Annotated in this window: 109 protein-coding genes, 5 tRNA genes and 5 pseudogenes; 69 read left to right on the top strand and 50 right to left on the bottom strand. The window is 68.8% G+C overall.

The window, feature by feature from the left end:
* From ABTZ94_RS02585 to ABTZ94_RS02570, 4 genes are all read right to left on the bottom strand, one after another.
* Window positions 1-326 (bottom strand): GTP-binding protein (locus ABTZ94_RS02585; protein WP_351196710.1); only part of this gene is annotated, 326 nt, incomplete at its 3' end.
* Window positions 307-714 (bottom strand): DUF742 domain-containing protein, encoded by a 408-nt coding sequence (locus ABTZ94_RS02580; protein ID WP_003966010.1) that lies wholly within the window; start codon window positions 712-714, stop codon window positions 307-309. The genes ABTZ94_RS02585 and ABTZ94_RS02580, both read right to left, overlap by 20 nt.
* A 134-nt stretch (window positions 715-848) precedes the next feature.
* Window positions 849-1271, bottom strand: a complete 423-nt coding sequence (locus ABTZ94_RS02575; RefSeq protein ID WP_003966009.1) for a roadblock/LC7 domain-containing protein — start codon at window positions 1269-1271, stop codon at window positions 849-851.
* Window positions 1272-5018, bottom strand: coding sequence for a sensor histidine kinase (locus ABTZ94_RS02570; protein ID WP_351196708.1), 3747 nt, complete (start codon window positions 5016-5018; stop codon window positions 1272-1274).
* Between the two features lie 581 nt (window positions 5019-5599).
* Here ABTZ94_RS02570 and ABTZ94_RS02565 point away from each other — a divergent pair.
* The 3 genes from ABTZ94_RS02565 (at window position 5600) to gltX (ending at window position 8166) form a co-directional block, all read left to right on the top strand.
* The gene (locus ABTZ94_RS02565) at window positions 5600-5800 is read left to right on the top strand and encodes a hypothetical protein (protein ID WP_351196706.1); all 201 of its coding nucleotides are present in this window, start codon (window positions 5600-5602) and stop codon (window positions 5798-5800) included.
* An 82-nt stretch (window positions 5801-5882) separates the two neighbouring features.
* Window positions 5883-6659 carry a fumarylacetoacetate hydrolase family protein gene (locus ABTZ94_RS02560; RefSeq protein WP_114246867.1) on the top strand — a complete coding sequence of 259 codons (777 nt, stop codon included), beginning with the start codon at window positions 5883-5885 and terminating at the stop codon, window positions 6657-6659.
* Window positions 6652-8166 (top strand): glutamate--tRNA ligase, encoded by a 1515-nt coding sequence (gene gltX / locus ABTZ94_RS02555; protein WP_351196703.1) that lies wholly within the window; start codon window positions 6652-6654, stop codon window positions 8164-8166. The genes ABTZ94_RS02560 and gltX overlap by 8 nt, the downstream gene beginning before the upstream one ends.
* Before the next feature lie 55 nt (window positions 8167-8221).
* Here gltX and ABTZ94_RS02550 read toward each other — a convergent pair whose 3' ends face one another.
* Window positions 8222-9127, bottom strand: a complete 906-nt coding sequence (locus ABTZ94_RS02550; protein ID WP_351196701.1) for a DUF3800 domain-containing protein — start codon at window positions 9125-9127, stop codon at window positions 8222-8224.
* 152 nt (window positions 9128-9279) lie between these two features.
* The gene (locus ABTZ94_RS02545) at window positions 9280-9609 is read right to left on the bottom strand and encodes a hypothetical protein (protein WP_351196699.1); all 330 of its coding nucleotides are present in this window, start codon (window positions 9607-9609) and stop codon (window positions 9280-9282) included.
* Between the two features lie 152 nt (window positions 9610-9761).
* Between ABTZ94_RS02545 and ABTZ94_RS02540 the strand changes: the two genes are divergently transcribed.
* From ABTZ94_RS02540 to ABTZ94_RS02515, 6 genes and pseudogenes are all read left to right on the top strand, one after another.
* Complete coding sequence (locus ABTZ94_RS02540) at window positions 9762-10616, top strand: helix-turn-helix domain-containing protein (RefSeq protein ID WP_351196697.1); 855 nt, start codon at window positions 9762-9764, stop codon at window positions 10614-10616.
* A 16-nt stretch (window positions 10617-10632) separates the two neighbouring features.
* The gene (locus ABTZ94_RS02535; protein ID WP_351196695.1) at window positions 10633-10830 is read left to right on the top strand and encodes a DUF397 domain-containing protein; all 198 of its coding nucleotides are present in this window, start codon (window positions 10633-10635) and stop codon (window positions 10828-10830) included.
* Window positions 10831-10918: 88 nt separating this feature from the next.
* Window positions 10919-12445, top strand: a complete 1527-nt coding sequence (locus ABTZ94_RS02530; protein ID WP_351196693.1) for a type I restriction-modification system subunit M — start codon at window positions 10919-10921, stop codon at window positions 12443-12445.
* Window positions 12442-13671 carry a restriction endonuclease subunit S gene (locus ABTZ94_RS02525; RefSeq protein ID WP_351196691.1) on the top strand — a complete coding sequence of 410 codons (1230 nt, stop codon included), beginning with the start codon at window positions 12442-12444 and terminating at the stop codon, window positions 13669-13671. Before ABTZ94_RS02530 ends, ABTZ94_RS02525 begins: the two co-directional genes overlap by 4 nt.
* A 143-nt stretch (window positions 13672-13814) precedes the next feature.
* Window positions 13815-17453 (top strand): DEAD/DEAH box helicase family protein, encoded by a 3639-nt coding sequence (locus ABTZ94_RS02520; RefSeq protein ID WP_351196689.1) that lies wholly within the window; start codon window positions 13815-13817, stop codon window positions 17451-17453.
* A 17-nt stretch (window positions 17454-17470) separates the two neighbouring features.
* Window positions 17471-17659 (top strand): annotated as a pseudogene (locus ABTZ94_RS02515) (HAD family hydrolase); the annotation flags it as partial.
* 18 nt (window positions 17660-17677) lie between these two features.
* Here ABTZ94_RS02515 and ABTZ94_RS02510 read toward each other — a convergent pair.
* A complete protein-coding gene (locus ABTZ94_RS02510) occupies window positions 17678-18607 on the bottom strand; it encodes a LysR substrate-binding domain-containing protein (protein WP_351196687.1) in 930 nt (309 codons plus the stop codon).
* A gap of 85 nt (window positions 18608-18692) precedes the next feature.
* On the opposite strand from ABTZ94_RS02510, the gene ABTZ94_RS02505 reads away from it, so the two are divergent.
* From ABTZ94_RS02505 to ABTZ94_RS02460, 10 genes are all read left to right on the top strand, one after another.
* Complete coding sequence (locus ABTZ94_RS02505) at window positions 18693-19808, top strand: YeiH family protein (RefSeq protein WP_351196685.1); 1116 nt, start codon at window positions 18693-18695, stop codon at window positions 19806-19808.
* Between the two features lie 555 nt (window positions 19809-20363).
* A complete protein-coding gene (locus tag ABTZ94_RS02500; protein WP_351196683.1) occupies window positions 20364-20663 on the top strand; it encodes a hypothetical protein in 300 nt (99 codons plus the stop codon).
* Window positions 20664-20934: 271 nt separating this feature from the next.
* Window positions 20935-22293 (top strand): alpha/beta hydrolase, encoded by a 1359-nt coding sequence (locus ABTZ94_RS02495; protein ID WP_351196681.1) that lies wholly within the window; start codon window positions 20935-20937, stop codon window positions 22291-22293.
* A 119-nt stretch (window positions 22294-22412) separates the two neighbouring features.
* Window positions 22413-22835 carry a hypothetical protein gene (locus ABTZ94_RS02490; protein ID WP_351196679.1) on the top strand — a complete coding sequence of 141 codons (423 nt, stop codon included), beginning with the start codon at window positions 22413-22415 and terminating at the stop codon, window positions 22833-22835.
* A 54-nt stretch (window positions 22836-22889) separates the two neighbouring features.
* Window positions 22890-23609 carry an HAD family hydrolase gene (locus ABTZ94_RS02485; RefSeq protein ID WP_351196677.1) on the top strand — a complete coding sequence of 240 codons (720 nt, stop codon included), beginning with the start codon at window positions 22890-22892 and terminating at the stop codon, window positions 23607-23609.
* A gap of 89 nt (window positions 23610-23698) precedes the next feature.
* Window positions 23699-23770: transfer RNA gene (locus tag ABTZ94_RS02480), tRNA-Gln, on the top strand.
* A 25-nt stretch (window positions 23771-23795) separates the two neighbouring features.
* Window positions 23796-23868, top strand: a tRNA-Glu gene (locus tag ABTZ94_RS02475).
* A gap of 60 nt (window positions 23869-23928) precedes the next feature.
* A tRNA-Glu gene (locus ABTZ94_RS02470) sits at window positions 23929-24001 on the top strand.
* A 12-nt stretch (window positions 24002-24013) separates the two neighbouring features.
* Window positions 24014-24085, top strand: a tRNA-Gln gene (locus ABTZ94_RS02465).
* 25 nt (window positions 24086-24110) lie between these two features.
* Window positions 24111-24183, top strand: a tRNA-Glu gene (locus ABTZ94_RS02460).
* A 488-nt stretch (window positions 24184-24671) separates the two neighbouring features.
* Here ABTZ94_RS02460 and ndgR read toward each other — a convergent pair.
* A complete protein-coding gene (gene ndgR / locus ABTZ94_RS02450; protein ID WP_014048551.1) occupies window positions 24672-25388 on the bottom strand; it encodes an IclR family transcriptional regulator NdgR in 717 nt (238 codons plus the stop codon).
* 174 nt (window positions 25389-25562) lie between these two features.
* Here ndgR and leuC point away from each other — a divergent pair, with 174 nt between their 5' ends.
* From leuC to ABTZ94_RS02430, 4 genes are all read left to right on the top strand, one after another.
* Complete coding sequence (gene leuC / locus ABTZ94_RS02445) at window positions 25563-26987, top strand: 3-isopropylmalate dehydratase large subunit (RefSeq protein WP_351196675.1); 1425 nt, start codon at window positions 25563-25565, stop codon at window positions 26985-26987.
* Between the two features lie 5 nt (window positions 26988-26992).
* Entirely contained in the window at window positions 26993-27586 is a 594-nt protein-coding gene (leuD, locus tag ABTZ94_RS02440) for a 3-isopropylmalate dehydratase small subunit (RefSeq protein WP_351196673.1), read from the top strand.
* A 104-nt stretch (window positions 27587-27690) separates the two neighbouring features.
* Window positions 27691-27918, top strand: a complete 228-nt coding sequence (locus tag ABTZ94_RS02435; protein WP_351196671.1) for an SCO5555 family protein — start codon at window positions 27691-27693, stop codon at window positions 27916-27918.
* A gap of 143 nt (window positions 27919-28061) precedes the next feature.
* Window positions 28062-28727, top strand: a complete 666-nt coding sequence (locus ABTZ94_RS02430; RefSeq protein ID WP_351196669.1) for an HU family DNA-binding protein — start codon at window positions 28062-28064, stop codon at window positions 28725-28727.
* Between the two features lie 93 nt (window positions 28728-28820).
* Here the strand turns inward: ABTZ94_RS02430 and ABTZ94_RS02425 are convergent, their stop codons facing one another.
* Both ABTZ94_RS02425 and cofC read right to left on the bottom strand, forming a co-directional pair.
* Window positions 28821-29024 (bottom strand): hypothetical protein, encoded by a 204-nt coding sequence (locus ABTZ94_RS02425; protein WP_351196667.1) that lies wholly within the window; start codon window positions 29022-29024, stop codon window positions 28821-28823.
* 10 nt (window positions 29025-29034) lie between these two features.
* A complete protein-coding gene (gene cofC / locus ABTZ94_RS02420; protein ID WP_351196665.1) occupies window positions 29035-29718 on the bottom strand; it encodes a 2-phospho-L-lactate guanylyltransferase in 684 nt (227 codons plus the stop codon).
* A gap of 149 nt (window positions 29719-29867) precedes the next feature.
* Here cofC and ABTZ94_RS02415 point away from each other — a divergent pair, with 149 nt between their 5' ends.
* From ABTZ94_RS02415 to ABTZ94_RS02405, 3 genes are all read left to right on the top strand, one after another.
* A complete protein-coding gene (locus ABTZ94_RS02415; RefSeq protein ID WP_351196663.1) occupies window positions 29868-30620 on the top strand; it encodes a lysophospholipid acyltransferase family protein in 753 nt (250 codons plus the stop codon).
* A complete protein-coding gene (locus ABTZ94_RS02410; protein ID WP_351196661.1) occupies window positions 30617-31627 on the top strand; it encodes an NAD(P)H-dependent glycerol-3-phosphate dehydrogenase in 1011 nt (336 codons plus the stop codon). The genes ABTZ94_RS02415 and ABTZ94_RS02410 overlap by 4 nt, the downstream gene beginning before the upstream one ends.
* A 115-nt stretch (window positions 31628-31742) precedes the next feature.
* Window positions 31743-32900 carry a D-alanine--D-alanine ligase family protein gene (locus ABTZ94_RS02405; protein ID WP_351196659.1) on the top strand — a complete coding sequence of 386 codons (1158 nt, stop codon included), beginning with the start codon at window positions 31743-31745 and terminating at the stop codon, window positions 32898-32900.
* Between the two features lie 52 nt (window positions 32901-32952).
* On the opposite strand, the gene ABTZ94_RS02400 is transcribed toward ABTZ94_RS02405, so the two are convergent.
* Together ABTZ94_RS02400 and ABTZ94_RS02395 are read right to left on the bottom strand one after the other, a co-directional pair.
* Complete coding sequence (locus ABTZ94_RS02400; RefSeq protein ID WP_351196657.1) at window positions 32953-33438, bottom strand: DUF3515 domain-containing protein; 486 nt, start codon at window positions 33436-33438, stop codon at window positions 32953-32955.
* 20 nt (window positions 33439-33458) lie between these two features.
* Window positions 33459-33692, bottom strand: a complete 234-nt coding sequence (locus tag ABTZ94_RS02395; protein ID WP_351196655.1) for an Lrp/AsnC family transcriptional regulator — start codon at window positions 33690-33692, stop codon at window positions 33459-33461.
* A 323-nt stretch (window positions 33693-34015) separates the two neighbouring features.
* Between ABTZ94_RS02395 and ABTZ94_RS02390 the strand changes: the two genes are divergently transcribed.
* A complete protein-coding gene (locus ABTZ94_RS02390; RefSeq protein ID WP_351196653.1) occupies window positions 34016-34987 on the top strand; it encodes a thiamine-phosphate kinase in 972 nt (323 codons plus the stop codon).
* Between the two features lie 10 nt (window positions 34988-34997).
* A pseudogene (locus ABTZ94_RS02385) lies at window positions 34998-35153 on the top strand (bifunctional hydroxymethylpyrimidine kinase/phosphomethylpyrimidine kinase); the annotation flags it as partial.
* 220 nt (window positions 35154-35373) lie between these two features.
* Here the strand turns inward: ABTZ94_RS02385 and rpmB are convergent.
* Window positions 35374-35559, bottom strand: a complete 186-nt coding sequence (gene rpmB / locus ABTZ94_RS02380) for a 50S ribosomal protein L28 (RefSeq protein ID WP_030928661.1) — start codon at window positions 35557-35559, stop codon at window positions 35374-35376.
* Window positions 35560-35817: 258 nt separating this feature from the next.
* Here rpmB and ABTZ94_RS02375 point away from each other — a divergent pair, with 258 nt between their 5' ends.
* Window positions 35818-37431 carry a DAK2 domain-containing protein gene (locus ABTZ94_RS02375; RefSeq protein ID WP_351196651.1) on the top strand — a complete coding sequence of 538 codons (1614 nt, stop codon included), beginning with the start codon at window positions 35818-35820 and terminating at the stop codon, window positions 37429-37431.
* A 36-nt stretch (window positions 37432-37467) separates the two neighbouring features.
* Here ABTZ94_RS02375 and ABTZ94_RS02370 read toward each other — a convergent pair.
* A pseudogene (locus ABTZ94_RS02370) lies at window positions 37468-37788 on the bottom strand (HSP90 family protein); the annotation flags it as partial.
* Window positions 37789-37843: 55 nt separating this feature from the next.
* Between ABTZ94_RS02370 and recG the strand changes: the two are divergent.
* The 8 genes from recG (at window position 37844) to mutM (ending at window position 45271) form a co-directional block, all read left to right on the top strand.
* The gene (recG, locus tag ABTZ94_RS02365) at window positions 37844-40054 is read left to right on the top strand and encodes an ATP-dependent DNA helicase RecG (protein ID WP_351196649.1); all 2211 of its coding nucleotides are present in this window, start codon (window positions 37844-37846) and stop codon (window positions 40052-40054) included.
* A gap of 115 nt (window positions 40055-40169) precedes the next feature.
* Window positions 40170-40754 carry a 16S rRNA (guanine(966)-N(2))-methyltransferase RsmD gene (gene rsmD / locus ABTZ94_RS02360; RefSeq protein ID WP_351196647.1) on the top strand — a complete coding sequence of 195 codons (585 nt, stop codon included), beginning with the start codon at window positions 40170-40172 and terminating at the stop codon, window positions 40752-40754.
* Window positions 40755-40780: 26 nt separating this feature from the next.
* The gene (gene coaD / locus ABTZ94_RS02355) at window positions 40781-41260 is read left to right on the top strand and encodes a pantetheine-phosphate adenylyltransferase (protein WP_327278009.1); all 480 of its coding nucleotides are present in this window, start codon (window positions 40781-40783) and stop codon (window positions 41258-41260) included.
* Between the two features lie 99 nt (window positions 41261-41359).
* On the top strand, window positions 41360-42433 hold the full coding sequence (locus ABTZ94_RS02350) for a F0F1 ATP synthase subunit B (RefSeq protein WP_351196645.1): 1074 nt from the start codon (window positions 41360-41362) through the stop codon (window positions 42431-42433).
* Between the two features lie 147 nt (window positions 42434-42580).
* Window positions 42581-43252 (top strand): YceD family protein, encoded by a 672-nt coding sequence (locus ABTZ94_RS02345; RefSeq protein ID WP_351196643.1) that lies wholly within the window; start codon window positions 42581-42583, stop codon window positions 43250-43252.
* Between the two features lie 2 nt (window positions 43253-43254).
* A complete protein-coding gene (rpmF, locus tag ABTZ94_RS02340; protein WP_003965982.1) occupies window positions 43255-43428 on the top strand; it encodes a 50S ribosomal protein L32 in 174 nt (57 codons plus the stop codon).
* A gap of 19 nt (window positions 43429-43447) precedes the next feature.
* Complete coding sequence (gene rnc, locus ABTZ94_RS02335; RefSeq protein WP_351196641.1) at window positions 43448-44272, top strand: ribonuclease III; 825 nt, start codon at window positions 43448-43450, stop codon at window positions 44270-44272.
* A gap of 93 nt (window positions 44273-44365) precedes the next feature.
* Window positions 44366-45271, top strand: a complete 906-nt coding sequence (gene mutM / locus ABTZ94_RS02330; RefSeq protein ID WP_351196639.1) for a bifunctional DNA-formamidopyrimidine glycosylase/DNA-(apurinic or apyrimidinic site) lyase — start codon at window positions 44366-44368, stop codon at window positions 45269-45271.
* Here mutM and ABTZ94_RS02325 read toward each other — a convergent pair.
* Both ABTZ94_RS02325 and ABTZ94_RS02320 read right to left on the bottom strand, forming a co-directional pair.
* The gene (locus ABTZ94_RS02325) at window positions 45190-45636 is read right to left on the bottom strand and encodes a winged helix-turn-helix transcriptional regulator (RefSeq protein ID WP_351196637.1); all 447 of its coding nucleotides are present in this window, start codon (window positions 45634-45636) and stop codon (window positions 45190-45192) included. The genes mutM and ABTZ94_RS02325 overlap by 82 nt on opposite strands.
* A 70-nt stretch (window positions 45637-45706) precedes the next feature.
* Complete coding sequence (locus ABTZ94_RS02320; RefSeq protein WP_351196716.1) at window positions 45707-46645, bottom strand: CAP domain-containing protein; 939 nt, start codon at window positions 46643-46645, stop codon at window positions 45707-45709.
* 145 nt (window positions 46646-46790) lie between these two features.
* Here ABTZ94_RS02320 and ABTZ94_RS02315 point away from each other — a divergent pair, with 145 nt between their 5' ends.
* The 5 genes from ABTZ94_RS02315 to ABTZ94_RS02295 all read left to right on the top strand — a co-directional run bounded on the left by ABTZ94_RS02315 (window position 46791) and on the right by ABTZ94_RS02295 (window position 53307).
* The gene (locus ABTZ94_RS02315; protein ID WP_351196635.1) at window positions 46791-47072 is read left to right on the top strand and encodes an acylphosphatase; all 282 of its coding nucleotides are present in this window, start codon (window positions 46791-46793) and stop codon (window positions 47070-47072) included.
* Window positions 47073-47281: 209 nt separating this feature from the next.
* A complete protein-coding gene (locus ABTZ94_RS02310; protein ID WP_351196633.1) occupies window positions 47282-47422 on the top strand; it encodes a hypothetical protein in 141 nt (46 codons plus the stop codon).
* An 88-nt stretch (window positions 47423-47510) separates the two neighbouring features.
* Window positions 47511-47723: a hypothetical protein gene (locus ABTZ94_RS02305; protein ID WP_018551753.1), complete on the top strand. Its 213-nt coding sequence runs from the start codon at window positions 47511-47513 to the stop codon at window positions 47721-47723.
* Window positions 47724-48047: 324 nt separating this feature from the next.
* Window positions 48048-51659: a chromosome segregation protein SMC gene (gene smc / locus ABTZ94_RS02300; protein ID WP_351196631.1), complete on the top strand. Its 3612-nt coding sequence runs from the start codon at window positions 48048-48050 to the stop codon at window positions 51657-51659.
* Window positions 51660-51888: 229 nt separating this feature from the next.
* Window positions 51889-53307: a sugar porter family MFS transporter gene (locus ABTZ94_RS02295; RefSeq protein WP_351196629.1), complete on the top strand. Its 1419-nt coding sequence runs from the start codon at window positions 51889-51891 to the stop codon at window positions 53305-53307.
* Window positions 53308-53384: 77 nt separating this feature from the next.
* Here ABTZ94_RS02295 and ABTZ94_RS02290 read toward each other — a convergent pair whose 3' ends face one another.
* Together ABTZ94_RS02290 and ABTZ94_RS02285 are read right to left on the bottom strand one after the other, a co-directional pair.
* Window positions 53385-54350, bottom strand: coding sequence for an LLM class flavin-dependent oxidoreductase (locus tag ABTZ94_RS02290; RefSeq protein ID WP_351196627.1), 966 nt, complete (start codon window positions 54348-54350; stop codon window positions 53385-53387).
* Between the two features lie 494 nt (window positions 54351-54844).
* On the bottom strand, window positions 54845-55051 hold the full coding sequence (locus tag ABTZ94_RS02285; protein WP_351196625.1) for a cytosine permease: 207 nt from the start codon (window positions 55049-55051) through the stop codon (window positions 54845-54847).
* 109 nt (window positions 55052-55160) lie between these two features.
* Here ABTZ94_RS02285 and ftsY point away from each other — a divergent pair, with 109 nt between their 5' ends.
* Complete coding sequence (gene ftsY, locus ABTZ94_RS02280; protein WP_351196623.1) at window positions 55161-56372, top strand: signal recognition particle-docking protein FtsY; 1212 nt, start codon at window positions 55161-55163, stop codon at window positions 56370-56372.
* A 71-nt stretch (window positions 56373-56443) separates the two neighbouring features.
* Here ftsY and ABTZ94_RS02275 read toward each other — a convergent pair whose 3' ends face one another.
* Entirely contained in the window at window positions 56444-57103 is a 660-nt protein-coding gene (locus ABTZ94_RS02275) for a bifunctional DNA primase/polymerase (protein WP_351196621.1), read from the bottom strand.
* Between the two features lie 425 nt (window positions 57104-57528).
* Between ABTZ94_RS02275 and nsdA the strand changes: the two genes are divergently transcribed.
* From nsdA to ftsH, 6 genes are all read left to right on the top strand, one after another.
* On the top strand, window positions 57529-59004 hold the full coding sequence (gene nsdA / locus ABTZ94_RS02270; protein ID WP_351196619.1) for a transcriptional repressor NsdA: 1476 nt from the start codon (window positions 57529-57531) through the stop codon (window positions 59002-59004).
* A 368-nt stretch (window positions 59005-59372) separates the two neighbouring features.
* Window positions 59373-60728 carry an ammonium transporter gene (locus ABTZ94_RS02265; RefSeq protein WP_351196617.1) on the top strand — a complete coding sequence of 452 codons (1356 nt, stop codon included), beginning with the start codon at window positions 59373-59375 and terminating at the stop codon, window positions 60726-60728.
* Entirely contained in the window at window positions 60725-61063 is a 339-nt protein-coding gene (locus tag ABTZ94_RS02260) for a P-II family nitrogen regulator (RefSeq protein WP_351196615.1), read from the top strand. The genes ABTZ94_RS02265 and ABTZ94_RS02260 overlap by 4 nt, the downstream gene beginning before the upstream one ends.
* A gap of 30 nt (window positions 61064-61093) precedes the next feature.
* Window positions 61094-63553, top strand: coding sequence for a [protein-PII] uridylyltransferase (locus tag ABTZ94_RS02255; protein ID WP_351196613.1), 2460 nt, complete (start codon window positions 61094-61096; stop codon window positions 63551-63553).
* A gap of 131 nt (window positions 63554-63684) precedes the next feature.
* Window positions 63685-65235 carry a signal recognition particle protein gene (gene ffh, locus ABTZ94_RS02250; RefSeq protein WP_351196611.1) on the top strand — a complete coding sequence of 517 codons (1551 nt, stop codon included), beginning with the start codon at window positions 63685-63687 and terminating at the stop codon, window positions 65233-65235.
* A 223-nt stretch (window positions 65236-65458) separates the two neighbouring features.
* Window positions 65459-67372, top strand: a complete 1914-nt coding sequence (gene ftsH / locus ABTZ94_RS02245; RefSeq protein ID WP_351196609.1) for an ATP-dependent zinc metalloprotease FtsH — start codon at window positions 65459-65461, stop codon at window positions 67370-67372.
* 34 nt (window positions 67373-67406) lie between these two features.
* Here the strand turns inward: ftsH and ABTZ94_RS02240 are convergent, their stop codons facing one another.
* Window positions 67407-68267: a class I SAM-dependent methyltransferase gene (locus tag ABTZ94_RS02240; protein WP_351196607.1), complete on the bottom strand. Its 861-nt coding sequence runs from the start codon at window positions 68265-68267 to the stop codon at window positions 67407-67409.
* Window positions 68268-68501: 234 nt separating this feature from the next.
* Here ABTZ94_RS02240 and proS point away from each other — a divergent pair, with 234 nt between their 5' ends.
* The 16 genes and pseudogenes from proS to ABTZ94_RS02160 form a co-directional block, all read left to right on the top strand.
* On the top strand, window positions 68502-69917 hold the full coding sequence (proS, locus tag ABTZ94_RS02235; RefSeq protein WP_351196605.1) for a proline--tRNA ligase: 1416 nt from the start codon (window positions 68502-68504) through the stop codon (window positions 69915-69917).
* A gap of 215 nt (window positions 69918-70132) precedes the next feature.
* Window positions 70133-70726, top strand: coding sequence for a hypothetical protein (locus tag ABTZ94_RS02230; protein WP_030928573.1), 594 nt, complete (start codon window positions 70133-70135; stop codon window positions 70724-70726).
* Window positions 70727-70883: 157 nt separating this feature from the next.
* Window positions 70884-71327, top strand: coding sequence for a 30S ribosomal protein S16 (gene rpsP / locus ABTZ94_RS02225; protein ID WP_351196603.1), 444 nt, complete (start codon window positions 70884-70886; stop codon window positions 71325-71327).
* 2 nt (window positions 71328-71329) lie between these two features.
* Window positions 71330-71569, top strand: coding sequence for an RNA-binding protein (locus tag ABTZ94_RS02220; RefSeq protein ID WP_005311361.1), 240 nt, complete (start codon window positions 71330-71332; stop codon window positions 71567-71569).
* A gap of 79 nt (window positions 71570-71648) precedes the next feature.
* Window positions 71649-72233, top strand: a complete 585-nt coding sequence (rimM, locus tag ABTZ94_RS02215; RefSeq protein ID WP_351196601.1) for a ribosome maturation factor RimM — start codon at window positions 71649-71651, stop codon at window positions 72231-72233.
* On the top strand, window positions 72233-73054 hold the full coding sequence (gene trmD / locus ABTZ94_RS02210; protein ID WP_351196599.1) for a tRNA (guanosine(37)-N1)-methyltransferase TrmD: 822 nt from the start codon (window positions 72233-72235) through the stop codon (window positions 73052-73054). Before rimM ends, trmD begins: the two co-directional genes overlap by 1 nt.
* A gap of 129 nt (window positions 73055-73183) precedes the next feature.
* Window positions 73184-73534, top strand: coding sequence for a 50S ribosomal protein L19 (gene rplS, locus ABTZ94_RS02205; protein WP_093899094.1), 351 nt, complete (start codon window positions 73184-73186; stop codon window positions 73532-73534).
* 45 nt (window positions 73535-73579) lie between these two features.
* Window positions 73580-74350 carry a signal peptidase I gene (gene lepB, locus ABTZ94_RS02200; protein WP_351196596.1) on the top strand — a complete coding sequence of 257 codons (771 nt, stop codon included), beginning with the start codon at window positions 73580-73582 and terminating at the stop codon, window positions 74348-74350.
* Entirely contained in the window at window positions 74343-75386 is a 1044-nt protein-coding gene (lepB, locus tag ABTZ94_RS02195; protein ID WP_351196594.1) for a signal peptidase I, read from the top strand. Before lepB (ABTZ94_RS02200) ends, lepB (ABTZ94_RS02195) begins: the two co-directional genes overlap by 8 nt.
* Window positions 75319-76218 carry a signal peptidase I gene (gene lepB, locus ABTZ94_RS02190; RefSeq protein ID WP_351196714.1) on the top strand — a complete coding sequence of 300 codons (900 nt, stop codon included), beginning with the start codon at window positions 75319-75321 and terminating at the stop codon, window positions 76216-76218. The genes lepB (ABTZ94_RS02195) and lepB (ABTZ94_RS02190) overlap by 68 nt, the downstream gene beginning before the upstream one ends.
* A gap of 191 nt (window positions 76219-76409) precedes the next feature.
* Window positions 76410-76790 (top strand): hypothetical protein, encoded by a 381-nt coding sequence (locus tag ABTZ94_RS02185; RefSeq protein WP_351196592.1) that lies wholly within the window; start codon window positions 76410-76412, stop codon window positions 76788-76790.
* A 307-nt stretch (window positions 76791-77097) separates the two neighbouring features.
* Entirely contained in the window at window positions 77098-77844 is a 747-nt protein-coding gene (lepB, locus tag ABTZ94_RS02180; protein ID WP_351196590.1) for a signal peptidase I, read from the top strand.
* Window positions 77834-78322, top strand: a complete 489-nt coding sequence (locus ABTZ94_RS02175; RefSeq protein WP_351196588.1) for an NUDIX hydrolase — start codon at window positions 77834-77836, stop codon at window positions 78320-78322. The genes lepB (ABTZ94_RS02180) and ABTZ94_RS02175 overlap by 11 nt, the downstream gene beginning before the upstream one ends.
* Window positions 78323-78386: 64 nt before the next feature.
* Entirely contained in the window at window positions 78387-78695 is a 309-nt protein-coding gene (locus ABTZ94_RS02170; protein ID WP_003965949.1) for a DUF2469 domain-containing protein, read from the top strand.
* Window positions 78696-79009: 314 nt separating this feature from the next.
* Window positions 79010-79369 (top strand): YraN family protein, encoded by a 360-nt coding sequence (locus ABTZ94_RS02165; protein WP_351196586.1) that lies wholly within the window; start codon window positions 79010-79012, stop codon window positions 79367-79369.
* Window positions 79369-79530: pseudogene (locus ABTZ94_RS02160) on the top strand (magnesium chelatase domain-containing protein); the annotation flags it as partial. The gene ABTZ94_RS02165 and the pseudogene ABTZ94_RS02160, both read left to right, overlap by 1 nt.
* Window positions 79531-79638: 108 nt before the next feature.
* On the opposite strand, the gene ABTZ94_RS02155 reads toward ABTZ94_RS02160, so the two are convergent.
* The 4 genes from ABTZ94_RS02155 to ABTZ94_RS02140 form a co-directional block, all read right to left on the bottom strand.
* A complete protein-coding gene (locus ABTZ94_RS02155) occupies window positions 79639-80049 on the bottom strand; it encodes a hypothetical protein (protein ID WP_351196584.1) in 411 nt (136 codons plus the stop codon).
* Entirely contained in the window at window positions 80046-82190 is a 2145-nt protein-coding gene (locus tag ABTZ94_RS02150; RefSeq protein ID WP_351196582.1) for an integrase, read from the bottom strand. The genes ABTZ94_RS02155 and ABTZ94_RS02150 overlap by 4 nt, the downstream gene beginning before the upstream one ends.
* A complete protein-coding gene (locus tag ABTZ94_RS02145) occupies window positions 82187-83830 on the bottom strand; it encodes a hypothetical protein (RefSeq protein ID WP_351196580.1) in 1644 nt (547 codons plus the stop codon). Before ABTZ94_RS02145 ends, ABTZ94_RS02150 begins: the two co-directional genes overlap by 4 nt.
* Before the next feature lie 86 nt (window positions 83831-83916).
* Window positions 83917-85446, bottom strand: a complete 1530-nt coding sequence (locus tag ABTZ94_RS02140) for a site-specific integrase (protein ID WP_351196578.1) — start codon at window positions 85444-85446, stop codon at window positions 83917-83919.
* Between the two features lie 52 nt (window positions 85447-85498).
* Here ABTZ94_RS02140 and ABTZ94_RS02135 point away from each other — a divergent pair.
* Window positions 85499-86347, top strand: a pseudogene (locus ABTZ94_RS02135) (ATP-binding protein); the annotation flags it as partial.
* 214 nt (window positions 86348-86561) lie between these two features.
* Here the strand turns inward: ABTZ94_RS02135 and ABTZ94_RS02130 are convergent.
* Window positions 86562-87038 (bottom strand): hypothetical protein, encoded by a 477-nt coding sequence (locus ABTZ94_RS02130; protein WP_351196576.1) that lies wholly within the window; start codon window positions 87036-87038, stop codon window positions 86562-86564.
* A complete protein-coding gene (locus tag ABTZ94_RS02125; protein WP_351196574.1) occupies window positions 87035-87475 on the bottom strand; it encodes an ATP-binding protein in 441 nt (146 codons plus the stop codon). The genes ABTZ94_RS02130 and ABTZ94_RS02125 overlap by 4 nt, the downstream gene beginning before the upstream one ends.
* Window positions 87476-87716: 241 nt before the next feature.
* On the opposite strand from ABTZ94_RS02125, the gene ABTZ94_RS02120 reads away from it, so the two are divergent.
* Window positions 87717-88580 carry a DUF5753 domain-containing protein gene (locus tag ABTZ94_RS02120; RefSeq protein WP_351196572.1) on the top strand — a complete coding sequence of 288 codons (864 nt, stop codon included), beginning with the start codon at window positions 87717-87719 and terminating at the stop codon, window positions 88578-88580.
* Window positions 88577-88795, top strand: coding sequence for a DUF397 domain-containing protein (locus tag ABTZ94_RS02115; RefSeq protein WP_351196570.1), 219 nt, complete (start codon window positions 88577-88579; stop codon window positions 88793-88795). Before ABTZ94_RS02120 ends, ABTZ94_RS02115 begins: the two co-directional genes overlap by 4 nt.
* Before the next feature lie 76 nt (window positions 88796-88871).
* Here the strand turns inward: ABTZ94_RS02115 and ABTZ94_RS02110 are convergent, their stop codons facing one another.
* From ABTZ94_RS02110 to ABTZ94_RS02010, 21 genes are all read right to left on the bottom strand, one after another.
* Window positions 88872-89195, bottom strand: a complete 324-nt coding sequence (locus tag ABTZ94_RS02110) for a hypothetical protein (RefSeq protein WP_351196568.1) — start codon at window positions 89193-89195, stop codon at window positions 88872-88874.
* The gene (locus tag ABTZ94_RS02105; protein ID WP_351196566.1) at window positions 89192-89425 is read right to left on the bottom strand and encodes a hypothetical protein; all 234 of its coding nucleotides are present in this window, start codon (window positions 89423-89425) and stop codon (window positions 89192-89194) included. The genes ABTZ94_RS02110 and ABTZ94_RS02105 overlap by 4 nt, the downstream gene beginning before the upstream one ends.
* Before the next feature lie 26 nt (window positions 89426-89451).
* Window positions 89452-90363: an N-acetylmuramoyl-L-alanine amidase gene (locus ABTZ94_RS02100; RefSeq protein ID WP_351196564.1), complete on the bottom strand. Its 912-nt coding sequence runs from the start codon at window positions 90361-90363 to the stop codon at window positions 89452-89454.
* A gap of 67 nt (window positions 90364-90430) precedes the next feature.
* The gene (locus ABTZ94_RS02095) at window positions 90431-92020 is read right to left on the bottom strand and encodes a hypothetical protein (RefSeq protein ID WP_351196562.1); all 1590 of its coding nucleotides are present in this window, start codon (window positions 92018-92020) and stop codon (window positions 90431-90433) included.
* A 12-nt stretch (window positions 92021-92032) separates the two neighbouring features.
* Complete coding sequence (locus tag ABTZ94_RS02090; protein ID WP_351196560.1) at window positions 92033-92809, bottom strand: hypothetical protein; 777 nt, start codon at window positions 92807-92809, stop codon at window positions 92033-92035.
* An 81-nt stretch (window positions 92810-92890) separates the two neighbouring features.
* Window positions 92891-93994: a hypothetical protein gene (locus ABTZ94_RS02085; protein ID WP_351196558.1), complete on the bottom strand. Its 1104-nt coding sequence runs from the start codon at window positions 93992-93994 to the stop codon at window positions 92891-92893.
* Window positions 93995-94004: 10 nt separating this feature from the next.
* Window positions 94005-95006: a hypothetical protein gene (locus tag ABTZ94_RS02080; protein ID WP_351196556.1), complete on the bottom strand. Its 1002-nt coding sequence runs from the start codon at window positions 95004-95006 to the stop codon at window positions 94005-94007.
* A gap of 12 nt (window positions 95007-95018) precedes the next feature.
* Window positions 95019-96338, bottom strand: coding sequence for a phage distal tail protein (locus ABTZ94_RS02075; RefSeq protein ID WP_351196554.1), 1320 nt, complete (start codon window positions 96336-96338; stop codon window positions 95019-95021).
* Between the two features lie 3 nt (window positions 96339-96341).
* Entirely contained in the window at window positions 96342-98744 is a 2403-nt protein-coding gene (locus ABTZ94_RS02070; RefSeq protein ID WP_351196552.1) for a phage tail tape measure protein, read from the bottom strand.
* A gap of 50 nt (window positions 98745-98794) precedes the next feature.
* Window positions 98795-98932, bottom strand: coding sequence for a hypothetical protein (locus ABTZ94_RS02065; RefSeq protein WP_351196550.1), 138 nt, complete (start codon window positions 98930-98932; stop codon window positions 98795-98797).
* Window positions 98933-99000: 68 nt separating this feature from the next.
* Window positions 99001-99477, bottom strand: a complete 477-nt coding sequence (locus ABTZ94_RS02060) for a hypothetical protein (protein WP_351196548.1) — start codon at window positions 99475-99477, stop codon at window positions 99001-99003.
* The gene (locus ABTZ94_RS02055) at window positions 99474-99938 is read right to left on the bottom strand and encodes a phage tail tube protein (protein ID WP_351196546.1); all 465 of its coding nucleotides are present in this window, start codon (window positions 99936-99938) and stop codon (window positions 99474-99476) included. Before ABTZ94_RS02055 ends, ABTZ94_RS02060 begins: the two co-directional genes overlap by 4 nt.
* Window positions 99919-100365, bottom strand: coding sequence for a minor capsid protein (locus ABTZ94_RS02050; protein WP_351196544.1), 447 nt, complete (start codon window positions 100363-100365; stop codon window positions 99919-99921). Before ABTZ94_RS02050 ends, ABTZ94_RS02055 begins: the two co-directional genes overlap by 20 nt.
* Window positions 100358-100711: a hypothetical protein gene (locus ABTZ94_RS02045; protein WP_351196542.1), complete on the bottom strand. Its 354-nt coding sequence runs from the start codon at window positions 100709-100711 to the stop codon at window positions 100358-100360. The genes ABTZ94_RS02050 and ABTZ94_RS02045 overlap by 8 nt, the downstream gene beginning before the upstream one ends.
* Complete coding sequence (locus tag ABTZ94_RS02040; RefSeq protein ID WP_351196540.1) at window positions 100708-101028, bottom strand: hypothetical protein; 321 nt, start codon at window positions 101026-101028, stop codon at window positions 100708-100710. Before ABTZ94_RS02040 ends, ABTZ94_RS02045 begins: the two co-directional genes overlap by 4 nt.
* The gene (locus ABTZ94_RS02035; RefSeq protein WP_351196538.1) at window positions 101025-101414 is read right to left on the bottom strand and encodes a hypothetical protein; all 390 of its coding nucleotides are present in this window, start codon (window positions 101412-101414) and stop codon (window positions 101025-101027) included. The genes ABTZ94_RS02040 and ABTZ94_RS02035 overlap by 4 nt, the downstream gene beginning before the upstream one ends.
* 3 nt (window positions 101415-101417) lie before the next feature.
* Window positions 101418-101579, bottom strand: a complete 162-nt coding sequence (locus ABTZ94_RS02030; protein ID WP_351196536.1) for a hypothetical protein — start codon at window positions 101577-101579, stop codon at window positions 101418-101420.
* On the bottom strand, window positions 101576-102433 hold the full coding sequence (locus tag ABTZ94_RS02025; protein WP_351196534.1) for a N4-gp56 family major capsid protein: 858 nt from the start codon (window positions 102431-102433) through the stop codon (window positions 101576-101578). Before ABTZ94_RS02025 ends, ABTZ94_RS02030 begins: the two co-directional genes overlap by 4 nt.
* Window positions 102434-102445: 12 nt before the next feature.
* Complete coding sequence (locus tag ABTZ94_RS02020; RefSeq protein WP_351196532.1) at window positions 102446-103093, bottom strand: hypothetical protein; 648 nt, start codon at window positions 103091-103093, stop codon at window positions 102446-102448.
* 91 nt (window positions 103094-103184) lie between these two features.
* Complete coding sequence (locus ABTZ94_RS02015; protein ID WP_351196530.1) at window positions 103185-103340, bottom strand: Rmf/CrpP fold protein; 156 nt, start codon at window positions 103338-103340, stop codon at window positions 103185-103187.
* 13 nt (window positions 103341-103353) lie between these two features.
* Complete coding sequence (locus ABTZ94_RS02010; RefSeq protein WP_351196528.1) at window positions 103354-105309, bottom strand: phage minor capsid protein; 1956 nt, start codon at window positions 105307-105309, stop codon at window positions 103354-103356.
* A 57-nt stretch (window positions 105310-105366) separates the two neighbouring features.
* Between ABTZ94_RS02010 and ABTZ94_RS02005 the strand changes: the two genes are divergently transcribed.
* Window positions 105367-106374, top strand: a complete 1008-nt coding sequence (locus tag ABTZ94_RS02005; protein ID WP_351196526.1) for an SRA domain-containing endonuclease — start codon at window positions 105367-105369, stop codon at window positions 106372-106374.
* Window positions 106375-106376: 2 nt separating this feature from the next.
* Here the strand turns inward: ABTZ94_RS02005 and ABTZ94_RS02000 are convergent, their stop codons facing one another.
* The 3 genes from ABTZ94_RS02000 to ABTZ94_RS01990 form a co-directional block, all read right to left on the bottom strand.
* A complete protein-coding gene (locus ABTZ94_RS02000; protein WP_351196524.1) occupies window positions 106377-107852 on the bottom strand; it encodes a phage portal protein in 1476 nt (491 codons plus the stop codon).
* 565 nt (window positions 107853-108417) lie between these two features.
* A complete protein-coding gene (locus tag ABTZ94_RS01995) occupies window positions 108418-109698 on the bottom strand; it encodes a PBSX family phage terminase large subunit (RefSeq protein ID WP_502967164.1) in 1281 nt (426 codons plus the stop codon).
* Window positions 109699-109701: 3 nt separating this feature from the next.
* On the bottom strand, window positions 109702-110220 hold the full coding sequence (locus ABTZ94_RS01990) for a helix-turn-helix domain-containing protein (RefSeq protein WP_351196522.1): 519 nt from the start codon (window positions 110218-110220) through the stop codon (window positions 109702-109704).
* Window positions 110221-110296 lie beyond the last annotated feature (76 nt).

Genomic DNA, 110296 nt, shown 5'->3' with positions numbered 1-110296 from the left:
GCGCCGATGGCGCCGCGGACCAGGTCGTCCCACATGAACCAGAAGCGGTCCTGTCCGGGCGTACCGAAGAGGTACAGGATCAGGTCCTGGTCCAGAGTGATGCGGCCGAAGTCCATGGCGACGGTCGTCGTCGTCTTGCCGCCGGTGTGCGTCAAGTCGTCGATGCCCGCGGATGCCGACGTCATCACGGCTTCCGTACGCAACGGGTTGATCTCCGAAACGGCACCGACGAACGTGGTCTTACCCACGCCGAAGCCGCCTGCCACCACGATCTTCGCCGAGGTGGTGGAGCGGGCCGCTCCGCCGCTAGAGCTTGCGAAGTCCACTGAGCACCCTTTCGAGCAGCGTCACATCCGGCGCGCCGCCGGCCTCTCCATTGCCCGGCTGGTGGATGGCCACCATGCCGGCTTCCGCCAGGTCCGCGACAAGAATCCGGGCCACACCGAGCGGCATCGACAGCAGCGCCGAGACCTCGGCCACCGACTTGACCTCGCGGCAGAGGTGGCAGATCCGCTGGTGCTCGGGGAGCAGCGTCCCCAGATGCGCGGGGTCGGCCGTGGTGGAGACCAGCGCCTCGATCGCGAGCTGGTAGCGGGGCCGGGTCCGGCCGCCGGTCATGGCATACGGACGGACCAGCGGCTGGTCGCCTTCACCGTCGTACGACGCGTGGTGCAGTGCGCCGTACGGATCAGGTGAGGCGGGTGGCGGGGTCATGAATCCTCCGGGCGTGACAGCAGGGTGTCGGCTTGCCGTCTGTAGGGGCCGGTGGGGGGTCTCTGAGCGGCCGGACGGGCGAGGGATGAGGGCGTTACCTGGGGCAATCGAGTCTGTCATCGATCCACGGCCGCCTAGTGAAGCAGGCTGCCTTGGAGCTCGGCGCGGAGATCCGGGGTGAGGACGGTGCCCGCACGGTCGACCAGGAGGGCCATTTCGTACCCGACCAGACCGATGTCGGCGTCCGGGTGGGCGAGCACGGCCAGCGAGGAGCCGTCCGAAATGGACATCAGGAAGAGGAACCCGCGTTCCATCTCCACCACGGTCTGACTGACTGCGCCGCCTTCGAAGATCCGGGAGGCGCCCGCGGTCAGCGAGGTCAGACCGGAGGCGACGGCCGCCAGCTGGTCCGCGCGGTCGCGCGGGAAACCTTCGGACATGGCGAGCAGGAGTCCGTCGGCGGAGACCACCACCGTGTGCGACACCCCGGGGGTGTTGTCCACGAAGTTGGTGATCAGCCAGTTCAGATTCTGCGCGGCCTGACTCATCGGGCTCAACTAACGCTCCTGCTGGTGAGTGGGGCCGAGGGGGGAACTTCCGGTCGACTGGCCGTTGTTGGCCTGCCGTCCCTGCTGGATGCCCCGGCGGAGATTGGTCAACCGCCCGCGCACATCATCGGGCGCACGCGACACCTGAGGACCGGACTGCTGGTTCTGCTGCTGTGCAGTGCCCGGCACCAGATTGGCGCGAGGTACCCGGCGAGGCAGCCCGGAGGTGGTGACTCCGCCTGCCGCGGGCTTCTTGACCCGCTCCGCCTGCCGGACGAGTTCGTCGTTCGGCGAGGGGCGCCAGGAGCTTGTGGTGGAGCCCGGGTCGCCTCCGTCGCGGCGCGGCGCGGGGGGAGCGGACTCCTGGGCCGACTGCTGCGGGACGGCGGGCGCCTGCGGCTCGGCGGGCGGCTGCTGACCGCCCTGCTGCGGGCCGTGGAACCAGTTTGTCTCGAGGGTGTCGTACAGCGGCGTACGACCGTCCCCGGGGCCGGCCGGAGGCAGTGCCTCGGGCTGCGGCTGCGGCGGCAGGCCGGGGCGGTGCTGCGCCTCGCCGTTGGGCGCGGCGGGCGGACGCGGGGCACCGAAGTCCCCGTTGTCCCGGCCGTGCTGACGCGGTGCCGGCAGGCCCTGGTCCTGCGCCCGAGCGGGCTGCGGCTGTCCGAAGTCGGGGCGGGCGAACTGCGCGGTGCTCGCCGGGTCCTGCGGGGACTGAGCCCGCGGGGACTCAGCCTGCGGGGCCGGAGCCGAGAAGTCCGGGCGGGCGAACTCGGCGGTGGAGCCGGGGCCCTGCCGGTCGTCCATGGGCGGCCGCGCGGTGAGCGGCGGGCTCATCGGCCGCTGGAACTGGCCGGTGGACTCGGGCTCCTCGTGACCGCGCGGCGCGTCCAGCGGAGTACGCCGCGGCGCGGACGGCTCCTCGATGCCCCAGCTGGTGGTCTGCGGGTGCTGCGGCTGCGGGTTGCCACCGGGCAGCTCGGCACGTGGACCGCCGACCGGGGGCAGCTGACGACCGGGGTCGACCGGGGTGCCGGGCTGCTGGAAGCCGCTCTGGCCGACCGGGTTCTGCCGGGCCTGCTGAGGCTGCCACGGGACCGGGCCGTTCGACTGGCCCTGCTGGTCGCTGCGGTCCTGGCGGTTCGGGTCCTGGCGGTTCTGGCCGAACAGGTCGGGCTGAGACGAGTCCGTACGGCCCGTTCCGTCACCCCGGTCGCGGGCGCCGAGCCGGGCACCGTTGCCGAAGGCACCGGCGAGGCCGCCGCCCTGACGCTGCCGCTCCTGGCGCGGAGTGTCCTGCGGGCCGGTGTTGGACAGCCCGGCGGACTGGAAGCCGGCGTTCTGCTGACCCGGCTGACCCTGTTGGCCCTGCTTGTTCTGCGGCTGGCGGGGACCGCCGTCACGCGAGGGCAGCGCGGCACGCGGACCGGAGCCCGCACCGACCTGACCGCGCGCGGCACCCGGGCCCGCGGCGAGCCGGCCGGCCGGGGCCGACGGAGCGCCTCCGAGGCCGGGACGGGAGCCGTTGCCCGGGCCCGCACCGCCGAGCAGACCGCCGGGGGCGGAGGGCTGCTGCTGACCCGGTCCCGGCTTGGGAGCCGGTTGCTTGCCGCCGTGCGCGACATCGGCGGGGAGCATGACCAGCGCGGTCGTACCACCGGAGTCGGAGGGCCGCAGCTGGATCCGGATGCCGTGACGCAGGGACAGTCGGCCGACCACGAACAGACCCATGCGGCGGGAGACGGAGACGTCCACGGTGGGCGGCGAGGCGAGCCGCTCGTTGATCGCCGCGAGGTCCTCGGGGGAGAGGCCGATTCCGGTGTCGTGGATCTCCACCAGCACCCGCCCGTCGGGCAGCGCGTGACCGGTGACCCGGACCTTCGTCTGCGGCGAGGAGAACGACGTGGCGTTCTCCAGCAGCTCGGCGAGCAGGTGGACGAGGTCGTTGACGACGCGGCCCGCGACCTCGGTGGCGGGCACCGCGGCCAGTTCGATGCGCTCGTACTGCTCCACCTCGGAGGCGGCGGCACGGAGCACGTCGACCAGGGGGACGGGGCGGGTCCACCGGCGGCCCGGCTCCTCACCCGCGAGGACGAGGAGGTTTTCGCCGTTACGGCGCATACGGGTCGCGAGGTGGTCGAGCTTGAAGAGCGAGGACAGCTGGTCCGGGTCGGCCTCGCGCGACTCCAGTTCGGAGATGAGCGAGAGCTGACGCTGGATGAGGCCCTGGCTGCGGCGCGAGAGGTTGGTGAACATCGCGTTGACGTTGCCTCGCAGGAGGGCCTGCTCGGCGGCGAGGCGGACGGCCTCGCGGTGCACGTCGTCGAAGGCCGCGGCCACCTTGCCGATCTCGTCCCGGGAGTGCACACCGACCGACTCGACCGAGGTGTCGACGTCCTGCGGGTCGGCCTCGGAGAGCTGCTTGACGAGCTCGGGCAGCCGGTCCTGGGCGACGCGCGTAGCTGTGTCCTGCAGCCGCCGCAGCGAGCGGATCATCGACCGGGCGACGACGAAGGCGCCGACCAGCGAGACGCCGAGCACCAGCAGGATGAGCGCACCGCTGACGATCGCTTCGCGCTTCGACTCGTCGCGGAGCTCGCGGGCCTTGCCCTCCATGTCGCTGAGGAGGGTCTCCTCGATGGTCTTCATCGCCTGGATCTTGGTGGAGCTCTGGTCGTACCAGTCCAGGTAGGAACGCCGCGGCATGCCTTCCATGCCGGAGGGACTGTCCAGGACCTTCTTCGCGTAGGTCTCGGAAGCCTTGATCTCCGGGTTGCCCTCCTTCAGCGTGGCGATCAGCTCTTCGGCGTCGTTGCCGGTCGCCGCGTAGACCCCCTCGAAGGAGCGGAGCGCAGAGTCTTCCTTGCGCAGCGCGGCGCGGCCGAACTGCTGGTCGTTCTGGTCGAGGTCCGGCTGCTTGTTGTTGCCGCCGGGCAGCGCCGCGGCGATGACCGCTCGCTGGACCGAGGCGTACTCCTTGGCGGAGGAGAAGGCCGCCAGTGCCCGGGTCCGCTTGATCATCTCCGAGTTGCTCGTCGCCTGCGCCATGTCCTGCGAGAGGCTCAGCAGCGAGGTGATCAGCTGGCTGTACTGGTCGACGGTCTGGAGACTCGGGGAGCCCTTGGCGTACGCCGTCTTACGGATCTCGCGGATCGAGTTCAGCTGGCTGGCGATCTGCTGGACGCTCGCGTGGATGCCCTCGAGGGCCTCGTCGCCCGACGGGTCGCCGATCGCGTCCGTCCCGTCGAGGAACGCCGTCTTCGCCCGGTCGGTCTTCTTGCGGGGCTCGGTGACCTTGAAGTCGTCGGCCTTCACCCCGTTGGACAGCGGACCGGCCGAGCGGTCGCGCTCCTCCTGGAGCGCCTGGGCGAGCGTGGTCGCCTGCTTGGTCATCTTGGTCAGCAGCTGCATGTGATCCAGCTGCTGGATGTCGTTCATGGAGTCGTTGATCCGCAGTCCGCCCAGCGTGGTCGCTGCGACCACGGGAAGGGCGAGCAGGGAGACCAGACGCGTGCTGATCCGCCAGTTGCGAAGAGCTGCTCGCGAGCCTGTGCTGACGGCGCCCCGGGGCTTGGGCGACGAGAGCGGATCGGCGCCGCTGCTCGCCGTGGCCCCGGGCTGTCGGTCGCGATCACCGCTGTTGCCGGCCGAGGCCGGTCCGGGGTTCTGGGCGTGCTGGGGCGAGGAACCGCGGTCGGTCCCGCCGCGCGGCTCCTGTTCCGCCGCAGCGCTGCCATCCCTCTTGAAACGTCCCTGCACTAGCGTCGCAACCTCTGGACCAGGCGTCCCTCCGCGCGAAGACGGGTGGGACGGTGTCGGCGTCGTGGGGCGTTGTGTCCGCCCCCTGGTGGTCGTGAGTGACCGGCGCTCTTCCCCTTCCCGCCGCCACTCGGCGCTCCGTTGCGCCCCTGCGCGCCGGCCCTGAAACCCGCGGCGGTGCGTGGAATTCCAGCACAGTGCCGGATCTCCAACAAGGGCCCCCTACCGGGCAGTCACCTGAGTGACACGTTGTGATGAATGGGTAACAAACCGTGGAGCGCGTTCACGGGCAAAGTGGATCATTAAGGATGAATTGACGAGGGGTGAAGGGTGTCCCAGTCGACATGATCAGGAGCGGAATGGCTCATTCAGTGATGCAATGTCCGTTTCTGCCGGGGCGATCGGCTGCCCGGAATGGGGTAATTGTCGACGCGGCCGTGAGGAAACTCACATGATGATCGTCGTCTCATCCGGGCTTTCGAAGGGAATCGGATGTTTAGCCTGACGCTTTACAGGGATGGCAAATCCGACAACCGGCGCCCCTCCGGGCGGCGCCCGTACCGACAGGGTCCGAACGGCAGATGAAGACGACGATGATGTTCCGCAACATTGCCAACCCCCGGCGCACCACGCTGGCGCACCTCAAGGACGCCGACGAGCTGCAGACACGGGAACTGCCGGAGCACGCCGTCGACCTGCCCACCCAGACGGCCAACCCCCGCCGCACCATCCTCATGCAAGCCCCGGCCACGGCCCCGGCAACCGCCGCCGCCCCGGAGTAATGCGCGCGTTGTCCCCCCTCACCCGCGTTAGCCTGGAGCGTCAGTCTTCAGCCAGCCAGCAAGTGAGGGGCGACAGCATCCCGTGCGCATCGCCAGGTTCTCCATCGACGGCAATGTCGCCTTCGGCGCCGTCGAGGGCGAGGGGCCCGATGGTCTCGTCCTCGACATCATCAAGGGCATTCCGTACGCCGAGTTCGAGCTCTCCGGCACCAAGGTCCCGCTGAGCAAGGTCCGCCTCCTGCCGCCCGTGCTCCCCAACAAGGTCGTGGCCATCGGCCGCAACTACGCGGAGCACGCCGCGGAACTCGGCAACGAGGTACCGGACGTCCCCGTCGCCTTCTTCAAGCCCACCACCTCGGTGATCGGCTCCGGCGACGCCATCGAGTACCCCTCCTTCTCCAACGAACTCCACCACGAGGCCGAACTGGCCGTGGTCATCGGCCGTATGTGCCGCGAAGTGCCGCGTGAGCGCGTGAAGGACGTCATCTTCGGCTACACCTGCGCCAATGACGTCACCGCCCGCGATGCCCAGAAGCGCGAGAAGCAGTGGGCCCGGGCCAAGGGCTTCGACACGTCCTGCCCGCTGGGCCCCTGGGTGGAGACCGACCTCGACCCCAGCGACCTGACCATTCAGGCCACGGTCAACGGCGAGCAACGCCAACTGGGCCGTACGAGCGACATGATCCGCTCGATCGAGGATCTGGTCGTCCACATCACGGAAGCCATGACGCTGCTCCCGGGCGATGTGATCCTCACCGGCACTCCCGCAGGGGTCGGACCCCTCCATGTCGGCGACGAGGTCGCCGTCACCATCGAAGGCATCGGCACTCTCACCAACAAGGTGATCAAGCGTGGTTAACGCACCCTCCCCCAAGCTCTCGGCTCCGCTCGACCAGGGGGTACCCCCCCGCGTTCGTTTCTGTCCCTCCCCGACCGGCAACCCTCATGTGGGCCTGGTCCGCACCGCCCTCTTCAACTGGGCCTTCGCCCGGCACCACGGCGGCACCCTGGTCTTCCGCATCGAGGACACCGACGCGGCCCGCGACTCCGAGGACTCCTACAACCAGCTCCTGGATTCGATGCGCTGGCTCGGCTTCGACTGGGACGAGGGCCCCGAGGTCGGCGGCCCGCACGCCCCGTACCGCCAGTCGCAGCGCATGGACATCTACAAGGATGTCGCCGAGAAGCTCCTCACCGGCGGGTACGCGTACCACTGCTACTGCACCACCGAGGAGCTCGACACCCGCCGCGACGCCGCCCGCGCCGCCGGCAAGCCGTCCGGCTACGACGGCCACTGCCGCGACCTCACGGCCGAGCAGACCGCCGCGTACGAGGCCGAGGGCCGCACCTCCATCGTCCGCTTCCGGATGCCCGACGAGGCGCTCACCTTCACCGATCTGGTCCGCGGCGAGCTGACCTTCCAGCCGGAGAACGTGCCGGACTACGGCATCGTCCGTGCCAACGGCGCCCCGCTCTACACGCTGGTCAACCCGGTCGACGACGCGCTGATGGAGATTACCCACGTCCTGCGCGGTGAGGACCTGCTCTCCTCCACCCCGCGCCAGCTCGCGCTCTACAAGGCGCTGATCGAGCTCGGCATCGCCAAGGACACCCCCGCGTTCGGCCACCTCCCGTACGTCATGGGCGAGGGCAACAAGAAGCTCTCCAAGCGCGACCCGCAGGCCTCGCTCAACCTCTACCGCGAGCGCGGCTTCCTGCACGAGGGGCTGCTCAACTACCTCTCCCTGCTGGGCTGGTCCATCGCCGAGGACCGCGACATCTTCTCCATCGAGGAGATGGTGGCCGCGTTCGACATCAAGGACGTCAACGCCAACCCGGCGCGCTTCGACCTGAAGAAGTGCGAGCACATCAACGCCGAGCACATCCGCAAGCTGGATGTGAAGACGTTCACCGAGGCGTGCGGCCCCTGGCTGAAGGCCCCGTTCGCCCCGTGGGCCCCGGAGTCCTTCGACGCGGACCAGTTCGCGGCGATCGCCCCGTACGCCCAGACCCGCGTCACGGTCCTCTCGGACATCACCGCCAACGTCGACTTCCTCTTCCTCGACGAGCCGGCGACGGACGAGGCGTCCTGGGCCAAGGCGATGAAGGAGGGCTCCGACGCCCTGCTGGTCACGGCCCGCGCCAAGCTGGCCGGCGCCGAATGGAACGCCGACACCCTGAAGAACGCCATCCTCACCGCCGGCGAGGAGCACGGCCTGAAGCTCGGCAAGGCCCAGGCCCCGGTCCGCGTCGCCGTCACCGGCCGCACGATCGGCCTGCCGCTCTTCGAGTCCCTGGAGATCCTGGGCCGCGAGAAGACCCTGGCCCGTATCGACGCGGCACTGGCCAGGCTGGTCGCCGCGTAGTCGTACGTACGCCGGAGGCCGGGGTTCCCACGGGGAAGCCCCGGCCTCCGGCCGTTCACGGCGCCAGCGGCACCTCACGCGGGCCGGTCTGCTGTCCGGGGATGACGGCCCCGGCTCCCACACGTTTCCCGTCGCCGAACATCAGGCTGGAGGACTGCGCGGTGCGCCGGTCCGAGACCACGATGCCGCCGCGCCATTTCCCGCTCGGATCCTGGTAGCGGAACTGGAGCTTCTTCAGACGCTCACCGAACTCCTCCCGCAGCGGCGCGTAGGCGTCGTCGCAGTGCACGTTCCACGTGAGGTCGTTGAGATAGGCATGGCAGGCGATCGGGAACAGCAAGGACGACACCACCAGGTCCGCGACCTGTAACAGGGTGTGCGTGTCGCTGTGACCGAAGACAGGGGACTCGATGATCCCCCGGAGGCCGTCCCCGCCCGTGCGGTACTTGCGGGTGGTCACACAGTGCACGTTGGGCGCGTTCTTCACCTTGGTGCGGCTGTCGAGGACCATCATCCCGCGTGAATGCTCGTGGGCCAGCTGAGCCTGGAACGTCTCGGTCAACGAACCCACGGAGGTCGGGTAGACACCGGACTCGTTGAAGGCGAGTCCTTCTTCCTTGATCCAGACGCGAGCGAGGAGTCGCACGTCGTGGCGTTCCAGTCTGTCGAGCAGGGACGACACGAGTTCCATCGCGGCCCGGCGCCAGTTGTGATTGCCGGCCCGCAAGTTCTTGCGGACGTCGGACCCCTTGATCTCGTGCTGGATCAGCTCGGACAGATGCATGACGTGCTTCAACTGGGGTCGATAGTGCTTTTTGACGTTGAGGAAGTCCCAGGTCAACTCCTCGACTTGGGCACGGGGAACGGTGAATCCGCCGATGACGAGTACGGGCGGCGCATCCGGCTTGGCCGGATCGAGCGTCTGCCCGTTACCGGCCTCGTCGATGTAGCAGAGATGCACCGAACCTCCCCTGAAACACGTCTGTGGCCGCCCCCGAAGGGACGGCCACAGGGTCTGCGCAGCCATATGCGCGATGTTTTGTTTGCTGCTTCCGATGCTGCCAGGCGCCGGAGCCCAGGGTCAAGCGCGACGTCGCTCTGAGTTGACTGGGTTCAACTCTCTGGAGTGAAAGGGGCAGTCGTCGAGCCGGGCCATACGAGGCAGCCGATGCTTCCGGGGCGCATGGAGATCATGTGGGCGGCACGGTCAGGAGTGCGCAGCGACATCCGGAACCCGCCGTCCACGGCGGTGACCTGGGCGCTCCCGTCCTCGTGCGCGAGTCCCCACGCGGCGACGCGGGCATCGTGATCGCCGTCGGAGGTACGGAACTGCTCGACGACAGCGAAGAGGCGGGGTGCGGTGGCTTCTACGAGGGCGCGGATCTCTTCGGCGAAGCCGTCGGGAGGGGCGGGGAGGGAGGAGGGCGGGGATACGGTGGCCATGCTGGATCTCCTGTCAGTGGTGAGGAGTTGGGAGGCCGACAGGGGTAACCGTAGAGTGCGCGTTGGTATGTATTCCATCGATCCGTTGATTTGTAGCCCAAAGCCCCTCGTGTGGGTGACATGGGCGGCCCTGTACACGAGGAGCGAGGACAGTGGCCCGTGCCAAACTTCCGCCGTCCGTGAGGCAACGGCGCCTGGGGGCGGAGCTGCGCAGGATGAGGGAGCACGCAGACTTGTCCGCCACTCGGGCAGGCGAACTCTTCGGCGCGACGCAGTCTCGTATCAGCAACATCGAGGCCGGCAGCTATGCGGTGAGCGCTGAGCGGGTCAGAGCCCTGGCCAGACTGTACGAATGCGCCGACAGCGAGCTGATCGAAGCTCTTGCGGAGATGACAGGCGGCCGGACGCGCGGGTGGTGGGAGGAGTACCGAGAGATCCTTCCGGCCGACGCCTTGGACCTCGCGGAGCTGGAGCACCATGCGCAGACGATGCGCATCGCATCTGTCATCCACATCCCCGGCCTCCTGCAGACAAGGGAACACGCACGCGTGGTCATCGGTGATGTCGTGCCCGCCTTGGCTCCGTACGAGGTGGAGCACCGGGTTTCCCACAGGCTCAAGCGCCAGGCGGTTCTGCACGGGAGCGAGCCCACTCCGGTGACGGCGATCGTCCACGAGGCCGCACTGAGAATGGGGTTCGGCGGCGCGAGCGTTGCCAAAGGTCAGCTGCAATGCCTGATCGATTGCAGCGAAGAGGCACACCTGACAGTCTCGGTGATCCCCTTCGGGATCGGAACCTTTCCCGGCGCTGGCCACGGAATCGTCCAGTTCGGTGGCCCGCTTCCGCAGCTGGACACCGTTCAACTGGATACGGACCATGGCTCCGTGTTCGTCGACGGTGAGTCTCAGGTCGCCAAGTACCGGACGGTGCTGGACCGCATGGAGGCGTGTGCGCTCGGGCCGTCGAAGTCGCGGGATCTCATCCTGCACGTCATGCGCTCACTCTGAGAGAAAGTGGTATCCCGTGGCTCCCTTGGCCTGGCAGAAGTCAACGTTCAGCGGCGAGGCTGCGAACTGCGTCAACGTGGCCGCTGCGCCCGACGGCACGCTCCGGTTGCGTGAGAGCGACGACCCGGACGTGATACTCGTCGCAACCCGGGCCGGTCTGTCCGCTCTGGTCGCATCGATCAAGGAGAACGAGAGCCTTGGGAGGCAACCCTGAATGAGGCTGCGACTCCGCCGCTACGGAACGTGGAGTCGCGTGTGCCGGAGCGGCTCCCGGTGTCAGCGGGCGGAAGTAAGCTCGCAGGGTGATTACCGGTGAAGTGAAGAGCAAGGTGGGACGCGTCTGGGACGCGTTCTGGTCGGGTGGCATCTCCAACCCACTGGAGGTGATGGAGCAGATCACGTACCTGCTCTTCATCAAGCGGCTTGATGAAATCCAGACAATCAATGACCGCCGGGCGAACGCCACGGGCACGCCTGATCCCGCCCCGTTCTTCGACGCGGACCAGCAGGACTTGCGCTGGCAGAACTTCAAGGTCCGCGACCCCGAGCTCATGTACGGGATCGTCGCCGAAGGCGTCTTCCCGTACCTGCGTCGCATGGGCGGCGACGACTCGACGTACTCGCATCACATGAAGGACGCCCGCTTCACCATCCCGAACGCGAACCTCCTCGCGAAGGTCGTCGACCTCCTCGACGACCTCGGCATGGACAAGAGCGACACCAAGGGCGACATCTACGAGTACCTACTCGCGAAGATCGCCTCAGCTGGTCAGAATGGCCAGTTCCGCACACCCCGGCACATCATCGACCTGATGGTCGAGATGACCCAGCCCGGCCCCGGCGACGAGGTCTGCGACCCGGCCTGCGGCACAGCGGGCTTCCTGGTGCAGACGTCGTCGTACGTCAAGCGCACCCATAAGGAAGCCCTGCTCGGCGCGGAACAACGCAAGCACTTCAACGAGTCGATGTTTCACGGCTTCGACTTCGACTCCACGATGCTCCGCATCGGCTCGATGAACATGCTGCTCCACGGCGTGGAGAGCCCGGACATCCGCTGGCGCGACTCCCTCGCGGAGTCGGCGGCCGGTGAGGCGGAGAAGTACTCCCTGATCCTCGCCAACCCGCCCTTCGCGGGCAGCCTCGACTACGAGTCGACGGCGAAGGACCTCCAGTCGATCGTCAAGACGAAGAAGACGGAACTCCTCTTCCTGGCTCTGTTCCTGCGTCTCCTCAAGCCCGGTGGCCGCGCGGCCGTCATCGTCCCCGACGGCGTCCTCTTCGGCTCCACAAAGGCCCACAAGGAACTTCGCCGCATGCTGGTCGAGGAGCAGCAGCTCCAGGCGGTGGTCAAGCTCCCCAGTGGCGTCTTCAGGCCGTACGCCGGTGTCTCGACAGCCATCCTCTTCTTCACCCGCACCGACAGTGGTGGCACGGATGACGTCTGGTTCTACGACGTCAAGGCTGACGGCCTCTCCCTGGACGACAAGCGCAACGAACTCCTCCCGGAAGACCGCCTCGGCGTCCGCCCGACGCCTGCGGACAAGCCTCTGACCGAGGAGGAGCACGAGAAGAACAACCTCCCGGACGTCCTGACCCGCTGGTTCAACCGAGGCACCTCAGAACGCGACCGCGCGAGGACCGAACAGAGCTTCTGCGTACCCAAGTCGGACATCGCTGCCCATGGTTACGATCTGTCCCTGAACCGCTACAAGGAAATCCTCCACGAGGAGGTCAAGACCCGATCCCCCCTCGAAATCCTGGCCGACTTGGAACGCCTCGATGCCGAGATCGCCAAGGGTGCGGTCAAAGTAAAGGAGATGCTGAAGTGACTGTGACGCACAAGCGCCTCGGCGATGTCGCGTCATTCGTACGCGGTATCACCTTTAAGCCGACTGATGTAGTACCCAATGGAACCACTTCGTCCGTTTGGTGCATGCGGACGAAGAACGTTCAAGCTCAAGTGGACTTGTCGGACGTATGGTCGGTGGATTCGGGATTCGTTAAGCGCTCTGAGCAGTATCTTGAGGAGGGTGATGTTCTAATCTCTAGTGCTAATAGTTGGAATTTGGTTGGTAAGTGCTGCTGGATTCCCCGACTGGATAAGTCAACTTCTTTTGGTGGGTTCGTCACTGCTCTGCGTGGCGATGTGTCCCAGGTGAATCGCCGTTACTTGTATCGGTGGTTTTCATCCGCGCGCATTCAGGAAACCGTACGGAGCTTCAGTCGTCAGACCACGAACATCGCCAACCTCGATCTGAAGCGCTGCGCTGACCTACCTGTCCCGTTGCCGCAGCTCGCCGAGCAGAAGCGCATCGCCTCAGTCCTCGATCAGGTAGATGCCCTCCGCGCTCAGCGCCGCAAGGCCATCGCCCTTCTCGATGACCTTGTCCGCTCTACCTTCCTCGACATGTTCGGTGCCCTCCAGCAGGATTGGCGGGAGGTTCACGTTGCGGATCTTGCGGTTTCGGAGAAGGGGAGTATCAGGACTGGTCCGTTCGGAAGCCAGCTCCTGCACGAGGAGTTCACTGATGAGGGCGTCGCAGTCCTTGGTATCGACAACGCCGTCAAGAATGAATTTAGATGGGGTGAGCGTCGGTATATTTCAGAAGAAAAATACCAAGAACTCGCTCGGTATACAGTGTACCCTGGGGATCTCCTTATCACCATCATGGGAACTTGTGGTCGGTCTGCAGTTGTCCCGGATGATATTCCTGTTTCCATTAATACCAAGCATCTGTGCTGCATTACCCTTGATCGGGCTAAGTGTCTTCCGGAGTTTTTGCACAGCTATTTCCTGGAACATCCTGAGAGTCGCTCATATTTGTCGAAGGTGGCTAAGGGGGCAATCATGTCAGGCCTCAACATGGGGTTGATCAAATCCCTGCCTGTGCGACTTCCGCCGCTGGAAGTTCAGGAAGAATATGTTGGGAGAGTCGCCGGAATCCGCAAGAGTCGGATGCTGCATGAGAGGCACCTCGCCACCCTCGACGAGCTCTTCGAATCCGTCCAACAGCGAGCCTTCGCCGGGCAGCTCTGGGATCATGAAGCCGCGTAACCCGTAACACCGCACACGAACCACCGCACCACCACGCCGACCGCGCCCGGTCTGGGGAGACCCGGGGCGTGGTCGGCGCTGCCGCATCACGTAGTTCACGGCCGCGTACAGGGACCGGTACAGGGGAGAGGGGCGCCACAGCGATGGCCAGCAACCAAGGGAACGACGGTATCCGGGACGGCAGCAGCGAGGCGGGTCCGCCCAAGCCGGGCCCGCGCCCCACTCCCGGCCCCCCGAGGACGCACCGGTCACCGGAGGAGGCCGCAGTCCGCCACCTCGCCCGCCCCGCCGGGAACTTCGCGTTCCTCAAGGCCGAATGGCCGGCCCTCCACGAGGAGGCGAGTCGCGCCGAGCGCCTTGCCTACGCCGATCCCCGGACCGCCTGCTTCTACGCCCGCCGGGCGATCGAACTGGCTGTGCACTGGATGTACGACAAGGACACCTCGCTCCGGGCCCCGTACAAGATGGACCTCAACGCGATGCTCCACGAGCCGTCGTTCCGGACCCTCGTCGGTCCCACCGTGAACGCGAAGATGGATATCATCCGCCGCCAGGGCAACCATGCGGTCCACAAGCAGGCCCCCGTGCCTCCGCAGGCCGCAGTCTCGAGCCTGCGCGAGCTGTTCCACTCGCTCTACTGGTTCGCCCGCACCTATACGGGTCAGGCCCACGACCTCCCCACCGCGGGCATGGAGTTCGACTCCACGGCCATCCCGCGCCCGCTCTCTCCCGAGGCCCGCCTCAAGAAGCAGGCGGAGCTGCGCGAGCAGGCGGAGGAGGACCAGAAGCGCTACCAGCAGCAGGCGGATGAACTCGGCAAGGCCCGTGCCGCCAGCGAAGCCCTTGCTGCCCAGCTCGCCCAGCTCCAGGCCCAGGTCGCCGCCGCCAAGGCCGCGAACCAGATGGTTCAGGACACCCACGACTACGACGAGGCCACCACCCGCGACACGTTCATAGACCTCCTCCTCAAGGAGGCCGGCTGGGACCTGGCGGGCACTGGGACCGACCCGGCGGGCAAGTTCACCGTCGAGCGTCCGGTGACCGGCATGCAGACCGCCTCCGGCAACGGTTTCGTCGACTACGTCCTGTGGGGCGCGGACGGCAAGCCGCTTGCCGTCGTTGAAGCCAAGCGCACCGGCCGCGACCCCCGCGACGGCCAGCAGCAGGCAAAGCTGTACGCGGACGCCCTCGCCGCCGAGTTCAACCGACGCCCGGTGATCTTCTACACCAACGGCTACGAGACCTACCTCTGGGACGACGGACTGCGCTACCCGCCCCGCCAGGTCCAGGGTTTCCTCACCCACGACCAGCTCCACTGGCATGTGCGGCAGCGGGCGGGCCGCCTCTCCCTGACGACCACCCCGGTGAACGAGAAGATCGCCGGCCGCCCGTACCAGCTGCGCGCCATCAAACGCGTCGGCGAGACGTACGAACGCGACCGCCAGCGCCAGGCCCTCCTCGTCATGGCGACCGGCACTGGCAAGACGCGTACCACCGTGGCCCTCGTCGACCAGCTGAAGAAGGCCGGATGGGCTCAGCGTGTGCTGTTCCTCGCCGACCGCGAGGCCCTGGTCATCCAGACGATGAAGGCGTTCAAGGAGCACCTTCCGAACACTCCCGTCGCCAGTCTCCTGGACGACAAGTCCGCGTCGGCGCACGTCTTCGTCTCCACCTACCAGACGATGATGAACCAGATCGACGTGTCGGACGCCGCGGGCCGCCGCCGCTTCGGTCCCGGCTACTTCGACCTCATCGTCATCGATGAGGCCCACCGTTCCGTCTATGCGAAGTACGGGGCGATCTTCCGCTACTTCGACTCGCTCCTCCTCGGCCTGACCGCCACCCCGAAGGACGAGATCGACCGCAACACGTACAAGCTGTTCCAGTTGGAGGACGGCGTCCCCACCGACTCCTACGGCCTGAACGAGGCGGTTGGCGAGGGATACCTCGTGCCGCCGAAGGCCGTGAAGGTGCCGTTGAAGTTCATGGAGCGAGGCATCCGCTACGAAGAGCTCTCCGACGAGGAGAAGGCCGAATGGGATGACAAGGAGTGGTCCGAGGACGGCGAGAAGCCGGACGCCGTCAGCCGCCACGAGATGAACAGAATCCTGTTCAATGAGGACACCGTCGACAAGATGCTGGAAGTCCTGGTCACCCAGGGCCACCGTGTCGAGGGCGGTGACCGCCTCGGCAAGACGATCATCTTCGCGAAGAACAACGAGCACGCCCGGTTCATCGAGGCCCGGTACAACGCCAGCTATCCCAAGGGCGCCGGCCACCAGGCGCGAGTGATCACGTACAAGGAGACCTACCGCCAGTCCCTGATCGAGGACTTCTCCGCAGCGCGCAAGGAACCCGACATTGCGATCTCCGTCGACATGCTCGACACCGGCATCGATGTACCGGAGGTCGTCAACCTGGTCTTCGCCAAGCCGGTCTTCTCCAAGACCAAGTTCTGGCAGATGATCGGCCGCGGCACCCGGCTGCGTCCGGCCCTCTTCGGGCCGGACGAGACGAACCCCGACCACGCCAAGCAGAACTTCCGGGTCTTCGACTTCTGCGGCAACATCGACTTCTTCAACAGCGAGCTCGCTGGCGTAGAAGCCCGCCAGGCTCCCGCCCTGAGCGAGCGTCTGCTCGGCCTGCAGCTGGACCTGCTGCGCAGCCTCGACCGCCGACAGCAGCCGGACCCAGCCCGTGATGGCGGCCCCGATGCCATTGCGACCGAGCCGTCGGTCCGGTGGGCCCTGGCCCACCGTCTGCACGCCACCGTTGCCGGGATGAATCTGGACAACTTCCTCGTCCGCCCGCACCGCCGTGAGATCGAGACATTCGCCGACTTCCGCACCTGGCACCGGATCGACGAAGAAGCCGAACATGCCGTCCGCGAGAAGCTGCTCCGCCTGCCCAGCGACCACGAACCGGACCCCGACGAGACTCGCGAGGAGGCCAAGCGCTTCGACCTCATCGCCTTCCGGCTGCAGCTCGCGGCGCTGGACGGCGGCAAGGAATACGCCAAGCTGCGCCAGAAGGTCCGCGACATTGCGGAGGACCTGCTCGGAAAGACCAACATCCCGGCCGTCGCCGACCAACTGGAACTGCTGGAGGCGGCAGCAAGTGAAGAGTGGTGGCAGGACGTCACCCTGCCGATGCTGGAGGACCTGCGCAGAAGGTTGCGAGGGCTGGCCAAGCTGGTGGACGCCAAGGCCAAGCGGAAGATCGTCTACACCGACTTCGAGGACGAGTTCGGCGAGATCTCCGAGGCGGACATCAAGGACATGCCGACGGGCACGGACGAGCAGAGGTTCCGCCAGAAGGCCCGCGCGTATCTGCTGCGTCACGAAGATCTGCCGACTGTCCACAAGCTGCGTCACAACGAGCAGATCACCGAAGACGACCTGGCCGGTCTGGAGGAGATCTTCCTTGCCGAGGCGGTGGCCTCGCCCGAGGATCTTGACGAGGTCCGGGCCACGGGAGGTCTTGGTCTGTTCGTCCGCACTCTGTGCGGACTGGACCGGCAGGCCGCCCAGCGGGCCTTCGAGGGCTTCATCGCAGGAATGCAGTTGAGCGCCGCGCAGCTGGACTTCATCATGCTCATCGTCGATGTGGTCACCAAGCGTGGTGTGCTCGACGTCGGGGATCTGTACGAAGTCGGCAGCCCCTTCCATGACAGTGCGCCCGGCGGTCCGGACGACCTGTTCTCTCTTGAGCAGATCGATGACCTCAAGATTGTCTTCATCGGCCTGCAAAGCACCGCAAAGCCCACCATGCTGGCCGCGTAGACGCATACGCTGGTGAGATGCCGATCCGCGCCGTGCTCTGGGACATCGACGGCATGATCTTCGACTACTCCGGCGCGGACCGCGTCGGCATGCGTATGCACCTGGAGGCCGAGGGCCTGCCCGAGAGATACGCCTCCCTCAGGCAGGCCCTCGACGCGCGGAAGACCATCCCGGATGCGCGGTGGGCCGGCTTCGCCGTCGGCGACCCTGCCTCTGCCTGCGCACTACCGGTGCTTGGCCACCCGGAGCAGATGGAGGGCCGGCTCCGGTAGTTCGCGGCCCTTGGGCCAGACCGCATGCAGGACGCGGTCCAGCCGGACAGCGGGGCTGACCTCGACCTCTACCAGACGGCCTGATGCCACGTCCTCGCGCACGGCGAGCGCGGAGAGCACCGCGGGGGCCAGACCCCGGGCTGCCGCGCTGCGCAGGGGGGCGGTGGAACCGAGTTCAAGGACCGGAACGGCGATTCCGTCGTACGGACGCAGTGCCCGCTCCAGTGTCTCCCGGGTACCGGAGCCCGCCTCGCGCAGCAGCAGCGGGGTGTCGGCCAGCTCACGTCCGGTCAGGACGCTGCGACGGTGTGTCCAGGGGTGGCCGGGGGCCACCACGACCGCGAGCCGGTCACGCCCCACCGCTGAGCGGTGCAGATCGTCGGGGACCTTCGGGCCCTCGATAAAACCCAGATCGCAGCCCCCGCGGCGTAGTGCCTCGACCACGCCCCAGCTGTTGGTCACCGTCAGCCCGACGTGGGCGTCCGGGGCGCTGTCCCGCAAGGTGACGAGCCAGCCGGGCATCAGCTCTTCCGCGATGGTCAGACTGGCGGCGACACGCAGTCGGCTGTCCTGCCGCGACCGCAGCGCGGCGGCCCCTTCGACCAGCGCTGCGGCCTGTTCGAGCACCGCCCGCGCCCAGTCGGTCACCACCGCTCCGGCCGGGGTCAGCCGGGATCCCGCGGTGGAGCGGTCCAGGAGCTGCAGCCCGAGACGGCGCTCCAGCGTGCGCATCCGCGCGCTGGCCGACGGCTGGCTGATGAGCAGCCGCGCCGCCGCCCTGCCCAGGCTGCCGGTCTCCGCCACGGTGACAAGCAGCTGCAGTGACTGCAGGTCGGGCAGCGGGCGCTGCCCGCTGCCCCGGTTCTCGCCGCGCTCGCTCATAGGAAACCCTTCATAGGACAACCCTATGACCTGGGCTCCGATTCACGTCTACCGGGCGGCGTGGATCCCCCACACGCTGGTGATCATGACTCTGGACACGGAACACCCCCAGTCACCACCCCTTGGGCGACAGTCGGCGAGGCCGTCACGCGCAGGCAGCGCATCCGCACCGGGCCCGGTGCGCCGCAACGCTCCCGGCCTCGCGCTGGCCGTCGTCGGGCTCGGGCTGGCCGAGGGGGTGCACGCCCTGCTGCCCGCCGTGCCGATGCTGACCGCTGCCGTCGTGCTCGGAGTCGTGGCGGCGCATCTTCCCGGGGTGCATCCGTTCGTACGCGGCCGGGGCCGCGCAGGGCTCTCGACGGCGGGCAAGCGGCTGATGCGCGCCGGCATCGTGCTGCTCGGGCTGAAACTCAGCATCGGCGATGTCCTGGGGCTCGGCTGGGCGACCGTGACCATGGTGCTCGGCGTGGTCCTCGTGACCTTCTTCGGGACCTGGTGGCTCGGCCGGAAGCTGGGACTGCCCGGCGACCAGCCGCTGCTGATCGCCACCGGCTACTCGATCTGCGGCGCCTCGGCGATCGGCGCGGTCAGCAGTGCGCTCGGCAAGGAGGACGACGACGAGCAGCTTGCGGCCGACGTGGCGACCTCGGTCGCGCTGGTCACCCTGTGCGGGACCCTCGCCATCGCGGTCCTGCCGCTGCTGCACCATCCGCTAGGCCTGGACACTGTTCAGTTCGGCCGCTGGGTGGGCGCCGGCGTCCACGACGTCGGCCAGGTCGTGGCCACCGCCCAGACGGCCGGACCGACCGCGCTCGGCGAGGCCGTGATGGTCAAGCTGATCCGGGTGGCGATGCTCGCACCGCTGGTCGCCGGGGTCGCTGTGGCCTACCGGCGGCGGGCTCACGAAGCGGCCGGCGGCCGGCAGGCGGTGGGTACTCGCCGCCCGGCCCTGATACCACTGTTCGTGATCGGCTTCCTGGCGATGACGGCCCTGCGCAGCACGGGTGTGCTGCCCGCCGGAGTGCTCGATGCCGCCGACACCGCGCAGGAACTTCTGCTGGCCGCGGCACTGTTCGGTCTCGGCAGCGCCGTACATCTGCCGTCGCTCGCCCGTTCCGGAGCCAGGACGGCCATGCTCGGCCTCGCCTCCTGGGTGGTTATCGCGTCGGTGAGTTACGCGGGCGTCCTGCTCACCACCTGAGCGAACCGCACCGGGTCCCGGCGCCGTGGCGCCCGGGACGCGAACACCCCGCAGGGCACTTCGGTGCCGAACCGCGCCTGAAATGTGTTTGTGACCGCCCCCGAAGGGACGGCCACAGGGCATGCGCAGCCATATGCGCGATGTCTTGATTGCTGGTTCCGAAGGTGCCGGCAGTCCGCGCGGAGGATCAAGTTCTTCGTCACGTGGAGTTGACGGGTGTCAACTCTCCGGCGGGGCTGGGGTCGTGGTGCCAGGCCATACCAGGCAACCCGCACTGCCGGGACGTAGCGAAATCAGTCGGGCGGCGCGCTCGGGAGTGCGCAGGGACAACCGGAACCCGCCGTCGACCGCGGTGACCGCTGAACGCCCGAAGGGGGCTACTGGATTCCTCCCGGTAGCCGCCCCTGCGGGCGTACCCGGACCAGGAGGCGGGTTTCAGCCGGGCGGGGTATGCGATCCAGTCGAACTCCAGCGTTCGCTTCCGGGAACTCCCGGCACAGCTAGGCTCAGTTGCCATGGCCCGAGAGGGGTGCGTGACGCAGGGATGAAGAGCAGATGACAGAGGATCTCAGTGTCTCCGTAACCGAGCTGTACGCCTCGGCGGGTGCGGCGGACATGCTCGCGACAGATTTGCAGGGCCCTTTACGGAAGGCGATCGACGACACGGCTGCGGCCGCTGCCTCATTTCGGGCGTGGGATGGCAAGGGCCGTATCGAGGCCGTCAGCACCGGCTGGGGAGATGCCCTGACCACACTGAAGGATCGCCTTGCGGAACACGCGAACGGTCTGCGACTGGTGGCAGACGGCCACAGCATCAATGAGACGCACGTCGGCGACTGCTTCAAGGGCTGGTGAGCGGAGTGCCGGAGCTCTTCGCGCAACTCTTCCGTCAGGACTTCTCGGATCTGGAGGCCGCCACCGGTTCGTGGCAGAAGCTGGCCAAGACCTTGGACGACACCCGGATCGGCAGCGGCAAGCGCGTCTCGGGACCACTGCACAAGGCAAGCTGGTCGGGAGTCACTGCCTCCTACGGTTTCGGCGCGCTCGAAGCCACCGAGAGCAAGCTGAAGACCGCGCAGACGAACGCGCTACTCATTCGAACGTCCTGGACGCGCTCAGCACCCGCATGCAAGCTGCCCAGCGCAAACTGCGCCATGCGGTGGCGGATGCCGAGACTGCCGGTCATGCCGTCACCGAGGACGGCTGGGTCGAACCGAAACAGGTGGTCGATCCGAAGTATCACAACGACCCGGACTACCAGGGCGTACAGCAGCAGGCGAACTCCGGACTAGGAAGCTACCGGGCCCGTATCGACGAGGCGTTGGAAGAAGCGGAACGAGCCGGCAACGACGCGACCGAACTCCTTTACCAGATCGATCCGTTCGACCTCGACAAGCAGTACGGCGGTGCCAACGCCGCCGAGGACGCCGTACAGGTTGCCGCCTTCGCCGGGCTCGATGGGAAGAACATCCCGGACGGGAAGGATCCGCAACGCACCGCCGACTGGTGGGCGGGCCTCACCTCCGACCAGCGCGACTTCTACCTGGCGGCCTTCCCCGACCGGATCGGCGCACTGGACGGTCTTCCGACCATCACACGTGACTCGGCGAACCGAGCAGTCCTGGACATGCGGCTCAACGATTACGCGCTGCGCGAGGGCGATCTGGGCTACCACGACCGTTACAGCTACCGCTCGCTCAGCGCCCTCAAGGAACGTCTGGACGTGGCGGACGCGGCACCCGCGCATAAACAGCTGTACCTGCTCGGATTCGACACCTCGAAGGACGGCCGCGCGATCGTCGCCGTCGGCAACCCGGACACGGCCCGGCACACCGCGGTCCAGGTCCCGGGGACAAGCAATCAGCTGGACAACGTGGACGGCCAGATCAACCGGGCCGCAAAGCTGCAGGGCGCCGCAGGCCGATGGAGTGCGAACGGGGCAGAGGACGTCGCAGTCGTTTCCTGGCTCGATTACGACGCCCCCGAGGCCAACTTTGATTCGGTGAAGAAAGCGGAACTGAACTTGGGAATTGCCACCCAGGGGCGCGCCCAGCACGGGGCGGAGGACCTACGTGACTTCACCCACGGTCTGCGTGCGGCGCACCAGGGGGAGCGAAGCCACCTCACGGTGCTGTCCCACAGCTACGGCTCAACGGTTGCCGGTGCAGCCGATGCCGGCGGGCGGGGGCTGGACGCCGACGACATGGTGGTCGTCGGCAGTCCCGGTATGACGGTCGACCGTGCTGACCAGCTTCACATCGATCCCAAACATGTGTACGTGGGTGCCGCGGACAACGACCCGATCTCTAACTATTTCTCCGACGCCACACTCGGCGCGGACCCCAAGAAATCGGAGTTCGGGGCACGGCACATGTATGTGGACACCAAGGATCACGGCGGCTATTGGAACGACGGCAGTAGGAGCCTGGAGAACCAGGGCCGCATCATCGCCGGTCTCGCACCTCGGGATGGAGGAACCGGCTGATGGCACGCCGCGCAACCGCATACGTAACTGCTGGGCGTCGGAGTGTTGCCGCTCTGGCCCTGGCCCTGCTACTGGGAGGCTGCATGTCCGAAGAAGGCGTCAATGATCCGCTTCCCCGTATGAGCAGGGAGAAGGCCGAGAAGTGGGCCAAGCACTGGACCGATTCCATGGTCAGCACTGCACATGCTCGGCTCGACCCGAAGACGGCCCGCCCCACCGCGGACTTCACGGATTGCACAGGCCAGAACGGTGAGACAGCCGACGACGGCAGATTCACCTTGAGTTACTCGGTCCGCGGAACCCTTCCTCGGTCGGCGCATGCCGGAGCGGTCACTGACATCAAGGACACACTCAAGGGCAACGGCTTCGACATCCAGACGTTCGTTGTCAATGAAGACACGGAGCCGGCGAACGTGGTCGACGCCAAGCACCCCGAGGACCAGCAGTTCGTCTCCGTGGGGTCCGTGAGCAAGGACCTCCTGGTCTTCATCGTCAGCACCCCCTGCCTCCTGCCGCCGGAAGTCGACCAGCAGCAGTTCTGAGCCCTGTCTCCCGACGAGCCGCGACGCCCGCCGCGCGAGCTGTAGCGTGGCTGTATGCCGATCCGCGCCGTTCTCTGGGACATCGACGACACGATCTTCGACTACACGGGTGCCGACCGCGTCGGCATGAACAAGCATCTCGAACAGGAGGGCCTGCCCGACGGATACGACTCCGTCGAGCAGGCCCTCATCGCGTGGCGGGCGATCACCGATGTGCACTGGGCACGGTTCGCCGCCGGGGAGACGGACTTCCAGGGGCAGCGCCGCGACCGGGTCCGGGAATTCCTCTCGCGGGCCCTGGGCGATGCCGAGGCCGACGACTGGTTTGCTCGGCACGCGGCCCATTACGAGGCCGCCTGGTCACTCTTTCCCGATGCGCTGCCCGCCCTGGACCTGCTGGCCGACGGGTTCCGGCACGCGGTGCTGTCGAACTCCAGCATCCACAACCAGGACCGGAAGCTGCGCAAACTCGGGGTGCGGGACCGGTTCGAGGCCGTGGTGTGCGCTGTGGAGCTGGGCGTCTCCAAGCCCGAAGCCGGCGCCTTCCACGCGGCCTGCGACGCGCTGGCGCTGGAGCCGCAGGAGGTCGCGTACGTGGGGGACGAGCCGGACATCGACGCGGGTGGCGCGGTTGCCGCGGGGCTGATGGGGATCTGGCTGGACCGGGGTGGACGGGGCGGGCGGCCCGAGCTCGTCCGTATCAGCGGGCTCGATCAGCTGCCCGGCCTGCTGGTGGGCAATACCCGTTTTGGAGCGCCGGACACCTTCGGGTAATGTTCTTCCTGCGCCGCCCGAGCGGAACGAAAGATCCGAACGAGAAGCGCAAAACCGAACAAAACCCCCTCCTGGGGGTTGAGTTTTGGTGGGCTATGGTGTAATTGGCAACACTACGGTTTCTGGTACCGTCATTCTAGGTTCGAGTCCTGGTAGCCCAGCGCAGAAATGCAACAGAAGTAACAAGCCCCCGTTGTGTAGCGGCCTAGCACGCTGCCCTCTCACGGCAGTAGCGCCGGTTCGAATCCGGTCGGGGGTACAGATCCTTCCCGCGAGATCATCTGGGTCGCACCCACGCTCTCGATGCAGGATCGCTAGGGCCCCCGTTGTGTAGCGGCCTAGCACGCTGCCCTCTCACGGCAGTAGCGCCGGTTCGAATCCGGTCGGGGGTACTTGTAACACCATGGGCTATGGTGTAATTGGCAACACTACGGTTTCTGGTACCGTCATTCTAGGTTCGAGTCCTGGTAGCCCAGCGCAGAAATGCAACAGCAGTAACAAGCCCCCGTTGTGTAGCGGCCTAGCACGCTGCCCTCTCACGGCAGTAGCGCCGGTTCGAATCCGGTCGGGGGTACAACAGAGCGACAGACAAGGGCCCTTCACCTCGGTGAGGGGCCTTTCTGATGCTCCCTCAGAGTCCGTACCGCCGGGCCTCCTCCTGCGCCATCCTGTGCAGCGCCATCAGCAGCGGCTCGCAGAGCACGGCCGACGCGACCGCCGTCTCCACCTGCTCCGAATCCGTGGGTTATGTCTCCGTCATGTCCGGGTCCTGGACGGCGACTTGGCGCATGAGGCGGGCCTGCTCGGCCAGATACTCGACATCGCATCGCAGGGATGGTCGAGCCGGATGAGGGTGGCCACCGACGACACTTGGCCTACGGGCCGGCCGCGGTGACCGGCGTACTGCCGATCGAGGGATGGGGCCGCCGGGCGGCGGACCGTCTCGCGCACCGCTCGTCCGCGACGTGAGGTTCTGGGGTGGAACGTGGCGTTCTGAGGCGTGGCGTTCTGGGAGGGGGCCGCCGCGACGCTGGGGCGGCCGGGAGTCGTTTCGTACGTACGTCAGCCGGTGCGGCGCAGGGCCTCGCTGAGCCGGGCCGCCGAGTCGATGACCGCCTGGGCGTGCATCCGGCCCGGGTGCCGGGTCAGCCGCTCGATCGGTCCGGAGACCGAGACGGCGGCGACCACCCGGTTCGAGGGGCCGCGCACCGGCGCCGAGACCGAGGCGACGCCCGGCTCGCGCTCGCCGATCGACTGGGCCCAGCCCCTGCGCCGTACGCCCGAGAGTGCCGTCGCCGTGAAACGGGCGCCCTGGAGGCCGCGGTGCAGGCGCTCCGGCTCCTCCCAGGCCATCAGGATCTGGGCCGACGAGCCGGCCTTCATGGTGAGTGTGGAGCCGACCGGCACGGTGTCCCGCAGACCGGACAGCCGCTCCGCCGCCGCCACACAGATCCGCATGTCGCCCTGTCGCCGGTAGAGCTGCGCGCTCTCGCCGGTGATGTCACGGAGGTGGGTGAGTACCGGTCCCGCCGTGGCCAGCAGGCGGTCCTCGCCCGCCGCCGCCGCGAGTTCCGCCAGCCGGGGGCCGAGAATGAAACGGCCCTGCATGTCCCTCGCCACCATGCGGTGGTGTTCCAGTGCCACGGCCAGTCGATGAGCCGTGGGTCGGGCGAGCCCGGTCGCCGCGACCAGCCCGGCGAGGGTGGCCGGACCGGACTCCAGAGCGCTCAATACCAGAGCCGCCTTGTCGAGAACGCCGACGCCGCTAGAGTTGTCCATACGACGATACTCCCGTCTCACTCTGTGAAACGCAAGTTCAATTTTCGGCAGAAGTTGCGAACCTGTACGGGCGGCCACACAACGGCCCGTAGCCACCGCCCCGCACGGGGGTCCGGACGGTGGCGCACCGAATCTCTAGTTGGGCCGGCGAAGACGCCGGCCGGAGGGAAAGCGATGGGTAGGACACTCGCGGAGAAGGTTTGGGACGACCATGTCGTCCGGCACGCCGATGGTGAGCCCGACCTCCTCTTCATCGATCTGCACCTGCTGCACGAGGTGACCAGCCCCCAGGCCTTCGACGGCCTCCGCCAGGCCGGCCGCCGGGTGCGGCGCCTCGACCTCACCATCGCCACCGAGGATCACAACACCCCGACCCTCGACATCGACAAGCCCATCGCCGACCCGGTCTCCCGTGCCCAGTTGGAGACGCTGCGCAAGAACTGCGCGGAGTTCGGTGTACGGCTGCACCCGCTGGGCGACGTCGAGCAGGGTGTCGTGCACGTGGTCGGCCCGCAGCTGGGTCTGACCCAGCCCGGCACCACGGTCGTCTGCGGCGACTCCCACACCTCCACGCACGGCGCTTTCGGTGCGCTGGCGTTCGGCATCGGCACCAGCCAGGTCGAGCATGTGCTGGCCACCCAGACGCTGCCGCTGGCCCGTCCGAAGACGATGGCGATCACCATCGACGGCGAACTGCCCGACGGTGTGACGGCCAAGGACTTGATCCTCGCGATCATCGCCCGGATCGGCACCGGCGGTGGCCAGGGCTACATCCTCGAATACCGCGGCTCGGCCGTCGAGAAGCTCTCGATGGAAGCCCGGATGACCATCTGCAACATGTCGATCGAGGCCGGCGCCCGGGCGGGCATGATCGCCCCGGACAAGACCACCTTCGACTACTTGAAGGGCCGCGACCACGCCCCGCAGGGCGAGGACTGGGACGCCGCCGTCGCGTACTGGAAGACGCTGCGCACCGACGACGACGCGGTCTTCGACGCCGAGGTCGTCATCGACGCTGCCGAACTGGCGCCGTTCGTCACCTGGGGCACCAACCCCGGCCAGGGCGCGCCCCTGTCGGCCAACGTCCCCGATCCGGCTTCGTACGAGGACGCCTCGGAGCGCAACGCCGCCGAAAAGGCCCTGGAATACATGGGGTTGACCGCCGGCCAGCCGCTGCGCGACATCAACGTGGACACCGTCTTCGTAGGCTCCTGCACCAACGGCCGGATCGAGGACCTGCGTAACGCGGCCGCGATCCTGGACGGCCGCAAAGTCGCCCACGGCGTACGGATGCTGGTCGTCCCGGGCTCGGTCCGGGTCGCTCTGCAGGCCGTCGAGGAGGGCCTGGACAAGGTCTTCACCGCCGCAGGCGCAGAATGGCGGCACGCGGGCTGCTCGATGTGTCTCGGCATGAACCCCGACCAGCTGGCCCCCGGCGAGCGCTCCGCCTCCACCTCGAACCGCAACTTCGAGGGCCGGCAGGGCAAGGGCGGCCGTACGCACCTGGTCTCCCCGCAGGTCGCCGCCGCCACCGCCGTGCTGGGCCACCTGGCCTCGCCGGCCGACCTGTCCGACGCCCGTACGCCCGCCGGAGTCTGAGAATCATGGAAGCTTTCACCACACACACCGGCCGGGCCGTCCCGCTGCGCCGCAGCAACGTCGACACCGACCAGATCATCCCTGCTCACTGGCTGAAGAAGGTCACCCGCGACGGCTTCGAGGACGGACTCTTCGAGGCCTGGCGCAAGGACGAGAACTTCGTCCTCAACCGCCCGGAGCGCAGCGGCGCCACGGTGCTGGTGGCCGGTCCCGACTTCGGTACCGGATCGTCCCGCGAACACGCCGTGTGGGCGCTGCAGAACTACGGTTTCAAGGCCGTCATCTCGTCCAGGTTCGCCGACATCTTCCGCGGCAACTCGCTGAAGAACGGGCTGTTGACCGTCGTACTCGACCAGAAGGTCGTCGACGCGCTCTGGGAGCTGACCGAGGCCGATCCGACGGCCGAGGTCACCGTCGACCTGGAGGCGCGCCAGGTCCGCGCCGACGGCATCACGGCCGATTTTGATCTTGACGAGAACGCCCGCTGGCGACTGCTGAACGGGCTGGACGACATCAGTCTCACCCTTCAGAACGAAGCGGACATCGCGGCTTATGAGGTGGTAAGGCCGACCTTCAAGCCGCGTACAATTAACGCCTGAGCAGCGCGTTTCCAGGACTGCGCCCCCTGCCATCTGGTAGGGGGCGCAGTCGCTTGTTGAGACCCCGTCGGGCGACAACTCGCCCCAGATGGCACAATCGGTGCATGGAACGCGACAGCCAACTCAAGCTTTACGGCCAAGTCGCCGACCAATTGAAGGAAGCGCACACAAGAGTGCGCGCACTGCAAGTCCCGGAGGGCGTAAGGATGGCGCTGTCCCGGAAGCTGTTGGTCATCACGGCCGCGGCTAAGCACGATCTCCCGGATGCGGCAAGGCGTCTGGACCGGTTGATGAAGGACCTCGATGAGGGCCGATTCCCCGAAGGTGGCTGACTCTGCGGAACTGTGCAGCGGTCGACTTCGTTGCGGCACTAGGGTGATTAGCCCGTTTCGTGTTTGATTTGCGGTATATATCTGCCTAACGTGCGAAAACGCTTGAACACTTTCGTTCTGGCAATGTCTCCGAAGGGGAAGACGTGAACAAGGCGCAGCTCGTAGAAGCGATTGCCGACAAGGTTGGCGGCCGACAGCAGGCCGCAGACGCCGTCGATGCGGTGCTCGACGCGATCGTCCGTGCGGTTGTCGCGGGGGACCGTGTTTCGGTCACCGGCTTCGGCTCGTTCGAGAAGGTCGACCGCCCTGCCCGCTACGCCCGCAACCCGCAGACGGGTGAGCGGGTGCGGGTCAAGAAGACCTCGGTGCCCCGCTTCCGTGCGGGACAGGGCTTCAAGGACCTGGTGAGCGGCTCGAAGAAGCTCCCCAAGCACGATGTGGCCGTGAAGAAGGCGCCCAAGGGCAGCCTCTCGGGCGGTGTTTCCGCCCGTGCGACGACCAAGGCCGCAGCCAAGAAGGCCGCAGCCAAGAAGGCCGTGGCGAAGAAGGTCACCGCCAAGAAGACCGTGACCGCGGCGAAGGCCGCCGCCGCCAAGAAGACCACCGCGAAGAAGGCCACCGCGGCGGCCAAGAAGACCACGGCGGTGGCGAAGAAGACGACCGCAGCGGCGGCGAAGAAGACGGCCGCCAAGAAGGCCGTCGCCAGCAAGACCGCGCCCGCCAAGAAGGCCACGGCGAAGAAGGCGCCCGCGAAGAAGGCCACGGCGCGCAAGACCACGGCGAAGAAGGCCACTGCACGGAAGAAGTGAGGCCGAGCAGCGCAGGGCCACCCACGCGCCGGGCCGGGCTCCCCTCGGGGAGCCCGGCCCGCGGGCTGTTGTGGACAGTGTGCGCGGAGCCGTTCAGAACGTCTGCAGCGTCACCAGCGTGATCCGCAGGTCCGCGCCCTCGCCGGTGCCCTCGATCCGCACCCGCTGCCCCGGACGCAGCAGCCGCAGACCGCCGGCATCGAAGGCCGGGGCGTCGAATTCCACCGGGGTGCCGTCGTCGAGCAGCACACTGCCGGTGCGGGTCTCGGGGTCGTACGTGTACGAGGTCGCCTGCATGAACGGCAGCCTATCGGTCCGCCGCGGGGGCTCCCGCGGCCCAGTGGCCCGCCGTGTGCGGGCCGACACCCAGGGCCAGCGCCGCCCGCAGATCGTCGCCGGTGTCCACGTCCTGGCGGACCGAATCGATGCCGGTCAGGCTGATTTCCGCCGCTCCGGAGTCCAGGTGCCGGGCCCGGGAAGAACCACCGAAAGCGGGTCGCAATTCCACTCCCGGCGCGGCCGAAAGGAATGTTGTACCAATTCCTGCCGCATCGGTGACAAATGCACGGGGAAATGCGGCGGCAAAATCGAGTACCCGGGCCAATTCGCCGGGGCGCAGCGCGGGAAGATCCGCATTGAGAGCCGCGAGAGCCGCCCCGGGCCGCCGGGCCCGCACGGTCCGCTCACCGTGCGCCAGGGCAGCGTTGAGGCCGCGGTCCGGTTCGTCGGGAACGATGCGCGCCCCGAGGGCCGCGAGAGCCGCCCCGGCCTCCGTGTCGTCCGTGACGACCACCACATCCCTTACCGCCCGGCAGGACAGGGTGGCGGCCACGGTGTCCCGGGCGAAGGCGAGGGCGAGCCGCGGGCGCAGCGCGGCGCCGGTTGCGGGCGTGAGCCTGCTCTTGGCCCGTACCAAGGGCTTCAACGGGACGACCAGGGTCCAAGGACCGGCCGGGTCGGTGTTCGTGGCGATCTCCCCCTCGATGCGCATTGCCGCTTATTCTCGCCTGCCGGTGCGAGAACCCGGAGGGTCGGCCCCGAAAGCGGGGCGTACGGTGTTCTCGACAGAGCAGGGGCCTGGGGCGAGACTTGACCGTCGGTAGCCAGGCAGAGTTCAGGTCCTTAGAGGAAGGTGTCCGAGTGTCCCGCCGCAGAATCGGCTTCTGGTACCGCCTGGCGGCGGTCATCGCAAAACCGCCGCTGGTGGCTCTGTTCAAGCGTGACTGGCGGGGAATGGAACACATTCCGGCCGACGGCGGATTCATTACTGCGGTCAATCACAACTCGTATCTGGACCCGCTTTCCTACGGTCACTTCCAGTACAACACCGGACGGGTGCCGCGGCTTCTCGCGAAGGCGGGCCTCTTCAAGACCCCCTTTGTCGGAATGATGCTGCGCGGCACCGGGCAGATCCCCGTGTACCGCGAGACGACCAATGCGCTGGACGCCTTCAGGGCCGCAGTCAACGCCATCGAGCGCGGTGAATGCGTCGCCTTCTACCCGGAGGGCACCCTCACCCGCGACCCCGACATGTGGCCGATGGCCGGCAAGACCGGCGCGGCCCGCGTCGCGTTGATGACGAAGGCCCCGGTCATCCCGGTCGCCCAGTGGGGCGCCAACCTGGCCATGCCGCCGTACGCCAGGGAGAACAAGCTCCGGCTCTTCCCCCGCAAGACCCTCCAGGTGCAGGCCGGACCGCCCGTCGACCTCTCCCGGTTCTACGACCAGGAGCCGACGCCGGACGTCCTGCGCGAGGCGACCGAGGCCATCATGGCCGCGGTGACCGCGCAGCTGGAGATCGTACGGGGCGAGAAGGCACCCGCGGAGTCGTACGACCACCGCAAGGCCCGTGCAGAACAGCGACGCAAAGCCGAAGGAAAGGGACCCAAGTGACGCACCCCGCAAAGGCAGCCGTCTTCGGAACCGGCTCATGGGGTACGGCCTTCGGCATGGTTCTCGCCGACGCCGGCTGCGAGGTCACCCTCTGGGGCCGCCGCGCCGAAGTCGCCGAGGCCGTCAACACGACCCGTACCAACCCGGACTATCTGCCGGGGATTGAACTCCCCGCGTCGATCCGGGCCACCACCGACGCCGCAGAGGCGCTGCACGGCGCCGACTTCGCCGTGCTCGTGGTGCCCTCGCAGACACTGCGCGCCAATCTCGCCGCCTGGGCCCCGCACCTGGGCTCCGACACCGTCCTCGTCTCGCTGATGAAGGGCGTCGAACTCGGCACCGCGAAGCGGATGAGCGAGGTCATCGAGGACGTCACCAAGGTCTCCGCGGACCGCGTCGCCGTCATCACCGGCCCCAACCTGGCCAAGGAGATCGCCGAGCGGCGCCCCGCCGCGGCCGTTGTCGCCTGCCAGGACGAGTCCGTGGCCCAGCGCCTCCAGAGCGCCTGCCACACCTCGTACTTCCGCCCGTACACCAACACCGATGTGGTCGGCTGCGAACTCGGCGGCGCGGTCAAGAACGTCATCGGTCTCGCCGTTGGCATCGCCGACGGCATGGGGCTCGGTGACAACGCCAAGGGCTCGCTCATCACCCGCGGCCTCGCCGAGACGACCCGCCTCGGCCTCGCCATGGGCGCCGACCCGCTGACCTTCTCCGGACTTGCGGGCCTCGGCGACCTGGTGGCGACCTGCTCGTCGCCGCTCTCGCGCAACCACACCTTCGGCACCAACCTTGGGCGCGGAATGACGCTCCAGGAAACGATCGCGGTCACCAAGCAGACCGCCGAGGGTGTCAAGTCCTGTGAATCGGTGCTCGATCTGGCGCGCAGGCACGGCGTCGACATGCCCATCACCGAGACGGTCGTCGGCATCGTCCACGAGGGCAAGCCGCCCATGGTCGCGCTGGGCGAGCTGATGTCGCGCAGCGCGAAGCCCGAGCGACGCTGAGGGTTCGCCGGGGGAGGGACGAGGGGCGCGCAGGCCGGCGAACGCTCGCCGCCGCTGCTCCAGCGGCCCCGGCCACGCTGACGCGAGTGGTACCAGCAGGTACGCTCAACGCGATATGAGCAGCGAGAACCTCCCCCAGAGCCCGGAGCAGCAACTCTGCAAGCCGCGTGTGGCCGTCGTGTTCGGCGGCCGCAGCTCCGAACACGGCATCTCGATCGTCACGGCCGGCGCCGTCCTGAACGCCATCGACCGGACGAAGTACGACGTCCTTCCGATCGGCATCACGGCGGAGGGCCGCTGGGCGCTCACCGCCGACGAGCCCGAACGCATGGCCATCACGGACCGGAAGATGCCGGAGGTGGCCCAGCTGGCCGAGTCCACCGAGGGCGCCGTGGTGCTCTCCGTCGACCCCGGCAGCCGTGAAGTGGTGTACAGCGAGCCCGGCTCGGTCCCCAAGGCGCTGGGCGAGGTCGACGTCGTCTTTCCCGTGCTGCACGGCCCGTACGGCGAGGACGGCACCCTTCAGGGGCTCCTGGAGCTCTCCGGTGTGCCGTACGTCGGCGCTGGGGTGCTCGCCTCGGCCGTCGGCCAGGACAAGGAGTACATGAAGAGGGTCTTCACCTCGTTCGGGCTGCCGGTCGGCCCGTACGTCGTGGTACGCCCCCGCGAATGGGACACGGACCCCTCCGCTGCCCGCAAGCGCATCGTGGACTTCGCCGGTGACCACGGCTGGCCGCTCTTCGTCAAGCCCGCCCGGGCCGGCTCGTCGATCGGAATCACCAAGGTCGACGACCTGTCCGGCCTCGACGAGGCGATCGAGGAAGCCCGCCGCCACGACCCCAAATTCCTGGTGGAGTCGCTGCTGCGCGGCCGGGAGATCGAGTGCGGGGTGCTGGAGTTCGAGGACGGACCGCGTGCCAGCGTGCCCGCCGAGATCCCCCCTGTGACCTCGCACGACTTCTACGACTTCGAGGCCAAGTACATCGACTCGGCCTCCGGGATCGTGCCCGCGCCGCTCACCGAGGAGCAGACGGCCGAGGTCCAGCGCCTCGCGGTCGACGCCTTCGAAGCCGTGTCCTGCGAGGGCCTGGTGCGCGCCGACTTCTTCCTCACCGAGGACGGCAGCTTCGTGATCAACGAGATCAACACACTGCCGGGTTTCACCCCGATCTCCATGTACCCGCGGATGTGGCAGGAGAGCGGCGTGAGCTACCAGGAGCTGGTGGACCGGCTGATCCAGGCCGCGTTGAACCGGTCGACCGGCCTGCGCTGAGAAGACGAGACCCGCGCCGTAGGGCGTGCGCTCCGCAACGGGAGTGCACGCCCTACGGGCTGCTGGGAACCGTCTTCCGGATGGCCGGGGCGAACGCGGCCAACGGGCTCGCGTCATGGGCGTACGCCGTCGAGAGACTCAACTCGACATACGCCTTACGGTAGGTCGTCGTAAATCGTGGGCCGGCGTCTTCCGGCTGCTCCAGCAGCCAGTTGACGCCGTTCGCCTCGATCCCCTTCGACATGGGGTTGTCCATCTTCGCCGGCCGGGGGACACCGCAGCGCAGTACGATCGCTCCGTCCCCCCACTCGGCGGTCAGTTCGGACTTTGTCCCGGTGTCACCGCGGTCGAGTCCGGCAACGGTCTTCGGCAGCTCCTTGTGCAGTGCACGGCAGTAGGCTGCGGCTTCCGGTGACGGCGTGGGAACCGTGATCGACGCCGCGACGTCCGTTGAGGAGCAGCCCGCCGCGGCCAGCAGCAGTGCGGCAACGGACGGAACGAGGAACACGGGGCGGCAGAACCGGCGCAAAGATGTCACCGGCCCAGCGTAGACGGGGACTACAGATGAACGACCGGGCAGGTCAGGGTTCTGGTGATGCCTGCCACTTGCTGGACCTTGGCGACCACCATGCGGCCGAGTTCATCGACCGTGTCGGCCTGTGCGCGCACGATCACGTCATAGGGGCCGGTGACGTCCTCTGCCTGGATCACTCCCGGAACTCTGGCGATGGTCTCGGCGACGGTCGACGCCTTGCCCACCTCGGTCTGAATAAGGATGTACGCCTGTACCACGGAACCTCCAGGGCGACCACGAGGATCATGTGGGGGAAAGGGACGCCACGGTATCGCGTTGCCGCGGGCCGCGGGGAGACCTACGGGGCGGTTGACGTCCACAGCGTGGCGTACACAAGACACAAGTTGACGTATCTATTGACAGTACCGACAGCAGTGACGGCCCGCGACCGCAAGTGCAGCGGTGCGAAAGGGGGACAGACATGCCGATGAGAACCGGTGCAGACTGCTCCCTGCGGCGGCGGCCGGTCCATGGTCCGGACCCCCGGCCGCTGAAGCAGCCCGGACGATCGTCCGGGGCGATAGATGAGAGGTGAGACTCGGTGAAGGGAACCGTGGGCGAGTTGGGGGAGTTCGGGCTCATCAGGGAGCTCACTTCCCGGCTCACCACCACTCCGGCGGTGCGGCTCGGCCCCGGCGACGACGCCGCGGTCGTGTCCGCTCCCGACCGCAGGGTCGTGGCCAGTACGGACATCCTGTTGGAGGGGCGGCACTTCCGTCGCGACTGGTCGACGGCGTACGACGTCGGCCGCAAGGCCGCCGCCCAGAACCTCGCCGACATCGCCGCCATGGGCGCCGTGCCCACCGCGCTGCTGCTCGGCCTGGTCGTCCCCGCCGAACTCCCGGTCACCTGGGCCGGTGAGCTGATGGACGGCATCCGTGACGAGTGTCAGGTCGCAGGCGCGGCCGTGGTCGGTGGCGATGTGGTGCGCGGCGAGACGATCACCGTGTCGATCACCGCACTCGGCGATCTGCGCAACCATGAACCGGTCACCCGGTCCGGCGCCCAGCCCGGCGACGTCGTCGCCGTCACCGGCTGGCTCGGCTGGTCGGCTGCCGGATACGCCGTGCTCTCCCGCGGTTTCCGCTCGCCCCGCGCCTTCGTCGAGGCCCACCGACGCCCCGAACCGCCGTACCACGCGGGCCCCGCGGCCGCCGGGCTCGGCGCCACCGCGATGACGGACGTGAGCGACGGACTCGTCGCCGACCTCGGGCACATCGCCGAAGCCAGCCAAGTCCGGATCGATCTGCGCTCCGGACTCATCGACATCCCCTCGCAGATGTCCGACATCGGGCAGGCCGTCGGCGTGGACCCGCTGCAGTGGGTGCTGACCGGGGGAGAGGACCACGCGATCGTCGCCACCTTCCCGCCGGACGTGAAGCTGCCCGCCCGCTGGAAGGTGATCGGCGAAGTCCTCAACCCCTCGGCGCTGCCGCAGGTCACGGTCGACGGGGCGCCCTGGACCAGCAAGGGCGGCTGGGACCATTTCGGGGACATCGAGGACGCCCAGTAGTTTTCGGCGTATGTCCCGGTGTGCCGCTGTACCCGCCTGTGTGCGCACCGTCGCCGGATCCGATTCCGGCGGCGGTGCGGACATTCAGGCCGACCTGAAGACGATGCCGGCGCCCGGTGTGCACGGAATGAGCGTGCTGATCACCGTCATCACCGCTCGGAGCTCGCGTGACATGGGCCAGGACGTACTCAGGCGGTACGGGGCGCGAAGGCGTACGTCACCGGGGCGATCGAAGCGGGCTTCCCGCCCGGCGCCGGAATCGGCCCCGTCGATCACGGCCGGCGGACGCGCACCGTGTGAAGGTCCCCGGAAGCGCAGCAAAAAGCCGGTCCACCGAAGTGGACCGGCTTTTTGGGCAACCGGAAGGCTGCGCTACGACGGGAACGTCAGCGCGCGACCTTGCCGGCCTTGATGCACGAGGTGCAGACGTTGAGCCGCTTCGGCGTCCGACCGACCACGGCACGCACGCGCTGGATGTTGGGATTCCAGCGACGGGACGTACGGCGGTGCGAGTGCGAAATGTTGTTGCCGAAGCCCGGCCCCTTGCCGCAGACGTCGCAGTTGGCAGCCACGGGTCACTCCAAAGACTTCAGGTGCACTTACAGTGAATTCCGGCGCGCCGGATTCATTTGACTGAAGTGGCGGCACCAGAGGAATGGCCCGACTCTCATCGGGCAACCGAAGCAGCATACAACGGCTGCGTCGGTAGAACGAAACTACCATGGGTTCCGCCGCCCCCCGTCCCGCCCCTGTCCCCGTCGGACCCGGCGCACGGGGCTACTCTGCGGTGCAGCCGGCCACCCACGGCCGATTTCGAGGAGGACCGACAGGTGCCGCAGACCGCCGACGACATGGACGCCGTCGCGGTGCGTACCTGGTGCTCACTGGCCCTGGAGGCGCTGGGCCGGGAGCGCGAGGCGATCGACGCGATCAACGTGTACCCCGTCGCCGACGGGGACACCGGCACGAACCTCTATCTGACCGTGGAGTCCGCGGCCCAGGCCGTCGAAGCGGTCTTCGCCGCCCATGAGACCGCTACGACCGTGCCCGTCGCCGCCGACGCGGTACGGGCCATGGCGCACGGAGCACTGATCGGTGCCCGCGGAAACTCCGGCACGATCCTCGCCCAGCTGCTGCGCGGAATGGCAGGGGTGCTGTCCGACGGGCACGATGCGGACCAGCTGCGCCGGGCGCTCACCAAGGCGGCCGCAGCCGCCCGGCAGGCCGTCGCCCACCCCGTCGAGGGCACCGTACTGACCGTGGCCACCGCAGCCGCCGAGGCCGCCGGACGCACGGCGGCCGACGACGGAACCGCGGCGGTCGCGCGGGCGGCGTACGAGGGAGCGCGGACGGCCCTGGAAGCGACCCCCGGACAGCTCGCCGTCCTCGGACGGGCGGGCGTTGTGGACGCCGGCGGACGGGGCCTGGTGACGGTGCTCGGGGCGCTCGTCGAAGCGGTCTCCGGGCGGGCTCCCGAGCGCACGTATGTGGCCGTGCCCGCGACCGTGGTCCCTGTGCCGGAGGACTGCGCGGAGGGCGGACCGGCCTTCGAGGTCATCTACCTGCTGGAGGCCACGGACGACGCCGTGGACCGGCTGCGGACCCGGCTCGACGGGCTCGGCGACTCGCTCGTGGTGGTGGGCGGCGACGGGCTGTGGAACGTCCATGTGCATGTCGACGACGCCGGTGCGGCGGTGGAGGCCGGTGTCGAGGCGGGGCGGCCGTACCGCATCCGGATCACCCACTTCGGCGCGGACCGGGTGCACCCCCACACCGAACCCGTGCAGCGTGCGGTCGTCGTGGTGGTCCCCGGCGACGGGCTCCGCGGACTGTGCAAGGAGGCCGGGGCGACGACGGTCCTGGCGCGGCCCGGGGAGCCGCCCGCCAGCGGCGAACTGGTCGACGCGATCCGCCGGGCGCACGCCCGCGAGGTGGTTCTGCTGCCCAACGACGCGGAGCTGCGCCACACCGCCGCTGCCGCCGCCGAACAGGCCCGCGCGGAGGGCGTTCGGGTCGCCCTGATCCCGACCCGGGCCGCCGTCCAGGGCATTGCGGCCCTCGCCGTCCACGAACCCGACCGCAGCTTCGACGAGGACGTGGTGGCGATGACCGCCGCGGCCGGTGCCACCCGCTACGCCGAACTGGCCGTCGCCGAGCGGCAGTCCTGGACCATGGCGGGCATCTGCCAGGCCGGCGACATCCTGGGCCTGATCGACGGCGACGTCGCGGTCATCGGCGAGGACGTACCGGAAACGGCCCGGAACGTGCTGGACCGCATGCTGGCGGCGGGCGGCGAACTGGTCACCCTGGTCCTCGGTGAGGACGTCCCCGACAGCCTGGCCGACGCGCTGGAGGAGCACGTACGTGAGGGCTATCTGGCAGTCGACACAGTGGTGTACCGGGGCGGCCACCAGTGCGCTCCGCTGCTCATCGGGGTGGAGTAGGGCGGCGCGCGGCCGTCCGGGCGCCCCGCACCGGGCCGCCGACAGTGCCTCGCGAGAAGCGGTGGGCCGCAGACTGTCCGTGTCGATGACACAGCGCACGAAGAACACCCGGTCGGGCAGCAGTTCGTCGGCCCGGTCCGTCAGCAGCATCCCCTTCGGACGCACCCGGTGACCCGCGCGCTGCGTCGGACTCACGGCGGACGGCAGTACGTGGGCGACACCACGGATTCCGGCGAGCGGCAGATCCGGATCGGTTGCGTCGAGTGGTGAGAAACCGAAGAGCGCGTGGCAGTGGCGGGCGAGCGCCACCCGCCGCGCCGCTGGGCTCGAATGCGGACGGTCCGATTCCGACCAGGGGATTCCGGCGTTCCGCGTGGTGCCCGCCGGACATCTGTCAGTGGTGTGGTGTGCAATGGATCGCGTGTCTGCGTTCGATGAACCCCTCAAGAAGCTGCTCGGCGGAGCCACCGCGAAGGTGATGGCCGACCACCTCGACCTGCACACGGTCGGCGATCTGCTGCACCACTACCCGCGGCGCTACGAGGAGCGCGGCCGGCTCACCGCGCTGACCGACCTCCCGCTGGACGAGCATGTGACGGTGGTCGCCCAGGTCGCCGACGCCCGCATCATGATGTTCAACAACGGCCGCGGCAAGCGCCTCGAAGTGACCCTCACCGACGGCAACGGCCGCCTCCAGCTGGTCTTCTTCGGCCATGGCGTCCACAAGCCGCACAAGGAGCTGCTGCCCGGCCGGCGGGCGATGTTCGCGGGCAAGGTCTCCGTCTTCAACCGGAAGATGCAGCTGGCCCATCCCACGTACCAGCTGCTGGACGCCCAGGACACCGACGAGGCCACGGAAGCGGTGGACGCCTTCGCCGGGCGGCTGCTGCCGATCTACCCGGCCTGCAAGCAGCTGGACTCGTGGCGGATCGCCAAGGCCGTCGACACCGTACTGCCCAGCGCGCAGGAGGCCGTCGACCCGCTGCCGCTCAGGCTGCGCGAGGGCCGTGGGTTCACCCCGCTCCCGGAGGCGCTGCTGAAGGTCCACCGTCCGCAGACCAAGGCGGACATCGCAGACGCCAGGGACCGGTTGAAGTGGGACGAGGCCTTCGTCCTCCAGGTCGCGCTGGCCCGCCGCAGATACTCCGACACCCAGCTCCCGGCGGTGGCCCGCAGACCCGGGCCCGGCGGGCTGCTCGACGCCTTCGACGCCAAGCTGCCCTTCACTCTCACCGAAGGACAGCAGAAGGTCTCCAAGGAGATCTTCGACGACCTGGCGACCGAGCATCCGATGCACCGGCTCCTCCAGGGCGAGGTCGGTTCCGGGAAGACGATGGTCGCGCTGCGCGCGATGCTCGGCGTCGTCGACGCGGGCGGGCAGGCCGCCATGCTCGCGCCCACCGAGGTGCTCGCCCAGCAGCACCACCGCTCGATCACGGAAATGATGGGGGAGCTGGCCGAGGGCGGCATGCTGGGCGGCTCCGAGCAGGGCACGAAGGTGGTGCTGCTCACCGGTTCGATGGGCGTCGCGGCCCGCCGCCAGGCGCTGCTCGACCTCGTCACGGGCGAGGCCGGGATTGTGATCGGCACCCATGCGCTGATCGAGGACAAGGTGCAGTTCCACGACCTGGGCCTGGTCGTCGTCGACGAACAGCACCGCTTCGGGGTGGAACAGCGCGACGCTCTGCGTTCCAAGGGGAAGCAGCCGCCGCATCTGCTGGTCATGACCGCGACCCCCATTCCCCGTACGGTCGCCATGACGGTCTTCGGCGACCTGGAGACATCCGTACTGGACCAGCTGCCGGCCGGCCGCTCACCGATCGCCAGCCATGTAGTACCCGCAAAGGACAAGCCGCACTTCCTCAGCCGCGCCTGGGAACGGGTCCGGGAGGAAGTGGAGAACGGGCACCAGGCCTATGTGGTCTGCCCCCGCATCGGCGACGACGCCGAGGACGAGGCGGGGAGCGGGAAGGGGAAGAAGAAGGCGGCCGAGGACGACGGCGAGAAGCGCCCGCCGCTCGCCGTCCTGGACATCGCCGAACAGCTCGCCAAGGGCCCGCTCGCCGGTCTGCGCATCGAAGTGCTGCACGGCAGGATGAACCCCGACGACAAGGACGACGTGATGCGCCGCTTCGCCGCGGGACAGGTCGACGTCCTCGTCGCCACCACCGTCATCGAGGTCGGGGTCAACGTCCCCAATGCCACCGCCATGGTGATCATGGACGCCGACCGGTTCGGGGTCTCCCAGCTCCACCAGCTGCGCGGCCGGGTTGGCCGCGGCTCCGCCGCCGGCCTCTGTCTGCTGGTCAGCGAGGCCCACGAGGCGAGCCCCGCGCGCGCCCGGCTCTCCGCCGTCGCCGCCACCCTCGACGGCTTCGAGCTGTCCCGGATCGACCTCGAGCAGCGCCGCGAGGGCGATGTCCTCGGCCAGGCCCAGTCCGGGGTCCGCTCCTCGCTGCGGATGCTCACCGTCATCGACGACGAGGAGGTCATCGCAGCCGCCCGCGAGGAGGCCGTCGCGATCGTCGCCGCCGACCCGGAGCTGGAACACCTGCCCGAGCTGCGGATCGCGCTGGACGCGCTGCTCGACAAGGAGCGCGAACAGTACCTGGACAAGGGATGACGAGGGGGGACAAGGGACGATGGGTACACGGGCCCGATTCGCCACGACGCCATATCGTGGTGGCACGGCGCCGCAGCACCCTGTGGGCCGCCCACGAACCGAGGACCAGACACCCATGACTCGCGTGATCGCCGGCTCGGCCGGCGGACGCCGCCTGGCCGTCCCGCCCGGCACAGGCACCCGCCCCACGTCCGACCGTGCACGCGAGGGCCTCTTCTCCACCTGGGAAGCCCTCCTGGGCAGCCTCCACGGCACCCGTATCGCGGATCTGTACGCGGGCTCCGGCGCCGTCGGCCTGGAGGCGCTGTCCCGCGGCGCGGTCCACGCCCTGCTCGTCGAGGCCGACCCCAAGGCCGTCCGCACCGTCCGGGACAACGTCCGCACACTCAGCCTGCCCGGCGCCGAAGTCCGTACCGGTAAAGCCGAACAGATCGTGACGGGACCGGCGCCCGCGGAGCCGTACGACGTGGTGTTCCTGGACCCGCCGTACGCCGTGACCGACGACGATCTTGGGGAGATACTGCTCACACTCCGTGCCCAGGGGTGGCTCACAGCCGACGCGCTCGTCACCGTGGAACGCAGCACCAGAGGCGGAGAATTCAACTGGCCCAAGGGATTCGAGCCACTGCGGGCCCGTCGCTACGGCGAGGGAACGCTTTGGTACGGTCGCGCCGCCTCTACGTGCGAAGACGCACGATGACCGGACCGGAGAGCGAGGGAATCAAGTTGCGCCGCGCCGTCTGTCCGGGGTCGTTCGACCCCATCACCAATGGACACCTCGACATCATTGGCCGCGCCTCGAAGCTGTACGACGTCGTACATGTCGCGGTGATGATCAACCAGTCCAAGAAGGGCCTGTTCACGGTCGACGAGCGGATCGACCTGATCCGTCAGGTCACCGCGGACTTCGGCAACGTCGAGGTCGAGTCCTTTCACGGCCTCCTGGTCGACTTCTGCAAGCAGCGCGACATCCCGGCGATCGTGAAGGGCCTGCGGGCCGTCAGCGACTTCGACTACGAACTGCAGATGGCCCAGATGAACAACGGCCTCTCCGGCGTCGAAACGCTCTTCGTGCCGACCAATCCCACCTATAGCTTCCTGTCGTCCTCCCTGGTCAAGGAGGTCGCGACCTGGGGCGGCGACGTCTCCCATCTGCTGCCCCCGGTGGTACACGAAGCCCTCACCGAGCGCCTCGCTCAGCACTGAACAGCCGACGGGCCGTCACCAGGTGTCGGGCGGGCGCCGACTGGCCGTACAGTCGTCCCGTCCGTCTCCAAATCGGCTGTAGAGAGTGGCGAGCACACGGTGGACGTGCAGAAGAAGCTCGACGAGATCGTCGACACGGTCGGGAGCGCCCGGTCCATGCCCATGTCGGCTTCGTGCGTGGTCAACCGCGCCGAACTGCTTGCGCTGCTCGAAGAGGTGCGCGAGGCCCTGCCCGGCTCGCTCGCCCATGCCCAGGAGCTCATCGGCGGCCGGGAGCAGATGGCCGAGCAGGCCCGTCAGGAGGCTGAGCGGATCATCGAGACCGCACAGGCCGAACGCACCTCGCTGATCTCCGAGACCGAGGTCGCCAGGCAGTCCCGCAGCGAGGCCGACCGCATCCTCGGCGAGGCCCGCCGGGAGGCCGAGGAGGTCCGTGCCGAGGCCGACGAGTACGTGGACAGCAAGCTCGCCAACTTCGAGGTCGTCCTCACCAAGACCATCGGCTCCGTCGACCGGGGCCGCGAGAAGCTCCTCGGCCGCGGTCAGGCCTTCGACGAGCAGGGATACGAGGACCCGGACTTCGCCGAGGCCCCCGAGCGCAGCACCGACCCGGCCACGCTCCAGCGCCGTGCGGACGAGTACGTCGACACGAAGCTCGGCGCTTTCGAGGCCGTGCTCGCCAAGACCTTGGAGGCGGTCGGCCGCGGCCGGCAGAAGCTGCACGGCCGGGTGGCCACCGATGAACTCGGCGCGCACGTGGCCGCCCAGGACGCGGTCGGCAACCAGGGGCACATGAGCGACGAGGACCACTGGGCCGGCCTCGCCGAGATCGCCACCCCGGAGCCGCAGCCGGTGCACCAGCAGGTTCAGCCGCACTTCCCCGCCCAGGCCCAGCCGAGCTACGCGGAGACGTACGCGTACCAGGAGCAGCCGCAGCAGGACGTCTACGGGTACCAGCAGCAGCCGGACCCGTACGCCGCCTATCAGCAGCAGGGCTACGACCAGAGCCAGGCCCAGGTCCCGGTCCAGGGGTACGACGGCTGGCAGCAGCAGCCCATGCAGCCCCAGCAGGCGCTCCAGCCGCAGGGCGAGAGCGCCCTCGACGAGACCAGTCTGTTCGACACCAGCATGATCGACCTGGACCAGCTCCGCCGGTACGAACAGGAGCGCTGACCGGGCGGTCCAGGGGCCGGGTGGACCGGATTGGGAGCTGGGCGGCGCGTCCAGTATCCTGGCTCTTCGGTCGCGCGTATGTCTGCGATCCCGGCTGCCCGTTTCGAATCCGAATCCGGTCGGCCCTCCCCACGATGCACGATGCACATGATTTCGAAAGCAGGAAAAGCCCTGAACGGCCACCTCGACCACCGAAACCCCCTCGTGTTCGACACGCACGAGCTGGGTCGGCGTCCCGGTGCCCTCCAGCGGCTGACCCGCACGGTGGACGCACCCGGTTCACCTGCCCTCGGCATCGACGGGGTCATCGGTGTGCCGGAAGGCACACCCGTGGAGCTGGACCTCCGTCTCGAATCGGTCATGGAGGGGGTGCTTGTCACAGGCACCGCCCGTGCGTCGGCCGAGGGGGAGTGCGTAAGGTGTCTGGAGCCGCTGCACCAAGAGGTTGCGGCGGACTTTCAGGAGATGTTCTCGCACCCTGACGCCGATGACCGGGGCCGCAGCAGCAAGGCGGAACCGGCCGACGACGCCGAGGACGACGAGGACAGGCTCTTCATCGAGGACGGCCTGTTCGACCTCGAACCAGTGCTGCGCGATGCGGTGGTGCTCGCACTGCCGATGCAGCCGGTGTGCCGGGAGTCCTGTGCCGGTCTGTGTTCCGAATGCGGAATCAGGCTGGACGAGAACCCCGGTCACCACCACGATGCCGTGGACATCCGTTGGGCGGCATTGCAAGGACTCGCCGACACCGTTCAGGACGGCGAGAAGGACAACATGGGCGGCGCCGAAGCGGGCGTCGACGAGAAGCAGGAGAAGTAGCCGTGGCTGTTCCGAAGCGGAAGATGTCGCGCAGCAACACGCGCCACCGCCGGTCGCAGTGGAAGGCTGCGGTCCCCACCCTGGTTTCGTGTGAGCGTTGCCAGGAGCCGAAGCTGCAGCACATCGCGTGCCCCAGCTGCGGCACGTACAACAAGCGCCAGGTCCTCGAGGTCTGAGCGGCTGGTGAGAGGCCCGATGTCTGAGTTGTCCAACGCCAAGAAGCAGGCAGACAACGTCAACACAGCCTCGTCCCACACGCTTCTGGAAGGGCGGCTCGGGTATCACCTCGAGTCCGCCCTTCTGGTGCGTGCGCTGACCCATCGTTCGTACGCATACGAGAACGGCGGTCTGCCCACCAACGAGCGGCTCGAATTCCTCGGGGATTCGGTGCTCGGCCTGGTGGTCACGGACACGCTGTACCGCACCCACCCCGACCTGCCCGAAGGCCAGCTGGCCAAATTGCGGGCCGCGGTGGTCAACTCGCGTGCACTTGCGGAAGTGGGCCGTGGCCTCGAACTCGGCTCCTTCATCCGGCTCGGCCGCGGTGAAGAGGGCACGGGCGGCAGGGACAAGGCGTCCATCCTCGCCGACACCCTTGAAGCGGTGATCGGCGCGGTCTACCTCGACCAGGGTCTCAGCGCGGCCTCGGAGCTGGTCCACCGGCTCTTCGACCCGCTGATCGACAGGTCCTCGAACCTCGGCGCCGGCCTGGACTGGAAGACCAGCCTCCAGGAACTCACTGCGAGCGAGGGCCTCGGTGTCCCCGAGTACCTCGTCACAGAGAGCGGCCCGGACCACGAGAAGACCTTTACTGCTGCTGCTCGCGTCGGTGGTGTCTCGTACGGCACCGGCACCGGCCGTAGCAAGAAGGAAGCGGAGCAGCAGGCGGCGGAGTCCGCCTGGCGCGAGATCAGCGCCGCCGCGGAAGCGCGGGAGGCTGCGGCGAAGGCCGCTGCCGCCGGAGGGGCCGCCGACACCCCTGCCGACCCGTCGCCGTCCACGGACGTCGCTCCGGCCTGACCCGAGAACCCCTCGGTGCCCTGTGCACCGAGGGGTTTTTCCTGCCCGGATATTCTTTTCATCTCTCCAGTCCACTTCTTCAGGAGCGACACCGTGCCCGAGCTGCCCGAGGTCGAAGTCGTACGACGCGGTCTTGAGCGCTGGGTCACCGGCCGCACGGTCGGTGACGTCGAGGTGCTGCACCCGCGTGCGGTCCGCCGCCATCTTGCGGGCGGTGTGGACTTCGCGGCCCGACTCGGCGGTGCCCGCCTCGGAACGGCCATGCGCCGCGGCAAGTACCTCTGGGTGCCGCTGAACGATGCGTCCAGCTCGCTGCTGGGCCACCTCGGCATGAGCGGCCAGCTGCTCGTACAGCCGCAGGACACCCCCGACGAGAAGCATCTGCGCGTCCGCATCCGCTTCGACGACTCGCTCGGCACCGAGCTGCGCTTCGTCGACCAGCGGACCTTCGGCGGGCTCTCTCTCCACGAATGCGCCGCCGACAGCACGGACGGGCTGCCCGACACCATCGCGCACATCGCCCGCGATCCCTTGGACCCGGCCTTCGACGACGTGGCCTTCCACACGGCCCTGCGACTGCGCCGTACGACGGTCAAGCGCGCCCTGCTCGACCAGTCGCTGATCAGCGGAGTCGGCAACATCTACGCGGACGAGGCGCTCTGGCGCACCAAGCTGCACTACGACCGGCCGACCGCGACCCTCACCCGCCCCAAGTCGGCCGAGCTGCTGGGCCATGTCCGCGACGTGATGAACGCGGCGCTCGACCAGGGCGGCACCAGCTTCGACAGCCTCTACGTCAATGTGAACGGCGAGTCCGGCTACTTCGACCGCTCGCTCGACGCGTACGGACGAGAGGGCGAGCCCTGCCACCGCTGCGGTACGCCGATGCGCCGTCGCCCGTGGATGAACCGCTCCAGCTATTTCTGCCCGCGCTGCCAGCGATCGCCGCGCGCGGCTTCCCCGTCCCGGACTTCCGGGCCCGGGTGGGCCTCGTCGTAACGGTCACGGGCCTGGAGCACCTCGGGCATCCGGCCCTCGACGAGCTCGATCAGTCCGAGCAGCCGCTCGGCGACCTGTCGGCCCAGGGGCGTCAGCTCGTAGTCGACGCGTGGCGGATTGGTCGGCTGGGCCTCGCGGTGGACCAGACCGTCCCGCTCCAGGGCGTGGAGCGTCTGCGAGAGCATCTTCTCGCTCACCCCGTCGACCCGGCGACGGAGCTCGTTGAAGCGGAAGCTGCCCTCGTACAGCGCTCCCAGCGTCAGGCTGCCCCAGCGCCCGGTGACATGCTCCAGGGTGCCGCGTGAGGGGCACTGCCTGGAGAACACGTCGAAAGCGAGCGCGTCCAGACGGGTGGTCTCGTCCATGACGACCAGCGTACGCCCGCACAGCGCTCACCGCTGGGGTGCGCTTTCTCCGAGTGGGCGTGCGTAGTGCTCAGAAGCCGAAGTCCTGGGTCCACCAGGGGCCGCCCGCACCGAAGTGCACGCCGACGCCGAGCGTCTTGTAGTCGCAGTTGAGAATGTTTGCCCGGTGGCCGTCGCTGCTCATCCAGGAGTCCATCACAGCCTGTGCGTCGGCCTGGCCGCGGGCGATGTTTTCGCCGCCGAGCCCCTGCACGCCGGCCTTCGAGGCACGGTCCCAGGGGGAATGGCCATCGGGGTCGGTGTGGTCGAAGAAGCCGCGGGCAGCCATGTCGTCGCTGAAGTCCTGGGCCAGCGAGGCCAGCGAGGCCCTGGCCGTCACCGGGCTGCAGCCGACCTTCGCGCGCTCCTGGTTGACCAGGGCGAGCACAGCGGCCTGCGCGGAGCCGACGGCGGCCGGCGTCGGCTCGGCGGACTTGCGGGCGGCCGGAGTGGAGGCCGCGGCCGTCGGTGCGGCCGACGACTTCTCGACCGCGGCCGGGCCGGTGCTCCTCCCGGCTTCCGCCGCAGCGGACTCGGACGCCGTCGCGGACTCGGACGGCTTCGCTTGTCCGGCCGGTTCGGACTTCTTCGACGGGGATCCGGACGACGGGGAGGCGGACGACGGGGATCCGGTGGGGGACTCCGCCTTCGTCGGGCCGTCGGCACGCCCGACGCCGCGGCCGGCAGGGGCGGTGGTGGAGCCGCCCCGGGTCAGCAGATCCGGGGCCCCTTTGGTACGCACCTGGTCGGCAGCCGTGCCACCGCCGACCGTGTGGGTGTCGCCGCCGGGCAGCAGACCCGAGGCGACCGCCACGGCTCCCACGGCAAGGGCCGCGGACGCGCCGATCAGTCCCGTACGAACAGGTGTCCCGGACCGCCTCCCGCGGCGCGCGCTCCGGTGCCGACCCGTGTCCCCCGCCGCCGGGTACTCAGCGGCAGGAGCTGCGGCGGAGCGTCGATGGCGTCCCATCCACTGAGCCCTTCCGATGGTCTGGACGTCGCTCTCGACGTCAACCTGCTTCACCCGATGGGGTGAAGCATTTGCGACGGGACTGTAGCCCATGCCCTATCGGCAGGAAGTGTTCCGAGAGCAATTGGCCGGTTAGCGTTCGGGCATGAACGAAGATGTACGACTCACCGCCTGGGTGCGCGGCCGAGTACAGCAAGTAGGGTTTCGCTGGTTCACCAGGGCAAACGCTCTGGAGATCGGTGGCCTCACCGGATTCGCCCTCAATCTCGACGACGGCAGGGTGCAGGTCGTCGCCGAGGGCCAACGTGAGAATTGCCACCGCCTGCTGGAATGGCTGCGCTCGGCCGACACACCCGGGCGCGTTGACGGAGTTACTGAGATCTGGGACACCCCGCGCGGCGGATACGAAGGCTTCGCGATCCGTTGATCCGGGCTCGGTCCGGCTCCATCGAGGGGGCTGTGTTCGGACCGTGTTCGACGGGCGGCGCGGGGTGACGGGGTGGGCGCTCATCTGCGTACACATGAAATGACCTGCGGAATGACCAGGTGGTTGCCAAGATTCGGTTGGCGTGCCAGGCTGCGGCAGTAAGGATGATCTCCACGCCCCCCGAGGGTCCCGCAGGAGAGTCGCGCCGCATGATCGTCGAGCCGCGCGCCCCCGGGCCCCCGCCTCTACAGGGCGTGATCGTGTTGACCGTCAAACTTTTTGGTGAGACGCTGAAATCCCCGCGCACCTTAGCTGTTTGGCAGAGCTGTTTGGCAGCAGAACAGCAGTGAATACAGAGCACTGCCGAGCACCGCGGGTGCGATTCCCTCACGACCCACACCGCATCGGTCGGTCACTCAGTGTGGAGGACCATCCATCATGGCAAAGGCGCTTCTCGGTTACGTCGGCGGTTCCGACCCGCGACTCCTCGCCGAGATGCGACGGCTCCAGCAGCGCGTCCAGGACCTCGAATCCGAGCTTGTACGGATTCAGGACGAGAACGACGCACTCAATGCCGCCGCCCAGCACCAAGAGTCGCTGCTCGACAGCATCGACATCGACGTTCCTCAGGCGGAACCCGCGCTGACCTGACCGATGGCCCCCAGGGCCGGTCGGGCTGTCCGCGTCAGCCGTCCGAGATCATCTCCCGGATCGTCGCCGGATCATTGCAGATCACTGCTCTTGATCTGTCACCACCGTGACATGTCCTTGATCCGTCATGCGCTGCACCAGCAACACCACACACGCAACACCGCACAAGGCACACGATTTACAAGGGGCGCTTCGGCGTCCCTTCTTTCTTTTCCGCTCGGACCTGTGTGTGACCCGCCGCGGGCTTATGCCCCTTGCCTTACCGTCTGATGTGCCCTGCACCTTCATCAGCGAAACCGAGAGCGAAAGGTAGAGTCCGGCGGCGTGCACCTCAAGGCCCTGACCCTGCGTGGTTTCAAATCGTTCGCCTCCGCCACGACGCTGCGGTTCGAACCCGGCATCACGTGCGTCGTCGGTCCCAATGGGTCGGGCAAGTCCAATGTGGTGGATGCGCTCTCCTGGGTCATGGGGGAGCAGGGTGCCAAATCCCTGCGCGGCGGCAAGATGGAAGACGTGATCTTCGCCGGTACCACCGGGCGGCCGCCGCTCGGGCGGGCGGAAGTATCGCTGACCATCGACAATTCCGACGGCGCACTGCCCATCGAGTACGCCGAAGTGACGATCACTCGGATCATGTTCCGCAATGGCGGCAGCGAATACCAGATCAATGGCGACACCTGCCGGCTCCTGGACATCCAGGAACTCCTCTCGGACTCCGGTATCGGCCGCGAGATGCATGTCATCGTCGGCCAGGGCCGGCTGGACTCCGTACTCCATGCCGATCCGATGGGGCGGCGCGCATTCATCGAGGAAGCTGCGGGTGTGCTCAAGCACCGCAAGCGTAAAGAGAAGGCGCTGCGGAAACTCGACGCGATGGGGGCCAATCTGGCCCGTGTCCAGGACCTGACCGACGAGCTGCGACGGCAACTGAAGCCTCTGGGCCGGCAGGCGGCCGTGGCGCGCCGGGCCGCCGTCATCCAGGCCGACCTGCGCGACGCCAGACTGCGGTTGCTCGCCGACGACCTGGTGCGGCTGCACACCGCGCTGCGCAGCGAGATCGCCGACGAAGCGGCGCTCAAGCAGCGCAGGGAGGCCACGGAGGCGGAGCGCAGGGCGGCCCTGGCGCGAGAGGCGGAGCTGGAGGACGAGGTACGGCGGCTGGCGCCGCGGCTCCAGCGGGCCCAGCAGACCTGGTACGAGCTGTCGCAGCTGGCCGAACGGGTGCGCGGCACGATCTCGCTGGCCGATGCCCGGGTGAAGAGCGCCGGTGCCGCGCCCGAGGAGGAGCGGCGCGGCACGGGATTCAGGGACCCCGAAAGCATGGAGCGGGAGGCCGCCCGCATCCGAGAGCAGGAGGCGGAGCTGGAGGCCGCACTGGAGGCGGCTGAACACGCGTTGGAGGACACCTCCGCCCATCGCGCCGATCTGGAACGGGAGTTGGCGGCCGAGGAGCGCAGGCTCAAGGACGCCGCCCGGGCCATCGCGGACCGCCGCGAGGGACTCGCCCGGCTGAACGGACAGGTCAACGCGGCCCGCAGCCGGGCCGGTTCGGCCCAGGCCGAGATCGACCGGCTGGCCGTTTCCCGCGACGAGGCGCAGGAGCGGGCGGTCGCCGCCCAGGAGGAGTACGAACAGCTCAAGGCCGAGGTCGAGGGCCTGGACGCGGGCGACGTGGAGTTGGGTGAGCGGCACGACGCCGCCAAGCGGGAACTCGCGGAGGCGGAGGCGGCACTCTCCGCGGCCCGGGAGGCCGCCACCGCTGCCGAACGGAAGCGGGCGGCGGTCGCGGCCCGCCACGAGGCACTTGCCCTCGGCCTGCGCCGCAAGGACGGCACCGGCGCGCTGCTCGGCGCGCGAGACCGCCTGTCGGGCCTGCTCGGCCCGGCCGCGGAACTCCTGACGGTGGCGCCGGGACACGAGGTGGCGGTGGCGGCGGCACTGGGCGCGGCGGCGGACGCGGTCGCGGTGACGGACCAGGCCACGGCAGCGGAAGCGATCCGGCTGCTGCGCAAGCAGGACGCGGGGCGGGCGGCGCTGCTGCTGGGCGGGGTGTGGGGTGGGGTGCCTGATCACGGTGGTGCTGGTGGTGACTCTGATACCGGTGGGGTCGATGTGGCCGGAGCGCCCGCCGGAGGTCCGCCCGCAGTGGCCGACCTCGTCCGGGGGCCCGTCGAACTGGTGGGCTCCGTACGGAGGCTGGTGCGGGACATGGTGGTCGTCGGCACCCTGGAGGATGCCGAGGATCTCGTCGCGGTACACCCGGAGCTGACGGCCGTGACCGCCGAGGGGGACGTCCTGTCGGCCCACTTCGCGCACGGCGGTTCCGCCGGGGCACCGACCCTCCTCGAAGTGCAGGCATCGGTCGACGAGGCCGCCGCCCAGTTGGAGGAACTGGCCGTGCAGTGCGCGGAGTTGACCGAGGCGCAGCGGCTCGCGGGGGAGCGGCGCAGCGCGAGCGCCGGGCTGGTCGAGGAGTTGGGGGAGCGGCGCCGGGCCGCCGAGCGGGAGAAGTCCGGGGTGGCCCAGCAGCTCGGGCGGCTCGCCGGGCAGGCCCGTGGCGCCGCGGGCGAGGCCGAGCGGATGACCGCGTCCGCCGCCCGTGCCCAGGAGGCGCTGGAGCGGGCGACGGGGGAGGCCGAGGAACTGGCCGAGCGGCTGCTGGTCGCCGAGGAGATGCCGGTCGAGGAGGAGCCGGACACCTCCGTACGCGACCGGCTCGCCGCCGACGGTGCCAAGGCCCGCCAGGCCGAGATGGAGGCCCGCCTCCAGGTGCGTACCCATGAGGAGCGGGTCAAGGGACTCGCGGGCCGCGCGGACTCCCTCGACCGTGGCGCCCGCGCCGAACGCGAGGCACGTGCCCGCGCCGAGCAGCGCCGCGCCAGACTGCGGCACGAGGAGGCGGTGGCCTCCGCCGTCGCGTCCGGCGCCCGTCAGCTGCTGGCCCATGTCGAGGTGTCCGTCGTACGGGCCGAGCAGGAGCGGGTCGCGGCCGAGGCGGCCAAGGCGGAGCGGGAGCGGGAGCTGGCGGCCGAGCGCACCCGGGGCCGCGAGCTCAAGAACGAGCTGGACAAGCTCACCGACTCCGTCCACCGCGGCGAGGTGCTCGGTGCCGAGAAGCGGCTACGGATGGAGCAGCTGGAGGCGAAGGCGCTGGAGGAGCTGGGCGTCGAGCCGGCCGGGCTGGCCGCCGAGTACGGCCCCGACCAGCTCGTACCGCCGTCACCGGCCGCCGAGGGCGAGGAGCTGCCTCAGGACCCGGAGCACCCGCGCAACCTGCCGAAGCCGTTCGTCAGGGCCGAGCAGGAGAAGCGGCTGAAGTCGGCCGAACGGGCGTATCAGCAACTCGGAAAGGTGAATCCGCTTGCCCTGGAGGAGTTCTCCGCGCTGGAGGAGCGGCACAAGTTCCTCTCCGAGCAGCTCGAAGACCTGAAGAAGACCCGGGCCGATCTGATACAGGTGATCAAGGAAGTCGACGAGCGGGTCGAGCAGGTGTTCACCGAGGCGTACCGGGACACGGCCCGTGAGTTCGAGGGTGTCTTCTCACGGCTCTTCCCGGGCGGCGAGGGGCGGCTCATCCTGACCGACCCGGACAACATGCTCGCGACCGGTGTGGACGTCGAGGCCCGGCCGCCCGGCAAGAAGGTCAAGCGGCTCTCGCTGCTGTCCGGCGGGGAACGCTCACTCACGGCGGTGGCGTTGCTGGTCTCGATCTTCAAGGCCAGGCCGAGTCCGTTCTATGTGATGGACGAGGTCGAGGCGGCGCTCGACGACACCAATCTGCAGCGGCTGATCCGGATCATGGAGGAGCTCCAGGAGAGCTCTCAGCTGATCGTGATCACGCACCAGAAGCGGACGATGGAGGTCGCCGACGCGCTGTACGGCGTCTCGATGCAGGGCGACGGCGTTTCCAAGGTCATCAGCCAGCGGCTGCGCTGAGTCCCTTTACTCAATCTTCAACACTTCAATGCCCCTTTTGGGCGCTGCTGGGTAGATATGTGTCAGATATGCCATCTTGACTTCGAAACTTGAACGCATAGTCTCTGCAGCGTCGTCTTTACGTTCAAGTGGTGACAATCGAGAAGTTATGCGCCACTTGGAAGAGCTCGCTCCCCCACAAGAGCTCGCCCCCCACACCTGACGACGCGGCCAGGCATCAGGAGTACATGTGACCAGCGCAGCGCAGGGACCGGCGTCCGGAGCCCGAGAGGCCCATCCGGAACACCTCGGCCATGTCATCTTCATCACGGCAGCCGCTGCGATGGGTGGCTTCCTGTTCGGCTACGACAGCTCCGTCATCAATGGCGCCGTCGAGGCGATCCGCAGCCGGTACGACATCGGCTCGGGAACGCTCGCCCAGGTCATCGCCATCGCCCTGATCGGCTGTGCGATCGGTGCGGCCACGGCGGGGCGCATCGCCGACCGCATCGGTCGTATCCGCTGCATGCAGATCGCCTCCGTGCTCTTCACCATCAGCGCCGTCGGTTCCGCGCTCCCGTTCGCGCTCTGGGACCTGGCGATGTGGCGCATCATCGGCGGCTTCGCCATCGGTATGGCCTCGGTGATCGGCCCGGCGTACATCGCCGAGGTCTCGCCGCCCGCCTACCGCGGCCGGCTCGGCTCCTTCCAGCAGGCGGCGATCGTCATCGGCATCGCCATCTCCCAGCTGGTCAACTACGGCATTCTGCAGCTCGCCGGCGGAGATCAGCGCGGCAAGATCGGCGGCCTCGAGGCCTGGCAGTGGATGCTCGGCGTGATGGTCGTCCCCGCCGTCCTGTACGGGCTCCTGTCGCTCGCGATTCCGGAGTCGCCGCGGTTCCTGATCTCGGTCGGCAAGAAGGACCGGGCCCGGCGGATCCTCGAGGAGGTCGAGGGCAAGAACGTCGACCTCGACGTCCGGGTGGCCGAGATCGAGACGGCCATGCACCGTGAGCACAAATCCAAGTTCAAGGACCTGCTCGGCAGCCGCTTCGGCTTCCTGCCGATCGTCTGGGTCGGCATCGGTCTCTCGGTCTTCCAGCAACTCGTCGGTATCAACGTGGCGTTCTACTACTCGGCGACGCTCTGGCAGTCCGTCGGCATCGACCCGTCGGCCTCGTTCCTCTACTCGTTCACCACGTCGATCATCAACATCATCGGCACCGTGATCGCGATGGTGCTGGTGGACCGAGTGGGGCGCAAGCCGCTCGCGCTGGTCGGCTCCACCGGTATGGCCATCGCACTCGCCTTCGAGGCCTGGGCCTTCTCGGCCCCCCTGGTCGACGGCAAGCTGCCCCACACCCAGGGCATCGTGGCGCTCGCCGCGGCCCATGTGTTCGTGCTCTTCTTCGCCCTGTCGTGGGGTGTCGTTGTCTGGGTCTTCCTCGGCGAGATGTTCCCGAACAAGATCCGCGCCGCCGCGCTCGGCGTCGCCGCGTCCGCACAGTGGATCGCCAACTGGGCGATCACCGCGAGCTTCCCGAGCCTCGCCGACTGGAACCTGTCGGGCACGTACATCATCTACGCATGCTTCGCCACGCTCTCGATCCCCTTCGTGCTCAAGTTCGTGAAGGAGACCAAGGGCAAGGCGTTGGAGGAGATGGGCTAATCCCCGCTGCCCCTCTCCTCGACCACGGAATGCCCCGGCCCGCACCCGCGCGCCGGGGCAGTTCCTTGCGGGCCGGGTCAGCGCGCTACCGCCTCGCAGAACAGCCGCAGACTGCGCCACCCCTCCTCGACCGGCATCCCCCCGCACAGCGGATGCAGCACCAGGCTGCCCGCTTCCCCGGCCGGCCCCGCGCACTCGTCCGGCGTGATGATCCGGTAGACCCCCTCGTCCCGCAGCTCCGTCACCGTCGTCGCCGCCGAACGCACGGCCGAGCGGATGTCCTTGGACTGCCAGGAGGCGTACGTACGAGCCTCGTGCAGGAAGTGCTCGCCGTACTGCGCCCAGGTCCGGTCCGGGTCCTCGGATACATGCAGCAGCGGCGTCCCGGCGGACGGCATCATGCAGAAGCCGTCCGTCCCGAATTCCGCCCGCTGCTGGTGGTAGTACGCCTCCAGCTCCGGCAGATGCGCGCTCGGGAAGAACGGCAGCCCGAACCGCGCCGCCCGCCGCGCCGCCGCCCGCGAGCTGCCGCCCACCAGCAGCGGCGGATGCGGCTGGGTGTACGGGCGTGGCGTGACCCGGACCGTACGGCCCCGGTACGGGAACGGCTCCCCGGTCCACGCCTGCAACAACGTTTCCAGAAGCTCGTCCTGGAGCCGGCCGCGTCTGCCCCATTCCACGCCCGCCCGTTCGTACTCCTCGGGCCGGTAGCCGATCCCCGCCACCGTGACCAGCCGGCCCGCGCTCAGCAGGTCCAGGACCGCGATGTCCTCGGCCAGCCGCAACGGATCGTGCAGCGGGCCGATGATCGCCGAGACGGTGACCGCGATCCGGCGGGTGGCGCCGAAGACCGAGCCCGCGAAGACGAAGGGGGAGGGCAGCCAGGCGTTGGCGGCGCCGTGGTGCTCCTCGGTCTGCACGGTGTCGATGCCGTGCTCGTCGGCGTACGCGGCCATCTCCAGCGCGGCGCGGTACCGGGCCGAGAGCGACTCGGGGGTGGCATCGGGATCGGCGAGATTGAACCGGACCACTGTGAAGGCCATGACACTCGTCCCCTTCGTCGGACGGACTCGGCGAGGCGGGACATTAGCTGACGTGGCGTCAGAAAAGTAGGGGTGCGACGCTTCCGGACCGGCCCCGTTCGGCGGGACGCCGCAGGGTCGCGTAAAGCGCGGCGGAGGCGGCGGCAGTGGCCGCAGTTGATCCAGACCGAAGACTCCGATCCACGCCGAGAACGTCACCGGGAGCAGCATCGGAAAAGAGACGAAGGAATCCAGGAAGCCTGCAGCCGTCGTCATCGGCAATGAGCCCAGAAACAGACTGATGGCGGCATTCGCCCCGACCGCCCGCGCGCGGGGGATTGTGAATCCCGGCGTCTGCGTGGTGAAACCGGCCGAATGCATCGGCATTGCATTGATCGGCACCAGGCCGACCACGGCGATCAGCGGATACGGCACCGAGAACCAGCTCGGCAGCAGGGGGCCGATGGGCGAGGCCGGATCCTGGGTGACGGCCGGGCCCGGCGTGGCGACCGCCATCACGGAGGCCGTCGGTGCCATCGGTGCGGTGCCGCGACCAGGGCGGCCGGCGCCTGCCAGAAGTTCGGCCCGTTGAAGATGGTGAGACCCGCGCCCATGGTGAGCGGCGGCGCGGTCGGATTCGCGCAGGCCCAGGTGGGGAAGAGGTTCCGAACCCGGCCGGTGCGCTCGCTGTCGGGAACGGGTTCGAGATCGTGGGTCTCCATGGGCAGGTTCGTACCTTTACCGCCAAAAGGTGCATAACGCCCATCGGGATACGGGAGTGATCCTTCGGGGCGTCCCCCGCGGGCGGACGTGACCGATACTGGGTGGGTTATGGAATTCGTCATCCTTGCTGTAGTCATCGCCCTGGTCGCGGTCGGCGTGATCAGCGGGCTCGTGGTCAGCAGCCGCAAGAAGAAGCAGCTGCCCCCGGCGCCGTCGAGCACGCCGACCATCACTCCTCCCGCCGAGCCCCATGTCGGCGAGGAAGCCGAGACGCCGCGCGAGGAACCGCGCCGCACCATCGAGGAGGTCGGTCCCCCTTCGGCCGAGGCTCCCGCCAAGGAGGCCCCCGAGGCCGTCGAGCCGGAGGCGCCCGCCGCCCCCGCCATCGAGGTGCCCGAGCCCACCGCGGGCCGTCTGGTGCGGCTGCGCGCCCGGCTCGCCCGCTCGCAGAACTCCCTCGGTAAGGGGCTGCTCACGCTCCTGTCCCGCGACAACCTCGACGAGGACACCTGGGAGGAGATCGAGGACACCCTCCTCACCGCCGATGTCGGCGTCGCGCCTACCCAGGAACTGGTGGAGCGGCTCCGTGAACGCGTCCGCGTTCTCGGCACCCGTACCCCCGAAGGGCTGCGCTCGCTGCTGCGCGAGGAACTCCTCACCCTGCTCGGCACCGACTTCGACCGCGTGGTCAAGACGGAGAGCGGTGTCGACACCCCCGGTGTCGTGATGGTCGTCGGCGTCAACGGAACCGGCAAGACCACCACGACCGGCAAGCTGGCCCGGGTGCTCGTCGCCGACGGCCGCAGCGTCGTGCTCGGTGCGGCCGACACCTTCCGGGCCGCCGCCGCCGACCAGCTGCAGACCTGGGGGGAGCGCGTCGGCGCCCGCACCGTGCGCGGACCCGAGGGCGGCGACCCGGCGTCGATCGCCTTCGACGCGGTGAAGGAAGGTATTGCCGAGGGCGCCGATGTCGTCCTCATCGACACCGCGGGACGGCTGCACACCAAAACCGGGCTCATGGACGAGCTCGGCAAGGTCAAGCGCGTCGTCGAGAAGCACGGACCGCTCGACGAGATTCTGCTCGTCCTCGACGCCACGACCGGACAGAACGGTCTCGTGCAGGCCAGGGTGTTCGCCGAGGTCGTCGACATCAGCGGCATCGTGCTCACCAAGCTGGACGGCACCGCCAAGGGAGGCATCGTCATCGCCGTCCAGCGCGAACTGGGCGTACCGGTGAAGCTGGTCGGTCTCGGCGAGGGACCGGACGACCTGGCTCCGTTCGAGCCGGAGGCGTTCGTGGACGCCCTGATCGGAGACTGAGCCCCGCGCGCAAAGAGCCCGGCCGCATGATGCAACTGCGGTCGGGCTCTTTGCGTGAAAGCGGTGGCGGCTCAGCCGCAGAGGGGTGCGCGATGGCAGCTGTACGCCAGCGTGCCCAGCAGCAGCCGCGCCTGTGGCGGCGCGGCCGCCGTGTCCAGCATCGGCGGGCGCAGCCACCGGACCGGGCCCAGGCCGCCCTCGTCGGACGGCGGGGCGGTGACGTGGCAGCCGGGCCCCAGCGCCCGCAGATCCAGGCCCGCGTCGTCCCAGCCCATCCGGTACAGCAGTTGCGGAAGCTCGGCGGCGGCCCCCGGGGCCACGAAGAACTGCGCCCGCCCGGCCGGTGTCACCGCGACCGGGCCGAGCGGCAGCCCCATCCGCTCCATGCGGACCAGGGCCCGGCGCCCAGCCGCTTCGGCGACGTCGAGGATGTCGAAGGTGCGGCCCACCGGAAGCAGCATCGAGGCGCCCGGCGCCTGGGCCCAGGCGTCCGCCGCCGCGTCGAGCGTGGCACCGGCGGGTACCTCGGGGGCGAAGTCCAGCGGATGGGCGCCGGGGGAGGGGCACTTCGCCTCCCCGCACGAACAGCGGCCGGCCGCTGCCCGCGCTCCCGGCGCGACGGCCCAGCCCCACAGCCCTGTGTACTCGGCCACTGCTGTGCACTCGGCCGCACGGCCGCGGCGCCGTGAGCCGGTGCGCATCTCGCGGATGCCGCCGATCGTGAAGCCCATGCCCCCTCCAACGTGTCCGACTCGCCGGTGGTTACGACGCGGACTGCAATCGTTACGCCCCGTCGCCGCTGTCGATCCGCGACGCGCCGGTGCGCTCGGGGTCGTGCGACATGGTCCACGCGCCCCGCCGTGCATCACTGCGTCCACTGCTGATCGCCGTGTGTCAAGTGAATCGCGCTCGACGACGGTGGCGTTCATTCGAAGGGGTGGCGAATGGTGGCGTTTCTGTAATCGCCCTCGCGGAGAGGGTGATCGTAGGATTACCGTCGGTACGCGAACCATGGAAGTATGTGCGCCCATGGGTATGCCAGAGGCAATCCGATTTCCACTGTTCGAGCGTGTGCAACCTCCGTGTGGGAGGCACCGGATCAGGGCAATGTGACGGCGGTTCGCGCGACAGAATTCAGCAGGATGGGGGCGTTCCAGTGAGTGGCAGCGGCGCAGGCGATACAAATGCCGGTAAGCGCCCCAACGGGCAATTGGGCTCATGGTTCGCGCGCAGCGGCTGGTCGAAGGGCGAGCTGGCGCGGCAGGTGAACCGCCGGGCGCGCCAGATGGGCGCCCACCACATCAGCACCGACACCTCCCGGGTGCGGCGCTGGCTGGACGGTGAACAGCCGCGTGAGCCGATCCCGCGCATCCTCTCCGAGCTCTTCTCGGAGCGCTTCGGCTCCGTCGTCGCCATCGAGGACCTCGGACTGCGCTCCGCGCACCAGTCACCATCCGTGTCCGGTGTGGACCTGCCCTGGGCGGGCCCGCAGACCGTCGCCCTGCTCAGCGAGTTCTCCCGCAGCGATCTCATGCTCGCCCGCCGCGGATTCCTCGGCTCCTCGCTCGCGCTCGCCGCAGGACCCGCCTTGATCGAACCCATGCAGCGCTGGCTGGTGCCCGTCGCCGCCACCGGACCTGCACAGCCGGAGTCGCCCGCCGCGGCCCGTCGGCCCTCCCGGCTCTCCGGCCCCGAGCTCGACCTGCTGGAGTCCACCACCGTGATGTTCCGCCAGTGGGACGCGCAGTGCGGCGGCGGACTGCGCCGCAAAGCCGTCGTCGGGCAACTCCACGAGGTCACCGACCTGCTGCAGGAACCGCAGCCGGCGGCCACGGCCAAGCGGCTCTTCCGCTGTGCGGCCGAACTGGCGGAGCTGGCGGGCTGGATGAGCTACGACGTCGGCCTCCAGCCCACCGCCCAGAAGTACTTCGTCCTCGCGCTCCACGCCTCGAAAGAGGCCGGTGACAAACCGCTCGGTTCGTATGTTCTGTCCAGCATGAGCCGCCAGATGATCCACCTCGGACGGCCCGACGACGCCCTCGAACTGATCCATCTCGCGCAGTACGGCAGCAGGGACTGCGCCACTCCGCGCACCCAGGCCATGCTGTACGCGATGGAGGCTCGCGCGTACGCCAACATGGGCCAGCCCAGCAAGTGCAAACGAGCTGTCCGGATGGCGGAGGACACCTTCCTCGACGTAGGGATCGACGGCGAGCCCGAACCCGACTGGATCCGCTTCTTCTCGGAGGCCGAGCTCAACGGCGAGAACTCCCACTCGTACCGCGACCTCGCCTACGTCGCGGGCCGCAGCCCCACGTACGCCACGCTCGCCGAACCCCTCATGGAGAAGGCCATCCAGCTCTTCGGCGAGGACGACGAGCACCAGCGGTCGTACGCACTCAACCTGATCGGCCTCGCCACCGTCCATCTGCTCCAGCGCGAGCCCGAGCAGTCCACGGTGCTGGCCGAGAAGGCGCTGCGCTTCGCCAGGAAGATCCGCTCCGAGCGTGTCAACAACCGGCTCCGCAAGACCGTCGACAGCGCTGCCAGGGACTTCGGTGACATTCCCGAAGTGGCCAGGCTCACCGATCTCCTCACCGAGCAGCTGCCCGAGACCGCAGAAGCGGTCTGAGCCGCACCCCAGGCCCCGGCCACGGCGACCACCCCGCACAGACCGACTTCGGCTCCCCCAATGCCAGGTCAGTGGGTGGTCGGCGTGGCCGGTTCACGTTGCCGTTCCCGTACGGGAGAGTCGTAGCCGCGCCGTATGCGGTCCCGGCCGCAGAGCAGGCCCGGCCCCGGATACGCCACGGGCGGTTCATCGGGACGTAACACACCGGACCCCTTCGTCACTGTCGCGAAACACCGTGCGGCATCGGCGGAAACCGTGCTGGGCGAATCTCAAGGCGCATAACCGGCCCGCACCTTTTCCCAGTGGTCCCGCACGTGGTCCCGCGCCTTTCGCCCGCACGCGGCCGCACCGACGACGAGGAGACGCCGATGCCCCCAGGCATCACGACGCCGGCCGCAGACGCCCCGACGCTGTCTGCCGCCAACACCGGGTTCATGCTCATCTGCTCCGCCCTGGTGATGCTGATGACCCCGGGCCTGGCCTTCTTCTACGGAGGCATGGTCCGCGTCAAGAGCACCCTCAACATGCTGATGATGAGCTTCATCAGCCTCGGGATCGTCACGATCCTGTGGGTGCTCTACGGTTTCAGCCTCGCCTTCGGCACCGACATCGGCTCCGTCATCGGCTGGAGCTCGGACTACGTCGGTCTCAGCGGGATCGGCATCACCCAGCTCTGGGACGGCTGCACGATCCCCGTCTACGTCTTCGCCGTCTTCCAGCTGATGTTCGCCGTCATCACCCCCGCACTGATCAGCGGCGCCCTCGCCGACCGGGTCAAATTCACCTCCTGGGCCCTGTTCATCACGCTCTGGGTCACCGTTGTCTACTTCCCCGTCGCCCACTGGGTCTGGGGCGCGGGCGGCCGGCTCTTCGAGTTCGGCGTCATCGACTTCGCCGGTGGTACGGCCGTCCACATCAACGCCGGTGCCGCGGCGCTCGGCGTGATCCTCGTCATCGGCAAGCGCGTCGGCTTCAAGAAGGACCCGATGCGGCCGCACAGCCTGCCGCTCGTCATGCTCGGCGCCGGTCTCCTGTGGTTCGGCTGGTTCGGCTTCAACGCCGGCTCGTGGCTCGGCAACGACGACGGCGTCGGCGCGGTGATGTTCGTCAACACGCAGGTCGCCGCCGCTGCCGCGATGCTCGCCTGGCTCGGTTACGAGAAGCTCCGCCACGGCTCCTTCACCACCCTCGGTGCGGCCTCCGGTGCTGTCTCGGGTCTCGTCGCCATCACACCGTCCGGCGGAGCGGTCAGCCCGCTCGGTGCCATCGCGGTCGGCGCCATCGCCGGTGTCCTGTGCGCCATGGCCGTCGGCCTGAAGTACAGGTTCGGCTACGACGACTCCCTGGACGTCGTCGGCGTCCACCTTGTCGGAGGTGTCGCCGGTTCCCTCCTCGTCGGCCTCTTCGCCACCGGCGGCGTCCAGTCCAAGGCGCGGGGCCTCTTCTACGGCGGCGGTCTCGACCAGCTCGGCAAGCAGGCCGTCGGTGTCTTCGCCGTCCTCGCGTACTCTCTGGTCGTCTCCGCGATCCTCGCCTTCCTTCTGGACAAGACGATCGGGATGCGGGTCGACGAGGACGACGAGATCTCCGGCATCGACCAGGTCGAGCACGCCGAGACCGCGTACGACTTCAGCGGAGCGGGCGGCGGCGCGGCCCCGCGTACGGCCTCCGCGACGGCACCGGGCGCGACGGCAACGCCGCAGACGAAGAGGGTGGACGCATGAAGCTCATCACCGCAGTCGTGAAGCCACACCGGCTCGACGAGATCAAGGAGGCCCTCCAGGCCTTCGGCATCCAGGGCCTCACGGTCACGGAAGCCAGCGGGTACGGGCGTCAGCGCGGCCACACCGAGGTCTACCGGGGCGCCGAGTACACCGTCGACCTCGTCCCCAAGATCCGCATCGAGGTCCTCGTCGAGGACGAGGACTCCGAACAGCTCATCGACGTTGTCGTGAAGGCCGCCCGAACCGGCAAGATCGGTGACGGCAAGGTCTGGAGCGTGCCGGTCGAGACCGCGATCCGGGTACGAACGGGCGAACGCGGCCCGGACGCACTCTGACCGACGGTTGACGAAACGAAAGGCAGCCGGGTGACGAGCACCGAAGTGACCACCGAATCCGAAGACCCGGAACCCAGCGGCTACGCGGCGGCCCGGCTGCGCCTCCTCCAGGACAAGGCGCAGTGCGGGCCGCCGCGCCGTGCGGCCCTCGCATCGCTCACCGACGACTGGCTCACCGCGCTGTTCACCGCCGCGGCCGAACAGACCGGCGTCCACGGCGCCGCACTCGTCGCCGTCGGCGGCTACGGCCGCGGCGAACTCTCCCCGCGCAGCGACCTCGACCTTCTGCTCCTGCACAACGGCAACGCCGACACCGGAGCCATCGCCTCCCTCGCCGACCGCATCTGGTACCCCGTCTGGGACCTCGGCCTCGACCTCGACCACTCCGTACGCACCGCCGCCGAAGCCCGCAGGACGGCCGGCGGGGACCTCAAGGTCCAACTCGGACTGCTCGACGCCCGGCCCGTCGCCGGAGACCCCGGCCTCGTCGCCGCACTGCGCACCGCGATCCTCGCCGACTGGCGCAACCAGGCTCCTAAACGCCTGCCCGCCCTCGACGACCTCTGCCGCGAACGCGCCGAACGCCGGGGCGAGCTCCAGTTCCTCCTCGAACCCGACCTCAAGGAGGCCCGCGGCGGACTGCGCGATGCCACCGCCCTGCGCGCCGTCGCCGCCTCCTGGGTCGCCGACGCCCCCCGCGAAGGCCTCGCCGAAGCCCGCCGCGTCCTTCTCGACGCCCGCGACGCCCTCCACCTCACCACCGGCCGCGCCACCGACCGCCTCGCCCTCCAGGAACAGGACCAGGTTGCCACCGCCATCGGCCTCCCCGACGCGGATGCCCTGCTCCGCCAGGTGTACGAGGCCGCCCGCACCGTCTCGTACGCAACCGACGTCACCTGGCGCGAGGTCGACCGCGTCCTGCGCGCCCGCTCGGCGCGCCCCCGGCTGCGCGCGATTCTCGGTGGCGGCAAGACCGCCGTCACCGAACGCACCCCGCTCGCCGAAGGCGTCGTCGAGGCCGACGGCGAAGTCGTCCTCGCCCGCTCCGCCCGCCCCGAACGCGACCCCGTGCTCGTGCTGCGGGCCGCCGCAGCCGCCGCCCAGTGCGAACTCCCGCTCTCCCGCCACCTCGTGCGCCACCTCGCCACCGCCGCGCGCCCGCTGCCGGTGCCATGGCCCGCCGAGGCCCGTGAGGAACTCGTCACCCTCCTCGGCGCGGGCGAGGCCACCGTCCCCGTCTGGGAAGCACTCGAAGCCGAAGGACTGACCAACCGGCTGCTCCCCGACTGGGAACACGTCCGCTGCCGCCCCCAGCGCAATCCCGTCCACACCTGGACCGTCGATCGTCACCTCGTCGAAGCGGCCGTCCGCGCCTCCTTTCTCACCCGCCGCGTCGGCCGCCCCGACCTCCTCCTCGTCGCCGCACTCCTGCACGACATCGGCAAGGGCCGGCCCGGCGACCACTCCGTCGCCGGGGAGGCCATCGCCCGCGACATGGCCGCCAGGATCGGCTTCGACCAGCACGACGTGGGCGTCATCGCCACCCTCGTACGCCACCATCTGCTGCTCGTCGAGACCGCTACCCGCCGGGACCTCGACGACCCGGCGGCCGTCCGCTCCGTCGCCACTGCGGTCGGCACCACCTCCACCCTGGAGCTCCTGCACGCCCTCACCGAGGCCGACGCACTCGCAACCGGGCCCGCCGCCTGGTCCACCTGGCGCGCCTCCCTCGTCGCCGACCTCGTCGAACGCGTTGCCGCCGTGCTCGCCGGCCAGGCTCCGGAGAAGCCGGACGCCGCCGCACCCAGTGCCGAACAGGAACGCCTCGCCATCGAGGCCCTGCGCACCGGCGAACCCGTCCTCGCCCTGCACGCTCAGACCGAGACCCGGAACGAGGACGGCGAACCGGAACCCGTCGGCGTCGAACTCCTCATCGCTCTGCCCGACCGCCCCGGCGTGCTGCCCGCAGCGGCGGGCGTCCTCGCCCTGCACCGCCTCACCGTGCGAGCGGCCGATCTGCGAGCCGTGGAGCTCCCCGCCGAGCTCGGCGAGGGCGATGTTGCCGACCTGCTACTGCTCAGCTGGCGGGTCGCGGCCGAGTACGGCTCCCTGCCGCAGGCCACCCGCCTCCGCGCCGACCTGGTACGCGCCCTGGACGGCTCCCTGGACATCTGTGCCCGCCTCGCCGAACGCGAGGCCGCCTACCCGAGGCGGCGCGGGGTGAAGGCCCCACCACCGAGGGTGACGGTCGCGGCGGCCGGCTCACAGCTGGCGACGGTGATGGAGGTACGGGCCCAGGACGCCCCGGGACTGCTGCACCGGATCGGCCGGGCGCTGGAGCAGTGCGAGGTCCGGGTGCGCAGCGCGCATGTCTCGACGCTGGGTGCGAACGCGGTGGACGCCTTCTACGTCACGGACAGGGACGGTGAGCCGTTGCCCGAGGTACGGGCCGCGGAGGTGGCCCGGGAGGTCGAGAAGGCGCTGGGTTGAGCGTCGCTGTGCCGTCCACAGGCCTTGTCCGCCCATGAGAACCGGGCGAAGGCTTTGCGATTCCCGGGGTCCGGATACCCTTGGGGACGACTGACCTGCCCCGCCCCCGACCCTGAGGACCGACGAGCGCCGTGTTCGATACTCTCTCCGACCGCCTTAGTGCGACTTTCAAGAACCTCCGGGGCAAGGGCCGCTTGTCCGAGGCGGACATCGACGCCACGGCCCGCGAGATCCGTATCGCCCTGCTCGAAGCGGATGTGGCGCTGCCCGTCGTCCGCGCCTTCATCGGCAACGTCAAGGAGCGGGCGCGCGGTGCCGAGGTCTCCCAGGCGCTGAATCCCGCCCAGCAGGTCGTCAAGATCGTCAACGAGGAGCTCGTGGGCATCCTCGGCGGCGAGACCCGGCGGCTGCGGTTCGCCAAGAACCCGCCCACCGTGATCATGCTCGCGGGTCTCCAGGGTGCCGGTAAGACCACCCTCGCCGGAAAGCTCGGTCTCTGGCTCAAGGGCCAGGGCCACTCCCCGCTGCTCGTCGCCTGTGACCTCCAGCGCCCCAACGCCGTCAACCAGCTCAGCGTCGTCGCCGACCGCGCCGGTGTCGCGGTGTACGCGCCGCAGCCGGGTAACGGCGTCGGTGACCCGGTCCAGGTCGCCAAGGACTCGATCGAGCACGCCCGGTCCAAGCAGTACGACGTCGTGATCGTCGACACCGCGGGCCGCCTCGGCATCGACCAGGAACTGATGCAGCAGGCCGCGGACATCCGCGACGCCGTCAGCCCCGACGAGATCCTCTTCGTCGTCGACGCGATGATCGGCCAGGACGCGGTCAACACCGCCGAGGCCTTCCGCGACGGCGTCGGCTTCGACGGTGTGGTGCTCTCCAAGCTCGACGGTGACGCCCGCGGTGGTGCGGCCCTGTCGATCGCCCACGTCACGGGCAAGCAGGTCATGTTCGCGTCGAACGGTGAGAAGCTCGAGGACTTCGACGCCTTCCACCCCGACCGCATGGCGTCCCGCATTCTCGACATGGGTGACCTGCTCACCCTGATCGAGCAGGCGGAGAAGACCTTCAGCCAGGAAGAGGCCGCCAAAATGGCCTCCAAGCTGGCGTCCAGCAAGGGCAAGGACTTCACGCTCGACGACTTCCTGGCCCAGATGGAGCAGGTCAGGAAGATGGGCTCCATCTCCAAGCTGCTCGGGATGCTGCCCGGCATGGGGCAGATCAAGGACCAGATCAACAACATCGACGAGCGCGACGTGGACCGTACCGCCGCGATCATCAAGTCGATGACCCCCAAGGAGCGCGCCGAGCCGACGATCATCAACGGCTCGCGCCGGGCCCGTATCGCCAAGGGCTCCGGTGTCGAGGTCAGCGCGGTGAAGAACCTGGTGGAGCGGTTCTTCGATGCGCGCAAGATGATGTCGAAGATGGCTCAGGGCGGCGGCATGCCGGGGATGCCCGGGATGCCGGGCATGGGCGGCGGCCCCGGCCGGCAGAAGAAGCAGGTCAAGCAGGCCAAGGGCAAGCGCAAGAGCGGCAACCCGATGAAGCGCAAGGCCGAGGAGCAGGCAGCTGCGGCCCGTCGCGAGCAGGCGGCGGCGCAGGGCGGCGCGTTCGGTCTGCCGGCGCAGGAGGACAAGAGCTTCGAGCTGCCGGACGAGTTCAAGAAGTTCATGGGCTGATCGCCCGACGACATTGCGTGAGGGGCGCCCGCCATCGGTGGGCGCCCCTCACGCATGTTCCTGTGATCGTGGCGTAGGTGGCGGGGCCGAGGAAGGAGTTCGCGAAGGGGTCATCCATCGGGCCTCGATTCCCCCCTGTGGGCCCACTGGATGGATCCACAGGGGGCTTTGGGGCGGTTTCTCATCTAATGTCACATTCAATGGCGTCGGCAGAGGAGAGCGCGTGACCACCCCCGTACCTCCCCGCGACCGAACCGATCAGCCATGGCGCTCCGAGGGCGCCCCGCCGCCTCCGCCGCCGGGCCGGAAGATGCCGGGGGGCTGGGGCGGACTGCTGCTGGCCGCGCTCGCCGTCTATCTGATCGCCAATCTGGTGCTGTCCTTCTTCAACGGGGCGGAGGAGCGGACGATCGCGTACACGGAGTTCAGCAAGCAGGTCACCTCGGGCAATGTCTCCAAGATCTACTCCAAGGGCGATGCCATCCAGGGGCAGCTCAAAAAGGAGGCGAAGGTCCCGGGGAGCGACAAGACATTCACCAAGTTCGTCACTCAGCGGCCTGCCTTCGCGGACGACAACCTCTGGGCCGAACTGGTCAAGGACGGTGTCACGGTCACCGCGGAGCCCGTCGTCCAGCAGCGCAGCTTCCTCGCCAATCTGCTGATCTCGCTGGCCCCGATGCTGCTGCTCGTCCTGCTCTGGGTATTCATCGCCCGGCGGATGTCCCGGGGCATGGGCGGCGGGATGGGAGGTTTCGGGCGCAAGGCCCCGCCCAAACCCGTCGAACTGGACGGCGGCAAGCGCACCACCTTCCAGGACGTGGCCGGGATCGACGAGGTCGAGGGCGAGCTCAACGACGTCGTGGACTTCCTGAAGAACCCGCAGTCGTACCGGAAGATGGGCGCCCGCATGCCCGGGGGAGTGCTCCTCACGGGACCGCCCGGCACCGGCAAGACACTGCTCGCACGGGCCGTCGCGGGCGAGGCCGGGGTGCCGTTCTTCTCGGCATCGGCCTCCGAGTTCATCGAGATGATCGTCGGCGTCGGCGCGAGCCGGGTACGGGAACTCTTCGCGGAGGCGCGCAAGGTCGCACCCGCCATCATCTTCATCGACGAGATCGACACCATCGGCCGGGCCCGCGGCGGCGGCTCCGGCATGGGCGGCCACGACGAGCGCGAGCAGACGCTCAACCAGATCCTCACGGAGATGGACGGCTTCTCCGGTTCGGAGGGCGTCGTCGTGCTTGCCGCCACCAACCGCGCCGACATCCTCGACCCCGCCCTCACCCGGCCCGGCCGCTTCGACCGGATCGTCTCGGTCAGCCCGCCGGACAGGGGCGGCCGGGAAGCGATCCTGGAGATCCACATGCGGCAGATCCCGCTCGCCGAGGATGTGAACCTGGCCCAGGTGGCCGGTACGACCCCTGGTATGACCGGCGCCGATCTCGCCAACCTGGCCAATGAGGCCGCGCTGCTCGCCGTCAAGCGCCGGCAGTCCGAGGTCAGGCAGTCCGATCTCTCGGACGCCCTGGAGAAGGTCCAGCTGGGGGCGGAACGCTCGCTGGTCATGTCGGACGAGGAGCGCCGCAGGACCGCGTACCACGAGAGCGGACACGCCCTGCTCGGCATGCTCCAGCCGGGCGCCGACCCGGTCCGCAAGGTCACCATCGTGCCGCGCGGCCGGGCCCTGGGCGTCACCCTCTCGACGCCGGACGCCGACAAGTACTCGTACACCGAGGAGTATCTGCGCGGCCGGATCATCGGTGCGCTCGGCGGCATGGCCGCCGAGCAGGTGGTCTTCGACATGGTCACCACGGGTGCGGAGAGCGACCTGGAACAGGTCACCAACCTGGCCCGCGGCATGGTCGGCCGCTGGGGCATGAGCCACAGGGTGGGCAGGCTGACGGCGATTCCGAGTGATGCCCAGCAGACGTACGGACTCTCGGCGGCCCCCGCGACGCTCGACGCGGTGGACAGCGAGATGCGCCGCATCGTCGACGAGTGCTACGAGGTGGCGTGCCGCCTCCTGCGCGAGAACCGGGACAGGCTGGACTCGCTGGCCGCGGCGCTGCTGGAGAACGAGACGCTGGACGAGGCCGCGGCCTACCGGGCGGCCGGCATCACCCGCCTGGGCAAGTAGCGGCTGCCGCTCGGACGTTGACGGTGCGCGAGATTCAAGTGGTGCACACGAGATAGCGGAAGACGTTCGGCATCCAGATCGTGCCGTCCGGGCGCCGGTGCGGATGCAGGGCCTCCGTGACCTCCTTCTCCACCTGGTCCCGGTCCGTCGCCCGTACCGCCGTATCGAAGAGCCGCGTCGACAGCAGCCCCCGCACCGCACTGTCCATGTCCGCGTACCCGAACGGGCACGCCACCCGGCCCGAGCCGTCCGGATTCAGACCGGCCCTGAACGCCACTTCCTCGAGATCGTCCCGGCGCGACGGCCGCCAGCCGCCCGTGCGGGGCGCCCGCGCCCCGTTGGAGAGCCGGCCAGCCACCCGTAGCACCGGCGCCGTCGCGCACCGCTCCGGCGGACCCCACCCGGTAAGTACGACCGTGCTGCCCCGGGCGGCCAGCGGCAGGGCGGACCGCAGCGCGTCCACGAGGCCTTCCCCGTCGCCGGACGAGCAGCCGATCGGGGTGAACGCGGTGAGCAGGTTGTACGGCCTCCCGTCGGCCGGGGCGGCCGCGGACGGATCGCCGTCGAGGAGCCGCGGACGCCCGGCCGACGGTCCGGCGCCGCTCCCCGGATCGGGCAGCAGCCGGGTCCGGGCGAGTGCCAGTCGTTCGGGGTCGGTGTCGACGCCGGTGACGCGCGCCCCGCGCGCGGCCGCGATGAGAAGCGCGAGACCGGAGCCACAGCCGAGGGAGAGCAGCCGGGTGCCGGTTCCCACTTCGAGCCGCTCGTACACCGCTTCGTACAGCGGTGCGAGCATTCGCTCCTGGATCTCGGCCCAGTCCCGGGCATGGTCACCCGAGTCCACCGGGGTGGTCGTGTCCGCGTAGCTGTGGTGCCGGACGAGCGTTGGTGTCATGGAAGCGCCCCAATCCGCCGAGAGGTCGGTCGTGTCCGATCGGTCGTGCCCGAGTGGATGCCCCCTGTGTGTGCGCCCGCTCCCCCCGTATGTCAGAGAACTGCGCCTCCGCGCCCGCGTCCAGGGCTCTGATGGCAATGCTTGCGTGCTCCGGTGGTGCGCTCGAAGGGACGGCCCGTGGAAGCAGGGCCCGTCGCCCCGTGTGATGGGCGGTGTCGCCGTACGATGCGCGCCATGGCAAAGGCACCCGTTCTCACGCCCCAGGCCGAGGACTTTCCCCGCTGGTACCAGGATCTGATCAACAAGGCCGAACTCGCGGACAACGGTCCGGTGCGCGGCACCATGGTCATCCGGCCGTACGGATACGGCCTGTGGGAGCGGATGCAGCAGGAGATGGATGCCCGTATCAAACAGGCGGGCGCCCGGAACGCCTACTTCCCGCTCTTCATCCCCCAGTCTTACCTGACACGCGAAGCCGAGCACGTCGAGGGCTTCGCGCCGGAGCTCGCGATCGTGACCCACGCCGGCGGGAAAGAGCTCGAAGAGCCCGTGGTGGTGCGGCCGACGTCCGAAACGATCATCAACGAGTACTTCTCGAAATGGGTGCAGAGCTACCGGGATCTGCCGCTGCTGATCAACCAGTGGGCGAACGTCGTGCGCTGGGAGATGCGCCCGCGGGTCTTTCTCCGTACGACGGAATTCCTCTGGCAGGAGGGCCACACCGCCCACGCCACCTACGAGGAGGCCCGGGAGTACGCGGCGTACATCCAACGGGACGTCTACGCGGACTTCATGGTCAACGTGCTGGGCATCGATGTGGTCCTCGGCCGCAAGACTCCGGCCGAGCGGTTCGCCGGGGCCGTCAACACCCTGACGCTCGAAGGGATGATGCGGGACGGCAAGGCCCTGCAAATGGGTACGAGCCATGAGCTCGGCACCAATTTCGCCAAGGCCTTCCACACCAGCTACCTGTCCAAGGAGGGCAGGCAGGAACTCGTCTGGCAGACCTCGTGGGGCTCGTCGACCCGCATGGTCGGCGGTCTGATCATGGCGCACGGCGACGATCACGGCCTCCGGGTGCCGCCGCGGCTCGCGCCCGTCCAGGCGGTCGTCCTCGCGGTCAAGGAGGACGAAGGGGTGCTGAGCGCGGTCCGGTCCATCGGGGAGCGGCTGCGCGCCGCGGGAATCCGGGCCGAGGTCGACGACCGCACCGACACCCCGTTCGGTCGCCGCGTGGTCGACTGGGAGCTGAAGGGCGTGCCGGTACGGATCGAGGTCGGCCCGCGCGATCTGGAGAGCGGCACCGCGATGCTGGCCCGGCGCATCCCCGGCGGGAAGGAGCCGGTCGCGATCGAGGCCCTGCCCGCGCTGCTTGAGGCGGTCCTTGCGCAGGACCAGGCGACGCTGCTGAGGGAGTCCCGGAGCCGGCGTGAATCGTCCACCAGCGAGGTCGCGTCCGTCGAGGAGGCCGTGGAGGCGGCGACCGCGGGCGGCTGGGCGCGTATCGCCTGGTCGGCCCTCGGCGCGACGGGGGAGGCCCGGCTCGCGGAGCACGGGGTGTCCGTACGGTGTCTGATCGCCGAGGACGGGTCGGTGCCGGACGCGGACGACGCTCCCGGTACTGTCGCGCTGGTGGCCCGCGCCTACTGACACGGAGCCGCTCGGCGCCCCGGCGTACGGTTGCCGCCTACGCGTCCGGGCGTACGGGTCGCTACGTACCACCTTGGTGTGAGCTGTGTGACTTCTCCGCAGATCTGCGCACCCGCCCTCGTCAGGACGCATCAATGGCAACTGACTGGTACGTGCAAATTATTTGGGATGGCCCGGAATCGGAACACCGGGGCACTCGCGCTCGTTGTCACGACGTGAGCACGACACCACCTGTACTTGCCGCAGAGCTGGCGCAGGCGTGGGCCGACATTCAGCGGTACCACCCCGAGCTGCCGGACCTAGCCGCGCCCGAGTCCCTGATCGGAGAGTCCTCGTCCGCCTGTGGCGCCGAGCTCTCCTTCGAACGACTGCTGCACGAGGCAGTCCATGGCATCGCCGCCGCGAGAGGTGTCCGCGACACCTCTCGGGCCGGCCGCTACCACAACCGCCGATTCCTCGCGATCGCAGAGGAGCTGGGCCTCGACCACGCCGAGGAGCCCCACCCCAGCAGTGGCTTCTCGCTGGTCACGCTCAATCCCGAGGCCAAGCGCCGGTACCGCCCGACGATCGAGCGGCTGCAGCGCGCCCTCAAGGCGCATACGGTCGCCACCGCCGCCGACACCAAGCGTTCCTTCCGCGGCCCGGCCGCCCGGCACGGCTCCTCCGGCGGAGGCGTCCGCGTCAAGGCCGTCTGCGACTGCGGACGCAATGTGCGCGTCGTCCCGTCGGTCCTGGCGCAGGCACCGATCGTCTGCGGTGGCTGCGGAAAGCCGTTCCGTATCCCGGAAGCCGCGGTCGCGGTGGGGTGACCCGATGTGGTGTGGCACAATGGCTAGCTGTACTCGACAGTCGCACAGGACCCCTCTCTCCTCCGGCTGACGCGTCCGTCGGGCACCCGAGTACCGCAACCCCACGTGGCATCTTCGTTGTGCCCAACCACGTCATAGACCAGGAGACACCACTTCCGTGGCAGTCAAGATCAAGCTGAAGCGTCTGGGCAAGATCCGTTCGCCTCACTACCGCATCGTCGTCGCCGACTCCCGTACCCGCCGTGACGGCCGGGCCATCGAGGAGATCGGCCTGTACCACCCGGTGCAGAACCCCTCGCGCATCGAGGTCAACTCGGAGCGTGCGCAGTACTGGCTGTCCGTCGGCGCCCAGCCGACCGAGCCGGTTCTCGCGATCCTGAAGCTCACCGGTGACTGGCAGGCACACAAGGGTCTCCCGGCCCCGGCGCCGCTGCTGCAGCCGGAGCCCAAGGCTGACAAGCGCGCCCTGTTCGAGGCCCTGGCCAAGGACACCGGCGAGGAGTCCAAGGGCGAGGCCATCACGCAGAAGGCGAAGAAGGCCGACAAGAAGGCGGACGAGGCCGCTGACGCGGCTGCGTCCGCCGAGTCGACCGAGGCCTGAGCATGCTCGAGGAGGCTCTCGAGCACCTCGTGAAGGGCATCGTCGACAACCCCGACGATGTGCAGGTCGCCTCGCGCAACCTGCGCCGTGGTCGCGTACTCGAGGTCCGGGTCCACCCCGACGACCTCGGTAAGGTGATCGGCCGCAACGGACGCACCGCACGCGCGCTGCGTACCGTCGTGGGCGCCATCGGCGGCCGTGGCATCCGCGTCGACCTCGTCGATGTGGATCAGGTTCGCTGACAGAGTTGAACACCGGCACGGGCCGGGGAGGGCCATGCGCCCGCCCCGGCCCGTCGTCGTATGACAGGAGAGACACAAGGTGCAGTTGGTAGTCGCGCGGATCGGCCGTGCCCATGGCATCAAGGGCGAGGTCACCGTCGAGGTGCGTACGGACGAGCCGGAGCTGCGGCTCGCGCCCGGGGCCGTACTCGCCACCGAACCGGCCACCGCCGGACCGCTGACGATCGAGACCGGCCGGGTGCACAGCGGACGGCTGCTGCTGCGCTTCGAGGGCGTACGCGACCGTACGGCTGCCGAGGCCCTGCGCAACACGCTCCTGATCGCCGAGGTCGACCCGGCGGAACTCCCCGAGGACCCCGAGGAGTTCTACGACCATCAGCTCATGGACCTCGATGTGGTCCTCGCCGACGGCACCGAGATCGGCCGGATTACCGAGATCACGCATCTGCCGTCCCAGGATCTCTTCATCGTCGAGCGGCCGGACGGCAGCGAGGTGATGATCCCGTTCGTCGAGGAGATCGTCACCGAGATCGATCTGGAAGAGCAGCGCGCGGTGATCACCCCGCCGCCCGGTCTGATCGACGAGAGCCAGGCCGTGATCGCCTCCTCGCGCGACGAAGAGGGCGACGGGGACGAGGCGCCCGACTCCGGGAAGGACCTCTGATGCGCCTCGACGTCGTCACGATCTTCCCGGAGTACCTGGAACCGCTGAATGTCTCGCTCGTCGGCAAGGCCCGCGCGCGCGGCCGCCTCGATGTGCACGTACACGACCTGCGGCACTGGACGTACGACCGGCACAACACGGTCGACGACACCCCGTACGGCGGCGGCCCCGGCATGGTCATGAAGACCGAGCCGTGGGGCGAGGCGCTGGACGACGCGCTGGCGGGCGGGTACGAGGCCGGGGCGCACTCCCCGGTGCTCGTGGTACCCACACCCAGCGGCCGTCCGTTCACCCAGGAGCTCGCCGTCGAGCTCTCCGAGCGGCCCTGGCTGATCTTCACGCCGGCCCGCTACGAGGGCATCGACCGGCGCGTGATGGACGAGTACGCGACCCGCATGCCGGTCGTCGAGGTGTCCATCGGGGACTACGTGCTGGCGGGTGGGGAAGCTGCGGTGCTGGTGATCACGGAGGCGGTGGCCCGGCTGCTGCCCGGCGTGCTCGGCAACGCCGAATCGCACAGGGACGACTCCTTCGCCCCCGGCGAGATGGCCAATCTGCTGGAGGGGCCCGTCTACACCAAGCCGCCCGAGTGGCGCGGCAGGGGCATCCCGGACGTACTGCTCAGCGGTCACCACGGGAAGATCGCACGCTGGCGGCGGGACGAGGCGTTCCGTCGCACCGCGCTCAACCGGCCCGATCTCATCGAGCGCTGCGAGGCGAGCGGCTTCGACAAGAAGGACCGCGAGATCCTCTCCATCCTCGGCTGGTCGCCGGAGCCCGGTGGCCGATTTTGGCGCAGGCCCGAGGCCGTGGAAGAATAGGCCGCTGCTGTACGTCCGGCGTGCGCCCCTGCCACAGGGGGAACGACGCCCGCCCGACGCGATCAGCACCCCCATCTCCTTACTATCTCCCGTCGATGACCTGTGGCATCGGCGAAGAAAGCAGACAACATGGCTTCCCTGCTCGATGGCGTCAACGCCGCATCGCTGCGTACCGACGTCCCGGCGTTCCGCCCCGGTGACACCGTCAACGTCCACGTCCGAGTGATCGAGGGCAACCGCTCCCGTATCCAGCAGTTCAAGGGCGTAGTCATCCGTCGCCAGGGTTCGGGCGTCAGCGAGACCTTCACGGTCCGCAAGGTCTCCTTCAGCGTCGGCGTCGAGCGCACCTTCCCGGTGCACAGCCCGATCTTCGAGAAGATCGAGCTCGTCACCCGCGGTGACGTCCGTCGCGCCAAGCTGTACTACCTCCGTGAGCTGCGCGGCAAGGCCGCGAAGATCAAGGAGAAGCGCGACAACTGAGCTAGCTCCCAGGTCCACAGGACGGCCGGATAAGCTCTGGCCCCGATGGACACGGAAGCCAAGCCCTCGGAGCGCGACCGCTCCTCCGCACCCGCAGCAGGGTCGGAGGAGGGGCCGCGCTCTTCGCGTATCCCGGACCGGCCGACCGCCTCGATCTCGTGGCGGCGGACCGCCGCACTCGGAGCCGTCTGCTCGGTCCTCCTGCTGCTCCTCAGCGGCTTCGTGGTGCAGCCCTTCCTGATTCCCAGTGGCTCGATGGAGCCCACACTGCGGGTGGGGGACCGGGTACTGGTCAATAAATTGGCGTACCGTTTCGGCTCCGTACCGCAGCGCGGCGATGTGGTGGTCTTCGACGGCACCGGATCGTTCGTGCAGGAAGCTCCCCAACAGAATCTCGTCACCGGGCTGCTGTACGGTGTGGCGGCGTCCCTGGGGCTGGCAGAGCCTGCCGAGACCGACTACGTGAAGCGGGTGGTGGGCGTGGGAGGAGACCGGGTCGTCTGCTGCGACAAGCGCGGAAGGGTCGAGGTGAACGGCCGACCGGTCGACGAGGGCTACCTGCATCCGGGAGACGCGCCGTCCGGGGTGCGCTTCGACATCGTCGTGCCCGAAGGCACGCTGTGGATGATGGGCGACCACCGCAGCAATTCCCGCGATTCGCGTGACCACCTGGGAGAACCGGGCGGTGGCATGGTCCCGGTCGACATGGTGATCGGCAGGGTGGACTGGATCGGCTGGCCGCTGGGCCGGCTGGGCTCACTGCCGGACAGCGCCGTCTTCGCCGGTGTACGGGCGACGGGCGGGGCCCATGGGTAACCGCGGGCTGCGGCAGGGCGGGCCCGACCCTGAGATACCGCTGCCGGCCGGCAGCGGGCCGACAGCCGCGCGCTCCCTGCCGACCAGGGCGGAGCGGCGCAGGCTGGCCCGCAAGGTCAAACGGCGGCGGCGCAGGTCGGCCGTGCGGGAGATCCCCCTTCTCCTCACCGTGGCGCTGCTGATCGCGCTTGTGCTCAAGACCTTCCTGGTGCAGGCCTTCGTGATCCCGTCGGGGTCGATGGAGCAGACCATCCGGATCGGCGACCGGGTGCTCGTGGACAAGCTGACGCCCTGGTTCGGATCCAGGCCCCAGCGCGGCGATGTCGTCGTCTTCAAGGACCCGGGCCACTGGCTGAGGCAGGAGAACGCCGGCAAGAAGGACCCTCCCGTCGTCGTCAAGCAGGTGAAGGAAGCCCTGACCTTCATCGGGCTGCTGCCGTCCGACGACGAGCAGGATCTGATCAAGCGGGTGGTCGCGGTCGGCGGTGACACGGTGAAGTGCTGCGACAAGGATGGCCGGATCACCGTCAACGGTGTACCGCTCGACGAGCCCTATCTGCACCCCGGTAATCCGCCCTCCCTCATCAAATTCGAGGTAAAGGTTCCGGTCGACCGGATCTTCGTGATGGGTGACCATAGGTCCGATTCGGCCGATTCGCGCTTTCACCTGGACGAGCCGGACCACGGTACGGTTTCCGAGAACGAGGTCGTGGGGCGTGCTGTCGTCATCGCCTGGCCCTTCGGACACTGGCGAAAACTGGAGGAACCGACGACATTCGACTCGGTCCCTGACGCGCGCGCCGGGACGGCTGCTGCGTCGGGCCCGTCGAATAGTGTGTCGTCCAAGGATCCCAACGGAATGATCCCTCTCCCGACCCCTGCGGAACTCCCGCTCGTTATGGGAGTGGTGGGCCTGCACCGGCTAGGGCGCAGGCGGTGGCACGGAGTAAGGAGTGGATGTGGGGGATTTGGCGGTCGGCGCACGATCCGGACACGAGGAACCCGAGGACCGGCCGGACAATCCGGAGAATGTTGAGCCCGCCGGAACACCGGCGGACCGCGCGGAAAGTAGCGGCGACTCTCCGAACGGCGGCGGTACAGCCCGGCAGAAGCCGCGCTCCTTCTGGAAGGAGCTGCCCCTCCTCGTCGGTATCGCGCTGGTACTCGCGCTGCTGATCAAGACGTTTCTGGTGCAGGCGTTCTCGATCCCCTCGGACTCCATGCAGAACACTCTCCAGCGGGGCGACCGGGTGCTGGTCGACAAGCTGACCCCCTGGTTCGGCGCGGAGCCCAAGCGAGGCGAGGTCGTGGTCTTCCATGACCCGGGTGGCTGGCTGGAAAACACCCAGACCGCCAATCCGAATGTGGTGCAGAAGTTCCTCAGCTTCATCGGACTGATGCCGTCCGCCGAGGAGAAGGACCTGATCAAGCGGGTCATCGCGGTCGGCGGCGACACGGTGGAGTGCAAGAAGGACGGCCCGGTCGTGGTCAACGGCAAGGCCCTGGACGACAAATCGTTCATCTTCCCGGGCAATACCGCTTGCAATGACGCGCCGTTCGGCCCGATCAAGGTTCCCGAGGGCCGGATCTGGGTGATGGGCGACCACCGCCAGAACTCCTGGGACTCCCGCTACCACCAGGAGCTGCCGGGCGGCGGCACGGTCTCCAACGACGAGGTCGTCGGCCGAGCCATCGTCGTGGCGTGGCCGATCAACCGCTGGGCGACCCTGCCCGTTCCGAAGACCTTCGACCAGCCGGGTCTGGGTGCCGCGGCGGCTGTCGCACCCGGTGCGATCGGCATCGCTGGTGCCGTGCCGATCGTGATGTGGCGCAGGCGGGTGCGGCCTGTGTCCGGCCGACAGCAGTGACTGACGAACCGTCGTGAGCCGTTGTTCCAGGGCGATTTGGCATGATTTTTTTCTATGGAAATTTGATCAATGCAGCCCTAGGGTTGGGAAAATGGAGTCGCCCTTCGGGCTGACTCCCATAGAGTTCGCGACGACCGTTCAGCGCATCTACTCAGGGGGCTAATGTGGTACGCGTATCTCGGATGAAGTTGATGGGAGCTATTGCCGCAGCTGTCGTCGGAGTGGGGGTGGCGAGCTCTCCGGCTACCGCCGACACGGGGCACTCTTACGGTTCCGGCTCCTGCAGTCACACATCTGACGGCTGGTTCGTCAGTAATGGGGACACGCTGTATCTCAAGGACACGTGTGCGGACGGCTTCTCCGCCGCTCTCAAGGTTGATGTGGCGCCCATCAAGACGGGCGAGGGCTACGACTTCATGGTGTGGAACAGCAGCGGCAACGGCACCACGAAGAAGGAAGACAGCCACAATTTCCCGGAAGGCGTGAAGATCTGCATCAAGGCCGGCATCGGCCACCAGTCCACTGGTGAGATCGGCGGGTTCGCCTCCGGCTGGTCGTGCGGCACGACCTGAGCTTGGTTCCCCGTCTCCACCGACCCGGAGACACAGCGGACAGCTCGGCCGTCCGGTACACGTCATGATGGATGCCGGCGTCCATGACGCGGATATCGGACCGCAAGGATGAACCGCCCCCGGTTGCTCGGCGAGCACGCTGAGCAATCGGGGGCGGTTGTCGGTCGTGGGTGGGGCGGAGCACTCGGTGTAGCCGGTGCTCCGCCCCTCGTGTTTGGCGTCGCAGGAGGCTGACCAGCGGGCGTACCGCCGGGTAGGGTGCCGACTCGGATCAGCGATTGTCGATTCCGAGGTGGGGGACGCTGGGATGAGTGGAACAGGAAGTAAGGGTGACGGCCACGGTCGGCTCGGCGGCATGCTGTCGGGACTGGCCGTGGCCGTCGGCTGTGTGCTCTTCCTCGGCGGCTTCGCCTGGGGGGCCGTGGTGTACAAGCCGTACACCGTGCCGACCGAGTCGATGAAACCGACAGTGCACGCCGGCGACCGGGTGCTCGCGCAGCGGATCGACGGCAGCGAGGTGCACCGGGGTGACGTGGTGGTCTTCACTGATCCGGTGTGGGGCGACATGCCGATGGTGAAGCGGGTCGTCGGGATCGGCGGCGACAAGATCGCCTGCTGCGACAAGGGCAGGCTCACAGTCAACGGCAAACCCGTTGAGGAACCGTATCTGCGGACCAAGGGCCTCGCCTCGGTGAACAACTTCACCGCGGATGTTCCCAAGGGGCAGCTCTTTCTGCTCGGGGACGAGCGCAGCGCCTCACTGGACTCCCGGGTCCACCTGGACGACCCGGGGCAGGGCTCCGTGCCGCGCAGCGCGGTGCAGGCGCGGGTGGACGCCATCGCCTGGCCGCTGGGTGACATGGTCGGGCGGCCGCAGGCCTTCGCCTCATTCCCCGGTGGGGTGTCGTCGCCCGGACCGCTGAAGCTGCAGCTAGGGGCCGTGGCGGCGGGTGTGGTCCTCATCCTCGGTGGTGCCGCATACGGTCCGATCGCGGCACGGTCCGGGCGGGCGGCACGGAGCAAGAGCGAAAGGACGCCCGCCGGTGCGCACTGAGCAGCGGAAGGTCGCCCGGGTAGTGCTCCTGGACCCCGACGACCGCATTCTCCTCATCCATGGGTTCGAACCGGAGGACCCCCGGAGCACCTGGTGGTTCACCCCCGGCGGCGGCCTGGAGGGCGACGAGACCCGGGAGCAGGCCGCGCTGCGCGAGCTCGCGGAGGAGACCGGGATCACCGATGTCGAGCTGGGCCCGCTCCTTTGGCAGCGGAAGTGCTCGTTCCCGTTCGACGGGCGCCGCTGGAACCAGGACGAATGGTACTTCCTGGCACGCACGACGCAGACCGCCACCGATACCAGTGGGCTCACCGGGCTGGAGCGGCGCAGCATCGAGGGTCTGAGGTGGTGGACCTCCGCCGAACTGTCGGCGGCGCGTGAGACGGTGTACCCGACCAGGCTCGCCGAGCTGCTGCGCACGCTGCTCGACGAGGGTCCTCCGCATACGCCACTGGTTCTGGCCCCCGAAATCGCCTAAGCGCCCAGGGGTGCCGCAGCCTGGCGCACAATGGGGGCACGCACGGCTGAAGGGGAACATGCCAATGAGCGCCGAGGACCTCGAAAAGTACGAGACCGAGATGGAGCTGAAGCTCTACCGGGAGTACCGAGATGTCGTCGGTCTGTTCAAATATGTGATCGAGACCGAACGGCGCTTCTACCTCACCAACGACTACGAGATGCAGGTGCACTCGGTTCAGGGTGAGGTGTTTTTCGAAGTATCCATGGCGGACGCCTGGGTCTGGGACATGTACCGGCCCGCACGGTTCGTCAAGCAGGTACGGGTGCTGACGTTCAAGGACGTGAACATCGAGGAGCTCAACAAGAGCGATCTCGAACTTCCGGGTGGCTGAGACCGACCGGTAAATATGAGACCGACCGGTAAATAAGGGGCGGCGTCGCGGGGTTGGGCACACGCATCTGCCGCGTTGTCGTCAATCACCATGGTCCCGCCATGCCTCATTCCTCCACCGCGCGGCTGCGCGCGCCCAGCCCAGCCCAGCCCAGCCCCTTCTCCCGCCCCCTATGTGCCGGTCGGCCTGAGTCCGTTCTTTCGGGAGGATTCCTACTTCCGGGTGGCCGAGTTGTCCACAATCCCGAGGTTTTCCACCAAGATCCACCAGCTGGGGCCGGACGCGTCAGAGTCGGTGCCGGAGGTGGTGCCGATATGAACGCACGGGGGGCACTCGGGCGGTACGGCGAGGATCTGGCGGCACGGCTGCTGGTCGACGCCGGCATGTCCGTACTGGAACGGAACTGGCGCTGTCGTGCCGGTGAGATCGACATCGTCGCGATGGACGGCGACGCACTCGTGGTCTGCGAGGTGAAGACCCGCAGGGCGGGTGCCTTCGAGCATCCGATGGCAGCCGTCACACCCGTCAAGGCGGAGCGGCTGCGACGGCTGGCCGGGATCTGGCTCCACCGGCACGGAGGCCCGCCGCCCGGTGGAGTCCGGATCGACCTGGTCGGCGTGGTGCTGCCCAGGCGCGGAGCGCCCGTCGCGCAGCATGCGCGGGGGGTGGCCTGATGGGGTTCGCGCGGGCGTGTTCGGTGGCGCTCGTCGGTGTCGAGGGTGTGGTGGTGGAGGTCCAGGCGGACCTGGAGGCGGGGGTGGCCGCGTTCACACTGGTGGGGCTGCCGGACAAGAGCCTGGTGGAGAGCCGGGACCGGGTCAGGGCCGCCGTCGTGTTCCCTGTCAAGTTCTTCTGTTCAGTCTTGGCGAGCGCTGCGTAGCCCTTGAGACACAGCAGAGCCGCCCCGGCGTCAGGACGACGAGGACGACTCTGAGGCAAGCGGTCAGCGGTTCGGAGGGCGGAAGGGAAAGACGTTGTCTGGGGTCGGAGATGGTTCGGGGTCAGGGTCCTTCCTTTGGGTGAGAACTGCGCTCGCGAGAGTCAGCAAGGTCACCTGCTGGCGGAGCTTTTCGAGCTCGGCTTCCTTGTTGGCGAGGGTCTTCCTGAGTTTGGTGACGGTTTCTCGAAGTCGTCTTTCAGGTTCTGGAACCTGCTGTGCCTCGTTGCGGACGCGTTCGTAGAACTCGTTTTTCAGATCGGCATGCCGTTTCTGCAGGGCCATGCGGTGGACGTCGGCCTCGGCGGCGAGCGCGACGACGGTGAGGCTGCCATTGGAGGCAGCGGCCTGCCCGGTCAGGAGCCGGTCCATCGCTTCGCGGATGCGGGTGCGTTCGTCCTGGGGCTGCTGGGTCATGTCAGGGCCTCGGCGGTCTGGGCGGTGGCGTCATGGGCATCGGCTCTCGTGCGGAGATTGCTGGCATTGCGACGCATCCGTTTGGCGAGCTTCTCCGGGACGAAGGCGGCCGCGCGGTCGACCTCGTCGGCCTTATCGCGCAGTTGACGGGCGTGAGTGTCGGTGCGGACCGCGTTGCCGCAGCCCTCCTTGCAGTCGTACTGCCTCGGCGCGGTCGCTCCCGGCTCGGGCTCACAGAGCGCGTTGTCGTGCTTGAACGCGCAGATCACGAACGCGTCGGGGTTGTCATAGAGCACGACGCCGTCCCGAGCGAGGAACTTGGCTGCCTTCCTCGCGAACGTTCTGGGGACGATGCGGCCTTCGAAGCGAGGTGTGCTGGCAGCTCCGGTGATGGCGCGTCGGGCGGCAGGGCCGGAGACCTTCTCGCCGGCTGCGATGCGATCGCGCAGGTGGGCCGCGGTGTCGGCGGCGGCCAGGGCAGTCTCGATGTCGAGGACGCCGTGAATCCCGGAGCGGCTGCGGGAGCCGTAGCCGCTGGAGGCGCGGGCGTCGAGAACGGTGCGCATGTGCCCGTACTGAATGGCGAGTGCGACCAACCCGCCGGGACGACGTGCAATATGCCAGGCCAGGCTCCGGCGGAAGCGCGACATCCCGATCGATCCGTGCGGGTCTTCCGGGATGGCCTGACTCGGGAGCCCATGGGCCATGGCCTCATGGTTTGCCCAGGCCACGAAGTCCTCGATCCTCTGGTTCAACGCCTCGCCCTTCAGCGCGCCGTGGTGGTTGCGTTGGAAGAGGAAGTCGTGGTGGGCGGCACTGAAGAGGTACTCGCCCTCGGGGACGATTCGCTCTAGGACGCGGATTGCGTGGACGACCGGTGTGATGGCGACCCAGGGGACTTCGCGCTCCTCGCCCTCGGAGACGTGGTTGCCGTCGTCGTCGGTGACGTTCTTGAAGTGACGGCTGCGGATCAGGTGCCGGCCAGGGGCGCCGTTCGGGCCCGGTTCGGGATCGGGGCAGCATCCTGAGCGCAGTCCCTGCGCTTCTTGTGGGCGCATACCTGTCAAATAGAGACATATGATCATGGCGGCGGTGCCGAGGTGCTTCATCAGGCTCGCCGCCTCGTTGAAGTCCAGGTGCGTGCGCCAGGGGCGTCCGTTGATGCGTCCGGTCACTGGTATTTCCAGCGGACAAGGGCCTGGACGTTGTGCCGTCAGTGCGGGGAGCCCGAGCTTGCTCGCGAGTCGATCGACCTGGCCGCCGCTGGCGCCGGTTGTGGCAGCAATGAATGTTCGGGCCACGGTGTTCTTGCCCTGGTTCTTGGTGCTGGGCAACGGGGCGCCCGTTTCAATGAGGGGCATCAGGTAGGCCTCAACGGCGGCTTGGCCGCCCTCGAGGGTCGGGACTGTGCCGATCAGCGCGGTGAGGCGGCGGTTTTCCGCCCAAGCGGCCAAGATGTCGTCGGCGAAGTCCTCGATCACGCGCATCGCCCAGACCAGCAAGGGGCCGATGACCTGCGGATCCAGCGGCTCGGTCGAGTTTTCGCCGCCGCCTTGGTTGCTGGCGGCGGGCAGGAAGTCGTCGATGCCCTCGCTGTCCCACGGAGGCCGGGCAATCCCCGAAGGATGTGCGGAGAGCTGGTCGAACAGCCACAGGTCCGTCAACCATGCCAGGACCTTTTCGGCGCGGCCGCGTCCGACGCCGTCCTTCCATCGCTCTTCCGGATACTGCCGCCACTCGTCCTCGGTGCAGGCGGCGAGATCCGTAATGCCGCGCTTTTCCAGCCAGCGGGCCAGCCGCATCCACTCCCGACACGTACTCACCATGTCCTCGGCAGAGCTTCGGGGCCGGCTCGCCATTCCTCGGCTTCTGAGGCGGGTCGGCCGAAGCTGACCGTTGATCATGGTCCAGGCCGGCAGTTTCAGCTGGCCACGGATCCGGTCTGGGCACTTCTCCCAGTGGACGTTGATGAGCCTGGTGCCGGGGTTGTCGATGAGCGGAGCCAGGGGCCAGATGAGGTCCTGGTAGCGGGAGACGGGATGCGGGTTGCTCGGGCGTATCCACTTCCGCAGGACGACGGGGCTGTCCGGCGACGGCATCGGCAGCACATATGGGTCGTCCTCGGTGGCAGTAGCGGTCATGGGGCCAGTTCATCTTTCAGGAGGAGAGCGACGATCTCGCGGTCTGCGTCGGTGAGGCGGCCCCGAGCTCCGGTCCAGGCAGCCGTGCCGACCTTGCGCTGCAGGTCTTCCAGCCGCTGCCAGTGGTCGTTCCAGCGCTGGTGCCACATGCGGTCAGGCAGAACGGACCGCAGACCTCCTATTTGCCGGTGGAGGTGGGCGAGGCGGGGGTGGTGACCCGGGTGGACGTGTGCGTTGGTGCAGGCGAGGCAGAGGAGGAAGTCGGCTCCGCATCCTCCGGCGGGTGATGGCCAAGGGCTGGTTCCCTCGTCCTCGCAGTCCGCTGTCGCAGTCTCCGAGTGATCTGGGTTCGCGGTGCCGGTGAGGTGACCGGCGAAGGCAACCTTCCGTGCCAGATCCAGAGCCTCCAGGGCGCCACCTTCGATCACCTCTTGGGCAGAGTCCTGGACGTTCTTGTCGGGCAGGACATAGACGCTCTCGTGGGTGCCCCGGGTGTGCTGCAGTGGGCGGCCCTCGCGGGTCACTGTTGTGCGCCGGGTCCGCTGGAACGGCGACCCACCGAGTTGGTGATGGTTCACCCACCCTTTGACGTCGCCTTCCGATATGCCAAAGACGAGAGGGTCGACCGGGCGGGGCCGGTCGAGGCCCTGGGGCTCATGCCTGGTGAGACTGCTGCGGGCCGTCATCAGCAGGTCCGTGCCTGGGGCCAGGCGGGCAGCCAGAGCACGGCAATGCGCGGTGGCCTCCAGAGCATGGGTGATCAGCCGCCCCGCGGAGTCCGCGCCGGAGTCGGTGATGTTCTCTGTGGAGAACCAGCGGCCGGCCCCGGCCCGTCGCTTCTCCACCTGGACTTGGTAGGTCACCGTGGTCGTCTCTCCGGCTGACGGTGTCGCCGTGGGGGCGGGCATGCGGTCGTAGACCGCGAGATTCCATCCGAACTGGTCAGTCAGCAGCACGGCCAGTGCCGTCAACTCCCCGCGGGTGAGGAACAACCGGCCCCATGTCCGGTCCACGCTTCTGCCGTTAAGAACCCCGCGGTTCGTCACGGTGGTCTGGCCGCTCGGCAGGAGGGTGCGGGGGACGTCACCTGTGCGTGCGAGGAAGTCGAGGATCCGTCCCAGCCGCCACTCCTTGCTGCCTTCGGGGAGGTCCCCGGCCCGCCAGCGTTCCAGGACCAGGGTGTTCTCACGGATCCGCAGCAACGCGGTCCGAAACTGCCGCCGAGCAGCCAGCCGCACTTTCTCGCGCTCCGCCTCCGTGAAGGACTGCTTGCTCGGCTTCGCCCTGGGGAGGCGACGAGCAAGCTCCTCGGCCACTGGACCCGTGCCCAACCGGGGATCGTGCACGAGCACTCCGCGTACCGACGTCAGAATCTGCTTGCCCGCGTTGGAGCCGATGTGTCGCGTGCGCCAGCGTTTGAGCATGGCCGCAGTCACCTCATCCAGGTCCTGCGGGGGATGCTCCTGTTCGGCCAGGAAGCGGGTGAACCACGCGAGCCTGAGCCAGTAGTTGTATGCCGTGAGGTGGCTCTCCCAGCGGCGTGCCTGGACTGCGAACACGGCGGCCAAGGACCGTTGCATCGGCTCCGGGGCGACCAGTTCAGCGAAGTCGAACGCCCTGCTGTGGCCAGCCTTGTTCATAACCGTCACCACGAGCCCCTCCGGGACGATCGGCGGCTCGGTGTGATGATCGCCCGGTGGAAGGCTGGCCCGACGTCCCCGCCCGCTCATGAGGCGGCCTCGAGAAGCGTGTCGATGTCCTGGATCCCGACCGTCTCGCGGGCCAGCCGGGAGAAGACCCCGTCCACATCCTCAACGTCCTGACCCGCGTCAGCAGATTCCGCGGCGGCGAGGATCGACTCCAGGTGCAGGTGGGAGACGGGCGCGAGGTAGTGCCGTTTTGTCGTCTCCACGTCCGCGTGCCCCAAGAGTGTCTTCACGAGCCACCACGGGTCGCCGAACAGCTGGGCGAAGTCCCGCCGGTCCTTCTTCGTCAGCCCGTATCGGGACTCGAAGAGCTCGTTCAGCAGGATCAGCATGAAGAGAGCCATGGAATGCCTAGCGGAGTGCGGGGTCGCGTACGGAGTCTTCCCGCGTACTTCCGCGAGCCGAAACTTCCGCCCGATCTTCCGTTCTTCCTCGGTGAGCAGCACCTCCTCGCAGCGCAGGTTCGCGTTCCTGAACACGCCGTTCCAACGGTCAGGGAGCATCGGCAGACCCTGCTCGGTCAGCCACAACCATGCCGGCTCCGGCCCGTCCGGCCCGTCCAGGAACAGCCACTGCCGCTCGTGCCAGCTGAGCAGATTCAAGTCCTGCCCGCCGACGACACCGCTGGCGTCCACCCACTCGACCTTCGGCTTCAGCCCGCGCGTCACCTTCGTGACCAACCGCATCACGGGCAACCGCTCGTAGACGCCCTGTTCCTGGGCCCGTTGAACGGCCCAGGCCCGCTCCGACTGCACGTAGGCCTCGACCTGGCCGACGGAGTCCATCGACGCGTAGAACGTGCGCGTGTTCTTCGACCTGGTCACGGCGCCCGCGATGCGGCCGTGGAGATAACGGCCGTGCCGCAGCTGCTGAGTCGGCAGCTCGAACGTCAGCAGCGAACCACCCTCTTGCCGCCGCAGCCCTGAGCTCAGCAGCAACTGCACGAAGCTGGTGTTACGGATCTCCGTCCGTGACTCCCACCCCGGCGCCGCCACCCCTGCCCGAGTGTGCCCCCGTAGCCCGACGTCCGACCACAGGCCCCAAGTCCGCGGTGTAAGCCACGACACCCGCGCAGTCACCGAGTCCGCGGCCCGGTCCTCCCGCCGTGACACGTCCACCGGCAGCGGGTGGACGTTCCCCCACTTGAAGAGCTTGGTGAACGCAGCAGCCTCGCGGTTCCACTTCGTCCCGCCGATCCGCTGCGGGTTCTCCGGAGCACGGCATCGCCAGTCACGGAAGTCCGCGAGATCCTGCTCGGTCGCCTTCTGCCACGACACCCCACGAGACCACAGGAACTCCAGGAGTATTCGGATATCCGTCCCGTAATTCCGCTTCGATTCCCGCTCCAGATTCCTGAATTCTGGAGACCGGACGAAATCCAACAGCTCCGTGTCGACCATGCCGTCCGGCCGTACGTACACCGGATCCCCCGGCTTCAGTCCGATCCGGGCCACCGACCCCGGCAGGTCCCGTACCCCCAGGACACCCGCGGTCGGCAACGGTCCCCACCGCTCCGGATCCGGTACCCACTCCACATGCCACTCGCTCAACTTGAGCCCCTCCTGATGCGCTTGAACACATCAGATCATCAGGGAAGATGCCAACTCCGGGGCCGAGTGGCCGCAGAAGAAACTCACGGTAGGCCTGTCACCGGCCTCCGTACCCAAGGGCGGCTCCGGTTTCGATCTGGCGGTTGCCTGCGCGGTGCTGGGCGCGGCCGAGCGGATCGACCCGGCGTCCATCGCCGATCTGGTGATGATCGGTGAGCTCGGACTGGACGGCCGGGTGCGGCCGGTGCGCGGCGTGCTGCCCGCCGTGCTCGCCGCGGCGGAGGCCGGATACCACCAGGTCGTCGTGCCCGAGCAGACCGCGGGGGAGGCGGCGCTGGTGCCCGGGGTCTCGGTCCTCGGGGTACGGAGCCTGCGGCAGCTGATCGCGGTGCTCTGCGACGAGCCGGTGCCGGACGAGCGGGAGGCTCACGGCGAGGGGCGCCCCGACACCATGATGGCCGGGCTGATGGTGCCCGGCGCGGGTATCGGCACCGGGCTCGCCCGGGTGCCCGGGCGGGGGGATGGCAACCCGCCGGATCTGGCGGACGTGGCGGGGCAGGGGCGGCCCCGCAAGGCGCTGGAGGTTGCCGCGGCGGGCGGTCACCATCTGCTGCTCTCCGGACCGCCGGGCGCCGGCAAGACCATGCTGGCCGAGCGGCTGCCGGCGATTCTGCCGACGCTGACCAGGAAGGAATCGCTGGAAGTCACCGCGGTGCACTCGGTGGCAGGCATTCTGCCGCCGGGGGAACCACTGGTCACCCGTGCGCCGTACTGCGCACCGCACCACTCGGCGACGATGCAGTCGCTGGTCGGCGGGGGCAATGGGCTGCCGCGGCCCGGTGCGGTCTCTCTGGCCCACCGGGGGATTCTCTTTCTGGATAGGGCCTGTAATACAAGTGGGGTTGGCGGGGTCAGCAGGGCCCCAAGTTGCCTGCGCGGCACCTGCGCGGGCCCTGCGTGGCCCCCTGGGGGTTTACGGGAGTCCAATGGCCCTGGGGTTCCGATCGCGGAGCGCTGGGGCCGCACTGGGGCGCGTGGCGTTGAGCCGCTAGCCTCGAACGTGGAACGGCCCCCGGGGTATTCACCACTCCGGGGGCCGTTCTCCTGTCTGGGGGTCAGAACGGCCGGCGCGCTCTCGTCGTCCCCCACCGCACGATTCCGTCGCGCACGCACTCGTCGAGGTACGCGGCAATGTCCGCTTGCGTGCGGCCCGCAGGCGTCGGCCTGAACGACAGCAGCAAACGCACGTCGGCGCCCTCCGCGACGGTTTGCTGCCACTCCTGCGACGTACCGGGGATGCGGTACACCCATCGGTCGTCGCCGTAGTCGAGGGAGGCGACGCCCCGGTGCAGGGTCAATCTGGGCCCGATGAACCGCGGCTGCTCGTCAACCGGCCCCAGGTGCAGGCAGACGGCGAGGGCGCGCATACCGGCCTCGATCGTTTCGAGGGTCTCGTGCGCCAGTCGCGGCGGGGTGTGCGTGAGCAAGAGCTGCGCAACGGTGCCGGCCTTCGTGTGGTGTAACCCGCTCGACACCGTCACGTCGGAGATGAACCCGGGCCCCGGCGTGATGTCCACGCGAGGAACGGTCACGGCCCCTTCACCTCCGCCCATACGAATTTCCCCAACGGTCGCTCACCGGTCCCCCATTCGGCGAGGGCCTCGACGATGAACAGGCCGCGCCCCCGTCCGCGTTCGTCGCTCTCGGGTTTCATCGCCGGCGTGCGCCTCCGGGTGTCGTGAACCTCGACGCGGGTACGGCGCTCGGTTGCGTCGAGGACCAGCAACACGGAGTCGCCCGGTTCGGTGCCGTACCGAATTGCGTTGGTCACCAACTCGGAAACGACGAGGGCGACGTCGTCCGTGTGTTCCGGACCGATGTCCGGCAGGTGGTACTCGACGAACTCACGTGCGTAGTCGCGGGCGGCCTTCGGCGACTCGTCCGCCTTGTCGAGTAAGAGCTGCGGCGGGGGGCCCGCCGGTGGTTGACAACAGGGCCGTTCGAACCGCTTCGGAAGCATGGTCACCATGCAGATCCCATCGAGACGGGGCCTGTCCGGCGCGTAGTTTCGTCACGCCGGGCGGGGCGAAATCGAGTTTCGTGCCCCTAGGTTGCTCCCCCAACTACCATCCTCGCAAGCGAACTCAGACCTTCATGAGAATTTGCATATGCCGCAGCAAGGTAGTGCGATAAAGAGGGGATCCCAGGTGACAGGGCCCGAACCCGCACGGCAGACTGTCAAGCAAGGCACCGACCAGGGAGGGGAGACAGTGAGCGCGCCAACCGTCCGCCGGCGCCGACTCGGCGCAAAACTGCGCGGGTTGCGTGGCGAAATGAACCTCGAAGAGGTCGCGGAGCAGTCCGGCGGAGTCTTCACCCTGTCCAAGCTGAGCCGGTTGGAGACTGCCAAGAGCGCGGCCAAGTCCAAGGATGTCGGCGACCTGCTCGACCTGTACGTGAAGCTTGGCCGGGACGTCGATGACGAACTGCGCGCCGCGCTGCTCACCCTCACGCGTGAAGGCGCCCAACGCGGGTGGTGGCACTCATACCGCGGCGTGTTGACGCCGGTGTATGAGGATCTGATCAGCCTTGAAAGTGAAGCGACGGCAGTGTCGATGTGGCAGGCCGGAACGATTCCAGGTCTGTTGCAGACAGGCGACTATGCACGGGAGTTCATCAAGACGACGGCCATGGCCGAGGGCGTCGAGGCCAAGGTCGACGCCCTGGTCGAGGTACGTCTCGCGCGGCAGGCCGTGCTCACGCGAGAGAACCCGCTCACCCTGTGGGCGATCATCGCCGAGGGTGCCCTGCGTTCGAAGATTACGGGCGAGGGCGTCATGCGCGATCAGCTCTCGCGCCTGCTCGCCCACGGCAAGCGGCCCAACGTGAACATTCAGGTGATGCCCTCCGACGCGCCGCCTCACGTCGGACAGATGGGCTCGTACACCCTGCTCGGCTTCGAGGATCATGCAGACCTCGACGTCGTTCACACTGAGAGCCTGACGTCGGCCCTGTACGTCGAGGACCGGGCGCAGGTTGGGGTTTACCGGGAAGGCTTCGGCAGGCTCCAGGCGGCTGCATTGGGCGTCGAAGCGTCCACGGAACGCATTACAGAGATAAGGGACCAGCAATGAAGCACATTGACGATGCATCCACCCTGCCCGTTTCCTGGTGGAAGTCTTCCAGGTCGGAGGCCGGGTCACAGTGCGTCGAGTGCGGCATCGTCGACGCCGGCGAGCAGGTCGTCGCGGTTCGGGACAGTAAGGATCCGGCGGGGCCGGCGCTGCTGTTCTCGTTCGCCGCTCTCGACGGCCTGGTCGGCGCGCTGCGGCGCGAAGAGTTGCAGTGAGCCCCTGTATCCGGGCATGACGAAAGCGGCCCGCCCCCGGGATGTGGGGGCGGGCCGCTGTGCTGCTCGGGGTGGGTCAGTCGTCGAGGGTGCGCCGGGTGCGTTCGTCGACGCGGTCGACGGCGTCGCGCAGGCTCCCCCCACTGTTGGGGTGCAGTTCGTGCTCGACGGCGCCGAGCTGCTGCTCGATGGCGTCAAGTCGCTGCATGACGCCCGGGCGTCCGGGGACGCCGGGGCGGGGCGGGGTGCCCTGCCAGTCGTCGGCGAGGTCGCCGAGTCGTTCGGCGAGGCGCCGCGCGCCCCTGGTCGCCCGGTAGAGCAGACCGAGGGCGCCCCCGACGGCGGCGACGACGCCACACCAGACGACGGCGAGGTCGACGCCGGGGAATCCGGTACTCACGCTCTCGGGGCCTCCTCGTCGACCAGGCCCAGGCCGACGCGGTCGAGGATGGCCTCGACGCTCGGCAGGGCCATGACGCGGGCGAGGCCACCGGCGACGGCGAGGGCGCCGGCAACCCACGGGAGGGACTCGGGGACGCCGGACGCGTCGACGATGGCGGGCAGGGCGACGGCGAACGCGACGGCGCCCTGAATGACGGTGCGTACGGTCCGTTTGGCGGCAGGGGACATGGGTGGTTCTCCTTCGGTCGGGGGGATCACTTGGCGTGGGCGGTGCGGTACAGGTACGCCCACCCCTTCGGGCCGATCGCGGGGTCGTGGGACTTTCCGGCGGCGCGGTAGGACGGGTGGGCGTTGTGGAAGCGGGCGACCGCGGCCTGCGTCTGCGGGCCGTAGGCGTCGGCTTCCTTGACGCTCTGCGGCATGAATCCGCAGGTCTTGAGCACGCGCTGCAACGGCTTCGCGGACGGCTTGGCCTTGCCCGGGGCGAGGCCGGCCGGGAACGCCGGCGGGGTGTACGGCTTCGGCGTCGAGGGCTTGCTCGGCGCCTTCTCGTCGAGCAGCTCGGCGACGTGGGCCCGGATGCGCGCCATAGTGAGCGCGGGGCCGCCCTTCTTGCCGATCGGGCCGCGCGGGTCAACCTTGCCCGGCTGCCACTCACTGTGGCCGATGACCGACGCGGCGCCCCACCCGTGCGCGCGGCAGATACCGGCGGCGGCGCGGGCGATGGCCTCGACCTGCGCCTCGGGCCACGGGTCGGCGTTGTCGCCGAGGTTGATGCACTCGAACCCGTAGAAGCGGGCGTTCCCGTCGGTGTTGGCCTGGTTGTCGGCCGGCAGGGCGCGCTCGTTGATGACGGCGGCGAGCACGTCACTGTCGCCGAGTCCGGCGTGATTTGCGCGGCCGTACCCGACTAGGTGCACCGTGCCGGCCTTGTCGATCACGCCGTGACACAGGGGGCCCGGGAGGCTGCTGTACCCGTCACGGCAGATGGCGACCGAGTGGTCGGTGCCCGACGTCACGGTGTGGTGAATCATGACGCCGTGCATGGGGCCCCATGCCCCGTGTCCGGCGCGGCTGTGGCTGCGCCACGATCCGACCTCGACGACGTTCACGCCCTCGCCGCGCAGGGCGGACAGGAACGCAGACGCGGTGAGCGGTGTTGCCATGGTGGGTGTCTCCAGACATGAAAAACGCCCTCGGCGGCGGCCGGGGCGTACGGGAAAGCGGGAAGGGTCAGACCATGGCGAGAGCCATGATGGCCGGGTCTAGGCCGACCTCGCCCACGGCCTGATTCACGGTCGCGGGCAGTGACGTTTGGCTGTTCAGGCACCATGCGCGCTGGAACGTCGTCCCCATGTAGAAGTTCGCGGGGGCGCTCGGGCTCTCGTTCTGCACGTGCATGTAGTAGAAATCCGTGGCGGCACCGGCGGACATGAGAAAAGCCGCCCAATACCGGCCCGGGGCGAGCGTCGCCGTGGCGGTCAATGCGATTGGGACGGCGCCGATGTGGTTGGTGAGGGCTCCCGGCGCGGTCCCGGTGAGCTGCCCGGCTTCCGGGACACTCGACACTAGGCCGGACGTCGCAACGCGTGACCCGCTCTCGTTGTAGATACCGACGTAGAACCGTGCGGCCGGGACGGCGGTCGAGCCCGCCCACCCTCGGGCGAAGGTCACGACGCGGTTGACCTGCGTGGATTCCGTGATGTTGATGCCGGACATGTAGAGCCGCTGGATTACGGCGGCCTTCGGTGTGCCGGTCGGGTTGGCGACGTGCGCGGGGTCAACCGACCAGGCGGCGAATCCGAGGGCCTGCGGGGTCCACGTGTTGCGCGGCGTGGTGGTCGGGAGCTGCGCGGCCGGGATCCGGGTGGACGCGTCCAGACTCGCAACGCCGTTCGCGGCGGCCTTGGCCGTGGTAGCGATGGCTCCCACCTGCGCGGCGGTGTGTGTGTGCGTCGAGGCCGCGGCGCCTACCTCGGCGGCGGTGTGGGTGTGCCCGGTCGCCGATGCCCCGACGTCTGCGGCGGCGAGGACAACGTCGCCCGTCTTCGTGTTGACGGACGTAACGGCGCCTCCGCCGGACGACGCCGGGAGCTGCGCGGCCGGGACCTTCCCGGTTCCGTCGAGCTGCGCCACGCCCCCGGCGGCGCCTGCGGCCGTCGAGGGGATCGCCCCTACGTCGGTCGCGGCAAGGACGACGGCGGCCTGCGACTGGCCGTTGATGGACTGCACGACGCCCGGGGCCCCGTCCGTCCCGTTCGTGCCGTTGGTGCCGGGCGTTCCGGGGTCGCCCTTCGTGCCGGTCGCTCCGGTGGCGCCTGTCGCGCCCGTGGCTCCCTTTGCTCCTGGTGCTCCGGTGGCTCCGGTGGCTCCGGTCGCTCCGACCAGGGATACGAGCCACTGCTGCACGGTGCCGACGAACCCCTGCTCGACGGCTACCTCGTACGCCGAGTCGCCCCGGACGGCAACATAGTTGGGCTTGCCCGGGTCGGTCGGTGCGATGTCGGCGAGGTCGACGTCGGGGTGCTCGGCCGGTAGCAGGATCGCGTACGAGCGGTTCGAGGTGACGCCGGCGAGCTGCTCCGTGACGACGTACGCCCATCCGTCGGGGTCCATCCCGGGGGCGTCGGTGGCGGGCACGGTGACGGATATTGCGCCGGTCGCGTCGAGGGCGGCGACGACGGGCCCGCCGAGGATCACGTCGGAGTCGGGGAAGGTGAGGACGGACGGCGCGCGCAGGGTGACGGATCCGGAGAGCGGCCGGCCGTCGGGGGTGAGGTACCGCGCGGTGACGGTCACGGTGGGGATGTTCTCGGGCAGCACGCGCGGATCTCCTTACTCGTCGACGCGGCGCAGGCCGGGCTCGACGGGGCTTTCGTTGGTGGTGGCGAGGTTGGCCTCGAACGCGGCCGGTGCGGCGGCGACGGCGGCTTTACGGGTGGGCATGGTGGGGGCCTCGCCCGTCGTGAAGGTGTTGCGGGTGTACGCGTTGAACATGCGCGTTTCGATGGCGCCGGTGGATGCGCTGTTGCGGTGCTCGATCTGAAACAGGACGTGGTCGCCCCATTCGGCTTCGTGGAGGGGCTGCGTGAATGACTTGTTCACCCATGTATTGGCGGGCAGGGTCCACGTTGCGAGGGTCTGCGCGGTGCCGCTGGGAGGGACGTAGTTGATCCGGACCTGTCCGCCGGTGCTGGCGATGCTGGAGAAGTCGAGGATGGCGACGGCGTTCTGCGCGGGCATTCGGCCGATCCATGCGTACTGCCATGACGTCGTTGACTGCATGGCGAAATTGGCGGTTGGGTACATGGGGAACGGGATCCACGGGCGGCCGAGGAAACGGTCACTGTTCGCGTCATCCATCATCAGGATTCGGTCGGGCGCGTTGCGGTCGCGGGACCACATGCGGATCATCTGTGCGTCTTCGTTGACGTCGTCGCCCACGGTGAGGGCGGCGGTTCCGTCCTCGCGGCCGATGCCGACGCCCCAGTCGCCTTGCGGGGTTTGGCCGACGATGAACGTGCGCTGTCCGCTGGGGGTTTGGGCGATGAGCTGTCCGCCCTCGCCGATGGTGATGTCTCCGTGCAGGATCTTGTCGAGGGCCGGCCGCATCTGCGAACGGCCGGTGAGTTCGCGTACCTGCCGTTCGAGGGATCGAATCCGGTCGAGGATGTCCTGCGGAACTGCTGCCACTTACGGGACCTCCAGGTACAGGCGGGCCGACTCGGGCCGGCCTCGCTCGGGCGGGGTGATGCCGAGTCCGACGACGCGGTACCGGGCGTCGAGGGTCTCGGGGTGCCATAGGTCCCGGATCCGTAGGCGCACGGTCGCGCCGAGCAGGGCGGGGGACACGGGGGCGCGGGACATGTCGAGGGTGACCTCGGGGACGACGGTTCCGGCGCGGGCGGCGGCGAGGTCGGCGGCGGCGTGTCCGTCGAGGGTCGCCTGCTCAGTGACGGTGGTGAAATCGCTGCTCCCGTCGAGGCGCGGCCACCCGTCGGCGACGTCCTGGTCGGCGAGCTGCAACGCGGACGTACGGGGCACGCTGTCGGCGGCCTGGTTCTCGTTGTCGGTCGCGCCCCTCGACTGCCACGCGTTCGCGCGGTTGGTGGCGTCGACGGGCCATGTGTAGGCGGTGACCGGTCCGGGGTGGTCGAGCACGATGTCGGTGGAGCCGGTACGGATGGTCGGCGTACCGAGTTGCAGCCGCTTGACGCGGCGGCCGTCGGCGTCCCGGAAACTGGCGATGCGCCATTCGAACCCGCCCTCGACGGCGCCGAGTTGGTCGAGCAGGTCGCGGACGACGGGCAGGTCGTACCGCGAGTACGTACGCTCGCGCAGGACTCCCGACACGTCGGTCGGGTACTCGATGTCGATGTCTCCGCCCGGGGTGTTCTGCACGTAGTCGAGCAGGCCGCGGACGATGTCGTACTGATCGGTCGGCGTCGTCGTTTGCAGGGTGTCGTACAGCATCCGGTGCGACAGGTAGGTGTCCCATGTGCCGGCCTGTACCTGTACGCCGAGAAAGCCGCGGCTGTCCGACTGCACGGCGGCCGTCCACAGGATTCCGCCCCACCAAATGTCGCGGCCCCGTTCGAGCCATACGGCCGTACGGCCCGGGACGATGGCGGCCCGGGCCCGCGCGGCAACGGCGGCGTTGGGTATCGGCACGGTGCCAGACATGGCGCCGGCCTTGCCTATGTAGTCGTCGAGGCTGAGCCCCTGTACCGGCAGGGCGTCGAGCACCTGGTCGGAGCGCAGGTCACACAGCAGCAGCCGGTACCCGGGGGAGATCACACGCACCCCCTCACAGGACGTAGCACGTACTGATACGGATGTTCCGAGTGCTCTGGATGGAGCCACCCGGTACCCACGTCCGCAGGATCAAGGTTCCGTTCGTGCCGATTCGTATGCTTCCGTGGCCGTACCCGTCGGACGCTGCGCCCTCGACGTCGTATGCGGGGCGCCACCCGGTGGGGATGGTCGCGACGGTCGTGTCGTTGATGTTCCCGCCGGCCGGAGACGGAATTGCGGCACCGGTGCGGGTCACCTCGACCGTGAAGGAGCAGACACCCCCGACGCGCCGAGCGGCGAATGAGTTGAGGCCGAACCCGCTTGCCGCGGTGGCCCCGGTGCTGATCGTCTCGACGTCGCGCGGCGGCCGGTACGTCGACCAGGTCGCGGCCGTGGCGTTCCAGCGTTCGAGGACTCCGCCCACGTCGCGGAACTGTCCGTCATAGGCGCCGGTGAACGACGTTCCCCACCCGCGCGGGATGATCCCGCCGTAAGAGGCGGTGTACCGGCGCCGGTCGGCGAGGGCCGATGCCCAGTTGATCCCGCCCGTTCCGGCGGACGCGCCGGCCGGGACGGTGATGGACCACAGCCGCAGGGACGACGGGGGCAGGGTCGGCTCGACGGGGGATGGCTGCGGGTCGCCGACGACCAACTCGACGGTGACGGCGGTCTGCCCGGTCGCGTCGAACAGTCCGTCGCGCACGCGGATCACGATGGAGTCGATACGGGGGTACTGCGCGTTCCCGTCGCCCACGGTGAGCGTCTCGGGGACGGTCACGGCTACGGGGTAGGCGCCCTGCGCGGTGGTGCCCTGCACCAGGGCGCGGCCGATGCCGACCTGTACCTGCATGGCGCCGGCGCCGGTCGCCAGTAGCGGGGCGCCGCCGGCTATCACTCCGTCGCGGGTGGTCAGTTCGCCCTCGGGCACGAACGTGCCGAGAGGGGCGAGGCGGGTATCTGTCCTGGTCTGCCCGTCCGGGGGTCCGGCGAGCAGCCACGCGGCGCGCACGGTCATGCGGCGCCCTCCTTACCAGTAAGCCGAACGCCACCGGACGGCGACGGATGCGGCGGGGTCGGATGATCCGGGCGCGGCCCGGAAAGCAAGATCGGCGGTACCGGGCCAGAGCGCGAACGACTCCTCGGGGACGCTCTGCGCGGTGGCCGTGTAAAGCCGGCTCGCGGTGCCGTTGAGTGTCACCGTGCCCTCGCCGGTGTCCACGACCAGGACGTCGCCGGCAGCGAGGTCGAGGTCGTATTCGAGGACGTCGCCCGTGGCGAGGTTGGTAAGGCTCGGCATGGACACGGGGCCCCGGAACTCGACGACGGGGTGCGCGGGGGCCTTCCCGTCGTTGCGGGCGGTGAGCGTGCCCGTGCTGCCCGGCGGGCCGAAGTCGTACGGGTCGCGCAGTCCCTCGGCGCCGAGTCCCGGAATGAGCAGCCGCGACGGGCCGACGGTGACCGTGGCGGGCGAGGGGACGGTCGCCCACTGCATGACGGGGCGTACCTGTATGGCGCCGGCCGGGGCGGTCCCGGTGACGCGCCCGTACGTGCCGGTCGTTGCGGCGAGGTAGGCGCCTGCGGCGTCGAGCCAGTGAAGGAGCAAGACCGACCCGCGCGGCGGCGTGTCGGCAAGGAACGTCACGGACTGCGCCGGCTCGACGGGGAAACCGGAGAGGTCGCCCGGGCCGACGGTCCATGCGAGGCCGGCCTGCGCGGCGGTGATTGCGGCGGTAAGCGCGCCCCCGTTGCTGCCCAGCGTCATTCCGGACATGGCCCAGAACGACGCCGTGGCGGACGCGCGGCCGGCGGCCTGGTCGTCGGGGAACATCTGCTGCGAGGGGGCGGCGTTCCAGTCGAGGCCCGGCTCGTCCGTGGGCAGGCCGGCCCGCGCGGTGCGTTCGAGCAGCTCGTACCGGCGCGGGTCGCTCGCGGTGAGCTGCACGGCCGCGCCGCTGATACTGCCGAGGGTGTACCCGCGCTCGACGGGGACGGCCCGGGCGGTCACCCGGACCCATGCGAGCAGGGGGCCACGCTCGTCGAGCTGCACGACGAACGGCTGCTCGTCCTCGGTGATGGTGGTTGCGGCGCCGAGCTGCTGCACGACGGCGCCGATTTCCCCCCGGCGGGCCCGTATCAGGATCCCGTCGAGGGTGACGACGCGCGGCTGTGCGAGCAGCCGGCCCAGGATCGCGCCGTGCGCGCCGGCCCGGTTGACGCTCCCGGAGTCGAGGGCGGGGAGGTCTTCCCACCCGGTCAGGGAGCGCCACCGGTAGGGGGTGCCGCGTCCGAGCAGCAGCTCGCCGAGCTGCGCGTGCCCGGACGCGTTCACCTGGTCGCCAATGGCCACGACTCACCCCCTCGCCTTCATGCGCCACGCGAGGGCGTGGGCGTTCTCTTCGGGGGTCTGCTCGCCGCCGTGCCAATGCTCGATGTGGACGGCCGCGCCGGCGCTACCGGCGAACGCGGTTCCGCCACCCATGCCCGGGCCTGCGCCTGCGAGGGCGGGCACGGGCGGCGGCGAGACCAGGCTCGACATGGTGCGGTCGAGCGCGCCCTGACCGGAGCGGATACCGGCGACGACGCCGGCGGGAATCCATCGGCCGATGTCCCGTGCCATCACCTTGGACGGTGAATGAATTCCGAGTGCCTTAGCGATCGGCCCCGGAATCATATTCTTGGCAAAGGAAATGAGCTGGCCTTTCAGCCAGGATCCCATGGACTTAATGCCATTCCACAGGCCGCGTACGACGTCAGTTCCCTTGTCGTACAGCAGGCGTCCGAGACTGCCGATACCCGATGCGATGCGGCCGGGCAGTCCCTTTACCCAGTTGACTAGCTCGGTGGCCTTGCGTATGGACCCGTCCTTGATGCTCTGCCAATGCTTGATGATCAGGCCCGGAAGGGTCCAGTTCAAAAAGAAATTGATGAGCTTCTGCGGAAGTCCCTTGACCCAATCCACGATGCCGTTCCATACGCGCACCGTGCCGGACTTGATCGAATCCCAATGCTTGATGATGATTCCAACAAGCGTGAAATTCATGAACAGGTCGAGCAGGAATTGACCAACGGCCTTGATCTTGTTCCAGACCCATTCCCACGCGGTTTTCGTCGCAGAAACGATGGTGTCCCAGTTGGCCACGATGAGCGCGACCAGGGCGACAACTGCGGCGATGATGAGCCCAACAGGGCCCATCGAGATAACCCACGCTGCGGCCATTCGCGCGGCCTGAATCATGGACTGTGCGCCCATGAGGACCCATGCCGCGACGACGCGCACCGCGGCGGCGGCGGCCCCGGCGCCCTGCGCGATCCAGCCGGCCAGAATGAGCGCGTTGGACGCGACGAACGATGCGACGGCGGTAACGGCCGCGGTTGCCTGCGTCGCCCACCCGGTCACGGTGGCCGTGGTGGTGAGTACGGCCTGCGTGGCGAGGCGAATCAACGCCGGGAGCATGAGAGTGGTGATCAGGCCGGCCGCGACAGAGAACGCGGTCGAGTGCTGCGAGACGAAACCGGCGGCGGTGGCGAACGCTGCGCCGAGGGTGCCGAGCCAGTCAGCAGCCTTGGACAGGGCCGGAATCACGTACGTGCCGATCAGTTCGACTAGCCCCTGCATGGCGGCCCGCTTGAACTGCTCGATTTTCGTTGCGGCGTTGTCCCGCATGGCGTTTCCGGCCTTGTCGGTAGCGCCCTTGACGTCGCCGAGTGCCTTTACCGCCGTGCTCGGGTCGAGCTTGAATAGCGCGCCCTGTAGGTCTTCGGCCTTGGTGCCGAACAGGGCGACGGCCGTTGCGTTCCGCTTGGCCGGGTCCTCAATGGCCTTGATGCGCTGTAGGACGTCGCCGAGTGCCTTACTGGCTTCCGGTCCACCCTTCGTGAACGTCTTCGCCATGACGTCGGCGTTAAGGCCAATGTCCTTGAAAGCCTCAACGCTTCCCGTGGACATGTCCTTGCTGCGGATCGCGAACTCTTTGAGTGCGTCCGCGACCGTGTCCGCGTCCCGTGCGCCACCCTGTAGCCCTTGTTGCATAAGGCCCATCGCGGTTTGCGCGTCGAGTCCCAAATCCCGGAATTGGGTGGGGTATTCGCTGAATGTGTCGAGCAGATCCTCGGCTGAGTTGGCGCCCTTTTGGGTGCCCCGTACGAGGACGTCCATAGCCTCATCGGCCGACTTTGCGACGCCCGATTTCAGCATGACGCCGACGGCCCGGGAGACCTTCCCGACGTCCTCGCCCATGACGCTCGCCGTATCGGCGACGCGCTTGGACATCGTCTGTATCTGCGCGCTCGTCGCCTCGGGCGGGAGTAGGCCGTTTTGGGCAATGCCCTTGATGACCTCGGCCCCGTCCTCGACGGAATCGACGATCGCGCCGGCGTACAGGTCGCCGGCGACCTTGCCGTACTTCGCGGCGACGGGCCCGGTAGTGCCGAGCTGCGCCTGCAACTTGCCCTGTACCTTGCCCTGTTCAAGGGCTTGGCCCACGCCGGCCATCAGGACGGCGCCGATGCCGGCACCGACGGCGGCCCACCCGAACGCCTTCAACGCGCCGGCGCCGCCGCTCGCCGCGGCGTCGCTCCCGTCGGCCATGCCGTCGCCAAGGGCGGCCCCGGCCTGCTGCCCGGCCCGGTCGGCGTCGGCGACGATCGTGTCGCCGGTCGAGCGCATACCGGCCTCGGCGCGGTTCATGCCGGCTTGTGCGGGGCCGTCGTCGACGGTGATGGTGGCGAGCAGCTCGCCCACGGTGAGCGCCACCGGATCACCTCCTATCGGGGGTCATCCGGCGCGGTCGCCGGTCGTACGGGTCAGCCGGCGGGGATGCCGGTGATTGCTGCGATTTCCGCCGGGTCCGACACGGCCCGGGGGGTGCGCGACCATGCGCGGGCGAACTTGGACTCGCCCGGTAGGCCGGTCACCAGGACCAGGAATCGGCGAGTGGACATGCGGGCGAGGTCACGCGGGCCGGTGCCGTACTCGCGGGCGAGGTCGCCCTCGACGGCGGCCCAGTGCGTCAGGATCGCGCGCCAGAACGCCCCGGCTTCTTCTTCGTCTTCGCCCTGCGCGCCGCCCGGTTCACCGGCGCCGCCGCTTTTCCCGCGTCCTGCTCCGCGTACAGCTCGGCGGCGCGCTGCATGGTGATGCTGCCCGGCTTCCGGATGTTCGCGGCGGAGTACATGAGCACGACGCCGAGCTGCCGGTCGGTCATGCCGGCCTCGGCCCACGTATCGAGGACGTCGCCCCCGTACAGGGTGGCCAACATCCGGCGGACGTCGTCGGGGTCGCTGGAGTCCTGTACGCGCTCCATCTGGAGCGTGAAAAGCAGGGGGAGCGACTCGGGCAGGGTGTACGTGGTGCCGTAGAGGGTGAACTGCTCGCGCGGCCGGGTGGCGGACTCCTCGGCGAAGAACGCGTCAAAGTCCGCCGGCCCGGCGCCCTGGTCGAGCTGCTCGTCGTCCTGGTCGACGACGTCGAGGTCGGCGTCGGTCACGGGGCCACATCCACGGTGCGCGCGGCGCCGCACTTGGTGACGGTGGCACTCCATGACGTCTTGTCGTTGGTGCCTCCGCCCTGCTCGCCCGGGGTCACGGTCGCGTCCCACACAACCCACTTGGTCTGTGTGTTGTGGCGCCACCGAACCGCGTTGCGGGAGTCGATACCGAGACGCTCGGCCCACACGTGGTCGACGTACGCCTGCCCGGCATCCTGCGCCTTGCTGGTCTTGTCGATGCGGTACTGACCCTCGATCTCCAGCGAGGCGCCGCGCTGCATCACGTCCTGTTCGTACTGCCCGTCGGAGTCAAACGCCGTGGTGTCGGCCGTCTCCTCGTTTTCCCCAGGGTTGTGGGTAAAGGTCGTGATGCCGCTGATCGGCAACCATGTCTCGGTCTGCGCGTCGTCGTCCTGGACCTCGAAAATCCAGCCGCGCGCGTCAATCGGCCGTCCGGCCATGGGCGGTACCTCCTGTGTCTGTCGTGGGGCCGGACACGTCAAGATCGAAATTCACGACGTGCTCGTGTCGGCCGGTGCTGTCGGTGCCCAAAGGGGCGGGGGTGCCGCGTGCGGCGGCGAGGATGAGCCACGTACCGTCGGGCAACTCGACGCCCGTAAGGCCGTGCAGGGCCCGGTACAGGGCCTCGGCCCGGGTGCGGGACACCCGGGGGTCGGCGGTGCCGCGCGTGCGTACCTGTAGGCGCCTTTGCTCGACGTCGTCCCGGGCGTCCGGGGCGGGCCCGTCGTACAGGGCGAGGGACACGGCGAGGTCGGGCGTCGGGGGCATGGCCTCGACGAACGTGTCGCCGGTGCGCCCGGTCGGGTCGTAGTCGAGCAGGCCGGCGGCGGCGAGATAGCGGGCGATGCCGTCGAGCAGGTCAGCCACGGAGGGACCTCCGCACCTGCGCGGCGATGATGTCCGCGACGGTGCCGGCCTCCTCGGTTACGGGCCCTTCGAGGTACTTGGCGGTCCGGCCGGCGTCGTGCTGGTAGCTGAGTTCCTCGTGCTGGCGTACGGCGTACTTCGTGTCGTACGAAACGCCGGCAGTCAGGGCCCCCTCGTCGGCCGACGCGACGCCGGACCTTTCGAGGGTGGCCTCTTCGATCGGTACGCGGCGGCGGGAGCGTTCGAGGACGTGCTCGGCGGCGATGCGCAGGCCACGGATGGCGCCGGCCCGGGTGCCGCGCAGGGCGGCGGCTCCGTTCCATGTGAGGCGGGCGCGTGCGGTCACTCCGTCATCACCTCCGTACAGGCCGGCACGGGCAGGCCCGGGGCGGTGTGGGTGGCGGTCGATATGGCAGTCGTCACGCGGCCGTCGGGCAGGGTCACCCGGGATCCGGGCGGGCAGTCGAGGCCCGGGGCGGTGATCACCTGCGCCGTGCTCACGACTTCGCGGCCGTCGCTCGCGCGGCGCACCTGCTTGACGGTGTGAGCGACCAGGGCCCGCACGTCGACGACGGGCGGGTCGTAGATCGGCCCGTACGCCGAGTCGCCCCGGTAGGGCTCGACGGTCACGCGGTGGCGCAGCAGCGATACGGGGACTTTCACCAGATCACCCCCGGGAGCAGGCCGGCGCCGCTTAGGGCTCGGTGTGCGCGGGGGGCGAGGTCGACGCCGGATGCGGCGGGCGGGCCCGCGGTGCGTCCGGACAGGGACACGGGGCCGATGCTCACGGAGTCCCACGCACCGGCCGCGCCGGTACCGTCGTCGCCCGTGGCGAGTTGGTACTCGACCTGCGCGCAGACGGCCGCGGCGAGGGCGTCGGCGACGGCCGGGTCGGTGGGGTCTCCGTCGTCGTCGACGGCGTAAACGGCGGTGAGCAGGGCGGCGTCGACGTCCTCAGACGCACGGGCGAGCAGCCGCTCGGCGCCCTCGGGCGCCTGGTCGCCGGTGTAGACGGCGAGCTGCTCGGGGGTCGCGTAGACGCGGCCCATGGCTCACCCCCCGTCGGCCGTCTTGGTGGCCTTCTTCGAGGCAGCAGAACGCCCCGCCGGCTGCTTGGCCTGCGGGGCGCTCTCGGTCTGCTCGTCGACGGCCTGGTGCTCGACGGCCTGGTCGTCGTCGACGTCCGGGGGCCGGTGGTACCGGCGCAAGATCATGCGGCGGCCCCCTTGGTCTTGAGGACGACGACGCCCTCGTCGTCGAGCCGGTGCGTGGCGTAGTGCACGTTCGTCGTGACGACCGTGGTGCGCGCGAGAATGTCGCGGTCCGTCTCGACGACGGGCCGGCGCTTGTAGAGCAGGCCCAGCGAGCCGCGCCGGATCATGAGCGCGTTGTACGTCTTGTCGACGCCGGTTCCGGCCGTGGTGAGGCGGTCGGAAACGTAGATGTTCACGCCCCCGGCCTGACCGATCACGCCCCGCGGGATGACTGCGCCGGCGCCGAGCTTGTCGGCGCTGATGAAGTTCGGGTCACGGAGCAGGGCGGCGCGCTGCACGGAGTGGATGACCGTGCCGGCCATGTTCTCCGGATCCCACTCGTCTCCGAACCGCTCGATGCCGGACACCATGACGTCCCACGAAAGGGGCTCGGTCGAGGCGTCCACGGTGATCACGCCGGCAGCCTCAGCCGCGGCCCGCAGGTCCACGTCGACCTTCCGGGCGATGAGTACGCCGAGCTGTCGCTGCGTCTCCGCGTACGGGTCGCCGAACGCGACAAGGCGGGCCTTGTCGGTGATCTCAACCGCCTTGCCGGCTTCCTTGATGGTCGCCGAGTTGCCCGGGTCGGTGCCAAGCTGCTCGGGCGTCATCGGCGTTCCCTCGGTGAGGTCTTCCGCCTCGCCCAGCGCGGTCCACTTCGGAAAGTTGACGGTGTCGCCGGGCTTGCCTTCGAGGGTGTTGTCGTCGGTGGCGAGGGTGCCAAGGATCATGGCGCCCTTGAACTTGGCCTGCACCATGTCGGCCCATACGTCGGGGACGATCATCTGTGCGGCGGTGGTCTTTCCAGCGGGCATGTGGCGCCCTCCTTACTCGGATGCGGCAGAAAGCTGCCGGTACAGGTCGGGGTCGGACTGGTGCAGTGCGACGCGGTCGCCGTAGGACATGGCGGCGAACTGCGCGGCAGTCGGGGCCGCGGTCGTGCCGGGGGTGAAGTCGGCGCCACCCGCGGGCGGGCCGGCCGGGGCGCCCTCGGCGCGCAGGTGGGGGTTTGCCTCGACGGCGGCCGTGATGACGGCGGCGAGCTTCTCGCCGAACTTCGCGTCGGCCGGGTCGAGGTCGGCGAGCTGCTTCTCGACGGTGCGAGAGTCGAGCAGGCGGGCCGGATCGGCGCCGGCTCCGTGCGCGGCCTGGTGCGCGGCGAGTTCCACGCGCAGGGTGCGCGCCTCGGCGAGGGCGGCGTCGCGCTCGGTCGTCGCCTGCGCGGCGAGCTGCGCCGGGTCAGTCTCGGCGGCGGCGCCGTTCGGGTCGAGGACACGGCGCAGGCCGGCGAGCAGCTCGTCGCGCTCGGTCTTGGCCTGCTCGGCGGCGGCCTCGGCGGCGGTTGCGCGCTGCTCGACGGCCGGGTCGGCGGCCGGCGCCGCGGGGGCCGCGGGGGTCGCCGGCGGGGTGGTCGGGGTCGCGGCCGGGTCGGTGGACGGTGCGGCCGGGGCGGCGGGAGTCTGGCTTTCGGGCATGGGTGATCGGCCCTCCGTGACCGTGTGGGGACATGCGAAAGGGCCCGCCGGTCGGCGGGCCCTTGGGAGTCGTGCGGGGTGTCTGTGTGGCTTACTCGGCGGGCGCGGTGGCCTGTCCGTATCCGCGTAGCCATGCGGTCCGTAGCAGCGTGCGCGGCGGGTGGGGGCAGGCGGTCATGGACTGCTCGGCGCGGGCCGCGGTGCGGCCGGCGAGCAGTGCGCGAGTAAGGTCTGCGCGGCTTCCCATGACGCCCCCTCGATCATCCGTCGTGTCTGTTCCGAGCATCCCACAACGCTTGTTGAGCCGTTCGAACATCGCTCATGTTCTGGCCGGTGACCTCGGCGACGAACTGCTGCTGCGTCTTGCGCTCTTGCTTTCGCCAAAACGCTTTGAGTTCGTCGGACGCGTAGGCGTAGGCGATGCGGGCGGGCCCGGTGAACAGGCTTCCCGGGTCGACGCCCTGCTCGTGTCCGCGGCGGTTGAGTAGGTACCCGTTCGTCGCGTCCTCGGCGGCCTGGTACTGGAGCATGGCCCACTCGAAATACATCTCTCGGGCCTCGCGCCGGGTGACCTTGTGCACGGGCGCGTCGGCCGGGTGCTCGTCGGCGAGATGCCGGGCCGTGGTGGGCAGGGCATCCTCGGCGACGTCCGCGTACTGCTGCCACTCGGCCGGCGGCGCCCCCGGGGCGAGGGCGTCGTCGAGGGCGGTCGACGCGGCGAGGACGTCGTCGACGTCGTCCCCCATCGGCAGGGGGTACTCGGGGATCGGCCCCGGGTACCGGCGGTCGAGTTCATCGGCAATGCGCAGCAGCTCGTCGTCGGTGGCGTGCTGCTGCGCCCATGCGAGGACTTCATCGCCCGTGGTGGACAAGTCGGCGAGCAGGCGCCCCTCGGGGAACACTGCGGCCCGCAGGTCGGCGGCGTCCCGGCGGTCTGCCTCGGCCTCAATGCGGGCGACGTCGCGCTCGTCGAGGACTCCGGGGCGGGTGGCGAGGGCGAGCTGCTCGTCGCTCATCTCGCGCAGGGTGGCGTCGCCGCCGGCGCGCACGCGAGCGGCCTGCATGGCGTCGTCCGCCGGCGCGGTGTAGGTGGTCGGGAGGTTCGAGGCGCCGGGCTGCTCGCGGTGGCGCAGGCGGCGCAGGTCCGGGTGTGCGGCGAGGTGCGAACGCATGGCGCCTTGCCACTGCCGCACCTTGGCCTCGGCCGCGCGCTTGCCCTCGGGCGTGGTCGCGGCGGCGGCCCGGTTCTTGTACCGGCGAATCTTCCGCTCTATCTCGCGTTGCCTCTGCCCTGCCTCGTATCCGGCCGGGTCCGATTCGGCGTCCTCGGTGCGCGTGATGCCGGGGGTGTAACTGCTGACAGAATGGCGGCAGTTGGGGTGTTGCAGCCCTGCGGCCCGGGCTTCGTCGAGGGATCCGGCGACGTCCACGCGGATCATGCGGCCGTCCTCGATGGCGTGCTCGACGTCGACCGTACGGGCGCCGGACGGGCCCCCGATGGACAACACCTGTCGTTCCCATGGGCGACACAGCGGGCATTCGCGGGGGCTGCTGCTGACGACGACCAGGTCGACGCCGGCCGCGGCGAGCGTGGTCATGTGCGCCTCGGTCGCGGCGCGGCCGACGGACGTACGTACCGCCATCTCGGCGTAAGAGGTCATCTTCCATGCCCGGCCGGATCGGTCGACGAACGTGCGCAGGCCACGGTCGCTGAATCGCTCCATGGCGCGCTGTGTGGCCTGCCGACGGGTGTCGATGCCGAGTACTGGCGTGGCCGATACCTCGCTGATCGCCTGCCGGTATCCGTCCTCGATGCCTCGGAGAATGCCGCGGTGCGTGGCGGTGATGAGGTTGACGGTTTCCCGCGCGAGCCGGTCAACGGCGCGGGTGTTTGGGGTGGTCTCGTCGATGTGGCGCAGATCGTTGTCGTGCAGCGCGCCGAGCTCGGCCAGTCCCGAGCGTGCCCCGATGTTGTACGCCTCGGCGACGACGTCGAATACTTCGAGCTGCATGGTTGAGCCGAGCGCGTCGACGACCCCCTGAGCGCCTCGGCGCAGGGCCTGAACGTCGCGCAGCTTGTTGGTTGCCCAACCTGGGGCCTCGAACCCGTCGGCGAGCTGCCGCGCGACGATGCTGAGCAGCCGCTGCTCGGCGTCCGCGTACAGGTCACGGACGCCGGCCGAAAGGTCCTCGACCATTCCGGGGTGTATGGGCATAGCACCTCCACCCCTGGCCGGCACGGATTGTCAGTGGTGGTCGGTACGGTCGCGGGCATGACCTCTGTGCAGATCACGCCCGGCGACGTCTTCACGCGCGCGGACCTGAAGGAGATGTTCGGTGGCTCAACACAGGGCGGGATCATTCCGTCGCGGACGAGCGACAACATCCTGATCTTTACTGACCACAAGAGCGCCAAGCGCTACGGCTATCAGGATGGTTGGCTCGCCGAAGAAGATGAGACGGGCCCGGTGTTCGAGTACACCGGTGAGGGCAGCTACGGCGACCAGACACTGAAGGGCAAGAACGGCTCTCTCCTGCGCCACGCCGAAGAAGGGCGCGCGCTGCATCTGTTTATCGCCATCGGCAAGGTGGAGGGCTCAGACACCAAGCTGCACCGCTACGTTGGCGAGTTCTCGGTTGATGAGAACGACCCGTTCATCGAACGGCAGGCCCTTGACAGCGAACAGAACACGCGGTGGGTCTACGTCTTTCGACTGCGCCCCGTGACCGAGATCGAGCAGGCGCCCGAGGACTTCGTGCCGCCGGCCCCCAAGACCGTAATCACGCAGGTTCCCGCTACGCCGATGGCCGATCCCGCGTTCGCGCTGCGGAGGCCGGTCGAAGTTACGGCGAGCAAGCCGGCCAAGCCGGAGAAGAACAGCGGTAAGAAGATCACGCGGAAGCCGACGGGCCCCGTGGAAGTGAAGCGCATCGAGGCCGAACTGAGCGACCGGTTCCTCGCGTTCCTTCAGGAGCAGGGGCACGAGGTGACGCGCTTCGACATCCGTATTAAGGGGCTCGCGTCAATCCTCTTCACGGACCTGTACGACGCGACCGACAACGTCCTGTACGAGATCAAGAGCAAGAGCGACCGCGGCGCCGTGCGCGCCGCCATAGCGCAGCTTATCGACTACCGCCGTCACATCCCTCCGCAGGATGCGCGGCTCGCCGTGCTGCTCCCGGAGTGCCCGCACGAGGACCTGGTCGACCTTGTCGACTCCGCCGGTATGGCGCTCGTGCACGAGAACGGCGACAAGTTCACCGGTTGGCCCGTCGCCTAGAGCTAGAGCAGTTGCCCGGCCTGCATGGGGTCGGGCACTGCCTGCCCAGTCTCGGTCAAGATGCGATCGACCTCAGCCTGCACGACGGCGTCGTCCCAATCCGGGTGCAGGATCCGCACCTTCGTATCGGTCGAAACGGCCTGCGCCTGTGCGAGCAGGGACAGCGTTTGCGCGGTGCTCCCGGGGTCTTCCGCGACTCCGTCGCCAATGTCGACCGTGGGGCGTTCGTCGGTTCCCCCGCCTCCGAACTGCACCCGGTCGATGGCGAGCAGGACGCGCAGAATCTCGGCAATCGCGCGTCGCCAGTAACGCGCCTTCTTGCCCCGGGTCACCATCGACCGGTGGTCACGCGCGGCGATCTCCGTTGCGGTGACGGCGGCCCCGTCTCCGTCGAGGCCGACGGATGTAGGGGAGTAACCGGCCGCTGTCGTGGCCTGCCGCACGATGGCCTCAGCCGTCGCGCGGTGCTCTTCAACACGGATGGCGAACTGCGACAACGTGATGCCGTTGCCCTGCTCGGTGGGCGGGATAGCGAGGGCCTGCCACACTTCCCGGTCGTCGTCGAACGACGCCCCTTTCCCGGGCCCGTTGTTCCGCAGGTAACCGTCGGGAACGATCAACCTTGCCCGGGCGAGCCTGATGTCGCGTAGCCACGATGACCACGTTTCGTCGAGGGCGTCGAGCAGGTCGTGCACACCCTGCAAGTCACTGCGGCCCCACGGGGCGCCGCGGTGCTTGCGGTTGGGTCCGATGTTCGGCACGTATACGGCCGTGAGCATCGGCACGCCGGTCTCGATGGCGTCGCCTTCGGCGCCGAGGGATGCGGCGAGGCTGGCGGTTTCGGTGTGCTCGGTGAGCGGTACGCGCCGGCCGAGCTGGTCGTCGGTCCCCTCATACAGACCGTGCAAGATCCGGCCGCGTTCGTGCCGTTCGAGGTGGCGCCATACGGCCGACCCGGTGCCGGGCAGGGGCCGCCAGAAGGTGACGGCCGTCATGATGCCGAACGTCCACTCGGGTACGGCCTGGTCGGGGTGCACGACGGTGAGCAGGGGCCGGTCGGCAGCGGCGGTGCGGTCCCACGTTACGCGCAAGAACACGCCGGACAGGGCCGCGGCCGTCTCCGCTGCGGTCAGCAGCAGCTCGGGCACGCCCCCGACGTCGAGCAGCTCGTCGAGGCGGTCCTGCGTCGAGGTGTCCGACACGGTGACGACGGGGGTGTCGGCGAAAAGCAGGTCGGCAGACGTCTGCGCGATCTCGCCGGCGAGGGGGATGTGCAGCCGTTCCTCGCGCTTGCCCGGCTGACGGTGGCGCCCCCACAAGCGGCGGCGGCCGTCTTTTCGCTGCTGCGGTGCGTACCGGTAGATCTTGGCGAGGCGGTCGGTGTCGCCGGAGTACCACGCGTCGTCGACCTTGATGTCGGCGTACAGGGGGGCGACGCCTCGGGGTGGCCATACGGCGCCGTTCTCAGGCAGGGGCACAATGTCACCTCCGTTTGTACATCACGGGTATCCCTACCAACAGCTATATGGACAAGGCAGGATCGAGCTCATGGATCAAGGGACCGCGACGGTATTGGGCGCTGCTGCGGCGGCAGTTGGCGTACTAGCCACGGGTTGGTTCACCTACAGAGCCAGCCGTCGGCAGCCGCGTGACCAAGGAGATGTGGATCTTGGTCGAACGCTTCGCGAGGAGCGGCAGGCGGCGTATGAAGGCTTCGTTATTGGCGTCACCGAGTTGGATGGAGCGTTCGCCGCGTTCGACCCTCGGCACAATCTGTTCCTGCGGAAGGATCGACCGAGAACCCCCCGACCATCTGAGGTCAGGAAGTCGCTCGAACACCTGGAAGCAGCGGCGACTGTGCTCGGTGCGTTGAAACGAAGAGTTGAGATAGCCGGTCCGCACTCAGTAACCGGCGCTGCCGACGATCTGTGGCAGAACCTAATCCGCTACCAGGAGAAGCTGGCTCCTTGCCAGAACCCCGGGCGTGGCTGGCCCATCAAGGGACGAAGGGAGCTGGCAAAGGTGGCTCGTGAACTGAACGGGTCACGTCAGCTCTTGGCCAAGCGGTTCCGTACCGCGCTGGTTGCTGCCAGGTAGCAGGTAACGCCACTCGTGCGCGGTGCTGTGCAGCACGTAGCGTAGGGCGTCGACGCTGTGGTCGGCGGTCTTGACCGGCTTGTCTTCGCCCTTGGCGGTCGCGGCGGGATCCCAGGAGTAAGCGGGGATCTCGTCGAGCAGGCCCGAACACGATTCGTGTACGCGCAGCAGGCCGGCGGCGAGGGCCGACGACACGCTGCGGATTCCGGGCTTCACCTCGTTGTCGGCCCGGGTGACGCCCGGGTGTCCGTCGGCCCATAGCTGTGTCTGGAACGACGCAGCCGACGGGTCAATGAACGTCCACTCGGGTTCGATGTTCTGCCGGTCGAGCCATGCCCGAACGGCCTCGCTGTACTGCGCGTCGGTCATCTGCCGGTGAGCGGTCTTGCTGTCGTGGCGCCACTCGCTCACGACATACAGCCGGTTGTCGGCACCGAGTCCCAACACCAGGGCGGCGAACGGGTTCGTTGTCCCGTAGTCCGCGGCGGCCCAGTAACGGAGCATCGGCGGCAGGGTGTCGACGACATGCCGCTGCTCGTCCCACATATCGAATACGGCGCCCTCGGCGACGACCCATGCCCCATCGATCATGCGGCGGCGCCACAGTCCGACGTATTCGGCGGTGAGGTCGGCGACGTACTGCCGGGTCAAGCTCGGGTTGTCGGCGAGCCTGAAATGCCAGTGACGCAGGTTGAGTTCGTGGGCCCGGTCGAGGTACCCGACTTTCAGCCAATGGCGGGGGCTGTCCGGGTTGGTCGTGGCGAGCAGCCGCGCGCCCGGCGTCGAGAGTCGGGCGAGTAGCTGAGTCCAGAACGATTCGGGAACGAGTGTCGCCTCGTCGACGTACGCGAGCTGCGCGGTAAGTCCTCGCAGGCGCCCCTCGGCGCGGACGTCCGATGCGCCGATAAGGTGCACGGTCCGGCCGAGGATGACTGCCGTGGTGGCGCCCCGGGTGTGGTGAATGTGCTTGGACAGGGGGCGGAACAGGGACGCGTCTTGCAGGGGCTCGAACACGTTCCGTTCGATGGTCTGCAAGCTGCGGCCACAAATCAGGATGAGTCCCGACGGTCCGGCGGCGGCAACTGCAATGACGAATGCGAGCAGTGACGCGACGGTCTTTCCAGACCTGACCGACCCGTGCCACAGGTTGATACGGGCCCGGGCGCGGCCAACGCTGCGCAACTGCTTGCGGGACAGGGGGAGGTCGACGCCGGCGGGCAGGCGCACGGCTTACCCCCCGTCGTCGGCCCCCTCGTCGTCGGCGAAAGCGTCGGCGAGTACTTCGCCGAGGGTGCCCAGCATCGAACGGACGTCCTCGGCTCCCTGGCCTCCCTCGGCGGGGGCGAGCTTCAAGGACTTATCCACAGCGGTGGATACGGCGGCGAGGATCTGTCGTTGGTCGGCGAACTGCGGGCGGTCGAGCGGCTGCTCGCTCCACAGGTTGTCTTTGCCTCCGAACGCGCCCACCACGCAGGGGGCGAACAACTGCCCGTGCAGCCGCTCGGCGGACTCGTGCAGAGCCTCGGCGAACTGCTGTCGACGCGCGGCGAGGTCGATACGGCGGGCGTCGGTCGCGGCCACCACTTCGGGCCCGCGCGTGAAACTCAGCGGCGGGTCGAACTCGGCGGCGATTTTGGACACGGTCGAGCCGCTGCGCCCGATGGTCCGTGCGATGGCGTTTCGGCTCTTGCCCTCGGCGTGCAGCCGGCGGACCTGGTCGCGGTCAGCGTCGGTGATCGGCTCTCGCACGGCTTCACCTCCCGGCGGGCATGACGACGCCCCACTGCCGGGGGGTGAAGCCGTGCGAGAGCCGATCACCGACGCT

Origin of the sequence: Streptomyces sp. NPDC002785 (assembly GCF_040295565.1) — a bacterium.
In the GTDB taxonomy this organism is placed as follows: domain Bacteria; phylum Actinomycetota; class Actinomycetes; order Streptomycetales; family Streptomycetaceae; genus Streptomyces.
Note: the sequence above shows the minus strand (reverse complement) of the source record. Positions and strands in the feature narration are given on the sequence as shown.

Coding starts and splice junctions, on each gene's coding strand:
- ABTZ94_RS02545 (WP_351196699.1), bottom strand. CDS start 9,609: ATGGCCACCGTATCCCCGCCCTCCTCCCTCCCCGCCCCTCCCGACGGC.
- ABTZ94_RS02510 (WP_351196687.1), bottom strand. CDS start 18,607: ATGAGCGAGCGCGGCGAGAACCGGGGCAGCGGGCAGCGCCCGCTGCCC.
- ABTZ94_RS02220 (WP_005311361.1), top strand. CDS start 71,330: ATGCTCGAGGAGGCTCTCGAGCACCTCGTGAAGGGCATCGTCGACAAC.
- trmD (WP_351196599.1), top strand. CDS start 72,233: ATGCGCCTCGACGTCGTCACGATCTTCCCGGAGTACCTGGAACCGCTG.
- ABTZ94_RS02505 (WP_351196685.1), top strand. CDS start 18,693: ATGACTCTGGACACGGAACACCCCCAGTCACCACCCCTTGGGCGACAG.
- ABTZ94_RS02155 (WP_351196584.1), bottom strand. CDS start 80,049: ATGACCCAGCAGCCCCAGGACGAACGCACCCGCATCCGCGAAGCGATG.
- ABTZ94_RS02025 (WP_351196534.1), bottom strand. CDS start 102,433: ATGCCCGCTGGAAAGACCACCGCCGCACAGATGATCGTCCCCGACGTA.
- ABTZ94_RS02285 (WP_351196625.1), bottom strand. CDS start 55,051: ATGGAGACCCACGATCTCGAACCCGTTCCCGACAGCGAGCGCACCGGC.
- proS (WP_351196605.1), top strand. CDS start 68,502: ATGGCAAAGGCACCCGTTCTCACGCCCCAGGCCGAGGACTTTCCCCGC.
- leuD (WP_351196673.1), top strand. CDS start 26,993: ATGGAAGCTTTCACCACACACACCGGCCGGGCCGTCCCGCTGCGCCGC.
- ABTZ94_RS02305 (WP_018551753.1), top strand. CDS start 47,511: ATGGCAAAGGCGCTTCTCGGTTACGTCGGCGGTTCCGACCCGCGACTC.
- ABTZ94_RS02080 (WP_351196556.1), bottom strand. CDS start 95,006: ATGACCGTGCGCGCCGCGTGGCTGCTCGCCGGACCCCCGGACGGGCAG.
- ABTZ94_RS02315 (WP_351196635.1), top strand. CDS start 46,791: ATGAACGAAGATGTACGACTCACCGCCTGGGTGCGCGGCCGAGTACAG.
- lepB (WP_351196594.1), top strand. CDS start 74,343: ATGGGTAACCGCGGGCTGCGGCAGGGCGGGCCCGACCCTGAGATACCG.
- ABTZ94_RS02565 (WP_351196706.1), top strand. CDS start 5,600: ATGAAGACGACGATGATGTTCCGCAACATTGCCAACCCCCGGCGCACC.
- ABTZ94_RS02500 (WP_351196683.1), top strand. CDS start 20,364: ATGACAGAGGATCTCAGTGTCTCCGTAACCGAGCTGTACGCCTCGGCG.
- ABTZ94_RS02310 (WP_351196633.1), top strand. CDS start 47,282: ATGATCGTCGAGCCGCGCGCCCCCGGGCCCCCGCCTCTACAGGGCGTG.
- ABTZ94_RS02020 (WP_351196532.1), bottom strand. CDS start 103,093: ATGCCCGAAAGCCAGACTCCCGCCGCCCCGGCCGCACCGTCCACCGAC.
- ABTZ94_RS02100 (WP_351196564.1), bottom strand. CDS start 90,363: ATGGCAACACCGCTCACCGCGTCTGCGTTCCTGTCCGCCCTGCGCGGC.
- ABTZ94_RS02490 (WP_351196679.1), top strand. CDS start 22,413: ATGAGCAGGGAGAAGGCCGAGAAGTGGGCCAAGCACTGGACCGATTCC.
- ABTZ94_RS02405 (WP_351196659.1), top strand. CDS start 31,743: ATGAGCAGCGAGAACCTCCCCCAGAGCCCGGAGCAGCAACTCTGCAAG.
- ABTZ94_RS02185 (WP_351196592.1), top strand. CDS start 76,410: ATGGGAGCTATTGCCGCAGCTGTCGTCGGAGTGGGGGTGGCGAGCTCT.
- recG (WP_351196649.1), top strand. CDS start 37,844: ATGGATCGCGTGTCTGCGTTCGATGAACCCCTCAAGAAGCTGCTCGGC.
- rnc (WP_351196641.1), top strand. CDS start 43,448: ATGTCTGAGTTGTCCAACGCCAAGAAGCAGGCAGACAACGTCAACACA.
- ABTZ94_RS02010 (WP_351196528.1), bottom strand. CDS start 105,309: ATGCCCATACACCCCGGAATGGTCGAGGACCTTTCGGCCGGCGTCCGT.
- leuC (WP_351196675.1), top strand. CDS start 25,563: ATGGGTAGGACACTCGCGGAGAAGGTTTGGGACGACCATGTCGTCCGG.
- ABTZ94_RS02145 (WP_351196580.1), bottom strand. CDS start 83,830: ATGAACAAGGCTGGCCACAGCAGGGCGTTCGACTTCGCTGAACTGGTC.
- ABTZ94_RS02005 (WP_351196526.1), top strand. CDS start 105,367: ATGACCTCTGTGCAGATCACGCCCGGCGACGTCTTCACGCGCGCGGAC.
- ABTZ94_RS02265 (WP_351196617.1), top strand. CDS start 59,373: ATGCCCCCAGGCATCACGACGCCGGCCGCAGACGCCCCGACGCTGTCT.
- ABTZ94_RS02520 (WP_351196689.1), top strand. CDS start 13,815: ATGGCCAGCAACCAAGGGAACGACGGTATCCGGGACGGCAGCAGCGAG.
- rsmD (WP_351196647.1), top strand. CDS start 40,170: ATGACTCGCGTGATCGCCGGCTCGGCCGGCGGACGCCGCCTGGCCGTC.
- ABTZ94_RS02275 (WP_351196621.1), bottom strand. CDS start 57,103: ATGGGCTTCACGATCGGCGGCATCCGCGAGATGCGCACCGGCTCACGG.
- ABTZ94_RS02320 (WP_351196716.1), bottom strand. CDS start 46,645: ATGGGACGCCATCGACGCTCCGCCGCAGCTCCTGCCGCTGAGTACCCG.
- ABTZ94_RS02240 (WP_351196607.1), bottom strand. CDS start 68,267: ATGACACCAACGCTCGTCCGGCACCACAGCTACGCGGACACGACCACC.
- ABTZ94_RS02345 (WP_351196643.1), top strand. CDS start 42,581: ATGATTTCGAAAGCAGGAAAAGCCCTGAACGGCCACCTCGACCACCGA.
- ABTZ94_RS02065 (WP_351196550.1), bottom strand. CDS start 98,932: ATGTCCACTCGCCGATTCCTGGTCCTGGTGACCGGCCTACCGGGCGAG.
- ABTZ94_RS02425 (WP_351196667.1), bottom strand. CDS start 29,024: ATGCAGGCGACCTCGTACACGTACGACCCCGAGACCCGCACCGGCAGT.
- ABTZ94_RS02580 (WP_003966010.1), bottom strand. CDS start 714: ATGACCCCGCCACCCGCCTCACCTGATCCGTACGGCGCACTGCACCAC.
- ABTZ94_RS02105 (WP_351196566.1), bottom strand. CDS start 89,425: ATGTCCCCTGCCGCCAAACGGACCGTACGCACCGTCATTCAGGGCGCC.
- ABTZ94_RS02035 (WP_351196538.1), bottom strand. CDS start 101,414: ATGGGCCGCGTCTACGCGACCCCCGAGCAGCTCGCCGTCTACACCGGC.
- ABTZ94_RS02495 (WP_351196681.1), top strand. CDS start 20,935: ATGCAAGCTGCCCAGCGCAAACTGCGCCATGCGGTGGCGGATGCCGAG.
- ABTZ94_RS02260 (WP_351196615.1), top strand. CDS start 60,725: ATGAAGCTCATCACCGCAGTCGTGAAGCCACACCGGCTCGACGAGATC.
- ABTZ94_RS02090 (WP_351196560.1), bottom strand. CDS start 92,809: ATGCGGCCGGCCCTCGACAAGATCCTGCACGGAGACATCACCATCGGC.
- ABTZ94_RS02325 (WP_351196637.1), bottom strand. CDS start 45,636: ATGGACGAGACCACCCGTCTGGACGCGCTCGCTTTCGACGTGTTCTCC.
- cofC (WP_351196665.1), bottom strand. CDS start 29,718: ATGCGCATCGAGGGGGAGATCGCCACGAACACCGACCCGGCCGGTCCT.
- ABTZ94_RS02115 (WP_351196570.1), top strand. CDS start 88,577: ATGAAGCACATTGACGATGCATCCACCCTGCCCGTTTCCTGGTGGAAG.
- ABTZ94_RS02030 (WP_351196536.1), bottom strand. CDS start 101,579: ATGATCTTGCGCCGGTACCACCGGCCCCCGGACGTCGACGACGACCAG.
- ABTZ94_RS02055 (WP_351196546.1), bottom strand. CDS start 99,938: ATGGCCGGACGGCCGATTGACGCGCGCGGCTGGATTTTCGAGGTCCAG.
- ABTZ94_RS02150 (WP_351196582.1), bottom strand. CDS start 82,190: ATGACCGCTACTGCCACCGAGGACGACCCATATGTGCTGCCGATGCCG.
- lepB (WP_351196590.1), top strand. CDS start 77,098: ATGAGTGGAACAGGAAGTAAGGGTGACGGCCACGGTCGGCTCGGCGGC.
- ABTZ94_RS02015 (WP_351196530.1), bottom strand. CDS start 103,340: ATGGGAAGCCGCGCAGACCTTACTCGCGCACTGCTCGCCGGCCGCACC.
- ABTZ94_RS02170 (WP_003965949.1), top strand. CDS start 78,387: ATGAGCGCCGAGGACCTCGAAAAGTACGAGACCGAGATGGAGCTGAAG.
- ABTZ94_RS02290 (WP_351196627.1), bottom strand. CDS start 54,350: ATGGCCTTCACAGTGGTCCGGTTCAATCTCGCCGATCCCGATGCCACC.
- ABTZ94_RS02125 (WP_351196574.1), bottom strand. CDS start 87,475: ATGGTGACCATGCTTCCGAAGCGGTTCGAACGGCCCTGTTGTCAACCA.
- ftsY (WP_351196623.1), top strand. CDS start 55,161: ATGGAATTCGTCATCCTTGCTGTAGTCATCGCCCTGGTCGCGGTCGGC.
- ndgR (WP_014048551.1), bottom strand. CDS start 25,388: ATGGACAACTCTAGCGGCGTCGGCGTTCTCGACAAGGCGGCTCTGGTA.
- ABTZ94_RS02435 (WP_351196671.1), top strand. CDS start 27,691: ATGGAACGCGACAGCCAACTCAAGCTTTACGGCCAAGTCGCCGACCAA.
- ABTZ94_RS02165 (WP_351196586.1), top strand. CDS start 79,010: ATGAACGCACGGGGGGCACTCGGGCGGTACGGCGAGGATCTGGCGGCA.
- rplS (WP_093899094.1), top strand. CDS start 73,184: ATGGCTTCCCTGCTCGATGGCGTCAACGCCGCATCGCTGCGTACCGAC.
- lepB (WP_351196596.1), top strand. CDS start 73,580: ATGGACACGGAAGCCAAGCCCTCGGAGCGCGACCGCTCCTCCGCACCC.
- ABTZ94_RS02485 (WP_351196677.1), top strand. CDS start 22,890: ATGCCGATCCGCGCCGTTCTCTGGGACATCGACGACACGATCTTCGAC.